The organism is Bradyrhizobium sp. NBAIM18 (assembly GCF_020193825.1).
GTDB lineage: Bacteria > Pseudomonadota > Alphaproteobacteria > Rhizobiales > Xanthobacteraceae > Bradyrhizobium > Bradyrhizobium yuanmingense.
The window spans coordinates 1-112603 of the sequence record NZ_JADYVO010000008.1 but is presented as its reverse complement, the minus strand read 5'-3'; the positions used below and the strand labels follow the sequence as shown (position 1 = coordinate 112603).

The window sequence follows — 112603 nt, the reverse complement described above, 5'->3', positions numbered from 1 at the left end:
GTTCGGAAACAGCGTCTCGCGGACGCGCGAGTGAATGCCGTCAGCGCCGATCAGGATATCGCCGCGCGCCGTGTGGACATGGGCACCGGAGCGGTCGAAAAAGTAAGCGGTAACGCCGCCCTCGTCCTGCGTGAAGGCGCCGAGCCGGCAGCCGGTGTGAATCGCCTCACGGCCCAACCGCTCCTCGACGGCACGATGGATGACGCCCTGAAGCCGGCCGCGATGGATCGAGAATTGCGGCACATCGTGGCCGGCGTCGATGCCGCGAGCTTCGCGCCAGACCTCCTGGCCATGGCGGTTGAGATAATAGAGCTGATCGGTGCGGATCGCGACCTCGTCGAGCTTCTGCAGCAGGCCGAGGCCGGCCAGCTCGCGCATCGCGTGCGGCAGCGTGTTGATGCCGACGCCGAGCTCGCGAATGGTGTCGGCCTGCTCGAAGATCTCGCAATCCAGGCCGCGCGAGCGGAACATCAAAGCCGTCGTGAGACCACCGATACCGCCACCGACGATAATCGCCTTCATCGCCCTAACTCCACTCGAACCGCAGGCAATGGGTTAACGTCGCACGGGCGGTCACTCCGCCGCAAGCGGCTTTGTCGCCTCCGCCTTGAGCTCGGTCCGGGTCTTGGGCTTAGCCTTAATTCTCAGCTCCTCAAGATCCTGCCGGTCGCGCACGCTGTTGCGGAACCCGAATACATGCGCATCGGCGACATCACCGCGCGATTGGCTAGCTTCATCTCACGCAGGCGGCAATCAAATTATTTTAAACCTAAAGTAATCTCCCGCAAGTCCCCCTCGCTGGATTGGCTGCAGATAATTGCGCCGGCTCAGTCGCCCCTGAAGACCGGTTTGACCTTGTTGGCGAAAGCCTCGAAGGCGCGCTCGAAATCCGCAGTTGTCATGCAAAGGGCTTGAGCCACGGCCTCTGCCTCGATCGCCTCCTCGACGGACATCGCCCATTCCATAGCCAGCATCCGCTTGGTCATGGTGTTGGCGAAGGTCGGGCCTTCCGCGACCTGCTTGGCCAGAACCTGCGCCTGGGGCAGCACCTGCTCCGGCGTGACGATACGGCTGAAGAAGCCCCAGCGCTCGCCCTCTTCCGCCGTCATGAACCGGCCGGTGTAGAGCAGCTCGGAGGCGCGGGACTGCCCAATGATCCGCGGCAGGATGGCGCAAGCACCCATGTCGCAACCAGCAAGCCCCACCTTGTTGAACAGGAACGCCACTTTCGCCCCGCTCGCCGCAAGGCGCATATCAGACGCCATGGCGATGATCGCCCCGGCGCCGGCGCAGATACCTTCGACCGCGGCCACGATCGGCTGCGGACAGGCCCGCATGGCCTTGACGAGGTCGCCGGTCATGCGCGTGAAGGCGGTCAGACCCTTGGTGTCCATCTTCACCAGCGGGCCGATGATCTCGAACACGTCGCCGCCGGACGAGAAATTGCCGCCGGCACCCGTGACGACGATGGACTTGACCGCGTCGTCGAAGGCGCAGGCGCGGAAGAAGTCGGTCAGTTCCCGATAGCTCTCGAACGTCAGCGGATTCTTTCGTTCGGGGCGATTGAGCGTGACCGTGGCAACGCCGTCGACCACGGCGAGCAGGAAGTGCTGCGGCGAGTAATCCGCAAGCGGCACGGTAACGGGATTGGCTGGTCTGCTCATGGGATCTCCTTGGCTTTCTTTTTCCGCGCCTGCCAGGCAGGCTAGACTTCGCCACCGGCCACTGCGATCGCCTGTCCGGTGATCGAGCTCGCGCCCTCCCCGCACAGCCAGAGAACCGCGTCTGCGACCTCCTGAGGCGTGACCAGGCGCCCTTGCGGATTGTGCTTCGCGAGCTCGGCAATTGCCTGCTCGCGGGTCCGGCCCGTCTTCTTCATGATGTTGTCGATGCTCCCGGCGACGAGGTCGGTGTCGGTGAATCCGGGACACACCGCGTTCACGGTGACGTTGCTTCCGGCCATCTCGAGAGCAAGGGAACGCACGAGGCCGATGACGGCGTGCTTAGCCGCTGCATATGCGCTGACATAGGCGTAGCCCTTGAGGCCTGCGGTGGACGCTACCGCGACGATGCGGCCGTAGGGACGATCCTTCATGCCCGGCAGCACGGCCTGGACGGCATGCACGACGCCCATGAAGTTGACATCCATCATCCGGCTGAAGAGCGCGCTGTCCGATTTCGCGAACGGCGCCGATTCAGCGCTGCCCGCGTTGGCAATCAGGATGTCGATCGGCTTGCGCGCACTTGCCCCGGCGATCGCGGCTTTCAGAGACGCTTCGTTCGAGACATCAGCGACAGCCGCAAAGTGCGCGGCGCCTGCATTGACCGCCTCGTCGAGAACCGCCGCGTTCCGGCCAAGCACAGTCACGGTCGCACCGGCGCCGACGAGAGCGGACGCGATCGCGCGGCCGATGCCGCGCCCGCCACCGGTGACCAGCGCGTGCGGCGAATGCGGCAATCCGGACATGCGCTGGCTCCCTCGGATCTCGTGACCAGTGTTCGATATATTTTAACCTTCAAGTTTTTGCAACGAAAGCGGCGCTTGGTCGGCGAATGATGCGGCGTGAGCGACGGCCCGAAAATTGCTTTAAGTATAAAATTATCGCTTTCCATCCCCCACAGGCCTGTTAGCATCGAACGGGCCCAGCAGAAGGATGTCGCGTGTCGCAGCCTGTGCCAATGATAACAAAGGACGAACGCTTCGCCTACGAAGCCGCGGGTGATCCGGACGCGATACCGCTGATCTTCCTGCACGGCATCGGCGGCGCGGCGCGGGCCTGGCGGCGGCAGCTTGCGACATTTGGCGACCGCTTCCGCGCGATCGCATGGGACATGCCCGGTTATGGAGGATCGGCGCCGCTTGCGAGCGTCAGTATCGCTGCCCTGGCGGAGGCGCTGCAGCAATTCATCGCGCAACTCGGCGTCAGTAGGCCTGTTCTGGTCGGCCATTCCATCGGCGGCATGATCGTTCAGAAGTGGCTGGTTCAGTCCCCCAAGCTGGCACGCGCAGTCGTGCTGGCGCAGACCAGCCCTGCATTCGGGAAGGCGGACGGCGACTGGCAGAAATCGTTCATCGCGGCGCGGCTCGGGCCGCTTGATCGCGGCGAGACGATGAAGTCGCTGGCCCCCTCCCTGGTGAAGGAGCTCGTCGGCGACGACCCCGATCCGAACGGGATGGAGATCGCCCGCGAATGCATGGGGAGCGTGCCCGAGGCCAGTTATCGTGCCATGATGCTGGCTCTCATCGGCTTCGATCAACGCAGCACGCTCGGAAATATCTCCGTTCCGACGCTGTTGCTGTCCGGCTCAAAGGACAACAACGCGCCCGCGCCGATGATGGCAAAGACGGCGACCTATATCCCGGGCGCCGAATATGTCGAGCTGCCTGGCGTCGGCCATCTCGCCAATCTCGAACGCCCCGAGGCCTTCGACGAAGCTCTCGGCCGGTTCCTGAACTCTCTCGCGACCAAAGCCTAAGGTAACTGCGCGATGACCATGCAAGTCAGCAAGACGATTGGCGCGACCAACAAGGTCGCGCTGGATGTGCCGATCTTCGATCCGGTCGCATTCCGCCTGAGCGACGAGCAGGCCGGCATCATCACCCGCGCGAGAGAGATCGGCCAGACCGTGTTTGCCGATCGTGCCGCCACTTACGATCGCGAGGCGACTTTCCCGACTGAAAATTACCGCGATTTGCATCGCATCGGCCTTCTCGGCATCGCCGTGCCCAAGAGGCACGGCGGCCTCGGCGCCGATTACCAGACCTATGCCCTGGCGGCAGCCGAGATCGGCCGCTATTGCGGCGCCACTGCACTGACCTGGAACATGCATGTCTGCTCGACCCTTTGGTCGGGGCCCCTCGCCGACGATCTCGACATGGATGCTGAGACTCGTGCCGAGCACGAGCGGCGGCGCGCGGTGCACTACAAGCGCATCGTTGAGGACGGTGCGATCTATTCGCAACCCTTCTCCGAAGGTGGAGCTGCCGCTGCGGGCGGCGTTGCTTTCGGTACCGAAGCAAGGCCGGTCGAAGGCGGTTGGATCGTCAACGGCAAGAAGATCTTTGCCTCGCTTTCGGGCCACGCCGATTATTACGGCGTGCTTTGCACCGAGATCGAGCAAGGCGAGAAGGCGTCGCGCCGCAACACGCTTTACCTGGCGATATCAGCCAAATCAGAAGGCGTCTCGGTCGTCGGCGACTGGGACCCGCTGGGCATGCGCGGCACGGTTTCCCGGACGCTGCTGTTCAAGGATGTGTTCGTTCCGGAAGATTCGGCGCTGATGCCGCGCGGCGTGTATTTCCAGGCAGCTCAGCGCTGGCCGCACATGTTCCTGACGCTGTCGCCGACCTATATGGGTCTGGCGCAAGCCGCCTACGACTTTACCGTGCGTTACTTGCGCGGCGAGGTCCCGGGCATGCCGTCGGTCAAGCGGCGGATGTACCCGACCAAGCAGATCGCGGTTGCGCAGATGCAGATCAGGCTGGAGCAGATCAAGACGATCTGGTTCCAGGCCGTGACCGAGGCGCGCGCCAATCCGAGCAAGGAGCAGGTGCTGCGCGCCTACGCCGCGCAATATTCGGTGATGGAGGGCGCCAATGAGCTCGCCGCGCTCGCGATCCGCACCTGTGGCGGCCAGGCCATGCTCAGATCGCTGCCGCTGGAGCGGATCTATCGGGACAGCCGCTGCGGCTCGCTGATGCTGCCCTGGACCGCCGAGCTCTGCCTCGACCGGATCGGGCGCGAAGCACTGTACGAGGCCGGTGAAACGGACGACTGACCGTGGACCTCTGTAGCCTGATCGACCGCAACGCGGCGTTCGCGCCAGACAAGACGGCCATTGCCTTCGAAGGCAAGCGGCTGAGTTACGCGGCATTCGCCGCACGGATCGAACGGACCGCGACGGCCTTGAAGGGGGAGCTCGGCGTCGGCCGCGGCGATCGCGTCGCGATTCTAAGCCTGAACCGGCCGGATTATCTGGTTCTGCTCTACGCCTGTGCGCGCCTCGGCGCGATGCTGGTGCCGCTGAACTGGCGACTGGCCGTCGCCGAGCAGCTGTTCATTCTCAGTGATGCCGGCGCCAAGGTCCTGGTCCTCGAGCAGGCGTTTTCCGGAGTGCTTGCCGAGCTGGGGCAGACCGCGGCAGGGACATCCGTCGTCGGCCTCGACTTCACGCCGCCTCGCGGCACGACATTCGAAGATTTGCTGGCCCGCGGTGACGGCACGAGCCGAAATCCACATACCGACCTCTCCTGCCCGCTGCTCATCGTCTACACGTCGGGCACGACGGGACGGCCAAAGGGCGCGGTGCTGCGCCAGGAGGCGCTGTTCTGGAACGGTGTCATGAGCCAGCACATGCACAACATGACGTCCGACGACCACGTGCTGACCGTGCTGCCGTTCTTCCACGTCGGTGGCCTCAACATCCAGACTACGCCCGCGCTCCAATTGGGCGCGACGGTCACGGTGCATGCGCGCTTCACGCCGGACGCCACGCTTGCGGCTATCGAACGGGAACGGCCGACACTCACGGTGATGGTTCCTGCGATCCTTCAGGCGGTGAGCGAGCATGCTGCCTGGGCGACCGCTGATCTTTCCTCACTCAAGGCCGTCGCCACCGGCTCGACCATCGTACCGCCGCACCTGATCGAGCGCTTCGTCGCGCGCGACGTCCCGGTGCTTCAGGTCTATGGTTCGACCGAGACCTGCCCGATCGCCGTCTACACGCGGCTTGGCGGCGACCTTTCGCGCGCGGGATCGACCGGCCTTGCCGGCCTGTGTTGCGAGGCAAAGGTGATCGATCAGGCCGGCGAAGAACTGCCCGCGGGCACGCCGGGCGAAATCGCGGTGCGCGGTCCCAACGTGTTCTTCGAATATTGGGGCAACGACGCCGCAACGCGCGAGGCGCTGCAGGACGGCTGGTATCGCACCGGCGATATCGGCCTGCGCGATGCCGACAGCTATTTCTGGGTCCGCGACCGAAAGAAGAACATGATCATTTCAGGCGGAGAAAACGTCTACCCGGCCGAGGTCGAGCGCGTCCTGCTCGAACACCCCGACGTCAGCGAATGCGCCGTGATCGGCCGGCCGGACCCGCGCTGGGACGAGGTGCCGGTCGCCTATGTCATTGCGAGATCCGGCTGTCGGCTCGAAGCGGACGAATTGAAGGCGCATCTTCAGGCCCAGCTCGCACGCTACAAGGTTCCGCGCGAGATCGTCTTCGTCACCGACCTGCCGCGCACGGCGCTGGGCAAGGTCCAGCATTTCCTGCTGAAGCAGCTTGATGCGCAGTCACGGGCGCAAGGAGAAGCATCTTGAAGATCACAGTTCTGGGTGGGGGAAACGGCTCTTTCGCGGCCGCGGGCGATTTTGCACTGTCGGGGCACGAGGTGCGGCTCTGGCGCCGCGATGCCGATCAGGTCGCAGCGCATCGCGCCGCCGGCTCGCGCATTCTGGTCAAGGATCACAACGGCAGCCACGACGTGAAGCTCGCGCTGGTCACGACCAACATGGCGGACGCCGTCGAAGGCACGGAGCTGATCCTGTGCCCCGCGCCCGCCTTCGCGCAATCAGATATCGCTCGCCTGCTCGCGCCGCATCTGCGCGACGGTCAGGTCGTGTTTCTGCCGCCGGCAACATTCGGCTCGATGATCTTCGCCCAGGCATCGCGAGATGCCGGCAACAATGCCAAGGCCAGCTTTGCCGAAACGGGCACGCTTCCGTGGCTGACCCGCAAGCACGGACCCTTCGAGGTCGCGATCACCATTCGCGCCAAGCGGCTCCCGGTCGGCGTGTTCCCGCTTGACCAGGCGCCCCACGCGCTCGCAGTGATCGGACGTGCTTTCCCAGACGCGATCGAGGCGTGCGGAGACGCGCTGTCGGGCGCACTGATGAACGCAGGCCCGATCATTCATCCGCCGTTGATCGTCATGAACGCAGGGCCGATCGAACATTTCGAGCGCTGGGACATTCACAAGGAAGGTACGCAAGCCGCGATCCGCCGGGTCACTGACGCGCTCGACGCAGAACGCATCGCGGTGCGCGAGGCACTCGGCTACGGCGCGCCACATTTCCCGCTGGCCCATCACTACGCGAGGGAAGGCGAGATCTGGATGTATGGCCGCGGCTCGCACGACCGACTGACCGATTCCGGTGATTGGCGCGAGCGGATCGTGCTGACAGAGCACCGTTACATGCGCGAAGATCTGCGGCTTGGGCTGTCGCTGCTGGTGTCCGTCGCGGGCCTCGCTGGCGTGGACACACCGCTGGCCAAAGCGTTTCTGTCAATCGGCGGCGCGGTCTGCGGCGAAGATTTTGCGCGAGGTGGCCGAACGCTCCAGACGCTGGGACTCGGCGAGCTCAGCAAGGCTGAATTGCAGACGCTGCTCCGCAATGGATTCTGATCAATGACCAGTCGCATCAATATCGCCTGTCTCGGCGCTGGCCGCATGGGCCGGGGCATTGCCGTTGCCTTCGCGTATGCAGGGCACAGGGTCACGATGATCGATATCAAGGCGCGTTCCGCGGAGGACTTCACCAAGCTGGAAACGGACGCGCTTGGCGAAGTCAGGAAGACCTTCGCCAGCCTGTCGAAGCTGGGGCTCTTGGCCGAAGCGGATGTCGATCCACTGAGCGCGCGCGTCTCGGTGGTCGCGGCCGGCGGAAGCGCTGCAATTCTGTCCGAGGCCGGCATGGTCTTCGAGGGCGTTCCTGAGGTGGTCGAGCTCAAGCGCGAAGTATTAACGGCGGCGTCAAAGCAGGTCGGCCCTGAAACGATCATCGCGTCGACGACCTCGACCATCCTCGTCGACGATCTCTCGGGCGCGATCGTGAACCCGCGCCGCTTTCTAAACGTGCACTGGCTCAACCCGGCCTATCTCATCCCGCTGGTCGAGGTTTCGCCCGGCAAGACGACAGACCCGGCCGTCATCGACGAGGTCAAGACGCTGCTCGAAGGCATCGGGAAGGTGCCGGTGGTCTGCGCCGCCACACCGGGTTTCATCGTCCCGCGCATCCAGGCGCTGGCAATGAACGAGGCCGCCCGCATGGTCGAGGAAGGCGTCGCCAGCGCCGAAGAGATCGACAAGGCGATCCGTTACGGCTTCGGCTTCCGCTATGCCGTGCTCGGGCTGCTCGAATTCATCGATTGGGGCGGCGGCGATATCCTGTACTACGCCAGCCGTTACCTCGAAGGCGCGCTTGGTAGCGACCGCTATCGCGCGCCGGAGGTCATTTCCCGCAACATGCACGAAGGCCGGATCGGCCTGCGCACGGGCGCCGGCTTCCTGGATTACTCCGGGATGGACGTCGATGCTTATCGCGTGAAGCGGTTGCAGGCCATGGTCGACCTGCTCCGGCACTTCGACCTCGCCCGGCCGCCCGTGCTCGATCGCGGCTACCCGAAGACGTCCTGAAGCACGCCTTCGCGGACGACCGCAACGCCGTCGAGCTCGATCGTCGTTCCCATCATCGGCAGGTCGAAATGTCCGGCCGTGTAGCGCCCTGCAAATTCATTCGCACCGGTCGAGAACAGGAAATTGCCCGAAACGGCCCGAATCTCTGTGCCGTTGGTGTCGCGCTGGTCATACATGGATAGTGCCTCATAGCGCGCACCGGGATTCATGCCGAAGCCGACATGCGACACGGCATAGGCTTCGCGATCGCCCCAGGCGGCGAGATACGCGCGCATCATCGCGGCATCCGTGCCCTCGCCTTCGAGTTCCACGACATAGTCGTCCTTCAGAGTCATCTTCACCGGCGAGGTCAGGTAGCGCTTGAAGGTCAGGTTGATGTCGCCGGGCGCCATCACCAGAGTGCCGTTGATGCTCCCGCTCTTGGGAAAGCTGACGACGATGCCGCCGGGCCAATGCGCGAGCGTGCCGGGCTTGTCGGTCCAGCCCCACACACCGACCGTCGACGCGCCGACCATATCGACATCGAGCGCCGTGCCGGCCTTCGAGGTGACACGCATCCTTTTCGTTCCGCGCAACATCTTGGCCGCGGCACGAACGCGTTTCTCGAGCGCGGAATCCGGCACCATGCGCTCCAGCGCTTCGGGATGCTCGTTAGAGATCACCAGGATCCGCGCGCCGGCTTTGAGAATCTCCGGCGTCTCCACCGCATGCATCAATCCTTCGATGGTGCAATCCACCACGAAGCCGGCCTGCTGAAGCGCCGTGATGACTGGACCAAGCTTTTGGATCGCCTCGCTCGCCCCGGTGGAGCGGACCGGAACGATATGCCGGTTACGCGGCGTCGGCATCACCACATGAAACGGCCGCGCGCCCATCCGCAGCAGGGCCAGCTCCGCGAGATGGACGTTCAACGCGCGTGACTGGGTCTCCGACAGGATCGCCGCGGTATCGCCGGCCTTGACGGCGCAACGTTCGAATATCTCGCAAAACGCGTCGATCCATTTTGCTTCGATACGATCAGCCAGCATGGTCCACTCCCGGTCTTCTCGATTCTTGTTTGTTACGCTTCGGGGAAGCCCCGGAGCAAGTACGAGCGCACGACTCCCAGCAACCCGTTCAGGACCAAGCCCAGCAGCGAGATCGTGATCAGCGGCACGAACATGTCGACGGCCTGGAAGGTTCGGGCCGCAGTCACGAGCGCGTGCCCCAATCCGTCCGTCGATGTGATCATTTCGGCCAGAAACACGACGATGCAGGAAATGACAAGGCCAATCCGGCACCCGGTCAGGATCGACGGCATCGCTGCCGGCAGCACTACCTTGAAGAGAATTTCGTAGCGTGACGATCCCGCAGCCATAGCCGACCAGATCAGCTTCTGCTCGACGGTCGAGGCACCGTAATAGGTCGACAGCAGGATCGGGAAAAGAGCGTCGGCAGCCACTAATGTGATCTTCGATCCGTGGCCAAATCCGAGCAGCAGCAGCAAGGCCGGATAGAGCGCGACCTTGGGCAAAGGCGCCAATACGCGCACGATGGGCCGAACCACGGCGTTGATCGCCGGATTGGCGGCGGCGGCAATGCCGATGCTGACACCGAGCACGACAGCAATCGCGAAGCCGGCAAACAGCCTGATCAGAGTCGCCGCGATCTCCTGCTGGAACGTCGAAGTCACGAGTTGATGCAGCAGCCGGCCGAAGACGAAGCCTGGCGGCGGCAGCAGAACTGCCGGCGCGAAGCCGAAAGACACCAAGCCTTGCCACAGCGCGATCACCAGTACGATCGGGGCGATCCCAAGAACGAGATTTGGCGAGAGAAGCCGCGACATCATGAAAAGCTCAGCGGCATGTCGAACTGAGGCTCGGACCAGCGCACCAGTCTGGCGCGGACCCGCTCAAAGATCGCGTCGAGACAAATTCCCATCGCCCCCACGATGATGATCATCGCAAAGACGGTGTCGTATTGGCCCATGTCGAGTGCATTGAAAAGGATGTTCCCGGCGCCGGACTGACGGGCAATCATCTCGCTGGTGATCATCGTGATCAGCGCCAGCACCAATCCCGTGCGACAGCCCGTGAGAATTTCCGGCAGCGCCGCCGGCAGCACGATGCGTACCAGGCGTTGCACCGGCGAGAGCCCCATCGCAGCACCCGACCAGAGCATCTTCTCTTCGACCGCCTTGGCGCCTTCGAAGCTGTGATAAATCACGGGCAGGCTAACGCCGAGAAAGATCACGAGCGTCTTCGTGATGTCGCCGACGCCCAGCCACAGCATGATGATCGGCATCAAGGCCGCCTTCGGCACCGGATAGATCACCATCAGCAGAGGATTGAAGAAAGCCGCAACAGCAGCGCTACGTCCCATCAACAAGCCAAGCGGAATCGACACCAGCACGGCCGCGCCAAATCCCATCGCCATGCGCCGGAGCGAGGCCAGAATGTTGATCAGGGATTCCTTGTCGCCAAGGATGTCCGGAATCGCTTTGATCGCTCCGATCGCGGTCGGAAAGCTGTCATTCTTCAGCGCCAGTGACGCGACCTGCCACACCACCAGCAATCCGATGCAGGCGAGCACCGGGGCAGCGCGCTTGGTCATGCCGGCCGCCGACATCACGCGGGCGCTCCGGCTTCGTCGCTCTCGTCGAACATGCGCTCGATGTCGACGACGTACTTCTGGTAACGCGGATCGAGCAACAGCTCGTTGCGGCGGCGCGGCCGCGGCAGGTCGATTTCGATGACCTGCCGGATTCGCCCGGGCGATTTCGACATCATGACGACCTTGTCCGAGAGGAAGACGGCTTCGTCGACCGAATGGGTGACGAAAAGCACCGTCTTGCGGTCACGCTCCCAGATGTTCAGAAGATCGTTCTGCAGGCGCGTCCTCGTGTGCGCGTCGAGTGCCCCGAACGGCTCGTCCATCAGCAGCACTTCGGGATGGTAGGCAAGCGTCCGCGCCAGCGCCACGCGCTGCTTCATGCCGCCCGACAGCTCCTTGGGATAGAAGTTCTCGTAGCCCTTGAGGCCGACCATCTCGATCAGGGCCCGGCTCTGCGCTTCGGCCTCGGTGCCGCGAATTCCTTGCTGACGCGGCCCATACATCACGTTGCCGAGCACAGTCTTCCAGGGAAAGAGCGCAAATTCCTGGAATACCGGTCCGCGATCCGGACCGGGCCCCGTGATCGCCTGTCCCTTCATCTTCGCCGCGCCGCTGGTTGGACTGACGAAGCCGCCGACAATGTAGAGCAGTGTCGACTTGCCGCAGCCGGACGGACCAAGGATGGAGACGAAAGCTCCTTCCTCGATCGTCAGCGAAATGTCCGAAAGCGCAACATGATCCTTGCGTGCCGAGGTCTTAAAGACCTGCGACACGCGGTCGATCTCGATGATTGCGGAAGCCGGGTCTTGTTGCGTCACCGGTCTCACCCATTCGCTCGATCTCGCAGATACTACCGTCATCCCGCCTTCCGTCCCACTCGCACGAGGATTCAGCGGCATGAGCTTAGCAAGAAGCCTGCCAGACAGGCTGTCATTTTCGCACCCGTGCGGTGCGTCATTCGAACCACGGCCATTCTGCCGGGCCTTCATGCGTCACGGCTCCGCCCGGCGCCTGCCCAACCAGCCGCGCATATTTTGCCAGCGCGCCTGCGCGGTGGCGAGGCGGGCGCGGCTTCCAATCGCGTCGCCGTGCGGCGAGCTCCTGTTCCTCGAGCAGGACATCCATCCGCCGATTTGCGGCATCAATCCGGATTCTGTCACCATTCCGGACGAGCGCCAGCGGACCGCCAACAAATGCCTCGGGGGACACGTAGCCGATGCACATCCCGCGGGTCGCGCCGGAGAACCGGCCATCGGTGATCAGCGCCACTTTTTCACCCATGCCCTGCCCGTAGATCAGTGCGGTGACGCCAAGCATCTCACGCATGCCAGGTCCGCCGACTGGCCCTTCATTGCGGATCACGAGAACCTCGCCCGCCTTGTAACTGCGGTCACGAACGGCTGCGACGCAGGCTTCTTCATCCTCGAAAACACGCGCGACGCCTTCGAAGAATTGGCTCTTCAAGCCCGCCACCTTGATCACCGCCCCATCGGGACAGAGGTTACCCTTCAGCACCGCGACGCCACCGTCAGGCATGATCGGCGCGCGAGCCGTGTACACAACCTCTCCGTCGGGCGCGTTGGCCACACCGTACTCTTCGGCAAGTGTGCGGCCTGTGATTGACAAGCAGCCGCCATCGATATGACCGCTCTGGATCAGCTCGCGAATGATGACCGCAGCGCCGCCGATATCGTAGACATCCTTCGCCGTATACTTGCCTCCGGGGCGCAGATTGCCGATCAACGGCGTCCTGGCAAAGACCTCCCCCACGTCATCGATGCTGAATGCAATTCCGGCCTCATTCGCGATCGCCGGCAGGTGCAGCGCGGCGTTGGTCGAGCCGCCCGTCGCTGCCACGATCGCCGCTCCGTTCTCCAGGGATTTCCGCGTCACGATGTCGCGCGGCAGCGGCCCGCCGTGGTTCAGCATCTCCATGATCAGTCGGCCGGCGCGTCGCGAAATCTGCGCACGCTCGGAATAGACACCGGGCACCATCGAGACGTTGGGAATGGTCAGCCCCATCGCCTCCGATACCATGCCCATGGTATTCGCGGTGAACTGGCCGGCGCACGCACCGATCGTCGGCAGGCAGGCGCGCTCGATGCGCTCGAGCGTGGCGCCGTCGATCTCGCCAGTCATGAAGCTGCCGACAGCCTCATAGGAATCGAGCACCGTCAGCGTACGTCCATCCACGCGCCCGGGCAGCGAGCTGCCGCCATAGATGAAGATGGATGGCACGTTGCAGCGGACCATTCCCATCATCACGCCAGGAAGGGTCTTGTCGCACCCGCCGTATCCGATCAGCGCATCGTAGGCCAACCCATGGACCACGGCTTCGATCGAGTCGGCGATCAGCTCACGCGAGAACAGGGAGAACTTCATCCCCTCATGATTCATGCTGATGCCGTCGGACACCGAAACAGTCGAGAACTCACGCGGTGTACCGCCGGCCTCCTCGATCCCGGTCTTGGCTGCAGCTACCTGGAAGTCGTGGGTCATGTTGCAGGGCGTCTGCTCACCCTTCATGCTGACGATGCCCACCATCGGCTTCGCAATCGCAGCGTCGTCGAGCCCCATGGCGCGCATGAATGCACGATGCGGCGCTCGGTCGAGGCCGTCTGTGGTGACTCGGGATCGCAACTTCTTCATATATGCATCTTCTTCGTGCAGCGTCCCGGATGGTCCGGAACGCCACGATGTTGGTTCGGTAATTCGCCCCGCTTCTATTGCAGCGGCGCGACGATCGACGGATGCTTGAACTGTGCGACATCCAGCTTCGGCAGCATTCCTGTTTCTGCATAGATATCCAGCATCTTCTGGATCGCCGGGAAGTTCGGCGCAGCACCCGGATCGCGGCCGAAATCATTGTCCTTGAGCAAGTAGGTCTCGAGTACCGGAATGGGGGCTTTCAGCACTTCATTGACGACCTTGAGAGTCTCCTCGCGGTTCGCGAGTGCCTTCTTCATGCCCGAGGTAATATCGCGGACATAGGCCTTGACCAACTCAGGGTTCTTGTCGACGAAATCGGCACGGCAGGCTTCCAGAATGTGCACGATGTTCGGCATGGCCTGGGAGAGCGAGAACAGCTTCCTTGTGCCGCCCTTTGCCTCCGCGCGCGCAGCAAACGGCTGGTTCATGTTGACCGCGTCGACGCGGCCTTGGCGCAGCGCGTCCTCGGAGACGGCAAAGCCGACCTCGACCAGCTTGATGTCCTTGGCCGGATCGACGCCATTCTGCTTCAAGAGCAGATTGAACGGCCCTTGCGTACCGCCACCGATCACGGAAATGCCGACGGTCTTGCCCTTGAGATCCGCGATTGTCTTGATGGGCGAGTCATCCTTGACGGCCCAGTAAACCGAGAAACCGCCGGGCATCTCGAAAACGTGTTGCGCCACGATATAAGCCTTGAGATTGCCGCCGACGACACCGTTGGAAAGCGAGAGCGGCGCCTGCGTCGCGCAGTCCAGTGCACCGGCCGCCAAGGCCTGCGTCATCGGCGCGGTGCCCTGGAATTGGGTCCATTCGATGTTGTAGGCCTTGCCGAGATTGGGGAATTCGGCCGGCCTGCGCATCATCCAGTACTTGGACTCTTCCGCAGGGATGGTCCAGCCGACGCGGATCGTCTGCTGCCCCCATGACGGGCTTGCGCCCGCGCTCACGGCGGCTGCCGCCCCCAAAGCCAGGATCCACTTCGAAACGGTTCGCATCGTTCCACTCCGCTGCTCCGGCGCCGACTGGCGCCCCAACCCGACCGCCTCAAATGTTTCATGGTTCAAACAATCAGGCAAGCCATGCGAGGTGGGCGATCTTGCCGGCAGGTACGCAATGTATGGTAAAGCGGCGTCTGCGACAGAAGGAGGCAACCTATGGCTGACGGCAGCAAGAACGGCACCGAGAAGCTCGGCTATCTCGGCCTCGGACTCATGGGAACGCCGATGACCCGACGCCTGCTGAAGGCCGGCTATCAGGTCGCTGTCTGGAATCGCTCGGAGGGCAAGATGGCGCCGCTGGTCGAGGCTGGCGCCAAGCGCGCGGTCACGCCGCGTGATCTCCTGGGGAGCTCGGATATTGTCTTCTTGTGCGTTACGGATGCGGCGGCGGTGGAGGAGGTGATCTTCGGGCCCGAAGGTCTGGCAGCGGCCCCTGGCGCGGGCAAGCTTGTGGTCGACTTCTCATCGATCCATCCCGACGCGGCGCGCGATCTCGCGACGCGGTTGAAAGACGCGAACGGTGCGGGCTGGATCGATGCGCCGGTGTCCGGGGGCACGAAGGGCGCCGAGGAAGGCACGCTCGCCATCATGGCAGGCGGAGAAGCTGGCGACATCGAGAGGGTGCGGCCCTATGTGCTGGCCATGGCACGCAGGTTCACGCACATGGGCCCGGTCGGCGCCGGCCAGACCACAAAGCTGTGCAACCAGGTGATCGTCGGATGCGCGATGGCCGTGCTCGCGGAAGCAACCCGCCTTGCCGTGAACGCCGGAATTGACGCCAACCGATTGCCCGAAGCGCTCGCCGGCGGATTTGCGGATTCCATCCCGCTCCAGCTGTTCGTGCCGCGAATGGTCAACGGCATTCACAGCCCGCCGCTCGGCCACATCGCCACGATGCTCAAGGATCTCGATACGGTCGCCGATGTTGCACAGGCAACCTCGACGCCAGTGCCGATGGCCGCGCTTGCCGGACAGCTTTTCAGGCTGGCGAAGGCCGCGCGAGGTGCGGACGCGGACGCGCTGGAGATCTACAAGCTTTCGGCGGCAGAGCGCAAAGCGCTCTAGGGGCGCATTACCGCCCGTTCTTGCGCTCATCGTCGGCCATGAAGCGACCGAACGCTCCTCGCGCAAAGAGCAGCGGCTCTTTCGCATTGTAGGTATATGCCTCGACCGCGCCGAGAAAGATCACATGGTCACCACCATAATAGCGATTCACGGAGCGGCATTGAAAGTTGGCGACGCTCTCGGCGAGCACTGGCGCGTTGCCGAGGCCAGGGGTCCAGTCGACGCCTGTGAACTTGTCGTCCGACGATTTTGCGAATTTGTTTGCGAGCGCCTGCTGTGAAGCGCCGAGAACGTTGACGCTGAAATGGCTGGCGTTCTGGAAGATGGTCAGGCTCGAGGAATAGACGACGAGGCTCCACAGAACCAGCGGCGGATTCAGCGAGACCGAGGCGAAGGAATTGCACGTCAGTCCGTACGGCTTGCCGTCGGGCGCTGCCGCTGTGATGATCGTCACGCCCGTTGCATAAGTTCCAAGCGCGTTGCGAAAGTCGCGAGGATCAATCTGCGAGCTGTCGCTCGCGAACTCATTGGCGGGATCCGGCGCGCGAGGCTGCTTCGGCAGGTCATTCATCGGCCGACCTCACAGCGTGAGATTCTCGGAGGGCAGGCCGAGGGCCACCCGTCCGTAGTTGGTCCCGGCCGCATCGAAGTTGAACGCGAGATGTGAGTTGATCGCGTGCGCATCGCGGAACTGCCGCTGTAACACGCCGCTCGTGAACAGCCCGCGCGCGCCGCTCGCGGCAAACAGCATCGAGACCGCGTCCGTGCACAAGTTCACGGAAAAGGATCCGTCGCGGCGATATCTGGTCTTGGTTGCCATGTCAGGAATATGGCCGCGCCGTGCGGCTTCCATGGCATCGAGACAGGCCGACCGCATGATCAGGCGCGCAGCGTCGATCTTGGCCGAGGCCTCCGCGATCTTGATCTGCGTGCTTTGAAAATCGCTCAGCTTGGCGCGGTTGTACGTCGAAATACGATGACGCGCGACCTCCGTATAATCGTCGAGGCACGCCTGTGCATTCCCCAGCGCGACACCGGAGAGGACGTAAGGAAATAGCGAGAAGACAGGCAGCGTGTACAGAGGATTCGGATTGACCGCGCTTCCCGGCGTGGGGCCACCTGAGAGGTTCCCTACGGCGACCGTCATATGGTCAGCCACAAAGGCATCCCTGACCTCGACGTCGCAAGAACCTGTCCCACGCAGTCCGGCGACGTTCCAAGTGTCCAGCACCTTGTAATCGCCGCTCGGTAGCATAAAGATTCGATACTCGATGCCGTCGGCATCGTCGTCGGAATAGACCACGCTCGCAAGCATATTCCATTCGCAGGAGGCAACGCCCGAGGAGAATGGCCAACTGCCATGCAACTGGTATCCGCCCTTGACCCGCGTGGCGCGTCCGGCGGGGAAAATGAACGAGGACGCGATCAAAGTATCCGGATTGCGGCCCCAGACCAGATCCTGCGCCTTCGGCTGGAACATGCCGAGCATCCAGTGATGGCTCGCCAGATTGGCGAGATTCCAGGCAACCGACGCATCCGCCTGCCCGAGCAGCTCAGCGCAATCGACGAGGGCGACATAGTCGAGCTCAGCGCCACCAATCCGGGCCGGTTGCAGCATCCGGAACAGGCCGGCATCGTGGAGATCCTTTTCGGTTTCCGCCGGAAGATGCCGCAGCTCCTCCGTCCGTGCCGCCCGCTCACGGAGTCGCGGCAGAAGCGCCCGGGCCCTCGCGATCATTGACGCATAGATCTCACCGCCGGCTTGCAAGCCTGCGGGCTGGGTCATGCTCGGCTCCTGGCCAGGCGCCATTCGTGTCCCTCGCTTTCACACATTTATGCGGCGGGACCTTCGCCAAATCAAGCCGAGCCAGTGCCTCAAGTCGACCTTGGAGGCTTGACCGAGCCAAAGGCGCCCTTCTCGCCAAAATCCGCGATCCGACGTTCGTCGTAGCCGAGCGTATCTTGCAGGATCTGCTTGGTATGCTCGCCCAAAAGAGGTGCCGCGACGGGGTCGACCGCGGCTGTCAGGCTCATCGTAATCGGTGGCTCGATGTTGGGCACCCACTCGGCTGTCGGATGCGGAATCCGGTTCAAACGATGGCGCTCGCGAGCCTCGGGGGCGTTGAAGCCCTCCTCGACCGTCCGGAGATAGCCGACGGGGATATTGGCCAGCTTCATCTTCGCCATCCAGTTTTCGAGCGTATCACTGGCGAAGACTTCGGCGATGGCTGCCCGCAGGAGCTCCTTGTTCTCCGAGCGGGCTTTGCGCGTCGCAAACCGCGGATCGGTGATGAGATCGGGCCGATTCAGCACCTCGACCACAAGCCTGCGGTAGAGCCGGTCGTTGGCGCAGGCCATGTAGAGCGGCCCATCTGAGGCCTCGTAGACGCCGACGGTGGGAGACCCGCTCGGCGAATTGCCGAACCGGCCGGGGTTTTCGCCGTTGATGAGATAGGCCATGCCGTAGAAACCGGTCATTCCCATTGCGACGTCGAACAGGGCAACTTCGACATGCTGCCCCCGGCCGAGCCGCTCCCGCGCGAGCAGCGCCAGCAGGATGGCATTGCAGGCGGACATCCCCGTCGCCATGTCGACAATTGGCGGGCCGGTGCGAACCGCCGGGCCGTCGGCAAATCCATTAAGCGACATGAAGCCGCTTTCCGCCTGGGTGATCGGATCGAAGCCTGGCCGGGAGGCAAACGGTCCGCTGCGTCCGTAGGCGGAGATCGAGCAATAGACCAGCCGCGGGTTGAGCGGCGCGACCGATTCATAGTCGAGCCCGAACTTCTTCATGACCCCGCTCGAAAAATTCTCCACGACCACATCTGCCTTGCGGATCAGATCCAGCGCGATCTCGCGCGCCTCCGGCACAGCAAGATCGAGCGCGATGCCGCGCTTGTTGCGATTCAGGCTGAGAAAGGCGGCGCTCTCGCCTCCAATCTCCGCGTGCTCATAGGCGCGCGTGTCGTCGCCGCCATCGGGATTCTCGATCTTGATGACGTGCGCACCGTAGTCGGCGAGCGTCTGGGTGCAGGCCGGGCCAGCGACCACACGCGTGAAATCAACGACCAATAGGCCATCCAGCGCGGTCGGGCCTCCCATCCCATGCGAGGCACGTACCGGCAATTGAGGCTTGGTGGGCATCGATCGCGCTCTCCCTTACATCGGCTTATGGCCGCCGAATTTCCTGCAAGAGCAAACTTAAAGCCCGGCGCCGCCGACTTCGCAAGTCCCACGCCCGCATCGCTTCAATACGCAAAAAGGACCCGGCAGCGCTCAGGCTGCCGGGTCCTCGGACGTTCCAGACGCGTACTGGCCGTTAGATAAACGGCGCGTTCCGTGCGGCGGCAAGCCTGCTCAGTGAAGCCACTTCCGCCAATAGAGCGTATGCGCCCAGGCCCAAGGGGTCTCGGGCTCGAACAGCCGATAGCCCGTCTGAATGAAGTTATTCGCTGATACCGGGTTGTCCGTCGTATCGGAGACAATGCTGTCCCATCCGATACGCCGCGCCCTCGCCTCCACCGCACGCATCAATCTGCGCTGAAGGCCGCGTCCCCAATGCCGTTGCAATACGCCAACTCTGGAGAAATAGCCGGCGTTTCGAACGCGGGTCGAGGGCACAATTCCGGCGAAGGCGACTGCGTCCGCGTTGTGATAAGCCATCCACCACGCGCCGAGGTCGAACGTGGGCATCGCCGCGGCATCGAAGAACGTGAGCCGATGCAGATCGGCGAGGGTCTCGGCAACGTCGTCATCGGACGCATCGACGATACGGATTCTGTACATGAAGTGGCTCATTGCGTCGGAAGAGCTTGACCGGGCGCCGGTGACTTCGCCGCCGCCGCGAAGGCTCACTTGCCCAGTACGACCTTGACGCCGAGCCAGACCGCTCCCATCAACCCGGTGGCAATGACGGTGATCACTGCCTTGAAGGTGTAGCTCTGGGCCTGCTCCACGCTCTTTCGCCACCTCCGCAAGTGCTGAAAATCGGCTCGCAGTTCTTTTCGGTCGTCATCCTCGATGCCAAAAGAAGCCAGCACCGAGGCGACCGCCTTCAACACGATCGCATCGATGCTCTCCTGCTGGAGCCTGTGCTGCTCGGCCAGCGTCTCGGCCACAATGGCCCTGATCTCGTCGTCTTGCATCCTCATCGCTTGATGATCCTTGCGACATTCTCGAAGCCGCGCTTGGCGAAATAGAATGAGACCACAAGATTGGCGGTGATCGCCGCAAATCCCGCCAGGGCGTCTGTCGAGCCCAATCCGAGAACCTTGTCCCAGACAAGGAGCTTTGCGAAATAGAGCGCGACGCAATAACCCATCAGCTTGTCGGGCTCGTAATGGCGAGCGAGATCAGGTAAGCGGTCATCTTCTCTCCCAGTGAAAACAAATGCGCGGCAGATCGCGCGAAGAGCGCGATCGTTTCGGGCGCGAACCCTATCTCCGTTGAACCCGGAGACCGCAGCGGCGCGGGCAACAAGCCCGGCGCCGCGGGCCGGCACGTTCGCGCGTGCACGGCCAGCAATAGGTTCGGACGACGGCGCGCCGATCGGCGCTCTCTCAACGCGTTATCAAGCGAGTGCGTGGCCGCAATGCGCCGCCGCCGTCCGATTCCAAAATCGAGAACGAAAAAACCCGCGGCGGATCGCGTTCCGCGCGGGTGAACCAAACTCGTCTCGATGATGGCATTATGCCGGTGTTTTGCCCGACGTGTCAAAACCTTCCGCTGAATTGAAAAAGCCCGCCGCGGATTGCGTCCCGCGCGGGCCAACTCAAACTCGTTTCGATGATGCCATTCTGCCAGTGTTTTGCCCGACGTGTCAAACGAACGAATTCGCACAAGCCGCGTTGGACAATCAGGAGCGACCGGCCATGACCATCAAGACGACCTCCCGCGGCACATCGCAAGACGAGACCTCGCCAAATCTTCCGCGCTCAAAGCCGCGCATCGACAAGGAACGCGCCACGCAGCAGGCGATCGTCGAAGATGCCGACGTGGCGGTGGACGACGGCCGTGATCTCGCGCATGGCGAGGGCGGCAGCATCGATCTGCCCACACAACCCGGCGATTTGGCGAAGGACGATTAGCCCGCGGCACAAGCGGCGCGCATCTCGATGATGCCATTGTGCCGGTGTTTTGCCCGACGTGTCAACGCGCCGAACAGGCGAGAGCCTCATCTCCCACCTCGATATGTGGTGCGGAAGGGACTTGCTTCAAGCCCCCGGTGATCGCGTAAGACCCCTCGGCCTGAACAACCAGTCGAGGGGTCACGACATGCCTTTCCCGCTTCCGACGTCACGCTCGCGCGGCCGAACCAGCGCGGAACGCGCAACTGCCGCCGGCCATCAGGTTGTCATCGCCGGCGCCGGCCCGACCGGCTTGATGCTGGCCGCCGAGCTCGCGCTGGCTCAAATCGACGTCGCAATCGTCGAGCGGCGCGCGAGCCAGGACATCGTCGAGACGCGCGCCGGCGGACTTCACGCGCGCAGCATCGAGATCCTCGATCAGCGCGGCATTGCCGAGCGCTTCCTGCGCGAAGGGCAAATCACCCAGCTCGCCGGCTTCGCCTGGACCAGGCTCGACATCGGCGATCTCCCCACCCGCCATCCTTATGGGCTCGCGCTGCGGCAGAACCAGATCGAGCGCCTGCTGGCCGAATGGGTCTCCGAGCTCGCGGTGCCGATCTATCGCAGCCGCGAGGTGACGGGCTTTGCGGAAGACGACACCGGCCTCGACGTCACGCTGTCCGGCGGCGAGCGCTTGCGCGCGCTTTATCTCGTCGGCTGCGACGGCGGCCGCAGCCTGGTGCGCAAGAGCGCCGGCATCGACTTCCCCGGCTCAGAACCTTCGCTCAGCAACCTCATGGCCGAGGTCGAGATGCGCGAAGAGCCCCAATTCGGCCTGCGTCACGACGCGCTCGGCTTCCACGGCCTCAGCAAGACCGAGAGCGGGTGCGTGCTGGTCGTCGTGACGGAAGCCGAGCTCGCGCGCAGCGGCGAGCCGAGCTTGCGCGATCTCAGCGAGGCGCTCGAAGCCGTGTACGGCACCGATTTCGGCGTCAACAACCCCGCCTGGATCTCCCGCTTCACCGACGCGGCGCGGCAGGCCGCGTCCTATCGCAGAGGCCGCGTGCTGCTCGCCGGCGATGCCGCGCACATTCATCATTCCGTCGGCGGCCAGGGCCTCAACCTCGGTGTGCAGGACGCGGTCAACCTCGGCTGGAAGCTGGCGCAGGTGATCCGTCGCATCTCGCCCAACAGCCTGCTCGACACCTATCACGGCGAGCGCCATCCCGTGGCCGCGCGCGTGCTGAAAAACACCATGGCGCAGATCGCCCTGCTCCGCCGCGGCGACGACGGCCGCAAGGCCGCGCGCGAGGTGATCGCCGAGCTGCTCGCCATGGACGAGCCGCGCCGGCACCTAGGCGCGATGATGAGCGGGCTCGACATCGCTTACGATCTCGGCAAAGGCCACGCGCTGCTCGGCCGCCGCATGCCCGATCTCGATCTCGTGGCGGGCGGGCGGCCGCTAAAATTGTTCACGCTGCTGCACGGCGCGCGCGGCGTGCTGCTCAATTTCGGCAAGCCGGGCGGCATCGACATCACGCCCTGGCGGGAACGCCTCGCGATAGTCGATGCCGATTATGACGGCGACTTGCAGCTTCCGGCCATCGGAGCGGTCCCCGCGCCGAGCGCGGTACTGGTGCGGCCCGATGGTCATGTGGCCTGGGTGGGAGATGGGAGCCAGCACGGACTTGCGGAGGCGCTGACAAGGTGGTTCGGGCGGGGTGATGCGTAAAGCACGAACGCCTCTGCGCCGCCAAAACAAACAAGCCCGCGGCAGATCCGCGGGCTTGTTCCGAACTTTTCGATGATGCCATTCTGCCAGTGTTTTGCCCGACGTGTCAAATGAAGGCTCTCGCTTCACCACAGATGTCATTCGGACCGGAGCAAAGGTCGTATCCAGCGCGAGAACCATTCCTCACCATCATCGCGCGGATGGACGGAGCCGTCCACTCCGAAGATCGGTGGAGGAATGAGGTAGCTCGGCTCGTCCGCAAACACGCCGATCGGCTTGCTGGGTTGCGGCTGCTGGCCGCGAGCGGCCGGGATAGTCCAATTGCCATACCGATCGTCGAATGCGGTAGACGGCAGATACGGGACTGGCGCACTGCCCGTCGTGAACACGTTGCCCGCGTTCGTCTCATTCACACGGGCAGGACGCCGGACATCTTCGGGCGCGACTGATGCGCTTAAGCGCAAGACTCCTGATTGAAGCGCTTGCGGCTGCTCAGTTGGTCCCTCAGAGGTCTCGTCCTGATTTCCGCGGCGCCCCATCGCCAAGGGCGTTGCGATCGTTTTGGCATCTTCGTTCGACCAGGGGGCCGCATTCAAGCCGCCAACATAGCTGCTCGTCTGGTCGCGATTGAATGGATCATATGCGGGCGCTCCGGTGGAGAACACTCCTCCGTCGCTGGTCCGAGCAGTTGCCAGCGTCGGTACGCCAGCAGCTAGCCCAGCGACCGCTGCCCGAGCCCAGACAGGCGAGAATTGCGGCGCTAACACCGCGGCCGCGGCAAGTCCTGCTCCCATGTAGAGGCCAGCGGGCGGCGTTGCATGAGACGGAGCGGGGGGGTCCAATATCGGTGAGCGTTCGGAGAATGGAAGGGGCCAACCGGTTGCTGGATCATACTTGAGCACTAAAGGATCCTCGGCCACCCCGGTGGTCGGAGGTAGTTGTCCAAAGCCTTGAGGATTGGTCGCCGGAAATCCCGGCAACCCGTACGTGATAAGCGGATTGCTAGGCGTAAATCCTTCCGGTTCGTTGATTCCCTCAAGCGACGGCGGAATAAAACCTGGCAAACGCGTATTGACGAAGGGCGGCACCAGGCCCGGAAGATCGGGGACAGGTCCGACTTTGGTAAATTGCAGCGAGATAGGAGAGCCTTTCGGCGAACGCTTCAGGATTGCGATCCTCTCTGCCATGCTGAGACCGCTGGTTGGAGAGAGAACCGGAAAGTCCAAGGCCGCGTCCGCGCGACCGGCAGCGAGGAATTGGTCCACTGTCTCCTGCATCTCCCGGATCTGCGTCTGATGATCGGCGGCGTATGCTCTCCAGTTGTCGAACCATTGCTTGTTCACCGCATTTGCGTTTTCGGTGGTCATTCCCGTAGGAGTATTGGCAAATAGATGACCGCTCGCCAGCGCGTACTTGGCGGCCGCCACGAGTGCGTTTACGTCCGACACCAGCTCATCGAGCTCATGCGAGTCACCCGCGAGAGCCGCCGCGTACCTCGTAGATTTTTCTACCTCCTTAAGGTAGTCGCCGAACCCCTCATGATACGCCCCCAGATGGCCGCCAGTATGAGGGCTCGCAGTCAGATCGGTTGCCACCGATTGTGCGGAGGGCAAATTCATACGATTTCGAATTGCGTCAACTTCGAACCGTCCACGTAAAAAGCGGACGACCGGGTGGTCGGCGAAATGCTGAAGTAAAATGTGGTGATTTTGAAACATGAAATTGCGGCTCCTGCCGTGCGCCGGCATCCGAGCTGCTCCTGAATGCAGCCGGCGTTCTGGTTTGAATGCTGTTTGGATGGCCTGCAGCGGGGGAGGCCGGCCGCTGGATTTGCGGGTTGTATCGTCCGACGTGCCGGTAAACGTTGTGGCACGAAGCTGTTGCCGACGTCGGCATCTGCCGGAAGGCTTCGGGACAGCGGAGCGCTTGGCTACATCACGTAGATCGGGGGAATCCCCCGCGCCAACAACACGCAAGCACCTTCGGACGCGGGCGGTTCACGTGCGTTGATAGATCATTGAGTCTTGGGAGACTTTCGACGGTATCTCAGTGCGCTACGTCTGGGATCAACCCCAATTGATGTAGGGATTTCCGAATCTTAGACCTTTCAGGCCTGCAGCCTTACAAGCATCCTTCATTGCTTGACTACAAACAACTTTGTTCAAAAAGCGGGCTCGGAAGATATGAGCCGAACCGATGACCTCTTCGCGAAAGACGAACGTGGAATCCATCGCCGTGCCGACATACCGCCTGAAATCAGTCCCATCGTCCAGGACTTTGAAGTTCGACTTCTCCTCATCGATGACATCGAGCTCACGGACGATGTCGCAGAGCCAATATACCGGTGCTTCTCCTCTCAACGACCGCGTTTCGCATCTCAGAAAAGCAACCCCCTCTCTGTCCACCGACTCGAGAACGTTTTTCATCCGATCGGACACGAGCCAAAAGTCGTGAAATGGCTCCCAATCGGCCGGCGGCCGCCCGAGAGATCTGGCGATCAGCAGCCGCGGCGTTTCTAGGAGCGGAGGAAAGCTTCGCTTGCCTCGTGGTGAATACAGCACGGGGCCAACGCCCAAGGCGTCGAAATTTTCCATGTTCCAACCGGGCGACGTGCTAACTCTAATATCCCGTTCGAACTTGTATAGCTTTGACGACTTTTTCTTTCGCGCTGCAATACCTGACTCGGGCATCGTTTGTCGCTCCCTTGCCTATCGCTCGGCCCACGGCGCTTCTCAGAGCTTTGAAGTTCTCAAGCCGATTTCTTTGCGCACCATGGACTTGCACGTGGAACAAGGCTTGCGCGCAACAATAAAGCCCGCGGCTTCCCGCGAGCTTGATCGGCCTTTCTCCATGATGCCATTCTGCCAGTGTTTTGCCCGACGTGTCAAAGCGATTTCGAGCAGTGCAACTACCATTCGACACGCGCAAGAAGTTTGGGAGACTAGTGCTCGAATTCATCCGTACAATAGAACACCGGCAGACCTCCAAAAACATCAGAGTTCTTGTAGCGCACTGCAATCCGCTCGCTCGCACTTGCTCCGATCGTATCACCGTCCTTCACCACGTTTCCGTGCTCGATCAGATACACGGAAAGTCCTGCCACCTTGTCGAACAACGCCGGAAGCGCGAGCTTACCGGTCACGAATTCGATCTCGCGGCCGACAAACGCGGACAAGCCCATCGTGATCGCTCCGATCTTCGTACCTGACCGGAACGGAAGAATGTCGACCCATAGTCTAAAGGGATAGTCCGGATACGGTGCGAGCATCCAGCGAGACGCATCGAGCCATAGATCGGCCGGCCGTGCCACCCGGCCCGCCCACACCACGCCGCAACATTCCGGCACGGTGGCAATCAATGCACCGATGACTGCAGTCGTAAGGCGGGCGGCGACCAGCGGCTGCTCAGTTTTTCCGAGCAGCGAGACGATGATGTGGCCTTGATGGTCCGTTGCCACAGCCTCGCTTTCCGGCCAAGTTCGCGCAGCGCGCGCCCAAAGCCCCGGATCCTGCGGGATGGGCGCCGGAATCGACATGAGCGCAACAAGCTCGTTGCCACAGCGGATGAGCGGCGAATTCGCTTGAGCCGGTTGCAGCTCGTCATCGTCCGGCGCCTCTGCTGCCAATTCCGGATGGCGGGCGTGAAGAACTTTGGCGACTGCTGACATGTCAGGCGTCACCGGTCTGCTCAACAGGACAAAAGAGAGAAGCGAGCTACTCATCAACGACCCCGCAGAAATTCCAGTGTGAGTCAAACTTCGGCTGTTCGCCCAGAGGTTGAACAGAAACCTTCTGTAGAACAAATAGGGAACAATGTCAATCGGCGTTTTCCGCGCTCCGGGTGAGCGCAAGATAGAGGGGTTCACGCAACAACAAGAAATTACCACGCGCGCCGTCGCCAGAGCCACACCGGGGCCGCCCTCCCATGAACAACCGGCAACACACCGCGTTGCACCGCCCATGCACGGATCAAATGGCCGATCCCCTGTTGGCGCGCGCCGATGCCGCCCTCCTCTAAGCAGAACGGCTTCGCCTCGCCCTGACGTCAGCGCGCGATCGCCCAGGCGATCTGCGCCAATGCCACCCAAACCCGCACGCTGCAATCAGGCCTCTCGCCTGCGATCGCGATTGCGCTGACGGTCAACGCTCCTCGTTCGGCGTAGCGTCGCCATCGCCCTGGAAAGGCTCGTGCGTCCTGCGCCCCAGAAACGTATCGGGCGGCGATTGCTTCAACAGTTCGCGGCTTTCGCGCGCGATCCGGCGCATGTATTCAACTGTGTCGTGGTCGACAGGCAACGGCCGATAGACGGTCATCGCGGTGCTCCCTTGCTTTGCAGGCGGGAGCGCGCTCGGTCTCTCAGCCACCGACGCCTACGGACAAAGCCTTGGCCGGTGATGCAGTATCAATTAACAGAGGTTGCCTTCTGTTCAATATTGAACTTTAGGACTCGCGCGGCGCAAATTGAGTAAGCCGCTCAACACGCTCAAGCTTCTCGCGAAAATTAATCCGCGCAACATATCAAATGATGTGACTCCGCTGTGCCGGAGGCGTAAGGTAAATTCATCACCGCAAGGCCCGTGGCATCGATCGGTGATGAGAACGCCAGTTGCGCTCCCGCCCTACTCTCATGAGGGAGCACGCCCATGCAGAAGCGGCGTCGATTCAAACAGACCACCACGTTGCGCGAGAGACTCGCGGACGAAGCGGAGCGCTGCCGCGAGGAAGCGCGCAAATTGGCCCCAGGCCCCCGCCGCGACATGCTGCTGCGCCAGGCGCGCCGCGACGAAACCGCGATGCAGATCGATTCCTGGCTGCGCTCGCCCGGCCTGAGGGCGCCGACATGATGCAATATCGCGCTTATCTCATCGGCGAGAACGGCGTCTTCCGCTCCGCCGAAGCGTTCGAAGCCCCGTCCGACTCCTCCGCGGTCGATTTTGCGAAGCGGTTCACACGGCTCGGCAAGGTCGAGGTCTGGCAGCTCGGCCGAAAGATCGCGGTGCTGGACTCCGAGCAGCTCTGCCCGCCCCTGCCCGAGCCGTCCCGCCCGACGCTGACGCGTCAATGACCGCGTGACTGCGGGCGCGACCTGAGATCTTCGATCTGGAAATTGAACTTCACCTGCATGACCGGGCCGCTCGCATCGCGCACCTCGATCGCCATTTCCTGCCGGTCGCCGGTGGGCGGCGCGCCGAGCATCGCATCGCGCGCAAGGTCGGCGACGGACTTGGCGGCCTCGGCCTGAACCGCACGCGCACTGGACAATTCCAGTCCCTCCTCGTCCAGCGCAATTCCCTTGTCGTCGCGAAGGTCAAAGTAATATCGCGTCATGACCGTAATCCTCTTGCCCCCTATAGCGCAGAGGGCAAGCGAAGGTTGCAAAGAACCGCAAAAAATCATTTTGGAAATCAGCAGGTTCCGGGAACACCGGGCGGCACGCGATCGGGCCGCGCCGGCTCACTCCTCCGCGAGCTTGTGCTCGATATAGGCGTCCACCGTCTCGGCGAACGAGCGCTGCACCCCGACCGCGGCATCGTGCTGGTCGAGCGCATCGCGCTGCAGCACGCGCAGGCCCCGCCCGCGCATGCTCAACGGTGCCGTGTTCAGAAACTGGTCGATGGCGCCCTTGGCAAGCGGGATGGCCTTGGGATCGCCCTTGGCGATCAGGAGCCGGAGCAGGCTCTGGCATTCGGCCAAACCGGGCATGGCGTCACTCACCCTTGCCGCGATTTCGGCTTCGGCCGCTGCGCCGGCTGAGTGTGGCTGCCAAACAGCGCCAGCAGCAGCGCGACTTCTTCCTTCGAACCGATCTGGATCATGATTGTCTCTCCGTTTCGCTTGGTTGGTCGGCCCCGGCGGCCGCCGAGTTCAGGACGATCTGGTTTCAGCACTGTTTCAGGCGTGTTTCGTCATCGCCCTGGGCTTGGCAGAAACGGAAAAGCCGCCCTGAGGCGGCCAGTTTGAGACTTTCCTTTTTTGGCTATTTCTTGAGGGCGTCAGAGGCGTCCCGCGCTGCGTCCTTCACATCTCCAGCGACGTTGTGGGCGGATCCCTTGGCCTTATCCATCTTGCCTTCGGCTTCGAGGTCCTTGTCCCCGGTAAGCTTGCCAGCCCCCTCTTTGATCGCGCCTTTTGCCTTGTCGGCGGCGCCCTTCACATGTTCACGGTCCATGATCGTTATCCTCCTTGTCTAGAAGACGAGCACAACGAAAACGCTGCGCTGTCGTTCCTGCGAGACGCGCACCACACGAAGAACGGTCGATTGCGATGTCCATGAGCTGTTTACGCAGCTTGTACTTGTTGCTCGCCGCGAGTGTGCAAAAGTGTACAGACAGGGCCGTTGAGGTTTGGTTTACCTCATGCATTGGACTTGTAATTCTTACTTGCGATCGGCCCGGACGCTCACACTCCGGGTTTTTCGCTTGGTGTCCTAATCCGCCTTGAGCGTGAAGCAGACACCGACCCGCTGACCGAGTGTCGACGAGTCCACGCCCCCAGCACGCGCTATTTGCCGCGCTTCTGCGTGACGCCGCGCAACGCGATGCCGTGCTGCCAGGCCCTCACCCGCACGGCGGCTTCGCTCCGGTTGAGCTCTGCGGCGATCTCGTCGGGCCGCCGGCCTGCTTCGGCCAGCGCTTTCAGCCGCTCATGCTCGTCCGCCGTCCACCTCTTCAACAAGGGATAGCGTGATTGCATGGTTGGAGCTGGCTCACCGTCGTTTATAGCGCTGGCGACAATCGGCCGAGACGGACGGAGTTCCTATCCTGGCCGCGCGTGACGGACCGACACTAACAGCGGCTTGGTAAGCTGAACTTTGCAAAAAATTAAGCCCGCGACGGATCGCTCCGCGCGGGCATTGTTTCGAGCGCAGGCTCGGGTGTGACCTTCGCTCAGTGCATCAGTTCGAGGTGCAGACCTTGACGGTCTTCATGCCGGCCTCGGCTTCCGCCCTGGTCTTGTACACGGTGTCGCCGCTGACGACCGTCGTTTCCGTGGTCGTCGGCTTCGACTCGGTGATGGTGCACTTCTTCGTCTTGACGTCCTGCACAACGTAGAACGATTGCGCAAACGCGGGAGCCGCAACTGACGTCAGCACGGCGGCGGCAATGATTGCTTTGAAGTTCATCGTGTCCTCCTCCAGCAGCCCGGTCATCCGGGCGTGTGTTCTACAAACCCGACAAATTGCCACTTGTTCCCGTCTACCGCCCGAACCAATTCCGGCGGATTGCGTTGGTGCGCAAACAGGAGGCTTCGATGCTGGACGTGCGGCTGATGACAACTTCCCTGGCGCTGCTGGTTGCATTGATGAGCGTAGCGCTGGCCGAGCCGGTCAAGGAACAGGCCGCACCTGTGGTTCAGGGCGCCACCGAAGCCCGCCCCATCCGCGTGATCCTTCCGGCGCCGTGGGAGCCCACCAAGGGCCAAGCCGAGTCCGTGCAATCTTCAAAGTAGCAGGTGGCGGACGCATGTCCGGCCGCGGCGGCAACTCGCTCGTCGTCGTGACCAAAGAGCCGCGACCGAAGAGCCGCAGCAAACTCATCCAAACCAATAGCAACCATTTCGAATCTCACCTGTTGTCGCCCGCACAATCACTTGCAGGAGACAACAACATGAAACATCTGACAGTTCTGGCCGCAACCTTGTTGCTGCTCGGTTCGGTGCCCGCGGGCGCTCAGTCGCAGCCGGCGCAAGGCGGGCCGGGCAACAACGCCGTGAACAGCTCCGACCAGAACAACTCCAACGCACCGGTCGCCGGCCGCAACAGCTTCACCGAGGGACAGGCGAAATCGCGAATCGAGGGCGCGGGCTATTCCAACGTCTCCGGCCTCCAGAAGGACGACAACGGCGTCTGGCGCGGCAAGGCCGACAAGGCCGGCACCAAGACCGACGTCAGCGTCGACTTCCAGGGCAACGTCAACCCCGCCAAGTAATTTACGAAATCAAGTCATTCGCGACATCAGGAGATCCAGACATGACGACGACCATCTCTCGCCTGTACGACAATTACGCCGATGCCGAGCGGGCCGTGACCCGGCTCGAAAGCGCCGGCGTGCCGCATTCCGACATCAGCCTCGTCGCCAACAATTCGGACAATTGGTACGGCTCACGCTCCGGCAAGGTCGATCGTGACCGCGACGGCACCGATGATCGCGCCGAAGGCGCCGGCACGGGTGCCGGCATCGGCGCGGGGCTCGGCGGCGCCGCCGGCCTGCTCGCAGGCCTTGGCCTCCTTGCCATCCCGGGCCTTGGTCCGGTGGTCGCGGCCGGATGGCTCGCCTCGACCGCGGCCGGCGCGGCTGCCGGCGCGGCCACCGGCGGAATCATCGGCGCCCTGACCGAGGCCGGCGTCTCCAGGGAAGACGCATCGCGTTATGCCGAGGGCGTCCGCCGCGGCGGCACGCTGGTGTCCGCGAGGGTGCCGGACCAGGACCGCGCGCGCCTCGATGCGCTTCTGCACGAGCGATCGGTCAACCTTCAGGAGCGCAGCGCCGCCTGGCAGAAGTCCGGCTGGACCGACTTCGACGCCGCAAGCCCGCCATTGTCGCCGGAGGATGTCGTCCGCGAGCGCGAACTCTACGGCGTAGGCTCGCGGCGATAGGGCGGTAAGCTCTGACACGGCAAAGGCCCCGCGGTGCGGGGCCTTTTTGATGTCGACGACCGGTCATCACGCCGGCACGGTCGATTGTGCCATCTTGCCGGTGTTTTGCCCGACGGGTCAAACTTTATCTCAAATGCCGCAAAGCGGATTGGCCGAAGTGAAATCTCTTCGCCTCATGCTGGGACATGTCGCCTGGACGGGGCAAGCCGGAGAGACCTTCGATGTATTACGTCGCCGCTGCATTGCTGGTGCTGTCGGGACTGTTCTATTCCGCGAGCCGTCATGAGCTCGGCCAATTCGGCGCGGACGTGTGCAGGTACGGCGGCACGTTCTGCGACAACCCGGTGGTTCTCTTCACCGGCGCGGCGCTGGCCGCCGCCTGGGGCATGTTCGTCAGCATCAGGTAGGCCGATGATGGCAATATAGCCCTGTTTTGCCCGACGGAGCAAACTCGACTTAGCATTTTCGAAAATCAGCCGCCCGCTTCGGCAGCGGGAACTTATGGCATTCGATTCGCATTTGCTAAAGACGACGTCCCGAACCCGTTCGAGCCCGTTGATGAGCGACAGCGCCCTCACCCCGACGAAATCCGCGCCGACGCTGTTGCAACGGCTGGGCCCCGGCCTCATCACCGGAGCTGCCGACGACGACCCGTCGGGTATCGCCACCTATTCGCAGGCCGGCGCGCAATTCGGCTTCGGTCTGTTGTGGACCGTGTTTCTGACCACGCCGTTCATGATCGCGATCCAGCTCGTCAGCGCGCAGATCGGCCGCGTCACCGGCAAGGGGCTCGCCGCCAACGTCATGCGCGTCGCGCCGCGCTGGGCGGTGCTGGCGCTGGTGTCCATGCTGGTCGCCGCGAACACGTTCAACATCGCCGCCGACATCGCCGCGATGGCCGAGGCGCTCTCGCTCGTCATCGGCGGCCTCAACCACGAGCACGCGCTGATCTTCGCGGCCGGCTCGACCCTGCTGCAGGTGTTCGTGCCCTATCGGCGCTATTCGCCGGTGCTGAAATTCCTCACGCTGGCGCTGTTCGCCTATGTCGCGACCGCCTTCACGGTGCAGATTCCCTGGAGCACGGCGCTGCTCGCCGCGGTCTGGCCGAAGCCGAACGTCAGCGCCGACTATCTCCTGATGGTCGTGGCCGTGCTCGGCACCACCATCAGCCCCTATCTGTTCTTCTGGCAGGCCTCGCAGGAGGTCGAGGAGATGAACCAGGGCGAGCGCGACAAGCCGCTTCGCCAGCTCAAGCGCGGCGGCGATCACGAGCTCGACCGCATCAAGACGGACACCATCTCCGGCATGCTGCTCTCTAACGGCATCGCCTTCTTCATCATCCTGACCACCGCATCGGTCCTGCACGCCAACGGCATCACCAATATCGGCTCGGCGACGGAAGCGGCCGAAGCGCTGCGGCCGCTGGCCGGCGATTTCACCTTCGCCCTGTTCGCGACCGGCATCATCGGCACGGGCCTGCTCGCCATTCCCGTGCTGGCGGGCTCGGCGGCCTATGGCGTTGCCGAGATCTTCGGCTGGCGCGCCACGCTGGAGGCCAAGCCGGACGAGGCAGCCGGCTTCTACACCATCATCGCCGCGGCAACCCTGATCGGCTTCGGCCTCGGCTTTACCGGCATCGACTCGATCAACATGCTGGTGTGGAGCGCGGTGCTCAACGGCATCGTCGCCGTCCCCATCATGGCGATGATGATGCTGATCGTCTCGAACCGCACCATCATGGGCCGCTTCAGGGCCCGCTCCTGGCTGATCGCGCTGGGCTGGCTCGGCACCGCAGTCATGGCGCTCGCCGTTCTCGCTTTGCTCGGCTCGTCGGTGATCGGCTGACGCAAGGCCTGCTTCGGACGCGCTGCCGCGCCGCATCGCTGCATCTTCCCGCCGCCCCGCGCCTGGCTTAACAATGCGGTCCGGGCCCGGCTCAAGATCGGGCGACAAGAAAAGCCCGGCCGGGCGACAGGGAGCGACATGACCAAGTCATCAAAAGCAACGAGCCTCGAGATCCTCGCCTGCGATGCCGGCTGGAGAAACTATCATTTCGTCAAGCTGACGACCGAGGACGGCATCGTCGGATGGAGCGAATTCGACGAAGGCTTTGGCTCGCCCGGCGTCGGCGCCGCGATCCAGCGCCTCTCGGCGCGGGTCATCGGGCAGAACGTCTTCCAGCACGAGCGCATCTTTGCCGAATTGTTCGCAGCGACGCGTCCTGCGGCCGGCGGCGTGGTGGCGCAGGCGCTCGGGGCGATCGAGAACGCGCTGCTCGATGCCAAGGCGAAATCGCTCGGCGTCCCCTGCTATGAGCTGCTCGGCGGCAAGATCCGCGACCGCGTCAGGGTGTACTGGTCGCATTGCGCCACGTGGCGGATCAATCACCCGTCCTGGTACAAGCCGGCGATCGAAAGTCTCGACGGCGTCAAGGCGATGGGGCGCGAGGTGCGCGAGAAGAAGTTCACCGCGCTCAAGACCAACATCTTTTCCTATGACGAGGGCAAGCCGACCGGCTGGCGCCCCGGCTTCGGCTCGCCCTTCGCGCCCGAGATCAACGTCGACCGCAAGATCCTGCGCGACTTGCACATGCATCTGGAAGCGATCCGCGACGGCGCCGGGCCCGACGTCGACATCCTGCTCGACTGCAACTTCAACGCCAAGACCGAAGGCTACTTGAAGATCCTGCGCACCATCGCCGACCTCGACATGTTCTGGGTCGAGATCGACAGCTTCAATCCGGAAGCGCTCGGCTATATCCGCAAGCAGAGCCCGCACCCGATCTCGTCGTGCGAGACGCTGCTCTCCTTGCGTGAATTCCTGCCCTACTTCCACGCGCAGGCCATGGATGTCGCGATCATCGACACGCCCTGGAACGGCGTCTGGCAGTCGATGAAGATCGCCGCGGCGGCCGAAGCCTTCGAGGTCAACGTCGCCCCGCACAATTTCTACGGCCATCTCTGCTCGATGATGAACGCGCATTTCTGCGCCGCGGTGCCGAACCTGCGCATCATGGAGATCGACATCGATCGTCTGTCCTGGGATCGCGAGCTGTTCACGCACGAGCCGGAGATCGAGAACGGCCATCTCATCATCCCGAACCGGCCCGGCTGGGGCACCGAGCCGAACGAGGAAGCCTTGCGGGCCCATCCGCCGAAGACGAGTGGCGGGCTCCTCAATTACGGCCGCAAGAGCTGAGAGATTACGGCGTCACGGGATTGACGGTTGGGGACGTCTTCGGCCGCTGCGGCTCGATCGGCGATTTCGGATCGGTCGGGAGCACCAGGGCGCCAGCGGCTCGTGCCGCTTCGCCGGTGGTCGCAAACATGGCGACATGGGCCGGCTGTGTCTTGGCCCGGCTCCAGGGGCCGTGGTCGACGACCAGCATGGCCGCAATCGTCACGCCCGCCACGATCAGCGCGATCACGCCGGGATGGCGCAGAGCTCTGGACATGGAGTACGCGAAGCGACCATTTGTCATTGAAGCATCCGCATTTTTCCTCGCAGGTTAATTCGGTCGAGCCCCCTCCGGTTCCCCCTACTGTTGCGGCTCGTAGCGTTGGGCGATGCCGCGCCGGTCGTGGCCTCACGCGAGGCGACGGGGTTGCTGGGTGGAGTTCCCGGCTCGGGCACTTGGGGCGCAAGCTCTATCCCTCGCACACGACGCGCAAAACCGTCACGATGGTCGCCGAGATGAGACATGAAATCGCAAGCAGGGTCCAACTCGGCCTCGTGCTCGTGCGGGCCACGCGGACAACAAGCATCTTCATGCACGTCAACATTCATCCCTGGGAAGGCGGTGCAGGTAGGCTATCCCGAAAGAGGCGAGCTCTTCGGTATCGCTTGGGTGCTCTTCCCACCTCCTCTGCAGATGGCGTTCCAGCAGACAGCGCCTTGTGTCGTGCGCGGCGACCTCGGGGTGCCGCGCCCGGTACACCGTCCAGGCGGTGTCCGCGGCGTTCTTCAAGACCTTGTCGTCGTCCATGCCTGCTCTCCGGAAATCCGAACCTCGTGGCGTCCCAACTTAAGGACACGCTCCAAAGTTTCCGGTTTTTCCCGGTATTCGGCCATTTAATGATTCAGGGGCGATTTGATCGGATTCTTTCTCGGCGCGCCGCGCGCCGCTCGGGGCAGTCCCGAACCTCTTGGAGGCATTTGGTCGAACTGATGGGAACGGCGGGCGTCGCCGTCCAGGCCCGAATTCTCGGTGATGGCGTCCCGACGCCGAGCACCCATTGGCTCTCGCCACCGGCCAGCAGCAACCATTGCTTATTCTTCCCGTTATTCCCCTGGGGCAATGTGATGTGAGAGGTATGTTGATGAAGAAGATTGCAATGTCAGCCCTGATGGCCGGCGCTCTGGGCCTGAGCTCGATCGCAGCAACGTCTCCCGCCGAAGCCCATTGGCGAGGTTGGGGACCTGGCATCGCCGGCGGCCTGGTCGCAGGCGCCGTCATTGGTGGCCTTGCCTCCTCCGCCTACGGCTGGGGACCCGGCTATGGCTACTATGGCGGTCCCCGCTATTACAGTGCCGGTTACTACGGCGGCCCCTACGCCTACGACTATGGATACGACGAGCCCTATCGATGGGGCGGTGGCTACACCACCACTTACTACACGGCGCCCGTTTCCTACGGCTATCGCTATCGGCGCGTCGTGCGCCCCGCCTACGCCTATTACGGTGGGTCCTATCCGGTCGTTCGGCACCACTGGCATCGGCACCACCGCCATTGGTGAGAGCAGCCGATCAGGCGCCACGAGAGCCGCGCTCGACATGGGCGCGGCCTTTCGCTTGCAGGCCAGCGGCCATCATTCGCCCGGCGCGATGGCATTGCTCGGCGTCGGCCGGTCGGTGATCTGCTGACCGAACAGGCTGCCGATCAGCTCGACCGCCGTGCGCGCGGTCCGACCGCGTTCGTCCAGGAACGGATTGAGCTCGACGATATCGACCGATCCGACCACCCCGGAATCGTGCAGCAGCTCCATGATCAGATGCGCCTCGCGATAGGTGGCGCCACCCGGCACGGTGGTGCCGACGCCCGGCGCCACGGAAGGGTCGAGGAAATCGACGTCGAAGCTGACATGCAGCACGCCATTGCTCGCCTTGACCCGTTCGATGACGCGGCGGATCAGGACAGCCACGCCGAATTCGTCGATCTGACGCATGTCGACGATCCTGATCCGGCGCGTGCGCATCAGCTCTTTCTCGAGCTTGTCGATCGAACGCGCGCCGAACAGATCGAGCTTGTCCGGGCCGATCGAGGCGCGTGGATCGTCGCCGAGCAGGCCGTCGAGCCCGGGCTCGCCGCACAGGAACGCGGCTGACATGCCGTGCATGTTCGCGGTGATCGTCGTCTCCGGCGTGTTGTAGTCGGCATGGGCGTCGAGCCAGAGCACGAACAGTTCGCGGCCGCGCTCCTGCCAATGCCGCGCCATCGCATTGACCGACCCCATCGACAGCGTGTGGTCGCCGCCGAGAAAGATCGGCAGCGCACCTGATGTCGCGATCTCATAGCCTCTGCGGCTCAGAACGCGCGTCCAGCGCTGGATCTCGCGGTAATGATTGGCCTGTTCGGGCGGCCTGTCGGTGAGGTCCCGGACTTCGGCTATGGACAGATCGCCATAATCGACGACCTCGAAATCAAGGCTTTCCAGCAATGTCGCAAGGCCGGCGGTGCGCAGCGCCGCAGGCCCCATCAAGGTGCCGCGCTGCGAAGCCCCCATGTCGATGGGAGCGCCAAGCAAGGCGATGTGCCGGGCTCGATCCGTCATGGTCCGGTCGGTCACGGCTGTCTCCTGACGTCAGCAAGGTTCACCCAGCCTAACAGAGATTCGCACCCGTCGTTTCCCGGGGAGCGCGCAAGCCGCCGGCATATCATCCGGAACAAAATCCCCTGCGCTGAATTGCTCATCCAAGGCCGGCACCCGCCGTCAATCACGGCGCCTGTCGCGGATAGCCAAAGGTCACCAGACCCGCTGTTCAAAACGAGCGCTCGCGCGGATAGCCAAAGGTGCCGGCTTCGATCATCACGCCAGGAGGTCGCGTCCTTGAGCACGGAGATACCGCAATCCTCGTCCCAGCCCGGCATGGCCGAGCGTGCCATCGATACGGCCGCGGACGTCTCCCGCACCATTGGTGAAGTCGCCGGAGGCCTGCACGCAGCGGTCGATCGCCTCACCTCCGCAGTCGAGGAATCGCGCAAGCCCGGCGGGGCACTCGCGACGGTTTCCGCGATCACGCGCGAAGCACCGCTTGCCAGCCTGTTCGTCGCCTTCCTGTTTGGCGTCGCGGTGGCGCGCCGGCGGTAGCTGTTCTGCCAGCGCCCTCTGGGTGAAACCGTCCTGCATCAAGCCTGGCTCGGCGCTGCGGTCCGGCTCCGGAGCCGATCTACGTCAGAGCCAAGCGGAGTGCTACTTTTACCAACGAAAGGTCAGCGCCACAGAGTGTGGCGCCGGCATCGCATTTTACGGTCGAGAACGGCTAATCTAGCTGATGCTTCACAACGCCTGATATGTAGTTGGCCCTCAGAACGTCCCTACGCTCTTCTTCATTGGCTCAGATCAAACCCACGATGATCAAGACTCCGATCTCAATCATTAGGAGCGTAGCCGTTCCCGCGGAGATGAGAAACAAATCACCGAGTGACAGGTGCATGATTTGCCTCACAATTTGCCCTAGAAGCGGCCCTTACATCCTTTGAACAGGGCGGCAGGGCGGGATGATGGGGCCGCTTCTAGGAGGTCCTTGACGCGTTCATCCGGCGCCAAGCGGTCCTCATTCTAATTCAAATTTAAATCTCGTCTAGCATTTAATTTATTTAAAATAGCGCATTAATTAATATTTAATTTCGCCGCCACTTGAACGATGCAGGCCGCTGATCCCGCATGGGGGATTGGTTTCTTTACCGTGAGCTATCTATCTGCTCGAGCATGCCAGGGACACAAGCTGTGGCTGGCCACAGCCGGCAAACAAACCCCTCAGGGCCTGACTGGATCCAAGACGATGACCGAATGCTGGCATGCGTGCCAACGAGCGCGTCCGGCTGCTCTCTCGCAATGGCACCGAGGGACCAAGCGTTATCCCTGGATCGATGAGGCGGCTCTGAGAAATCGCCAGACAAGGAACCCCAGCCCGGCGCCAGCTCAGTGCTCTGCGGGCACAAGCCTTTTAATCTGTCCGGCGCATGAGATTGGCTTCGGCGAAAAGCGGTGGCGAGCGGGAACGTTGAGGCGGAGCTGAGGTTGATCGAGAAAGAAGAGATTGGCGGCGCCAGCTGAGCACACTGATGGACAAGACCTTCGTCTATGATGCGTTGAGGCAGGTCGAGCGCGATGTAGTTGAAGGAGAACGACGCCTTGCAGAGCAAGAGAGAGCGATCCATCAGTTGAAGCGGGAAGGAAAGGATACCGCTACCGCTGAAGCAGAGCTGGACACATTGCGCAGAGCCCAGCGTGTTCTTGATCAGGACCGACAACGCCTCCTCTCGCTGTTACAGCCTTGAACGGGTGACGGCATTCGGCGCCGCTGTGCGTTAGAGCATGATCCGGAAAAGTGCGTAGCGCTTTTCCGATAAAGCGCGATGACGATTCATCCTAATCGCATCGCGCTTTGGTGCATCGTGAAAATCGCTCCGGAGCCAAAGCTGACGCGAACCAATGTCCCTCAACGCTGTTTTCTGCGACCGCCCCTAGTGAGACCGTCCTCCGTCAGGACTGACTCGCGCTGCGGTTCGGTCCCGGAGCCGATGTACCGAAGGCACTATTCGTCGCATTGCCGCGGTGGCACCTGCCAACGGTAGACTTCACCTTGAAGGGTCGGATGCTGAGCGCGGCTCGCGCAAGCGTCCGCCGATTGCGTTCGCGATGTCGCCGTGCTTTAGGCAGCAGCACGGCTGCTTGAGCAACTTGCCAACGCGAACAGCCTAACGTCTGCCGTGGGGTCATAAGCGCGCTTCACGCGCGAGCCGCCCCTTTCCTTGGCACGAATAGCCAGCGCAGGCAGATCATCGCCTTATGCGTACACGCCGCGCAGTCGTTTGAGGGTGCGTTCTGTCAGAAAGCCGGAAAGCCGGGACGGGTCTGCTGGTGGATTCAGTCTTTTTGTTTCTCGCCTGCGCTTCTTCCATCGGAGCTTTTCGAGCGCTCTTCGAAACGATCAGCGCCCTTAGCTAGATCCTGCCCCATCTTGCTCTCGGTTTTTTCTTCCTCCTTGGAAGCTGCTTCGCGCAAGCCTTCAGCGGCCCGTTCCCCTGTTTTTGATGATTTTCGTTCGTCGTCCATTTTGGCTCCTCCCTCATCAAGATGCTTGCCAAGAAACCGCTGGTCCTCAGCTGGGATGGACAACGTTCCAATTAGATCGTCTGAACATGGTTCCAAGTTCCGCGGGGCTCTCAGTCGGATCGCGTGCGACTCCGTCGAATACCGTGATAGAGTAATCACGAAAGCAGAAGCGGTTGTTCGGAGTTTCCAATGAAAGCCAAGTGGGCTCTCTTTGTGAGCTTCTTTCTCGTGATCGTCCCGGGCTATCCCGCAGCCCAACCGGTGGAAGTGCTTTGGCTTGGGCACGCAACGACCCGCATCACTAGTGTCGCCGGCAAAGTGATAGTGATTGATCCCTTCCTCACCAGAAACCCGAAGACGCCGCCTGAGTACCGGGACTTGAAGGCGATTGGAAAAGTGGACCTGATCCTAGTGACGCACGGCCACCAGGATCATATTTCCGATCTCCTCGATCTGGCCCGTCTGACGGGCGCCAAGGTTCTTGCCAATTACGAGTTCGGACGAAATCTTGTCGCGCTGGGTCTCCTTGAAGAGAACAACGTCATTGCCATGAATAGGGGCGGCATGGCCGAGCCGCTCGGCCGGGGCGTCAAGATCCATATGGTGCCGGCCGATCACAGCTCGTCGCTCGACTACAATATTCTCGGCATAAGGAACCCTGACCAGTCAGCATCCATCCGGCAAGGCGGAGGGGCCGGAGTTTCCGTTGGCTACGTGATTGAGATGGAGAACGGCTTCAAGGTCTACCACACGGGCGACACCAGCGCCTTTGGCGACATGGCGCTCATTCGGGAGCTCCACAACCCGGACCTCGCGCTGGTGTGCATCGGGGGCTTTTTCACCATGGGGCCTGACGAAGCCGCTTACGCGGTTCGGGAGCTGATCAAGCCGAAAGCGGTGATACCAATACACTACGGCACCTTTCCGGTGCTGAACCGAACCCCGGCCGAATTCAAGAAAGCTTTAGGATCTACTAGTGTCCAGGTCTTGGACGTCGCCCCAGGTCAGGTAATGAGATTTTGAGGCCGCTAATCGGGCACGTTGGCGAGTCTAAGGCCCGTCGCCATGCGTTCCCAATCCGCTGAATCCTTGAAGGGATACCAGAAAGCAGTTCCTCGAATAGAGAGTGGGTCTAGTCCCTGTCGATTCTTCTCGGCCAACGAAAAGATCCGTTCAGCGTCCGCTTTCCGGCCCAAATGGCCGTAGGCGGCGAGAAGCACACGATAAGCCCATCGGTCGTCTGAATTGAGAGCGATAGCCCGCTCCAAGCTTGCCGCTGCACTTTGAAATTGCTCCAACCCGAATTGGGCCAATCCGAGTTCATAAAAGTAAGAAGGTGGGGAGAATGGATTGAGCCGCATGCCATTGAGGACGAACTCAAGTGCCTTGGCGGGCTGACCGGCTAAGCTCAACGCTCCAGCGAGCGCGACGTAGGCGTTCGCGTCGTTGGGATCCATGCTGATTGCTCGCTCTCCCTCTTTGATCGCCTTCTCGTGCATTCCTTGCTGAGACAGAATGGCCGAAGCGACCTGATGATTGAGGGAAATCGGAGACTGTTGTGCTTTTGTGATGTACTCTTCAGCCTTCAAGCGCGCATCGTGCACCGATCTTAGCCCGAACCTCTCTTCCTGCCATTGTCTCCTTGCAATCTGCCAGTATGTGGCCGCGAGCGCAGCAAAAGCACGAGAGTAATTCGGCTCGATTTCGATCGCTCGCTCGAAGTGGCCGATCGCCTCGCGCGCGGCCTTCGGATTCTGCTGAAGGTACCTGTTCCAACCCTTCAGGAATTCGTCGTAGGCCACCGGGTTTTCGGTGCGCTTGGTGGCGATTTGCCCCTCCTCCTTGGATGTCAACTGAACCGCCAATGTTCGCGTGATCTTGCCGGCGATTTCGTCTTGCAGCCCGAAGACATCTCCCATCGCGCCCTCGTAGCGATCTGCCCAGAGCTGCCCGCCGCTCGCCGCATCGACCAGTCGAACGTTGATGCGAATCCGGTCCGCGGCTCGGCGCACGCTGCCTTCCACGACGTAGCGGACCCCGAGATCCGCAGCGGCCTTTCGCACGTCCACGGCAGTGTTCTTGAAGGTAAAGGTGGAGTTGCGGGCGACGACGAAGAGCCCGGCCACTTTGGAAAGCTCGTTGATCACGTCATCGGTAATCCCATCCGAGAAGTATTCTTGGGCTTTGTCGTCGCTGAGATTCGAGAACGGCAGCACGGCAACTGAGGGCTTGTCGGACCGCACCGGGGTGCTGTCGCCCGCGTTCTGCACCCCGCCTCGCTGCTGGGCCCCCATCCACCACACGGCTCCGCCCGTGCTCGCAAGCACCAGGAGAGCGACGGCGATCCCAGCAAGAGCAATGCTTCGCGCCCGCTGCGACGCGCCATCGTGCGCGGTCGGGTCGGCGACGCCCGCCCGCGCCGAACCCAGGCTCTCGCTCGAAACAGCGTAGGCCTGGACCGCTCGGTCGATGTTCTTGAGTTTTTTTAAACCCAGATTCTTGAAAGAGAATGGGAGCGCCTTGTGGACCTGCTCGTAGACGGCGCCCGAGATGCACACGCCCCCTGGCTCGGCGACTTCTTGGAGCCGCGCGCCGACATTGACCCCATCTCCAAGCAGATCTCGCCCGCGCGCTACGACATCCCCCACGTGAATACCGATCCGGAACTGGACACGCCGGTCTCGAGCGATCTCTCGTCCCATTTCTAGCAGTCGACCCTGGACCGCAACGCCGCATTGAACGGCATCGACCGCGCTCGGGAACTCCGCCAGGACGCTGTCCCCCGCAGTGTTGGCAATCCGGCCCCCATGCTCCTCGATGAGAGTGTCCATGACCTCACGCGCGCTGGCGAGGCTTTTCAAGGTGCCAAGTTCGTCCAGGCCTACCAATCGCGAGTAGCCCGCGACGTCCGCCGCAAAAATCGCGGCAAGGTGCCGCTCAACCCGTTGTTCCTGCCGCAGCGGCATGCATCGTCAGCCTTTGGGGTGCCTGGCAATTCTGCAGCTTGAGATGCACGGTTTCAAGGCACAGCGGGGTACGAAGCGAGGCTTTGGTACCTGAGGGTCGGCTGTCCGGCGAGTCGACGCCCAGCGGACGCCACCGCTGACACTTGGACCGGCTTGAATCAGGACTGATGTACTCCGTCCGGACCCCAGTCGCTGACGTCCGACCGGTGATCCGTCGTCAGGCAGGAAAGCCTAGCCGGGTACGTTCGAGTAAGGCCGTGTTGGCTCGGGCAGCTCCTTGTCGTCTGCATTCATTCCATTGCGGCAGGTCGGCTTTGGGTCAAAGGCTGCCCTCGGCGGCTCCGGCGACGGTTTCCCCTCAGCCCTCGGAAGCGGACGCTGCGAGCCTAAGAGGCGAAGTCAGCGGTGGGCCAAAAGCGGTCATCGGTGCGTTGACCGCATGGCGGGTGAAGACGTGCTAGGTCGTTACCGCACGGAACAGACGCCATTTGTCGGGCACGCCTTTGAGAATGTGGCGGCCGCGCTCCTCAAACGTCAATCCGGAGCCTGCCACGAGATCGCGAACCGTCTGTGAGACCAGAACTTCACCCGGGGCAGCTAGCGCCGCCACACGTGCACCAATATGCACGGCAATGCCAACAATATCGTGAGCGACGAATTCGCACTCGCCGGTATGCAAACCGCAACGGACCTTCAGATCGAGTGGGCGCACCGCGTCGCCGATTGCGCTTGCGCAACGCACAGCGCGCGCAGGGCCATCGAACGTGGCAAGGAAACCGTCGCCGGCGGTATTGACTTCGCGGCCACGATACTGGCCGAGCACGCCCCGAGCTTTGGCATAGAACGCATCCAGCAGCACGCGCCAGGCGCCGTCGCCGAGAGCGGCCGCGCGCTCCGTCGATCCCGCAATGTCGACAAACAGCACAGTTGCAAGCACCCTGTCCGGCTCCGCTGCTTGCCGATGCCCGGTGACGAACTCTTCGACCTCATTGATAATTGCATCCTGATCGCCAACCCAGACCATATGGTCCTGACCGCTGAGCTCAATCAGTTTGGCGCAAGGAATCTGCTGCGCCATGTAGCGCGCATGCTTCACGTCAATGACGCGCTCATCGGTGCGATGCAAAATCAAGGTCGGCACACGCGTCACGGGTAGGATGTCCCTGACATCGATCTCCCGGTTCATGCGCATAATCGCCGATGCCGCGCCTGGGCTTGCCGAGGCCCTGAAGTAGGCGGCGGTTTGCTCAAGTGCCTGCTTATTGCCAGCGAGGCTAGGCGCCCACATCAGCAAACTCATCGCATCTGCCGAACCCCAATGGTGCTCAATGTCATCGAGGAAAGCGCTCCACTGCGCATCGGTCCACGCGAATGCGTAGTCAGGGGCCCACGAGCGTCGCGCATAAGTGCCACAAAGCACCAGAGCTGACGTGCGTTCGGGATACGTAGCTGCATAGAGCAGCGACATCGGACCGCCCTCGGACACGCCAAACAAGGTGGCCCGCTGAGAACCAACCTGGTCCAGCACCGCCTGCACGTCGTGCATCCGCTGTTCAAGCGTGAAGATCTGGGAACCGCGATCGGACATTCCGGTGCCGCGCTTGTCGAACGTGATGACCCGCGCAAACGTTGCAAGCTTGCGGAAAAAGGAAGCGCGTGCCGGCGATTGCCAGAGCGCTTCGACATTGGAGACAAAACCTGGGACGAACAGCAGGTCGCGCGGACCGTCGCCCATCACCTGATAGGCAATATGGACGTCGTCACTTTTGACATAGTGAGTGGCCGGGATGTCAGCCATGGTGGCCTACTGCGTGACAAACCGCGGGCGCGAGTGTCGCACCTCATTCCGCGTCAGGCTAGCGAAATTCGGTGGAGAATTTGGCTGCCGCCCACCCGTAAGTACCGGCGCGACTGGGGAACCAGGTGCGGCCGCGATGTGCGTTTCGGGTCAAACGCGACCGGTCCGGCCGATCTTGCTCACCAATGTGACACGATGGGGCATGAACGGACTCATGCACCGCAGCAAACAACAGCTCTATTCGATCACTTCATCTGCGCGGGCAAGCATCGACGGCAGCAAAGCTAGGCCGAGGGCCTTGGCGGTCCTCAAGTTTACGACGAAGTCGAACTTGGCCGGCTGCTCCACCGGAAGATTAGCGGGTTTTGCTCCACGCAAAATCTTGTCGACGTATTCGGCAGCGCGGCGATACAAATCCGTAAAATTCGGCCCATAAGACATGAGGCCACCCGCTTCGACGTGCTCTCTGGCGTTGTAGATTGTTGGCAGTCGCGCTCCCATTGCTAAAGTCTGGATCCGATCGCGGTGGGTATTCACAAGCGGATCGGCAACTATATACAATGCCCCTGCACCACCTTTTAGCGCCTCGAAGGCAGACGGGATGTCCTCTGCTTGACGAATTGTGAGGATGTCGGTCTCAAGACCAAGCCTCGCCGCCGCCGCTTGCACTTCACTAAGCTCCAGTGCAGACAAGGAATTGCCAATGTTCCCAATAGCTGCCAAACGCCGAAGACTTGGTATGGCCTCGCGCAAAAGTTCTAGGCGCTTGCCGGCAAGATCGGTTGCTACCGTCGAGAGGCCCGTGACGTTGCCGCCAGGTTTCGCCAAACTCGCAACCAGTTTGTTTGCAACTGGGTCTCCCGCCACCGCGAACACGATCGGAATAACCGATGTTGCCTGCATCGCCGCGATAACGTTTGCGGTCCCCGAGGTTACAATGACATCGACTCTAAGCCGAACGAAATCCGTCGCAAATTTAGCGAAGCGTTCACTGTTTCCTTCGCCCCACGCATACTCAATCGCGACTGTTCGCCCCTCGATCCATCCGAGTTCACTCAGTCGCTTCAAGAATGCGGCAAGCCGTTGGCGCTCGACCGAAGGGGTGCTCTGACCCAAGAACCCGATGGTTGGCAATCGAGGGGATTGCTGCGCGCGGCCCGTTACCGGCCGCACGGCCACCAGACCAGCAAGAGCACCAAGCAAATCCCGGCGCCTCATACCTACCTCAACCGCAGACGACGGCATCATATGACTGAGGCCAGCGTTTTGGTAGGGATGAAACCGACTTCGCCGCGGTCCGATGTCCGAGTTGGGTCAAAAGCTGCCCTGCGCAACCTCAAGAGGCCTTTCCGCTCAGCTTTCGAAAGCAGACCATGCGAGGCCAATCCCCGTGGCGCATTTCCGCGCTCAGATCGCGATGCGAACTCGCGGGAAGCAAGGAATGTGGGCACCGTCACTGGACGCTGAATACCGGATGTTGACCCGCGCGACGGTGCTCGCCAAGACAACCAGCCTCCATTCGGAGTGCTGGTGTCAACGCGCAGGCCAAAGCCGCTCGCTCAGGCGGCGCTGACAGTCTGGAGTTCAGCCGCCAGGAACTGTTTCTCGAATGCCTCGGCGGGCATCGGACGGCCGAAGAAATAGCCCTGCCCTTCCTCGCATCCCATGCTGACCAGGAAGTCGGCCGTTGCGCGGTTCTCGATGCCCTCGGCGACGACGGTGAGACCGAGCTGCTTGCTGAGGCCGATGGTCGAGCCGACGATGGCGGCATCGTCGGAATTCGACAGAAGACCGAAGACGAACGACCGGTCGATCTTGAGGCCGTCGAGCGGAAATTTCTTCAGATAGCTCAGGCTCGCATATCCGGTGCCGAAATCATCGAACAGGATCCGGACGCCGAGCTCCTGAATTCGCTTGAACATTTCAAGCACGCGGCGCCCGTCATGCAGCAGGATGTCTTCGGTGACTTCGATCTCGAGCAGCGACGGCGTCAGCCCGGTCTCTTCGAGCAGTGCTGCAACGGAATGCGCGAGGTCGCCGGACTGAAGCTGCGAGGGAGAGAGGTTGATCGCGACGCGCACGTCGTTGCCGGACAATTCCCAAGCTCGCGCCTGGCGGCAGGCGGTCTCCATCACCCAGTTCGCGATCCGCTCCGACAGCGCAGAGGTGTTGACGACAGGCATGAATTCGGCCGGCGAGACGTAGCCGCGCACCGGATGCCGCCAGCGGATCAGCGCTTCGGCTCCGACCAGGCTGCCGTCGATCAGACGAACCTGCGGCTGGTAGAACAGCTCGAATTCGCTGCGATCGGCGGCAAGCGCCAGCTCGCCCTCCAGCCTCAAGCGGTTCTCGAGCTCCTGCCGGATCGCGGCTTCGAATACGACGTGGCCGCCGCGCCTGGTCGCCTTGGCTTTCGTCAGCGCGAGATGGCCGTTGCTCAGGAGATCATCGGCGTTGCTCCCGCCCTCAGGATAGACGGCGACGCCAACGCTGGTCTTGACGCGGTGCTGGCGCGTGCCGGTTGCGAGAGGGGCTTCGAACGCACGCGCGATTCGCTCGGTCACCGCCGCGACCGGCTCGGTGATCTCTGCGCAATCGATCGCGATGGCAAATTCGTCGCCGCTGAGCCGGGCGACGATCGCCTTGCCACCGACTTCGCTCCGCAGCCGCTCGGCGACCGCGCGCAGCACGAGATCGCCGGCGGAGTGGCCTAGCATGTTGTTGATCTCTTGGAAGCCGTCGAGCCCGAGCACGAGCAACGCGACGCTCGAAGACCGTCGCTCCGCCGCGGCGATCAGATCGGTCAGGCCCACATGCAGCATGTTCCGGTTGGCCAGCCCCGTCAGCGCGTCATGTTCGGCGAGATATCGAATGCGTTCGGCTTCACGTTTGCGCACAGAAATATCGCGCAGGATGGCACCATATTGAAAGCCGTCCGTTCCCTGCCAGCCCGAGAAGCTCGCCTCGACCGGGAAGGTTTCGCCGTTCTTGCGCCGGCCTTCGAACTCGACGACGACGGCGCCGCCCGGAACCAGAAGCGCCTGGCGCGCGGCGTCGTGCATGGATGGCCTTGCGCCGGCGTGTGCCGGCAAAGCGCACAGCGTTTCGAACGGGCGGCCGATGATCTCGGCCGGCATGTAGCCGAAAATCGCGCTCGCGCCGGGATTCCAGACCGTGATGCGGTGATCCTCGTCGGTGCAGACCAGCCCGTCGCCGAGCGACATCGCGATGCGATGAAAGCGGCTCTCGGCGATGCGTCCGAGCAGGCTGCGGAAGTCGATTTCGTCGAGCGCAATCGCGGTCAGGTAAGCGACGATGGCGATGTGGAACAGCGACGTATCGATGACCAGGGGCCATCTTGCCTGCACAAGGATTGCGGCCAGTTCGACCACCGCCCCGGTTGCGAGGAGGATTGCGACCCGAAGTCCTGGCGCGACGCGGCGCCACGAATACATCATCAGCAGGCAGATTGCGCCGAGCCCGAGCACCATGCCGATATCGGAGGTCCAGCGCAGCGTCCGGTTCTGAAGGATCGATTCAGCGGCGAGGGCCTGGAGGACTGGCCCTGAGATGATCCTGCCGTTGGGAACGCTAAAGCGGTCGCCGAGCTCGAGCGCCGTGGCGCCAATGATGACCTTCTTGCCTTTCAGCTTGTCGAGCGTGGCGCTATCGCCGCGCAGCACGTCGACATAGGAGACGGCGGGAATGGAGGGCGCGCGAATGCTGAAATCGATCAGAAAGGGCGGTCGCCGATTGGCGTCCTGATCCGCCAGCACGACGGCCATCGAAGGCATGAAAGCGTCGCCGAGCTTCTCGCCGAACGGATAGCGGCGAACCAGCCCGTCGGATTCGATCGCGACATTGACGACGGCCGGCCACGACTGGTTGCTGAACGACTTCAGCGGCCGGTTGACGTGAGCCGGGCCGCCCCTCGGTGTCGGCTGCTTGAAGGATGGCAGGATCGTCGAACCGCCGACGTCTCGCAATGCCTTGGCGAAGGCCGCGTCGGAGGCGGGATCCGACGGCGTGCTGAAATCGACATCGAAGGCAACGTCCTGCGCGCCTGCCGCTTCCAGCCTTTGCAGCATTTCGGCATGGAGACGCCGCGGCCAGGGCCACACTCCGATCTGGTCGATCGACGGCGCATCGATACCGACCACGACGATGTCACCGGTGGCCGCACGCGTTTGCCACTTGAATCGAAGATCGGTGAGCGCATTGCGAAGCGCAGCGTGCCAGCCCGTGGACAACACCACCGCGAGCGCGATCACGACAAGAACATGCGGCCGGTAGCGTTTCACCCGAGCCTCCCCCCACACCCGCCCGACGGACGCGTCCACCTAGAGTTCAGCGTCTGCCGTACCCATTGCTGCCATTTCCGTGGCCGTTGCCGTTGTTGCCTCTGCCATTGCCGGTGGCGCCGTTGTCGGCATGGCTGCTGTTACCGTAACCGTTGCTGCCGCCGTTACCGCTATTGTTTTGATTGCCGCTGTTGCCGCCGTTGCCGTTGTTGTTACCCGAATTACCGTTGCCACCGTCCTTTCCGTTGTTTGCTCGCGGGGCATCGCTGGATGCGCCGGCCGTCGTTGCGGCGATCGTGGCGTTCGCGCTGGCGGCACCGCTGCTTGCCGCGCCGTTGGATGCAGCCGGGCTTGTCTTGCCATCGTTCCAGACCGTCTGACTGTCGCCCCCGGCATTCGCGTTACGTGCCTGCCCCGGCGGAACGCCGCCGTGCGCAAGGCCGCGCGTCGCCTTGTGGACGTTCAGCTTGACCTCTCCCAGCGCGGCCGAAATGCGCACGGCTCCTGCCTTGGGGGCATGCCCCCCGGCCGCCTGCCCCGAGGCCTTGGGTGCGCCGGCCGCCTTGCTTTGCTTGTCGACCGGGCCGAGCGCATGGATGGCATGGCCATTGGCCGCATGGCGCGGCGCCGACAGGCCCGACTTCGGCACTGGGACACGCTCGATCGTGGGTGCACGGGGCTTGCCCTGCTCGATCGGATTGAGCGTCCCCGCACCGCTGAGGCTGAGACCGGGCTTGCCGTGTTCGAAGACGGTGGCCGCTTGTCCGGGCATCACTTGCGCAATCTGTCCCGTCTTGAAATCGGAGACTTCGACCTGGCCGCGGAGCACGCCGACCTTGGTGCTACCGGCACCGACCGTGACGCTGAACTGCGTTCCCTTGACCACGGCGGCGAGATAGGGCGTCTCGACCTCGAAATGCTTGACGTTGCGCTTCTCGACCTCGAGCAGGATCGAACCCGCCTGCTGGATGATGGTGGTCGACAGGCCGTCCTTCTTCTCGGCCGGCAGGCCCACCACCGAATTGGGAGAGATCAGGATCGTTTCCTCGCCGCGGACGAGGAGTACGCGCCCGTTGCGACCGGTGCGAATGGTATCGCCAGGTTTCAGCGTTCCTTCTGACGTCAACGACACCTGCTGGGCGCCGCTCGTGGCAAGCCAGACCTCGCCCGAGGATTTGCTGACGGACCACACACCGTCGTCCGCCGCGAATGCGCTGGAGGCCGTTCCCAGGATCAGCGCCGCCGCCAGGGCGCGCCGCATTCCAACTCTGCCGAACATGATGATCCTCAGCCCGCGTTTACAGCCAAGCCTGAGGGGTATCCGAAATCACTCAAGAGAGGATTATCGGAAAGCGGCCAGCGGAGCGGCCGGATTAACCAATCGTTGACCATAAAAACCTATGAAAAATCATGCGGCTAACGAACCCTTACCGCCCCGTGGCGGATCCTCCGTCGAACTACGGAGACAAAGTCGCCGCGCGCGGTGAGACGCGGCATCTCCTTACCGCATTGGTGTCGGCGGCAGTAATTTTCGCGGCGACTCCAGCGGCACTCGCTCAACAGGCGAACCAGCCGGGCTTCGATCCGCGCCAGCCCGAGAAATATTTTGATAACCAGACCGAGCAGGAATCGCTCGGCCGGCCGCCGGTCCGGTTGCCGAGCGTTGGACAGCCCACGACGGGCGGCGATACCAAGCCGCAATTCGTGCTGCGCGGCGTCAGCGTCGGCGGCGCCCATGCGGTTTCCCCTGATCGCATCGCCGCTGTCTACCAGCCTTATCTCGGCCGAAAGGTCTCGCAGGCGGATCTGGCCGCGATCGCAGGCGCCATCAGCGACCTCTACCGCGAAGCCGGCTTTCATCTGAGCCGCGCCATCGTGCCACCACAAGACATCGCCGACGGCCGTGTCCGGATTCAGGTCCTGGAAGGTGCGATCGTGCAGGCCGAGTTGAAGGGCGACGGTGCAGAGCGGTTCGGCATAAGGCCGATGCTGGCGCCGGTTCTGACCGAACATCCTTCGCGACTGGCAACGCTCGAACGCCAGCTCTTCCTGATCAATGGCAGGCCGGGCGTCCGGATCACCGACACTGCGCTGGAGGAGATCGGCGGTACGACGGGCCGCTTCCGCCTGACCATCTACTTGAAAACCTGGCACGTCTTCTCTTCGTTCGGCCTCGACAATCTCGGATCCTCGTCGGTCGGTCCCTGGCAAACCTACGCCACCGGCGCGTTCAACTCCTACCTCACGCCCGGCGATGCATTGGCGGTCAACCTGTCGACCATTGCCAACGACCCCCGCCAGCTCGGCTTCGCACGGCTGTCGTACGATGCGCCCGTCGGCGTCGACGGTGTCCGCTTGGGTGCTTCCGTGCTGTACAGCGCGGTAAGGCCGGGCGATATGCGCCGGCTCGATAGCGACATCACCACGACCCAGGCGTTCGAGCTGCGTGCCAGCATGGTCCCGTTGCAGTCGCAATCCTCCACGCTCACGCTGACCGCCGCCACGACCTTCAGCAATGTGTCCGAGCATGACCTTTACGGGCCCTGGTACAACGACCACATCAGGGCGGCGAGCCTGACCGCCGACTACCGGCTGTTGGATCCTTTTGGCGGCACCAATTTTGCGACTCTGACCTACCGTCAGGGCCTGGACATTTTTGGCGCCTCACATTTCGAGGACAATCTGTTGTCACGCGACGGAGCCTCCTCGAACTTCTCGGTCCTGAACCTCTGGTTCACGCGCTACCAGACACTCAACGATGTCTGGTCGCTCAAGCTCGCTGCCGCGAGCCAGACGGCGTCGCGCCCGCTGTTCACTTCGCAACAATTCTATCTCGGCGGCGCGGCCTTCGGCCGTGGCTATGGCGCAGCCGAGATCAGCGGCGACAACGGCCTTGCCGGCTCGCTCGAGCTGCGCTTCGACCAGAAGCTCAATTTCCGCTACTGGACCGGCTACCAGCTCTATGCCTTTGGCGACGCTGGCGCAGTCTGGAACCACGGTTATCGCCTGAGCGACGGGCTGTCGCTGACATCGGCCGGAGCCGGTGTGCGCTTCTTCCTGCCGGACGACCTCCAGGCCGATTTCGGCGTCGCCGTCCCCTTAAGCTACCGGGCGCCGGACAACGAGCGTCGCAGCCCACGCTTTCTTTTCACGCTGTCGAGTGCGTTCCGGCTCTGCCCCGAACGCGGCCGGGCGAGCTGTCTCTAGCCGCCCGGTCCTTCGGGCAGGGATGTCGCATCCTGACAGCTTTTCCCCGCGGCCATCCTTCGAGTCTCCCGCTTGAGGCGGGCTCCTCAGAATGATGCCGGAGTGCGCGGCCGGAGTTTCCACGGGCACAGACGCTGATGAGCCTCATCGTGAGGAGACGCTCGACCGCTTCCTGCGTGACAGCGCCAGCAGCGCGCTCACGCCTGCGGATACGAAGAGCCCAATGATCATGAACCCGGGCGACTATTGGCCGGGACGCTTTGCGGCAGATCAAGGCGGCTCCGACACGGCACGGTAAGAAACCACATGCTGTCGGAGAGACACGTGTCGCACTATACCGGAAGTCGTGGTACGAAAGGCCTTGTTCCGAAGGGCCTGCCCGCGGCGAGAGTGCCGGCATTCATGCGGCATCTCTATCGTTCGACCCGCAGGCTGCTGCGCTCGATCGTCGCTCGCATCGATCTCTCGCAATTTCCAGGATCCTGCTGCGGATGAGCGCGGCAGCCGCAAGCGAATGCAGAAAGATTGCCCTATGCTCCGACATGTGAGACGGATTTTCCTGCTGCTTGGCCTCGTCTCTGGCTTCGGCTCGTCGTCCGCTCTCGGTGCTGATGCCGGTCACGGCGCCGAACTCGCCAGGCGCTGGTGCGCGAGCTGCCATGTCGTGGCGAACGGACAGGCTCAGGCGAGCGCCGACGTCCCTTCCTTTGCGTCCGTCGCGCGCAGGCCGGATTTCAGTGCGGAAAGGCTCGCATTCTTCCTGCTCGATCCGCACCCGAAGATGCCGAATTTTCCCCTGAGCCGAACCGAAGCCGGCGATATCGCGGCCTACATCGCATCGCTGCGTTAGATGCCTGATCGGCGGCCGAAGGCCGCGCTCGCGCAAACCGAGCGGCGCGCTTTTCCGAAGGTCATACTTCAGCAATAGTCTGAGCTTCATCAAGGATGGTCACGCCGGGCTGCACGAAGGCTGCAAATGCAAATCCCTGCCGGTGGACCGGCAGGGATCAGCAGAAAGGATGACAGACGGCGAATGAGATCATTCGGTGGCCCATCATGGACCTGCACCGGTATCGAAGCGCGGATCTTCACGTCATACAAGATCAATTTGTGGGCACGCTGTACACAGACCGAAAATCAGGACTTGCCCTTGCCGGGTTGCATGAGACTGCCGGTCATCTGACGCATGTGATCTCCGGCGCTGGTGAACTGACTGCGGAGGAAATCGGATTGGATTCGCATCGCCTCCTGGAGGTCGGTGGCATGCACCAGCTTGCGCGCATGCTCGAAGGCCGACTTCATGTTCTGCTCCGTGAAAGCCAACGCCTGCTTCGACACCTCTGTCCCCGCCCCCGGAACGGACGACATCGATTTGGTCGCCGCTTCAAAGAACATGCCGAAGGCCTTTTCGGCCTGGTCGATGGTCTTCTCGGCCAAATCACGCAGTTCGGCCGGAACTTCGATTTTCGGTTCGATCATGGTCTCGCTCCTCCCTTTTTCCGTCTGAATACCACATTTGCCTGACCGCCATCCAGCCGCCAGCGCTCCGGCGAACGATGCCGGGGAGCCTGCTCTGGCAGGAAAATGGGCAGGATGGGCGCGGGGCCGGGCTCTAGGATAAGGGGTGCTCGGGAAGAGCTTCGTCGGTGGCGAGATCTTCGACCAGCTTGATCACCTCGAAGCGCTGTCGCGGCGCGAGCTTCAGGAAGGCCCGGAGCAGGCGCAGACTTTCCACGGTGCTGCCTGCAGGCACACCGAGCTTGAGATGCAGCTCAGCCGCGAAATTGAGGTTTTTCATCTCGCACCTATGACAAGCATCGGTCGTGATCCGCTCGAGAACCGAACGCCGCAACAGAACTATGGCGACGAACGTTCGGCCGAAGGGACCCGCCGGGTTGCAGGCTGAACCGCGTCCAAACGACGGCCTCCATCTGGTTGCAACTATGCCAAGCAACAACCCATCCGGCAAGCCCAACCGTGGGTATAGCGATGCTTGGTCTGCATCGCGCCACAGCGTTTTCCGGATAACAGGAATATCGATCGCCGTCACCCACCTGCGTCAAGAAGCGTCATCAATCACGCACAGCCCCTCTTGCTGTCAATCAACACGGGGTTTCGTCGTGTTTCCGATGTTAATGCACGTTAGCGCGCACGAATTGGCGATTCTTCAGCAAGATACACGCATTTGTTGAATCCGTCCCGGCGGTTGCATTAAGCGCGTGAAAGTCGGCCTCGCGGCCGGTCCACCGTGAACCGCCGTCCACGGGCGAGCGACCAAGCCGTTGCGGCACGGCCACGCAGACACGGGCGCCATGGCTGAAAACTCTTCGATTTGGGCGCGCCTCAGCACCAAAAGGACGACGGCATGCTTTCTCGCTGCGATCTCATCAAGGGCGCCGCAATCGCGCTTCTCACCCTCTCGACACAAGGCGCATGGGCGCAGGAGACCAAGATGAACCTGTTCAAGATCGTCACCGTCAAGGACGAAATCGTCGTCGGACTGTCGGCGCAGGAGCTTCAGGCGCTCGGCGGCAATGATGCGAGCGCCGTTGCACACGCGCTGGCACAGAAGGGCGATCTCACCGTCTGGCAATACAACGTGCATCGTGGCCCCAACGGCGAATTACAGCAGGCACCGACAGCCAAGATCGGGCTGCTGGCCCATGCCTCGCTGCGCGTCGAGCCCTACACCACGCCTTACCAGATCGTCCCTCACCCGTAAGCAATGGGCGGAGCGCCGGCGGCCGAGACCGCCGGCACTCCGCAATCATCCACGTCGGCCCCCGCGCGCCGTTCCCGTCTCCGTCGCGAAGCCGTAGATCAGCGCCAGCCGGTCCAGGCATTCGCGAAAACGCCGCGCGAAGTAATCGTTCCAGCGTTGCGTGCGGACGGCACGACGCTGCCCAACCTGATCCATGGTCAGACCCAGCACCAGCACGTCGTGCACCAGCGCGGCGCCGTCGGTGCCGAGCTCTCGTTCGATCCTGTTGAGCCGCAGCACCGCCTGGCGCTGGCTTTCGGTGACGGGCTCACGCGTGCCCGTCCCATCGACATATTCGCGCGTCGTATCCACCGCCTGCGGGCCGCGCTCCGCCCGCTCCCAATCGTTCTGGAAGGCGCGGCCGCCGCGGTACTGCGCCTCGTCGATCTGATGGTGCGCGTGCAGCCGGCCAAGCGGATCGCCGCGGACCGATCGGATCGCCAGGATCTTCTCGCCGGAATCGAGCGCGAGCGGATTGTCGACCTCCACCTCCGCGATCTCGGCGTTGAACGGCACCTCCCGCGACCGCCGGTCGTAGATCTGCGCCAATTTGTAGGACTTGTTGCGTCGGGCACGAGCCACTCGGATCTCCTTGCAAGACTGAGAGTTGAACGGAGGGCGGCACCGTCAGAGCGCCGAGACCAGCTTCAGCACGACCGGGCCTGCGGCACGGGCCGCCGACGCAGCCTCGGAACGGCGCGTCAGACGGCCATGCGGCGCGCAATAGCTCGAGCCCGGCTGGCGCGGGTGGCCGCAGAAGGTGATCTCCTCACCGTCCTTGTCGCCGCCATAGGGATAGCGGCAGTCGGCCGGCTCGAGCTCGACCAATTGGATCAGGCGCGGCTGGATGCCGACACAGCGCAACTTCACCCGCGCCGCAGGCTTCATGGCGGACTTCGGCGGCAGATTGAGGCTCGGCCACGCCACCCGGCGCGGCGAAAGCAGGCTGGGTTCACCCGGCAAGGGCGGCGCGAGCGCCGGGCTCGTCATCCATTGCGGCACGATGAGCCCGAGCCGCTTGGCGCGGCCGACCACCGCGCTACGCGTATAAGCCGTTCCAAACCTTGCGTTTATCTGTCTTCCGATCTCCGCATAAGACATGCCTTTGTGAAAATAGTCGCGAAGCGCGTCGGAGTGCTCCGACGGCCAATGGCCCGGTTCCATGCTGCTGTCCTGTGATGCGCCTCCACCCGGGAGGCGAGACGCACATTCCGTTATTCCGAATATAGAGTCAAGCCGTATTTCTGATATTCATAATTGCATCAATTCCGAATTTCGGATTACAAGAGGCGAGACGGTGCGCAATCGAGGGAATCACCATGTTGGACGTAGCAATGATCGAGCGGGGCCTGGAGAAGACGGGCAAGAGCAAGGGCGGCCTGGCTGCGGCCATGGGCGTGCGGCCCGGCGCGGTCTCGGAGATTCTCGGCGGCGAGCGCCTGGTGAAGGCCTCGGAGATCATTCCGATCATGGAATATCTCGAGCTCAATCTCGCGCCGATCATGGGGCGCGTCGGAGCCGGCGCCGTGATCGAGCCGGACTACGAACAGGTTCCGCCGGAAGGTCTCGGCGACGTCGCGTTGCCCTTCCCGATCATGGAAGAGACGATCGCATTCGAGATCGTGGGCGATTCGATGCTGCCCAAATACGAAAGCGGCGACGTGATCGTCGTCTACAAGGACCAGCGCCACCCGCTGTCGAGCTTCTACGGCGAAGAGGCAGTGGTCCGCCTCAAGACCGGCGAGCGCTATCTGAAGACCATCGAGCGGGGCAAATCTCCCTCAGTGGTCAACCTCACGAGCTTCAATGCCAAGCCGATCGTCGGCGTCAAGCTTGACTGGGTCGGGGAGATCTGCCTGTCCATGCCCAAGGGACAGCTTGAGCGGCTGCGTGCGAAGTCGGCGCGGCCGCGCAAGAAGGGCAAATGAGAGCCGCCGCTTCTGATTAATAGAAATAACACTTGACATAGTTCCGATTTTCGGAAATAATCTGCCGCGTCCCGACCATGGGGCGCGGCAGGGTCGTTTCATGCAATACTTCGTCGTGATGATCGATTACGGACGGCGGGGCCGCGAGGCGGTCGTCGATCCCGAAATCACCCGGCGCGAGGTCATTTCCCGCCTCGCCTCGGGTGAGTATCGGAACGTCTCGTTCATCCACGAGATCGTGGAGAACTCGGTCGAAGATGTCACCGCGGCCATCCTGGCCGAGGCGGCCCTCCCACAGATCGAGCCCGAGGACGTCGACCTCCAGGCAATCCGCCTCGATCACGTCCGCGATCTGCGCAAGCACGAGAGGACGTGACGCAGGCCTAGAGCATGATCCGGACCTGAAGGGCCGCGTTAGCGCAAAGCGTGCAGCGGTTTTCCGAAACGATTATGATCAATCAGCAGCCTAAAGCGAGATGACGATTCATCCTAATCGCATCGCGCTTTAGAGCTCGCGCCACCGTCCCGTTGGGCATTACACAAGGAGAACGGTCGATCCCGTGGTCTTGCGTGCCGCAAGATCGGCATGCGCCTTGGCGGCGTCCTTCAGCGGGTAGGTCTGGTGCACCTCGATCTTGACCGCGCCGGACTTGACGACGTCGAACAGCTCATTCGCCATCGCCACCAGATTTTCGCGCTTGGCGGCGTAGGTAAACAACGTCGGACGCGTGACGTAGAGCGAGCCCTTCTGGGCGAGCAGGCCAAGATTAAGCGGCTCCACCGCGCCGGAGGACTGGCCGAACAGCGCGGCGATGCCGAGCGGGGCGAGGCAATCCAGCGATTTCAGGAACGTGTCCTTGCCGACGGAGTCGTAAACCACTGGCACTTTCTTGCCGCCGGTGATCTCGTCGACCCGCTTCACGAAATCTTCCCGGGTATAGATGATGACATGGTCGCAGCCATGCGCCTTGGCGAGCTTCGCCTTCTCGTCGTTGCTGACGGTGCCGATCACGGTCGCGCCGAGATGCTTGGCCCACTGGCTCAAGATCAGGCCGACACCGCCGGCGGCCGCATGCAGCAGGATGGTATCGCCGGCTTTCACCCGATAGGTCTGGCGGATCAGATATTGCGTGGTGAGCCCCTTGAGCATCATCGCCGCCGCCGTCTTTTCGTCGACGCCGTCGGGCAGTTTCAGCAGCCGGTCGGCGGGGATCAGCCGCGCCTCCGAATAGGCCCCGAGCGGCGAGGCGCCATAAGCGACGCGATCGCCCGGCTTCAGATCGGTGACGCCAGGCCCGACCTCCTCGACGACGCCAGCCGCCTCGCTGCCGAGCCCGCTCGGCAGTTGCGCCGGATAGAGGCCGGAACGGTTATAGATGTCGACGAAATTGAGGCCGACCGCGGTGTGGCGGATGCGCGCCTCGCCGGGCCCAGGTTTGCCGACGCTGACCTCCTCCCAGACCAGGACTTCCGGACCGCCGGTTTTGTGAAAGCGAATGGCATGCGTCATGGGCGTGCTCCTTTATCGTTGAAATGAAAGTTCGAACACCGGATCGGCCTGTGAAATAGGCATTTGGTCCGCCCGTTACAGTATAGAAGCCGTAACAAGAATGTCACAGCGAACCACAAACAGCCGCCGTTCCGCCTCCGTTCGAAAGAGTTGATGAGGGCCCCGCGGCGACCCGCAGTAGCCTTGCGCGGGGTTTGATGGTCGCCTGCGAAGGAGAGCCGAGATGCCAGCTTACGTTCAGCATCATCAGGACGTCGAAATCGCGCCAGTGAATTGCCCCACCTGTATGGGGTTCCTGCCGATGTATGTGCGCGAGGTCGAGCCGCATTGGAGCCTTGCCAAGATCGACTTCGTCTATGAATGCGCCGATTGCGGCGCCGAGCTGAGGCAGACGATCCGCAAGCCGGAGCTGCTGCGGCACTGATCGCGCCAACAGCGAAGCGCTCAACTATTTGCGCTTAGCGGAAAAAACGCCGTTCACGCGGGTCAGATGTCTCCCAAACGTGGCTTGTTCTTTGCCTGGAACGCAGGCAGAACAAGCCTCAAGCAAGACCTTTGGGAGCGCCCTTTCGTGGCTGATCAGAAGGCCTCGACTTCGATCGAGGCAGTGGAGAGCGGCCTCGCCGCGCAGGGCTACATCGCGAGCCGGCAGATCGCGACTGCCGTCTATTTGTCGCAGCAGATCGAGAAGCCGATCCTGGTCGAGGGCCCCGCGGGCGTCGGCAAGACCGAGCTCGCCAAGGCGATCGCGGCTTGGCGCGGCATGAAGATGATCCGCCTGCAATGCTATGAGGGCCTCGACGAGGCCAAGGCGCTCTACGAGTGGAAATACGCCAAGCAGCTTCTCTACACGCAGATCCTCAAGGACAAGCTCGGCGAGGTTCTCGGCGGCGCGCAGACGTTGCATGCCGCGCTCGACCAGCTCCACGATTTCGGCGACGTGTTCTTCTCCAAGGAATTCGTCGAGCCGCGGCCGCTGCTCCAGGCGCTTGAGCAGTCGGGCGGCTGCGTGCTCCTGATCGACGAGATCGACAAGTCGGACGCCGAATTCGAATCGCTGCTGCTGGAAATCCTGTCCGACTTCCAGGTCACGATCCCCGAGCTCGGAACCGTTTCGGCGATCACGCCGCCGACGGTGATCCTCACCTCCAACAGCGAGCGCGACCTCGGCGATGCCCTGAAGCGACGCTGCCTGCATCTGCATATCGGCTTCCCCGAGCAGCGGCTCGAGGAGCGCATCGTCGAAAGCCGCGTGCCCGGCATCTCGCAGACGCTGCGCCGGCAGATGGTCGGCTTCATCCACGAGATCCGCTCGCTTGACCTGAAGAAGCTGCCCTCGGTCAGCGAGACCATCGACTGGGCGCGTGTGCTGGTGCTGCTCCAGGCTTCCGAACTCGATACCGAGATCGTCAAGGACACGCTCAACGTGCTCCTGAAATACGAAGCCGACATCGAGGCCGCGACGCCGCAGGTGACGACCTTCATTGCCAAGGCGGCCCGGTCCAACGTCTTCGGTTGACGCCGATGCGCGAAAATCTCCATCGCTTCTTTCGGGCGGCACGCGGCGCTGGCGTTCACGTCTCGCCGGCCGAAAGCATCGATGCGATGCGCGCCGTCGCGCAGGTCGGCATCTCCGACCGCGCCGTGCTACGCGATGCGCTGCTGCTGACGCTCGCCAAGTCGCAGGACGAGAAGCTCGCGCTCGGCGACTGCTTTGATCTGTTCTTCAGCCAGCCGGAGCCGCGACAGGAGCAGCCTGAGGCTGCCCGCGAAGACGATGCTGCGCAAGGCGAGGATCAGCCGCCCTCCGCCGGCTCGGCGAGCGAGGCGGGCGAAGGTCAGCCTTCCCAGGGCCTGGGTCCCTTGGCGCAGATGCTATTGTCGCAGGATCGCAACGCGATCGCTGCCGCGATTGCCAGCGCCTCCGGCGCGGCCTCCCTGTCCGACATCCGCTACTCCACCCAGCGCGGCATATTCTCCAGCCGCATCCTCGACGCCATGGGCCTCCAGCGCCTGCGCGACGATCTCGACCAACTGACCGCGACCAACCCGTCGCTGGCCGAGCGCCTGCGTGCCGCGCTCGATGCCGTGCGCGAAGCCGTGCGCGACGCGGTCTCGCAAGGGCTCGCACTCTATGCCCGCGAGGAGGCCGAAAACCTCCGCAACGAGATCCTGCGCAACGCGCCGCTTGCCCGCATCGAGCGGCGCCAGGTCGCCGAGATGCGTGCCCTCATCCGCCAGATCGCACGCCGGCTGCGCGAACGCTATTCCAAGCCGCGCAAGCGCCAGCGCCGCGGCCATCTCGACGTTCGCCGCACGCTCCGCCGCAACGCAGCCTGGGGCGGCGTGCCCTTCCTCACGGCATGGAAACGCAAGCATCGCGACAGGCCGAAGATCGTCGCGCTGTGCGACGTCTCGGGCTCCGTTGCGCAAGTCTCCGACTTCTTCCTGCTGCTGATTCACTCGCTGCACGAGGTGGTCGACGACGTCCGCTCCTTCGCCTTCTCCTCACACCTGATCGAGGTCAGCGAGATCCTGGAGACGAAGTCGCCGGAGGAGGCCATGTCCGAGATCATGTCCAAGGTCGGCTTCGGCTCGTCGGATTATGGCACCTCGCTGGTCGATTTCGAGAAGGAGTTCATGAGCACGCTGACGCCGCAGACCACGGTGATCGTGCTCGGCGATGCCCGCAGCAACAATCTCGACCCACGCGCCGACATTTTGCGCCGGATCTCCGAGCGTTCGAAGCGGCTGGTCTGGCTCAATCCCGAGGGGCGGCTCGCCTGGGGCTTTGGCGATTCCGAGATGCTGCGCTACGCAACTTTTTGCAGCGTTGTGCGCCAATGCGCCACCGCGCAACAGTTCGAACGCGCTGTTTCCGATATTGTGGCGACTTATCAATAAGCAATAACAGCCGCCTCCGTCAGGCGGCGTTCAGCTCGGCCTGATTGCATTCCCGAAAGTGACGCGCGATTTCGTCGAGAGCGCGCTGCTCCCATTCTTCTGCCTGCGCCAGCCAGAACGGCCGGCGCTTCGAATCGAGCGCCGCGCGCTCTCGGCAAAGGAATTCCTGACTGCGAATTTCCACCAGCCTGTTCATGCACTCCACTCCTGCCGTGTGAAGCCATTCCCCGCAGGCCAAGGTAACAGAGTCCTCAACCTCCCGCCTCATCATTTCTGTGCATGTCGCGACGCCAAATAGGACAGTGATGCTTGCCGTGCACTGCGGCAGCTCGCATCGCAACATCAAGTGCGGATCATCAATTAGTGATCGGAGATCGTGACGGTAGTCGTGCACAACGACGTTAACTCTTGTGGCGCAACGAAGTGCCGCAATTTGTGAAGAGATGTTCTAAACAGCTGACCGAATTCCCGACTCATTGTCGTCGCATGGTCTTCATGCGGCGCCGCTAACAGGGGCGCGCGAACCGGACGAGCGGCTGAGGCGACATGAGCAACGATTTCGACTTTGATCTATCGACCGACCAGTGGGAAGCGCTCAAGGCGCTTCGCAACCCGGTGTCGAACGGTCGCCTCGCGAAGGCCTATCTCGTCGAAAGCCTCGCCAAGCTCGGCCTCGTTGTCATGAATGACGGCGTGCCTGCGATAACATCCACAGGACGCAAGGTGCTGGTGCGCGGCTCATGCCGGCTGCTCGATCTCGTGGCGTGACGAGATCGCCTGCTGCCGCGTAACTGCGCCATCGCCTGAAAAATAACCTTTAGCTCTTCATCGAAATCGGATTTGCTTCTTGCGACAAGATCTGGCGCGCAACGACGCTGCGCCAGACAGGCAAGGGAGCTGATCATGAACGGGCTTGGTGGGCTGAACAAATCCCCCAACGGTGTGGTTATCGGACTTGTGCAGTTGCAGCTGCCTAGCGTGGTGAGCGCGGCCGATCTGGCCAGGCAGACCGAGCGCATCGTCTGGATGGTCGGCAAGGCCCGCCGCAATCTCTCCACCATGGATCTGGTGGTCTTCCCCGAATACTCGCTGCACGGCCTGTCGATGGACACCAATCCGGAGATCATGTGTCGGCTTGACGGACCGGAGGTTGCGGCCTTCAAGCAGGCCTGTGTCGATAACAAGATCTGGGGCTGCTTCTCCATCATGGAGTTCAACCCGCATGGCAATCCCTACAACTCGGGCCTGATCATCGACGATCACGGCGAGATCAAGCTCTACTATCGCAAACTTCATCCCTGGATTCCGGTCGAGCCGTGGGAGCCCGGCGACATCGGCATTCCCGTGATCGAGGGACCGAAGGGCGCGAAGATCGCGCTGATCATCTGCCATGACGGCATGTTCCCGGAGATGGCACGGGAATGCGCCTACAAAGGCGCGGAGATCATGATCCGCACCGCCGGCTACACCGCGCCGATCCGCGAAGCCTGGCGCTTCACCAACCAGGCCAATTCGTTTCAGAATCTGATGATCACCGCAAATGTCTGCATGTGCGGCTCGGACGGCTCGTTCGATTCCATGGGCGAAGGCATGGTCGTCAATTTCGACGGCACCGTGCTGGCGCATGGTACGACCGGCCGTGCCGACGAGATCATCACCGCAGAGGTCCGGCCGGATCTCGTGCGCGAAGCCCGCATCAACTGGGGCGTCGAAAACAACATCTACCAGCTCTGGCACCGCGGCTATGTCGCGGTGAAGGGCGGCGCGATGGACTGCCCCTACACCTTCATGCAGGACATGGTCGCCGGCACCTTCCGATTGCCGTGGGAAAATCAGGTCAAGGTCACCGACGGCACCTCGTGCGGCTTCCCGGCCCCGACGCGGATGTTCGGCAAGACGGCGAAGGCGGCGGAATAACCCGGTTTCTCCGGTGAGACCGCGACAATCTGGCACCGTGGCCTGCGCGCTCGGCAACCTCGTCGGCAATTGCGTCGCAACCGTCGCGATCGCGGCCTGGGAAGGCGATCTCGACCGGCCAAGGCGGCCAAGGTGCTGGAGGGCGCGAGGTGGTCGACGTGACGGCGGGATAGAGGTTCGGCGATCAATCGTTCCACTGGAGGAGTGGCGTGCCGTAGGCCCTCCTCCAGACCGACAGAAAGCGCGGAAACCACGAGTGGGCCACGGCACCTTTATAGGCCCAGGTGCGATACTTCAGACCCTGCTCCGAAATCAGCTCCTGATAGCCGCCGTGGAGTTCGGTCGCGGCGCGAATGTCCTTCAGGATCCCTTGCGCGCAGGCCCGATAGGTATCGCCACCCGAGAACTCATCGTAATCCAGCATGCGGTCGGCAAATTCGACGTTGAACGTCGGCCAGGAGGAACGCCCCTGATATGCGGGAGCTGCAATCTTGTGGATCATCTTGGTCCGCGGGTTGTCCGCCGAAACCAGGAAGTGGAACGTGCTCGGAATGCGAAACCGTGGCTCGGCGATGATCAGATCCGTCGTGGCCGCGAACAGCGCGCGCTCGCTCGCCTCGCTCATATCCCAGAAGCCGCGATGCACGCTGACGAAATCCAATGCGACCGACGATGCCGGTGAGCTCGCCGGGCCGTCCAGGGAATGCCTGATGTAGCCGTTCTTGCCGAAGAGGCGGAGCAGATCCCTCTTGTACTGCGCAAGGTCGCGCCCGAGCAGCCGCTTCAGCTCGTTCTCGCCGACGATCCCGAGCTGCACGCCCCACACGAAGGTCGTGTAGACGCAGGCATTGGTGACGAAACGCCGTCGCTCGGCGCGGGTATCCGTCGCCGCGGAGCGCGGGCCGTTGGCGTCGCACAGCAAATATCTGGTGCCGTCAGCGTCGAAGGACTCCAGCTCGCTCGCAAGCTTCAGGATCGCGCGATTCAGGTCTCCGCCATATTCGGCCAACAACAAGCGGCCGGCATGCGCGCATTGCGACATCGCAAGGTAGGACGACGCCCTCTCCTCGGCAGAGATCATCTGCTGCAGACCGGCGAGAATGCCGAGCAGCGTATCCGAGGGTCGCGAAAAATAGTTCACGCCGAGATACCGGCCGCGCCCGGCCGGTACGATGGTCGTGGTGACCACGTCGGCGCGAACGGCCTCCAGCAGCAGGCGCACGCTCTTCTCGAGCAGACGGACCCGTCGCACCGCGTCCTGCGCATCCATGATGGTTTCAGGATCGAGAACGTCGGGATAGAACCAGGCGAAGTCGCGGGGGTAATAGGCGGAGGCGTGCGGTGCGCCGGTGACGAGGAAGGCCTCGGTCACCGAAAAGGCGCTGTCCATCGAGTGCCGATAGAGGTCCTCGATCGCCGACAACGAATGATGCGATTGTCTCAGGAATCGATCACCGAGGAAATTGACCGCCTGAAGGGCGTTGGCGACGAAGGTCGCAGTCATCCCCTGATAGAACCGGTTTTCACGATGTGATGGAAAAGAGATGTCGCTGTTCATGTCCGTCAATCGGCTGATTGTCTCGTGACCCTCGTGATGATGGCCGCCATTTTAAACATGACTGATTCGTATCTCTACCCGGTGACTTGCGGGTTCGTGACGCTCGCCTAGGCCTTACGCGGCCCGAAATTCTCGATCACCCGCAGCAGCACACGCGCGCCGGCGTCGGCATCGGCGAGCGCGACATGCTCGTCCGGGTGATGGCTGATGCCGCCGCGGCAGCGGACGAAGATCATGCCGACATCGGCAATGTCGATCATCGCCATGCCGTCGTGCCCTGCCCCGCTCGGCAGCTCGAACACGGAGAAGCCTTCGGCTTTGATCGCTTGCGCGATCTGCTGCTTGAGCCAGGGCGCGCAGGGCGCGGTGCGGTTCTCGTGGGTAACGTCGAGCTGAAGCGCCAGCTGTCGCCGCTTGGCGATCGCCTCGATCTGGCGGACGACATCGGCCACCGCGCGCTTGCGATGCATGTCGGTCGGCGCGCGCATGTCGATGGTGAAGGATACCTCACCCGGAATGACGTTGGTCGCGCCGGGCCTCGCCTGGATGTAGCCCACGGTGCCGACGAGGCCGCCCTCGTCGTTGCGGCAAAATTGCTCGATCGCACTGATGCATTCGGCCGCGCCGGCGAGCGCATCTCGGCGCAGCGCCATCGGCACGGTGCCGGCGTGACCGGCCATACCCGAGAGCCGGGCCGCAAGGCGCGTGGCCCCGGCAATGGCGGTGACGACGCCCACGGGCAGGTTCTGCGCTTCCAGCACCGGCCCCTGCTCGATGTGCAATTCGAGATAGGCAAGCAGCTCGCGCCGCGCGCGGGCGGCCGCACCGATATGGTCGGGATCGAGGCCGAACTGCACGAGCGCCTCGCGCATCGACACGCCGCCGCGGTCGCGCGTGTTCAGGATACTCTCATCGAAGGTGCCGGCCACCGCACGGCTGCCGAGCAAGGTCGAAGCGAACCGCACCCCCTCCTCGTCGGCAAAGCCGATCACCTCGATCGCAAATGGCAGGCGCTTGCCGCGGCGGTTGAGATCGGCGACGCAAGAGATCGCGGTGATCACACCCAGCGGTCCATCCCATTTGCCGGCATCGCGCACGGTGTCGTAATGCGAGCCCAGCATCAGGCAGGGCATGCCCGGCCGGTCGCCTTCGTACCGTCCGCAGACATTGCCGATGGCATCGAGATGGGCGCTCATGCCGGCCTCGCGCATCCACCCCATAATGAGGTCCGCGGCCTTGCGCAGCTCCTTGCTGAGGAAGATGCGGGTGAGCTTCTCGGGCTCTTCCGAGATCGCGCCGAGCTCGTTGATGCGGCGAACGATCTCATTGCCGAGCGATGCATCGTGAACGGTACCAGCGCCCATCTCGGCGAGCTTTCCACCTTCTGAGGACACCGCGGTCCTGACGACAATCGATACAAGTTCGGTGCCAGCAGATATCCTCCGGCGCCGTCCCAGTCAGCGCGTGGTTAGCATGAATGCGCCTTGCCGGCCGACCGTCCGACGCGGGTCATGCACATGCGCGAGCAGGTTCTGGCTGCTCAACTCCTCTGCATACAATACCTTTATATTGCCTATGAATTAGACTGCCGCTTTCCTCGCCAAGTTCAGAACACACATCATTCGATATTTACTTCAAGTACTTACAAAGAATTGCACGCTTCATAGTCTCTGGCACGAAGCTTGCGACATCTGATCCCGGCTCCGCCAAGCCGGCGCAGCCGTGAGATCAAGGCGGGGCATCCGCCAAGGGGAGCGAGCAATGGATTCTGGCAGGATTTCACGACGTCATGTGTTGCAGGGCGGCGCGGCCCTCACCCTCGGCGCGGCAGCGGGCCTCCACCCGGCCTTCGCGGCCGAGACCACCATCGGCTTCATCTATGTCGGCTCGCGCGACGACTACGGCTACAACCAGGCGCACGCGCAGGGCGCGGCGGCGCTGAAGAAGATTCCCGGCCTCAAGGTGGTCGAGGAGGAGAAGGTGCCGGAGACCGACGCGGTCGAGAAGACGATCGAGTCCATGATCAATCTCGATGGCGCCACCCTGCTCTTCCCGACCTCGTTCGGGTACTACAATCCGCACATGATCAAGATGGCCAACAAGTACCCGAAGCTCCGCTTCGAGCATTGCGGCGGCCTCTGGAGCGAGAAGGACCCCAAGAACGCCGGCAGCTATTTCGGCTATATCGACGAGGCTCAGTACATCTCCGGCATCGTCGCCGGCCTGACATCGAAGAGCAGCAAGCTCGGCTTTGTCGCGGCCAAGCCGATCCCTCAAGTGCTGCGCAACATCAACGCCTTCACGCTTGGCGCCAAGTCCGTCAATCCAAAGGCCACCACGCAGGTGATCTTCACCGGCGACTGGTCGATGCCGGTCAAGGAGGCCGAAGCCACCAACAGCCTGATCGATCAGGGGGTGGACGTGCTCACCTGCCACGTCGATGGGCCCAAGACCATGGTCGAGAACGCGGCGCGGCGCGGCGCCTTCGTCTGCGGCTATCACACCAACCAGTCGGCGTTGGCACCAAAGGCCTATCTCACCGGCGCGGAGTGGAACTGGGAGGCGCTCTATCCGAAGTTCGCCAAGATGATCGCCTCCGGCGAAGGCATTCCGAATTTCTACCGCGGCGGCCTGAAGGAAGAGATCGTCAAGACCTCGCCCTATGGCGAAGCGGTCTCGGCCGAAGCGCGCAAGGCCGCCGACGCGGCCAAGGCAAAATTCCTGTCGGCAGAAGGCTTCGCCATCTTCAAGGGTGGGTTGGTCGACAACAAGGGCAAGACGGTGATCCCTGCCGGTACCGACCGCGGCCAGAAGGATCCTGAACTGGAGAAGATGGCCTACCTGGTCGAGGGCGTGCTCGGAGCCACTTCGTGACGACGGAAGCGGCGGATTCCACGGAGGCGGTCGGGACAGTCGCCCCGGCCGCCGATCCCGGTTTCCTCCAGCGTCACGGCGGCACGATCGAATATGTCCTGATTCCGGGCGCGGCGCTGGTCGGCGCGCTCGCGGTGTTCGGCATCTTCGTCGCGATGTTCGGCAAGAATCCGCTCGATCTCTATTTCTACATGTATTACGGCGCGTTCGGCACCTGGTTCTCCTGGCAGAACACGCTGACGCGCGCAGCGCCCCTGATCCTCACCGCACTCTGTACCGCGCTGCCGGCGCAGCTCGGCATGGTCATCATCGGCGGTGAAGGCGCGCTGCTGATCGGCGCGTTGTCGGCGACCAGCGCCGCACTCGCGCTTCAGGGCTTGCCGCCGCTCGTCGTCCAGGTCGCCATGGTCTGCGCCGGCGTGATCGGCGGCGGGCTGTGGATCATGCTCTCAGGCGGCTTGCGGCAGTATCGCGGCGTCAACGAGACCATCTCGAGCCTGCTGCTCGTCTACATCGCGCTCGCGATCCTCAACCATCTCGTCGAGGGGCTGATGCGCGATCCCGCCAGCCTCAACAAGCCGTCCACCCGCGAGATCGGCGCCGCCAACATGATCGGCTCCATTCCAGGCACCGACGTGCATTGGGGCTTCGTGTTCGGCCTGATTGCCGCGATCGCCTCTTACATCCTGATCTATCACACCGTGTTCGGCTTCGCCGCGCGCGTGGCCGGCGGCAACATCCGTGCTGCGAAGATCGTCGGTCTCGGCGTCGACAAGCTGATCCTGACCGTCTGCTTCCTTGCCGGCGGCGCGGCTGGCCTCGCCGGCATGGTCGAGGTCGCCGCCGTGCAGGGACGCACCAACGCCAACCTCGCCGCCGGCTACGGCTTCACCGGCATTCTCGTCGCCTTTCTGGCGCGGCAAAATCCGCTCGCCATCATCCCCGTCGCGATCCTGCTCGGCGGCATCAGCGCCAGCGGCGGCCTGCTGCAACGCCGCCTGGGGCTGCCCGATGCGTCCGTGCTGGTGCTGCAGGGCATCATCTTCGTCTTCGTGCTCGCCAGCGATGCGCTCTACGGACGCATCGGATTCCTGAAGGGAAAATCCTGAGATGGCAGACGGATCGATCGGCCTCTGGACCGTCCCGCTCGCCGTCCTCGGCGGTGCCATTCGCGTCTCCACCCCATTCCTGTTCGTGAGCCTGGGCGAATGCATCACCGAGCGTGCGGGCCGCATCAATCTCAGCCTCGAAGGCACGCTGGTGATGGGCGCGATGAGCGCTTATGGCATCTCCTATCTCACCGGCTCTCCGTGGCTCGGCGTGCTTGCCGCCGGCATCACCGGCGCGCTGCTGGGTGCGCTGCATGCCGGCATCTGCTCGCTGCCGCGCGTCAACGACGTTGCCGTCGGCATTGCCTTGATGCTGTTCGGCACCGGCCTTGCGTTCTATCTCGGCAAGCCGCTGATCGAGCCGACAGCGCCGCGGCTGCCCGCCATCGACTTCGGCTCGTGGAGCGACATCCCGCAAGTCCAGGCAGCGCTGCGCATCAACGTGCTGTTCCTGATCGGCGTGGCGCTGGCGCCAATCCTCTATTGGGCCTTCCGCACCACCCGCTGGGGCTTGCTCATCCGCACCGCCGGCGAGAGCGCGGATGCCGCACGCGCGATGGGCCATTCCGTGCTGCTGATCCGCCTGCGCGCCACCATGGCCGGTGGTTTCCTCGCGGGCATCGGCGGCTCGTTTCTGTCCCTGTTCTACCCCGGAAGCTGGAACGAGGGCCTTTCCTCGGGCCAGGGCATCACCGCCGTGGCGCTCGTGATCTTCGCGCGCTGGGATCCCCTGCTCTGCCTGTGGGCCTCGCTCGCCTTCGGCGGCGCGGCGGCGCTGGGTCCAGCGCTGCAATCGGTCGGCGTCACCTCCGGCTATCACCTCTTCAACGCCGCGCCCTACATCCTGACGCTGGCGATCATGATCATCACCTGCTCGCCGAAGCGGACACTGACCGGCGCGCCCGCCGAACTCTCGATCACACGGTAACACGCACGAGGTCGTCCATGCCCGAGCGCTACATCAAGTCCGAGCCCTATGCCTGGCCCTACAATGGTGATCTCCGCCCCGAGAACACCGCGCTGATTATCATCGACATGCAGACCGACTTCTGCGGCGTCGGCGGCTATGTCGACAAGATGGGCTACGACCTCTCGCTGACACGGGCACCGATCGAGCCGATCAAGCGGCTGCTCGCAGTGATGCGCAGCCAAGGCTTCCATATCATCCATACCCGCGAGGGCCATCGCCCCGATCTCTCCGACCTGCCCGCCAACAAGCGCTGGCGCTCGCGCCAGATCGGCGCCGGCATCGGCGATCCCGGCCCGTGCGGACGCATCCTGGTGCGCGGCGAGCCCGGCTGGGACATCATCGAAGAACTCGCGCCGCTACCGGGCGAGCCGATCATCGACAAGCCCGGCAAGGGCTCGTTCTGCGCCACCGATCTGGAGCTGATCCTGCGCGTGCACGGCATCGAGAACATCGTGTTGACCGGGATCACGACCGACGTCTGCGTCCACACCACGATGCGCGAGGCCAACGACCGCGGCTTCGAATGCGTCCTGCTGCACGATTGCTGCGGCGCGACCGACAAGAGCAACCACGACCACGCGCTGAAGATGATCAAGATGCAGGGCGGCGTGTTCGGCGCAGTCTCGACCTCTGATGCCTTCATCGGAGCAATTTCGTGATCATCGGCGAAACGCCACCGCCCTCGGGCGCCTTCGGCGTCGACGCCGTCGCCATGACCATGCGCTTCGGCGACTTCCTGGCGCTGGACAATGTCGCGCTTAAGGTGCGGCCGGGCTCGTTCCACGCCCTGCTCGGCGAGAATGGCGCCGGCAAATCCACCCTCGTCAAATGCATCATGGGCTACTACCACGCGACCGAAGGCGACATCATCGTCGGCGGCCGCGAGCAGGCGATCGCCAACCCGAAGGATGCCCACGCTCTCGGCCTCGGCATGGTCTACCAGCATTTTACGCTGGTGCCGGCGATGACGGTTGCCGAAAACCTTGTGCTGGCGCGCGATGACGTGCCGGCCGTGGTGAACTGGCCGAACGAGATGAAGGAGCTGGAGGCGTTCTTGGGCAGCATGCCCTTCAAGGTACCGCTCTCCGCAAAGGTCTCCGACATCTCTGCCGGCGAACGGCAGAAGTGCGAGATCCTCAAGCAGCTTTATCTGAAGCGGCGCTTCCTGATCCTGGACGAGCCGACCTCGGTGCTGACCCCAGCGGAAGCCGACGAGGTGCTCGGCATGCTCCGCGACATGGTTGTGAAGGGCGAGCTGACCATCCTGATGATCACGCACAAGTTCCGCGAGGTCATGGCGTTTGCCGATGACGTCACCATCCTGCGCCGCGGCAAGCTCGCCGGTGCCGGCAAGGTTTCCGAGCTGACGCCGGACGCGATGGCCCGCACCATGATCGGTGCCGAGGAGTTGACGGTGCAGCCGCCGCGCACCGGCGAAGCCGGTCAGGCCAGGCTGGAGCTGCAAAAGCTCCGCGCCCTGGACGATGCGGGCGCCGTTGCCGTGCACGATGTCTCGCTCACCGTCCGCGTCGGCGAGATCGTCGGCATCGCCGGCGTCTCCGGCAACGGCCAGCGCCAGCTCGTCGAGGTGCTGGCCGGCCAGCGCGAGGCCGAAAGCGGCGAGATCCGCGTCGCCGGCGATCCCTATCACGCCAGCCGTGAGGAGATGCGGCGCCACAAGATGTCTCTCTTGCCCGAGGAGCCGCTGAAGAATGCCTGCGTTGGCGGCATGAGCGTCGCCGAAAACGTCGCCTTCCGTGATTTCGACCGTGCGCCCTTTGCAAGTGGCGGCTGGTGGCTCAATCCCAGCGCCTTTCGCGACGACGCGAGGACGAAGATTGCCCGGTACAAGATCAAGACCCGCACGCCTGACACGCCGATCTCGGCGCTGTCGGGCGGCAACGTGCAGCGCGCGGTGCTGGCCCGCGAGCTCGGCGGCGACGTCGAGGTGCTGATCGCGGCCAATCCCTGCTTCGGCCTCGATTTCGCGGCGGTGGCGCAGATCCACGCCGAGATCATGGCCGCGCGCAACCGCGGCGCCGCCGTCCTGCTCGTCAGCGAGGACCTCGACGAGCTGCTCGAACTGTCGGATAGGCTCGTGGTGATGTTCCACGGCGAATTCGTGTATGAAGCGCGGACCAGCGAAGCCGATCTCACAGTGGTCGGCCGCCACATGGCGGGGCACTGAACGGAGGATCGATGGGCGACGCATCAGGGCGGGACGAGCACTTTCTGCGCCTGTCTTTCGCGGTCGCCGGCCGTTCCCTCACCCATGGCAACCACCCCTTCGGCTGCATCGTCGTCGATGCCGACGGCAAGGTGCTGATCGAAACTGAGAACGGCTACATGCCGGATCGCGACGGCACCGCGCATGCCGAGCGTCTTGCAGCCACCCAGGCCTGTCGTACACTCGATCGCGAGGTGCTGGCGAAAGCCACGCTCTATTCCTCAGCGGAACCCTGCGCGATGTGTGCCGGCGCGATCTACTGGGCCGGCATCGGCCGCGTCGTCTATGGCCTCAGCGAACATCGCCTGCGCGGCATCACCGGCAACCATCCGGAGAATCCGACGCTCGATCTGCCCTGCCGCGAGGTCTTTGCCCGCGGCCAGCGGCCAACGGAGGTCGTCGGACCGTTGCTGGAGGACGAAGCCGAAGCGCTGCATGAAGGTGTGTGGATCAAATAGCAGAGGCTGATCGGTGTCCGCTGCCGATGGATTAAGCAGGGAATGCGGCTTTTCGCATCTTACGCGGGGGTTCAAACTGGCCCAATATCGAGGCAGTTAACCCATGCGAGCGCATCAGCGGATGTTAGATCCGACGCCCAACGGCCAGCATTCCGGCGAGTTCCCGCTCCTGAGGACGATCGGGCTCACCAAACGTTATGGCGATTTCCTCGCCAACGATTGCATCGATATCGAGATCCGGCCGAGGGAAATCCACGCCCTGCTGGGCGAGAACGGCGCCGGCAAGTCGACGCTGGTCAAGGCGATCTACGGACTGATCCAGCCCAGCGCCGGCGAAATTCACTGGCATGGCGAGCGGATCGTGCTGTCCGGTCCGTCCGAAGCGCGCAGTCGCGGCATCGGCATGGTGTTCCAGCACTTCTCGCTGTTCGACAATCTCACGGTCGCCGAGAACGTCGCGCTCGGCCTCGACGGCAAGGAATCCTTCAAGGACATGTCGGCCCGGCTGGAACAGGTGTCGAAGACTTATGGTCTGCCGCTCGATCCCAGGCGTGAGGTGTGGCAACTCTCCGTCGGCGAGCGTCAGCGCATCGAGATCGTCCGCGCCCTGATGCAGGATCCGAAATTCCTGATCCTGGACGAGCCCACCGCGGTGCTAACGCCGCAAGAGGCCGACCAGCTCTTCATCGTGCTCGAGCGCCTCAAGGCCGAGGGCCGGGCCATCCTGTATATCAGCCACAAGCTGGAGGAGGTGAAGCGGCTCTGCGACACGGCGACGATCCTGCGCGGCGGCAGGAAGGTCGCCACCTGCAATCCTCGGCTCGAAACCGCCGCCTCACTTGCGCGGATGATGGTCGGCGGCGAGGTCAAGGAGGTGAAGGGCGCATCCGGCCGCAGGACCACCGTGCCGCGGCTCGTCGTCAACGATCTCTCGCTGGCTCCCGTCGAAGCGCACGGCGTGCGGCTCGAGCACATCTCATTCGAGCTGAAGGGCGGCGAGATTCTCGGCATCGCCGGCGTCGCCGGTAACGGCCAGGACGAATTATTCGCGGCGCTCTCCGGCGAGCGCCTCGCGAAGGCCCCCGGGACGGTGGTGATCGAGGGCATCGCCGCCGGTCACCTTTCGATCACGCAGCGGCGCAAGCTGGGCGCGGCCTTCGTTCCCGAAGAGCGGCTCGGCCACGGCACCGCGCCGCGGATGAGGCTGTCGGAGAACGCGCTGCTCACTGGCCATGCCGCCAGCGGCATGGTCCATCGCGGCTTCATCGATACAACGGCCACGCTGAGAACGGTCGACCGCGCCACCGAAACCTTCGACGTCCGCAAGGCCAAGCGCGATCCCGAGGCCGCCAGCCTGTCCGGCGGCAATCTGCAGAAGTTCATCGTGGGACGCGAGATCCTGCGCAATCCCGCGGTACTGGTGGTGAGCCAGCCGACCTGGGGCGTCGATGCCGGCGCCGCCGCCGTCATCCGTCAGGCGCTGCTTGATCTCGCCACCGCAGGCGCCGCGGTCCTCGTGACCAGCCAGGATCTCGACGAGCTCGCCGAGATTGCCGACCGCATCGCCGTGATGTTCCACGGCAAGCTGTCGGCTCCGCTCTCGGCACGCGAAGCAAGCCGCGAGAAGCTGGGCCTTCTGATGGGCGGCAGCAGCCTGCAGCCAAAGGAGATCGCGCATGCAGCTGGTGCTTGAGAAGCGTGCCGAGCGCTCCGGCACGATCGCGCTGGTGTCCCCCCTGATCGCGATTGGCCTCACGATCGTGACCATGGTCATCCTGTTCGCGATCCTCGGCAAGAATCCACTGCTTGCCCTGCACGCCTATTTCATTGCGCCCCTCACCGACGGCTATTCGCTCCAGGAGATCGCGGTGAAGGCGACGCCGCTGGTGATGATCGCGATCGGCCTGTCGCTGTGCTATCTCGCCAACGCCTGGAACATCGGCGCCGAAGGGCAATTCCTGATCGGCGCAGTCGCGGGAAGCTGGATCGCGGTGAAGACGCAAGGTACTGATGCCGGCGCCTGGGTGCTGCCGGCTATGCTCGTCCTCGCCGCCGCTGCGGGCGCGCTCTATGCGCTGATCCCGGCGATCTGCAAGGTGAAATTCGGCGCCAGCGAGATCCTGACCAGCCTGATGCTGGTCTATGTCGCCGACCTCTTCCTCGACTATCTCGTGCGCGGCCCCTGGCGCGATCCGCACGGCTTCAATTTCCCGACCACGGCCGAGTTCGATCCGGTAGCGACCGTGCCGTTGCTGATCGAAGGCGGCCGGCTGCATCTCGGCTCGATCATCGCCCTGCTCGTCGTCGCGGCAGCCGCGATCCTGCTCGGGCGCACCATCAAGGGTTTCGAGATCCGCGTGGTCGGCGCTGCGCCGCGCGCCGCGCGGTTCGGCGGCTTCAACGCCAACCAGCTCATCATCCTGACCTTCGCCGTCTCCGGGGCGCTGGCCGGGCTTGCCGGCGTCATCGAGGTGGCGGGTCCAGTCGGACATCTCCAGCCCGGCATCTCGCCAGGCTACGGCTTTACCGCGATCATCGTCGCTTTCCTCGGCCGGCTGAACCCGCTTGGAATATTAATTGCAGGCCTCTTCCTCGCGTTGACCTTTATCGGCGGCGAGCAGGCGCAGATCGCGATGAAGATTCCGCTGGACGTCACCAAGGTCTTTCAGGGCATTCTGCTGTTTTACGTGCTCGCCTGCGACTCCCTCATTCTCTACCGCTTCAAGCTGGTGTTCCCGAACCGAAAGGTGATGGCCCGTGGAGCTGGTTGAGGCCATCATCCTGGCGGTGCTTGCCGCATCGACGCCGCTGTTGATTGCGGCGACCGGCGAGCTCGTGGCCGAGCGTTCCGGCGTGCTCAACCTCGGGGTCGAGGGCATGATGATCGTCGGCGCGGCCTGTGGCTTTGCCGGCGCCTGGCTGACCGGATCGATCTTTATCGGCGCGCTGTTCGGCGTCGCCGCCGGCACGCTGATGTCGCTCGTCTTCGCGCTTATGGCACTCGGGCTCGCCGTCAACCAGGTCGCAACCGGCCTCGCGCTGACCATCTTGGGTGTTGGCCTCTCGGGTCTGATCGGCGCCGGCTTCGTCGGCGAGCGCATCACGCCGGCCGTGCAACTCTCTATTCCCGTCCTGACGGATATTCCGCTGATCGGCCGCGTGCTGTTCGGCGAGAATGGCTTCGTCTATTTCTCGATCGCGCTGATCGTCGCCGTGTGGTGGTTCCTGTACCGCACGCGAGCGGGATTGATCCTGCGCGCCTGCGGCGACAATCACGTTTCCGCACATGCGCTCGGCTATCCCGTCCTGCGCATCCGCACCCTCGCCGTGATGTTCGGCGGCGCCTGCGCGGGTCTTGCGGGCGCCTATCTGCCGCTCGCCTATACGCCGTTCTTCATTCCGGGCATGACCGCCGGCCGCGGTTGGATCGCACTGGCACTGGTGGTGTTCTCGTCCTGGCGGCCGGGCCGGCTCGTCGTCGGCGCCTATCTGTTCGGCGCGGTGACGATCCTGCAACTGCATGCGCAAGGATGGGGCGTCGGCATTCCCTCGCAATTCATGTCGGCACTGCCTTATCTCGCGACGGTCATCGTGCTGGTCCTGCTCTCCCGCGCGCGCACGGGCGGCTCGACCGCACCGGCCGCGCTCGGCACGGTGTTCGTGCCCGACCGCTAGATTTCGTTTCCGCAGTGTGCACGATGGGGCGCGCATGCTGCGGATCGTGGCTTCCCCCGAAGTTTGGAGATCGATGATGAGGAAATCACTTCTTGCACTGGCTGCCGGGCTCTTGCTCGCTGGGAGCGTCAGTGCGGCCTCCGCCGCCGACAAGCTGAAAGTCGGCTTCGTTTATCTCGGTCCGATTGGAGACCTCGGCTGGACCTATCAGCACGACCTCGGTCGCCAGGCGCTGGTGAAGGAACTGGGCGACAAGATCGAGACCACTTATCTCGAGAACGTGCCCGAAGGCCCGGACTCCGAGCGAGCGATCGAGCAGCTCGTCCGTGCCGGCAACAAACTGATCTTCACCACATCGTTCGGCTACATGGATCCGACGCTGAAGGTCGCCAAGAAATATCCGAACGTGCATTTCGAGCACGCCACCGGCTACAAGCGCAACCCGAACATGTCGACCTATTCGGCGAAATGGTATCAGGGCCGCTACATTCAAGGCCTGATTGCGGCCAAGATGTCGAAGTCGGGCGTGCTCGGCTATATCGGCTCGTTCCCGATTCCGGAGGTCGTCTCCGGCATCAACGCGACGATACTGGCGGCGCAGACCATCAATCCGAACATCAAGGTCAAGATCATCTGGGCCAACACCTGGTTCGACCCAGGCAAGGAGGCCGACGCCGCCAAGGCGCTGATCGACCAGGGTGCCGACGTCATCATGCAGCACACGGATTCGCCCGCCGCCATGCAGATCGCCAGCGAACGCGGCAAGCTGGCCTTCGGCCAGGATTCCGAAATGATCCAGTTCGGGCCAAAAGCCCAGTTGACCTCGATCATCAACAACTGGGGGCCCTATTATATCGAGCGCGTCAAGGCCGAGCTCGCCGGCACCTGGAAGTCCGAGGACACCTGGGGTGGCCTCGACAGCCGCATGTTCGCGATGGCGCCCTACACCAACATGCCTGACGATGTGAAAAAAATGGCTGAGGATGCCCAGGCCGCGATCACCGCGGGCAAGCTGCATCCGTTCAAATGCCCGATCGTTGGGCAGGACGGCAAGCCGGTCGAATGCAAGGGCGGCGGTCACCTGGATGACGGCCAGATCCTCGGCATGAATTTCTACGTGAAAGGCATCGACGACAAGCTGCCGGGCAAGTAGCACGCTTCTTGCATTGACTAAATCACCTGCTCCTCCCGGAGGAGGTTCGGAGGGGGTGGCCAGAAGCACCCGGCACTTGTGGCTGCCCCCTCTTTCTCTATTTCGCCCGGCTATCCAGCCCGCATGGCCCGCGCCGCGGAACTGTGGCGGCGGATGAGGTCTGCCACATCGAGACCCGGGATCGCACCGTCGATCACGGCCCATTTTCCAGCCACCATCACCCGGTCGGCGCGATGCGCCCCGCACAGCACGAGCGCAGCCAGCGGATCGCCGTGGCCGGAGAAGCGCAGCTCGTCGAGCCTGAACAGCGCAAGATCGGCGGCCTTGCCGACGGCGATGTCGCCGAGTTCCGGCCGGCCGACACACGCCGCCGAACCCTTGGTGGCCCAGCGCAGGGCATCCTTGTGGCTGACCTTGGTGACGCCATAACGCGCACGTTGCAGCAGGAACGCGGCCCGGACCTCCTGCATGAGGTTGGATCCGTCGTTGGAGGCCGAGCCGTCGACACCAATGCCGATCCCGACGCCGGCCTCTTCCATATCGCACACCGGGCAACAGCCCGACGCGAGCAGCTGGTTGCTGCACGCACAATGGCTGACGGTCGTGCCGGCCTTGCCGAGCCGTCTCATCTCGTTCGGATTGAAGAAGATTCCATGGGCGAGCCAGGTGCGCGCATTGAGCCAACCGCATTGCTCGAGATAGTCGAGTGGACGGCAGCCATACATCTGCTGGCAGAAGCTGTTCTCGTCCTCGGTTTCGGCGAGATGGGTGTGCAGGCGCACGTCGAGCTTGTCGGCGAGATCGGCGGTGGCGCGCATCAGCGACGTCGTCACCGAGAACGGCGAGCATGGCGCGAGCGCAATCTGCACCATCGCATCCGCGCCGCGCTGGTGATGCTTGGCGACCACGCGGGCGCTATCGGCGAGAATGGTGTCCTCGTCCTGCACGACGCTGTCGGGCGGCAAGCCGCCGTCGCGCTGCGATAGGTTCATCGAGCCGCGCGTGAGCAGCACGCGCACGCCGAGGCGCTTAGCCACCGCCACCTCGATATCGACGGCGTCTTCGAGTCCGGCCGGGAAGACGTAGTGGTGATCCGTCGTGGCGGTGCAGCCGGAGAGCAAGAGCTCGGACATCGCCACGGTGACGCCGAGCTCGAGCGCTTCCGGCGTCAGCCTTGCCCACACCGGATAGAGCGCCTGGAGCCAGGGGAACAGCTCGCGGTCCATCGCCGCCGGCACCGCCCGCGTCAGCGTCTGGTAGAAGTGATGATGGGTATTGATCAGGCCCGGCAGCACGACGTGTTCGCCCGCATCGAACACTGCGACATCGGCGGTTGCGGGCACACCGCCCGCCGGCACGAGCTCGACGATCCGGCCGCCCTTCACGACAATGCCGCGCTCGGCCCCGTCGGCGAGGATGGCCAGCGGATCCCTGATCCAGGTCGAACTTGCCTCAGTCATGATCCTGCTTCTCCTCGCCCACCCTGACGGCGGACCTGCAAGGCCGAGGACGATTGCGTCCTTTTCGACTTGTTGTTGCCACTTGGCTCCCGTCTTGCAACACTTCGCTCGGACCATTCAACCGTCGGAAGCGTTGGCGCAGCCATGGACTTGAATACCATCACAGCCGTCGCCCATCCGCAAACGCGCGCGCAGCTGCCCGTTTGGACGGCAGGTGATGCTTGGCTCGCGGGCGGCACCTGGCTGTTCTCGGAGCCGCAAACGCATCTGACGCGGCTGATCGATCTCACCGATCTGAAATGGCCGGCACTTGCGATCACAGAGAGCCACCTCTCGATCGCCGCCACTTGCACCATCGCAGAGCTCGATGGACTCGCCTGCCCGTCCGATTGGCTCGCAGCGCCGCTGATCAACCAGTGCTGCCGGGCCTTCCTTGCCTCGTTCAAGATCTGGAAGACCGCAACCGTCGGCGGCAATCTCTGCATGTCGCTGCCTGCGGGGCCGATGATCTCGCTGACGTCGGCACTCGACGGCGTCTGCACCATCTGGAAGGCCAGCGGCGGCGAACAGAGGCTTCCGGTCACCGAATTCGTCACCGGCAACCAACGCAATCGCCTGACGCCAGGCGACCTGCTCCGGCAGATCGATATCCCGCTTCCCGCTCTGAAGCGCCGTACGGCCTTCCGCCAGATCTCGCTGGCGCCGGTCGGCCGCTCGGCGGCGCTGCTGATCGGCAGTCTCGAAGCCGACGATACGCTGACAATCACAGTCACTGCGTCGACGGTACGGCCGATCCAGCTGCACTTCCGCAAGGCTCCGGACGCAAGCTCGCTGCGCGCCGCGCTCATGCAGGAGATTACCGATGATCTGTACCACACGGATATCCATGGCGCGCCACTCTGGCGCAAGCACATGACGATGCGCTTGGCCGAGGACATTCGCGTCGAGCTGCTGGGAGCGATACCCGCATGAGCCTGGAGGTCAATGGCAGGGGATTTTCCCAGGAGCCGCGCGCCGGCCAGTGCCTGCGCACGTTCCTGCGCGAGCTCGGCCATTTCGGCGTGAAAAAGGGGTGCGATGCCGGCGACTGCGGCGCCTGCACCGTGTTGCTGGACGGTGAGCCGGTGCACAGCTGCCTGATCCCGGCGTTCCGGGCCGAGGGCCGCACCGTGACCACGATCGAAGGCCTTGGCGGCGATCACGGCACGCACCCGATGCAGCAGGCCTTCCTCGATGCGCAGGGCTTCCAATGCGGGTTCTGCACCGCCGGCATGATCCTGACCTGCGCCTCGTTGAACCAGGCGCAGCGCACCGATCTCGGCGCGGCGCTGAAAGGCAATATCTGCCGCTGCACCGGCTATCGGTCGATCGAGGACGCGATCCTCGGCAAGACCAATGTCGAGGCAAGCGTCGAGGCGGGCGCCGCCTTCGGCCGCAGCCTGCCGGCCCCCGCAGGCCCCGACGTGGTCCGCGGCACGGCACGCTACACTTTCGACACTGCAATCGATGGCCTGCTGCACATCAAGCTGCTGCGCTCGCCGCATGCGCACGCCAGGATCATTGCGATCGACAAGTCGGACGCGCTGAGCATCCCCGGCGTACACGCCGTGCTGACGCACGAGGATGCGCCGTCCGTCCTGATGTCCACGGCGCGGCACGAAAAGGACTGGATGGACCCGGAGGATACTCGCGTCCTCGACGCTGTCGTCCGCTTCATCGGCCAGAAGGTTGCCGCGGTCGTCGCCGAGACCGAAGCCGCCGCCGAGGCGGCATGCCGCAAGCTGAAAGTCAGTTACGAGGTCCTGCCGGCGCTGATCGATCCGGAGCTGGCGATGGCCCCGGGTGCGCCGGTCGTTCATCCCGACCGTACAACTGCGAATCGCGTTGCCGATGCCCAGCGAAACCTGGTCGCGGAGACGCATGGCGAGTTCGGCGATGTCGCGTCGGCGCTGGCTACATCTGCCGCTACCTACGAGGCCACTTTCCACAGTCACCGTGTGCAGCACGCTGCGCTCGAGACCCATGGCGGCCTCGCCTGGCTCGATGATTCCAGCGTGCTCAACGTCCGCACCTCGACCCAGGTGCCGTTCCTGACCCGGCGCGCCCTGTCGGACATCTTCCAGCTTCCCATGGACAATGTCCGCGTGTTCTGCGAACGCGTCGGGGGCGGCTTTGGCGGCAAGCAGGAGATGTTCGTCGAGGACATCCTGGCGCTTGCCGCGCTGAAGACCGGGCGGCCGGTCAAGCTGGAGTTGACACGCGAGGAGCAGTTCATCGCGACCTCGACGCGGCATCCGATGCGGATCCACGTCAAGGCCGGCGCCGATGCGGGCGGCAAGCTTACCGCGCTTCAGCTCGACGTGCTCTCCAACACCGGCGCCTACGGCAATCATGCCGGCCCGGTGATGTTCCACGCGCTGGCGGAGTCCATCGCCGTCTACAATTGCCCGAACAAGCGGGTCGACGGCGTCGCCGTCTACACCAACACCGTGCCGGCGGGCGCGTTTCGCGGCTATGGCCTGCCGCAGGCGCTGATCGCGGTGGAAGCGGCGATCGACGAACTGGCGCGGCAGCTCGGCATCAGTCCCTACGAGATGCGCCGGCGCAATATCGTGAGGCCCGGCGATCCCATGCTGTCGCCGCCGCCGTCCGAATATCACGACGTGCTCTACGGCTCCTACGGGCTCGACCAGTGCCTCGATCTCGTCGAGCGCGCGATGCAGGCCGATGACCCGCAGCCGGAGCTGTCGCCGGATTGGCTGATCGGCGACGGCATTGCGCTGACCATGATCGACACCGTGCCGCCGGCCGGCCACTTCGCCGATGCGACGATCGCACTCAACGACGACGGAGGCTTCGACCTCACCGTAGGCACGGCCGAGTTCGGCAACGGCACCAGCACCGTGCATCGCCAGATCGCGGCGACCACGCTGGCGACCACCGTCGAGAGAATCCATCTGCGCCAGTCCGACACCGCCCATGGCGGCCACGACACCGGCGCGTATGGCAGCGCCGGCACCTTCGTTGCCGGCAAGGCGACGCATGCGGCAGCCGTGCAGCTTGCGAGCGAGCTGAAGACGGCCGCCGCCGGGGCCTGGCTGTGCGATGTGGAAACTTGCGCGCTCGATGCGGACTCCGTCGTCAGCGGCGTCCGCCGCATGCCTTTTGCGGAGCTGGCGAAGCTCGCCCGCGAGCGCGGTCGGCCGTTCGCAGGCAGCGGCACGTCCGGCGGCACGCCGCGATCGGTCGGGTTCAACGTGCAGGGCTTTCGCGTCGCGGTGAACAAGGCGACCGGCGAGCTCCGGATTCTCAGGAGCGTGCACGCCGCGGACGCCGGCGTCGTCGCCAATCCCATGCAGTGCCGCGGTCAGGTCGAAGGCGGCGTGGCGCAGGCGCTCGGCGCTGCGCTCTACGAGGAGATGGTGATCGACGCGAGCGGGCGCGTCACCAATCCGAAATTCCGCGACTACCACCTGCCCTCTTTCGCCGACGTCCCGCGCACGGAGGTCCTCTTCGCCGAGACGTCCGACACGATCGGCCCGCTCGGCGCGAAGTCCATGAGCGAGAGCCCTTACAATCCGGTCGCCGCCGCGCTCGGCAACGCGATCGCGGACGCCACCGGCATTCGCTTTACTGCGCCGCCCTTCAAGCCGGACCGGCTGTTTCCGGCGCTCCATGACAAATTTGGCTAGATAGATGTTTCGGGCGATACATCCATGAGCAACGACGTCCATCCGGTCGACGAGGTCCTGCCGGTCCCGCGCCTGCTCGCGCTCGGGCTCCAGCACGTGCTGGTGATGTATGCCGGCGCGGTCGCGGTCCCCCTCATCATCGGCCGCGCGCTGAAGCTGCCGCCGGAGGACGTCGCCTTCCTGATCAGCGCCGACCTGTTCGCCTGCGGACTTGTGACGCTGGTCCAGTGCCTCGGCTTCCCCGGCGTCGGCATCCGCCTGCCCGTGATGATGGGCGTGACCTTTGCTTCGGTCGGCCCGATGCTGTCGATGGCAGCTTCACCGGAAATCGGCCTGCTCGGCATCTACGGCTCCGTGATCGCCGCCGGCCTGTTCGGCATCGTCGTTGCGCCGTTCGTCAGCCGGCTGCTGCCGCTGTTTCCTCCCGTCGTCACCGGCACCATCATTCTCATCATCGGCATCTCCCTGATGCGCGTCGGCATCAACTGGGCCGGCGGCGGCCTACCGACGTTGACGAAGGTGGTCGACGGCGTTCCCGGCAGCTTTCCCAATCCAGCCTATGGGCAATTGCAGGGGCTCGGCATCTCGCTGTTCGTGCTGCTCGTCATCCTCGGCCTGATCAAATGGGGCAGCGGGTTTCTCGCCAACGTGGCCGTGCTGCTCGGCATCATCGCCGGCGCGGTGCTCGCGAGCATTCTGGGCGTGATGCATTTCGACAAGGTCGCCGCCGCCTCCTGGGGCGCACTCGTGCTTCCCTTCCGCTTCGGCATGCCGCAATTCCACCTGGTGCCTGTCATCACCATGTGCATCGTCATGATCGTGGTGATGATCGAATCGCTCGGTATGTTCCTGGCGCTCGGCGAGATCACCGGCAAGGCCGTCGACCGCGAAGCCCTGAGCCGCGGCTTGCGCGCCGACGGGCTCGGCACGCTGCTCGGCGGCATCTTCAACACGTTTCCCTATACCTCGTTTTCGCAGAACGTCGGCCTCGTCTCGGTCACGGCCGTGCGCTCGCGCTGGGTGACGGTGACGGGCGGGTGCATCCTGCTCGTGCTCGGGCTGTTGCCGAAGCTCGCCGCGCTGGTGGAGGCGGTGCCGCTGGTCGTGCTCGGCGGCGCCGGCCTCGTGATGTTCGGCATGGTGGCGGCCACCGGCGCACGCATCCTGGCCGCGGTCGATTTCCGCAACAACCGCTACAATCTCTTCATTGTCGCGATCTCGATCGGCTTTGGATTGATCCCGCTCGTTGCTCCCGGTTTTTTCCGCAATCTGCCGCACGATCTGCATCCGCTGCTGGAGTCCGGCATCCTGCTCTGCGCGGTCGTGTCGGTGCTGCTCAATGCCTTCTTCAACGGGTTGAGCGGTGGCGCTGCCGCGGAGGCCGACGCGGCGTCAGCCGCCGCATCGGCGCAACATGTTTAGCTGCCGCGATAGGTCGAGTAACTCCAGGGCGTGACCAGCAGCGGCACGTGGTAATGGCTTTCCGGCTCGCTGATCGCAAAGCGCAGCGGGATCTCGTCGAGGAACGGCGGATCGGACAGCGGCACGTTGCGCGCGGCGTAATATTTCGCGACGCTGAAGCGCAGCTCGTAGCGGCCGATCGGCAGCGGACGGCCGCCGATCAGCGGCTGGTCGGTGCGGCCATCGGCATTGGTCACGGTGCGCGCGATGACGCGGTTCTCGCCAAGGCTCGCGAGCTCCACGAGCTCGATCGGGATGCTAGGTGCGGGCTTGCCGATCTGGTTGTCCAGCACATGGGTCGAGAGCCGGCCGTGCACCTTCAGCCTGTCGTCGGCGGCGACCAGCTGGTCGAGCCGCAGCGCCGAGATCCGGCCGATCTCCTCGATCGCACGCCTTATCTCGGTCTTGGCGATGTTGAGCAGCCGCGCCTCGAAGTCGCGCAGCACGGAATCCTTGGTGTGACGGCGCACACAGACGATGTAGGGGAAGCCGAACTTGTCGCGGTAGGCGTTGTTGGCCCGCTCGAACGCGGAATATTCGGCATCCGACAGCCGGTCGAGCCCGGCGCTGTTCTGCTCGTCGGTCGATTCCGCGGTGAGGCCCGCGGCGCGCTGCGTCTTGTTGGCGAGATCGGGATGCGCCCGGATCAGCGCCAGCTGCACGTCGGGCTCGGCACTCTGGATCGCGGCCATCAGCGCGGCGTGCAGCTCGTTGATACCGGCGAACGGCCGCTTTGCCGCGAGCTGCTCGGCGATCCACGGCGAATATTCGACGACGTTGGCGAGCGCCGCGACGAAGTCGGCCGTGCTTGCAGCGTTGAGATCGGCGAGCGAGACTTTCGACATCATCTCACCCGATCTCGAATGCGTCGGCGGCAAGATGGGCGTGCTTCTCGTGCCAGTGCTGCGCGATCTGCAACCGGGTCGGCACCCAGACGCGCTCATGCTTGCCGATATAGTCGAGGAAGCGGATCAGGCCCGCTGCGCGGCCCGGCCGGCCGGCGAGGCGGCAATGCAGGCCGACCGACATCATCTTCGGCGCGGTTTCGCCCTCCGCGTAGAGCACGTCGAAGGCGTCCTTCAGATAGGTGTAGAACTGCTCGCCCTCGGCAAACCCTTGCGGGTTGATGAACCGCATGTCGTTGGCATCGAGCGTATAGGGAATGATGAGCTGCTTGCCATTTGCGCCCTTAACCCAATAGGGCAGATCGTCGGCATAGGAGTCGCAGAGATAGAGGAAGCCGCCCTCCTCCATCAACAGACGGTTGGTGTTGATCGAGGAGCGCCCGGTGTACCAGCCGAGCGGACGTGCGCCGGTCGCCTCGGTATGCACGCGGATGGCCTCGGCGATCTCGGCGCGCTCCTGCGCCTCGGTCATGTCCTTGTGCTCGATCCATTTCAGACTGTGGCTCGCGATATCCCAGCCCGCCTCCTTCATCGCAGCGACAATCTCGGGATTGCGCTTGAGCGCGGTGGCGACGCCGAACACCGTGGTCGGCCAGTTCCGCTCGTTGAACATCCGCCACAGCCGCCAGAAGCCGGCGCGCGAGCCATATTCGAACATGGATTCGATGTTGGCGTGGCGCTGGCCGGGCCAGGGCTGCGCGCCGAGCACGTCGGACAGGAAGGCTTCCGAGGCGCGGTCGCCGTGCAGGATGTTGTTCTCGCCACCCTCCTCGAAATTGACGACGAACTGCACCGCGACCCGCGCGTCACCAGGCCATTGCGGATGCGGCGGGTTGCGGCCGTAGCCACGGAGATCGCGCGGGTAGCGGGGCTCGGTCACTCAGATTTCCTCGAAGCGGATCGGCAGCGCGCCCTTCCACAGCACGCTCTTGCCCAGCGTTGCGAGGTTCTCCAGGCCCGAGGTCAGCGTGATGAAATGGTTGCCGGCGAGCTGGCCCATCTTGCTCGCGAAGTGCACGCCGCCATAGGCCAGCAGGATCTCGGTTTCGCTGATGCCGCCGGGATAGAGGATGATCTGGCCGGGGGCGGGATAGCTGGTGTGGTTCTCGTAGCCGACGCCAAAGTCGAGGTCGCCGAGCGGCATCCACACGCCCTCGCCGCTCCAGCGCACATGGATGATGTGGCTTTCGAACGGCAGCGCCTTGCGGAAGGCGGCGACAGTCTTGGGCGCCGCCTGCTCCTCGAAACGGGCATCGAAGGTGAAATCGCCGGCGCGGATAACGAGTTTGCTCATCTCATCTCTCTGGATCGGGGGCGATGCGCCCCGCGGGGAACTTTCAGCAAAAAGCACTCCCGACCGTTTCGCGCAAGTGGCGGAGGCTCTCGTATGAGTTGGGCACGCCACCCGGCCTGCCCGATCGCCTGAAAGCTCGTTGCCATTGAACCGGATTGCAGGAGGTGAGTCCACCGGCAGAATTGCCGGGCAAAGGGGCGCCGGCGCGGATGCGCTGCGTCCGGGGCACGAGAGCTGAGCGTGGTGCTGCGTTCGGAACGACGAAGGTGAGGCGATGGTGCCTTCTCCAAGTAACACTGTCATTCCCCGCGAAGGCGGGGAATCCAGTACACCGCGGCCTCTCGATTCAATCACTGGCGTCTCGGCGTACTGGATCGCCCGCCTTCGCGGGCGATGACACCGAATGTGTGGACGAAGACGTGCGTACTCGGCCTCGCGGCTGCTTCGCCCGAGCTTTGCTTGATCTCGCCGCCCTCATATGCACGAGGGCGCAGGGAAGGCCGGGTGCCGGCGGCACCCGCGGTCCGCTGCGCTAGAGCACACGCAGGAAGAACCGCACAGCAGCATACAGGTGAAGCCCAACACACGGCCTTCCCTGCGCGATGGTCGGACGGCTTATGCCGCGCTCTCCCGGGAGCCGAGTTCCCTCTGGCCTCCCTCACTCCCGCGAAAGTCGCCGGCACCGCGCCGGTTGACGCGAGGGCCGCATTCGCCAGAGCTTGACCGTAGCAACGACGGCCAGGACCACACGGTTTTGCCGTACGCGCGGTTCGTTGGCGCCGCAGGGTTCGACGGCGTTGTGCACGTTGCCATCGAAATGCCGGCGCGACGAACCTGACAGCGCCGCTCGTCCGTACGAAGCCTCGGGCTCACGGAGAGCAATCCGCCCTGCCCCTGGCATCCGTACACGACGCTGCCGCGTCCACCGCAAGCCCGGCTCGCGACAATGACGACCTCATGATCGCCCCTCGAGATTGAGCCGGGATGGGCGACACATACGCCCTTTCCGAATTTCGGTAAAGCGGAATATTTTCGCGCGAGCGGGTTGACAGCGCCGCGACACACCTCGGTCCCGTAGCCTGGATGGAGCGCCAGCGTAATCCGGGACAGCGCAAGATGCCGAGCGCGCAGCCCCGGATTACGCTTTCGCTCCATCCGGGCTACGAGAGACGAGATTGAGCTCGTCGAGACCTGGAGCGCTCAGTACGGTGCGTAACGATAGCCCGGATCGTAGTAGTAGCCGGAACCGCCGTAGTAACCAGGGCCGCCGTAGTAACGCGGGCCATAGCCATAATAATAGCGGTTTTCATAATATTCGCGGCGGCGGCTCTCGGCGATCGCGCCTCCGATCAGACCTGCGGCCATGCCCATGAAGGCGAGACCCGCGGCATTCGGCCCGCGTCGATGATAATGGCGACGCCGGTGTGCGCTGAAATCGGTGACGTCGGAGGCAGCCTGGCCGGCAACGGCCGCCTTGACAGCCGACTTGGCGGCCGGGCTCCCGGCCGACGCCGCTGCAGACGGGGATGCGGAAGCCGCAATCAGGGCGAGGCCTGCGAGCGCGACCACGATCGTATTGCGGCCGGCTGCGGAAATCACGGGTCCAACACTCATGTTCGAATTTCCTCTGTTCTCGCCCAAAGAAACATAAGCAAACGATCTATAATCCGCAAACCACTGAAATAGTTTCATGATCGCGGCGATCTGCCACGCTTTGAACGATTGTAAATCCCGAACCATCCGACCCACCTTGAACCAGCCAACCTGAGCGGCTAATGAACAGCCGCGCCGTTTTCGGCCGCCGTAAGCGTTTTACGTGAACCAACGCATCAACCGACGCCGTCGGGATCGATGCCATTTTAGGGTTCAACGTGATCGACGCGTCCTTTTCCTAGAGAAACCAGATGATTGCGGTTCGCAAACTGCCGGCGCGCTATGCGCCGATCGTGACGCCATTCGTGCTGTCCATCCTCATGACGGCGGTGGTATCGGTCATTTCGACGCTGCGAAGCCTGGGGGCAACGCCGGCGTTCCTGGCGGCCTGGCCGGGCGCCTGGGGACTGTCCTGGCTCGTCGCCTTCCCGACCCTGCTCCTGGTGCTGCCGCTGGTCCGCCGGATCGTGGCCTGGCTCGTCGCAGCACCACCCGGCCGGTAACCGCGCCTACGACAGCGCCCCCAGCACGCCTCTCGTCGCCTTGTCGATTTCCTCGACATAGCGGCGGCGGGCGAAGCTCTCGGTGAGGAAGCCGACCACCTTGCGGCTGTCGGTGGAATCGACCACCGCCAGCATCTCCGCCTCGGCTTCGTCGAACACCGCCATCGCCGACTTCACGTTCATTTCCGGGATCAGCACAATGTCGATCAGGCGGGCGAGCTCGATCACCTGGATGTCGTCGGCGATGGTGTCGAGGTCGCTGGAGAACAAATCGGGCAGCAGGACGAGGCCGATATATTCGTCAGCATTGTTGACGATGACGATTCCCGGCCGCGAGCCGAGCGCGAACTCGCGGCGCGCGGCGGCGATCGTCGTGGTCGAGGGCACCTTGCCGACGTCCGAGCGCATCAGGCGCTCGACCGTGAGATTGCGCAGCCAGCCGACGTCGTTGGCGCTGCGGATGGTCTCGCCGCGCAGATGCAGGCGCCAGGTCGAGAAGGAATGGCCGAACATGAAGCGCACGCAGATCGAGGTCACGATGCAGCCGGCCAGCACCACGGCGGTGACGTCGACGTTACGTGTCATCTCGAGCACGAGGAACGACATCGTGAGCGGGCCGCCGACGATGGCGACGCCGAGCGTCGCCATGCCGGTCAACATCGCCACCAGCGGATCGATCGCGAAGTTCGGGCTGATGAGCAGCAGCACCGCGGCAAAGAACTTTCCGATCAGGCTGCCGACGAACAGCGAGGCGAAGAACAGGCCGCCGCGAAAGCCGGAGGCGAGCGAGATCAGGCAGGCCGTCACCTTCAAGGCGATGATCAGCGCGATCAGGCCGATCGTCATGTCGTGGAAGAGATCGAGCACCATGGCGCCATGGCCGGCCGCGAGAACCTGCGGCGTGATGATGGCGAACCCGCCGACGATGAGCCCGCCGATCACAGGACGCAGCCAGACCGGCATCCAGGCGAACAGCCGCTCGAACATCGGCGAGGAGCGCATCACGGCGATGCCGACGCCGCTGGTGATGAGGGCGAGCCCGATCAGTGCCAGATATTGCTCGACGCCGACGGCGCTGACCTTGGGTATCTCCAGCGAGTATGGCGCGCCGCCCAGCCATTGCGCGGTCAAGGCGCCCGCGAGGGAGGCGGCGAGGATCGGCGCGGCACTGCCTACGGCATAGACGCCGACGATCAGCTCGCAGGCATAGAAGGCGCCGGTGATTGGCGCGCCGAACGCCGCGGCGATCGCCGCCGCGGCCCCGCAGCCGACCATCAGGCGCAGATCGTTGCGGCGGAGATTGAAGAATTTGCCGATCAACGAGGCGATGCCCGAACCGATCTGGGTGTAGCCCGCCTCGAGGCCGACGGAGGCGCCGCAGCCGTTCGAGATCAGGGTCTGGCCTGCGACCACCCCGCTGTCGCGCATCGACAGATTGCCGCCCCGCAGCGCGTTTGCCTCGATCGGATCGACCGCGTTCGATATCTTCATGCGCCGCCGCGACCATTCCATGATTCCGAGCACCAGCCCGCCGAGCGCAGGCGCGATCAGTGCCGCCCATGGGCTGACGCTCGCGTGGGCCGACAGGTGGACGTCAATGGGAATGCCGTAGATCACGACATGCGCGATCTGCGCGATGTGGGCCATCAGCGTCACGACCGCGCCCGCGAGCGTGCCGATCACGAGCGCCAGAGGGATCAGGTAGAACTCGTTGCTGCGCAGCAGGGCGCGCAGCCGAACCATGGTGCGGTTCGTCTTCTTGCGATCCACGAGATGTTTGATCCGCACTAACACCGTCTGGCCCGCCCTACCCTTCCGACAGGCCGTAGCCGGCCATTCGCTGACGGACCCGCTCGATCTCCTCGCTCAGGAGCAGCGGCGGTTGTCCGATCTGCAGACAGCCGTGATATTGCCGCGCCAGCGTCTCGACCTCGACCGCCAGCCACATCGCCTTGTCCAGGGTCTTGCCGATCGCGATCATGCCGTGATGATCGAGCAGGCAGGCGAGCCGGCCCTCCAGCGCCCGCACGGCGTGCTCGGACAGCTCCGCCGTTCCGAACGTCGCGTAGGGCGCGCAGCGGATGCTGTCGCCGCCCGCCGCCGCGATCATGTAATGCACGGGCGGGATCTCCATGCCCATGATCGCCAGGATGGTGCAATAGGTCGGATGGGCGTGCACGACGGCGTTGACGTCGGGCCGCGACTTCAGGATGTCGCGATGAAACCGCCATTCGCTCGACGGCTTCTGGTCGGGCGCGTGCGAGCCGTCCATGGCCATGAAGACGATCTGGTCCGGACGCATGGCCTCATAGGGCACGCTGGTCGGCGTGACCAGGAGGCCGTCCACATGCCGGACGCTGATATTGCCCGATGTGCCCTGGTTGATGCCGAGCGCGTTCATGCGCCGGCAGGCGTCGATAATGGCCTGTCTCTTGCCGAGCTCGTCCGCTGTCATCGACATGTCGATTTCCTGTCGAGGGCTTGTTGGACCGAGTTACGTCAAAGCAACATGACAGTGCAAGCGAAAGCGTCCCGGATCCCGTGACACTCCGGCCGAACGGGATAGCGACAGGTTAACAGATTGTCGCAGCTACTGGGGCAGGCCGATCCGGACCGACCCGTTGATGCCGAACTGCACGGAATAGGCGGCGAGCAGCATGCCGAGGACGCGCGAGAGCCATAACAAAAGTTAAGGCTGCTGCGGAGGCAATGAGATCGAACGGTGCAATCGCAAAGCAACCATTCCCGACGATTGCCGTTTCACTGTGCATCGATACACGAACAGAAGCAGCCGAAGCAATTGCACGAGCCCCGTTCCAGAATTGATCCGCACGATCCCGTTGCCTGCAGCCGTTGGGCACTCCGATTAGGGACAAACGTCAGAGAGCTCAAGGCGGCGATTCATCAATTCGGCAGCGCAGCGGATGCCGTGGCGTACGGCCTTCAGCAGTGGCGGCGTAGCGCCTCGCGCGGGCAGTGGCAGGGGCGCAGCGGCGCACCGCAGATCGGCATTCTCTCCGATTCCATGGTCGCGCGCGGCGAACAGCTCGCCGCCGTTTCGATGGTCTGCGTCAATGCGATCGGCCTCGTCGCCGGCGCCGTGCCGCGGATTCTGCCCGCGGCGCCGGAGGCTGACATCGACGCCTATCTGGACAGGCTCGACGGCCTCTTCGTCGGCGGCGGACAGACCAACGTCCATCCGTCCCGCTATGGACAAACGGTCGACGAGAAGCGTGACGGCCCGTTCGACGAATTCCGCGACGAGGTCGCGCTGCGCCTGATCCCGCGGGCGCTGGCGCGGGGCATCCCCGCTCTGTTCATCTGTCGCGGCTTCCAGGAGCTGAACGTCGCTTTCGGCGGCACGCTGGCGAAAGAGCCAGACGATTTGCCCGAGGAGCAACGCCATGGCGCGCCCGACGCGGACAACGAGGATGCCCGCTATCGGCTGCGGCAGAAGGTGGCCTTGCGCAAGGGCGGCGTCCTGCAGCAGATCTGCGGCGCGGATTCGATTCTAGTGAATTCGCTGCACAGCTTCCTGATCGCCGATCTCGCACCGGGTCTCGTCGCGGAGGCCGTCGCTGACGACGGCTCGATCGAGGCCGTCAGCGTCGAGGGCGCCAGCGATTTTGCGCTCGGCACGCTTTTCCATCCCGATTATTGGGCGAGCTCCGACCACGCCTCGGCGCGCATTCTGGCGGCTTTTGGAGACGCGGTTCGCCGCCACGCCAAGGCACAAGGGGCGGCGTAGGCGATGCACCGCTACCGCTTCGGCATCGAGGAGGAATATTTTCTGGTCAACCGCCAGTCCGCGGCGCCGCGATCCGAGCTGCCCAAGCCCTACATGGCCGCGGCGCAAAAGCGGCTCGGCGAGCGGCTGACCACCGAGATCCTGCAATCGCAGATCGAGGTGGCGACCCCGCCGCTGACGTCTTCGACCGATGCGCTGGCCGAGCTCGCGCATTATCGCGCGGTGCTCACCGAGGTCGGCAAGGACCACGGCGTCGGCATCATCGCGGCCGGCACACACCCGCTGGCGCAGCCGCAGCAGCAGCGCATGACGCGCAAGCGTCGCTACAGCAAGGTCATCAGCGATCTCGGGATGGTTGGCCTCGGCAACCCGATCAGCGGACTGCACGTCCATGTCGAGGTCCCCGAGCCCGATTTGCGCGTCGAGATCATGCACCGCCTGGTGCCGTTCCTGCCGCTGCTGCTGGCGCTCTCGACCTCCTCGCCGTTCTGGTGCGGCTACCCGACGGGATTGCTGGGCTACCGCAATGCCGCCAACGATGCCCTGCCCAGGACCGGCTTTCCCGAGATGTTTCGGAACCTTTCCGAATACGAGACCTACGTGAAGACCTTGGTCGATGCCGGCATCATCACCAACGCCACCTATGTCTGGTGGGCGTTGCGGCCCTCGCTGCAGCATCCGACTCTCGAGCTGCGCATCACCGATTGCTGCACGGCGATCGCGGATTCGGTGGCGATCGCGGCGCTGTTCCGCGCGCTGGTCCGCCACGCCGTCCACCATCCCGAGCTGAACGCCACCTATTCGGCCGTGCACCGCGCGCTGGTGGAGGAGAATCGCTGGCGCGCCCAGCGCTACGGAACCGACGGCACCTATATCGACCTGGTCTCGTTCGAGCCGGTCTCGTTCAGAAGCTGGCTCGATTCGGTGATCGCCATGGTGGCACCTCACGTCGACCATCTCGGCATCGAAGACGACATCCAGCATCTGAAGTCGATCCCCAAGCGCGGCACGTCGGCCCACCTTCAGCTCGAATATTTTCGCGGCTTGCGCAAGTTCGGCCACTCGCCGCGGGACGCAATCAGCGACGTGACGAAATGGCTGCGGACTTCCACCGAAGCCGGAGACTTCACCGCCCGGGGCAGCGAGCCGAAAGCGCAAGCGGTGCGGCAACCGCTGACCGACCTGGTCTGACGTCGCCGGCTGCGGTCGCATGGAACGAGGTTTCGACCGCCGACTTAGCTCAGCGTGATAGCAATGGACAATCGTGGAGACCAATCATGAGCGACAGCGGCATTAGCATGCTCCTGGGCCACGCCTCGGCCCAGATGCTTTGGCTCTGGTTCATCGGCGCGTTCGTGCTCGGCGGGGCGCTCGTTTACGGCGTGATGAAGGCGGGCAACTTGCGCCGTAGCGAGCGGGCGCAGCTCGATCGCAACACCGAGGCACGGCAGCGCCAGGAAGATCCCTACAAGCGCCCGACCTGAGCCTTCGCCGGTTGCAGTTTGGAACTTTCGTTCATGGCGCGGCTTTGATCGCCTGAGGATTGAGGAGGGCGAGGCCTTCCCGTGTTACCTCATGAGGAGGACGTATGGCTAAACGAGCGAAGAAACGCACGACAAAGAAGACCGCGGCGCGCCGGCCGCGTCAGGCGCCGAAGATGCTCAGCGACCTATTTCTGGAGACGCTGAAGGACATCTATTTCGCCGAGAACAAGATCATCAAGACCCTGCCCAAGATGGCCAAGGCCGCGAATTCCAAGGAGCTTACGGCCGCCTTCAACAAGCATTTGCGTGAGACCCAGGGCCAGGTCAAACGGCTCGACCAGATCTTCAAGATGCTGGGCAAGCCGGCACGCGGCAAGCCCTGCGAGGCCATCAACGGCATTGCCGACGAGGGCGCCGAGATCATGAAGGAGTTCAAGGGCGCGCCGGCGCTCGATGCCGGACTGCTCGCGGCAGCGCAGGCAGTCGAGCACTACGAGATCTCCCGCTACGGCACGCTGCGCACCTGGGCCGAAGAGCTCGGCATGCAGGACGCCGCAAGGCTGCTCCAGGAGACGCTGGACGAGGAAGAGGCGACCGATCAGACGCTGACCGAGCTCGCCACCTCCGTGATCAACCTCGAAGCGGAACAAGAGTACCGCGCGGCGGCCTGAGCCCGCGCCCTGCCAATGAACGGAACGTCGCGGCCGCATGCCGCGGCGTTCGCTTGCCTTGATCGCACGGCGGCGCATGGCACGTGCGCGCCACCGTACTGGATTTCCTTGGAACCGGCCCCATATGCAGGCTTTCCCACCCCCAGAGCCCGCATCATGCAACCCAAAAATCCCCTCGACTGGATGCTGTCCGAAGCCCTGGACTCGCTGACCCGCGCCGATCGGCTGCGCCAGCAGTTCGGCCGCCAGGAAGCCTGCTGGGAGCCGCCGATCGACGTGCTCGAGACCGAGCGTGAGCTCCTGATCCTGGTCGCGCTTCCCGGCGTCAATCCCGACAATGTCGAGACCGTCATCCATGACGGCGTGCTCGTCATCTCGGGTCAGCGCACCCTCCCGCCGGAGCTTCGCAACGCCCGCATCCATCGGCTCGAGCTGCCGCAAGGGCGTTTTGAGCGCCGCATTGCATTGCCCCTCGGCCGTTACGCCATCAGCCGCTTCGTGATGGACGGCTGCGTCGCACTGCGCCTCGCGAAATCCTGAGGTCGATCATGGCCACCGAACAGATGAACAACGAACAAAGCAATAACGACGTGAAGATCCCCGACGATGCGCTGATCATCGTCCCCGTGCGCGAGATGGTGCTGTTTCCCGGCGCGATCGCGCCGATCACGATCGGCCGGGCGAAGTCCATTGCCGCCGCGCAGCAGGCGCTGCGCGAGCAGCGGCCGATCGGCATCGTCCTGCAGCGCAGCCCCGAGACCAATGACCCCGGGCCGGACGACCTCTATAGAGTCGCGACCATCGCCAACATCGTGCGCTACATCACCGCGCCCGATGGCACCCACCACATCGTCTGCCAGGGCGTGCAGCGCGCGCGCATCCTCGACTTCCTGCCGGGGACGCCGTTCCCGGCCGCGCGCTTCCAGCAGATCCCCGAGCCGGCCACGACCTCGCCCGAGATCGAGGCTCGCGCGCTGAATCTGCAGCGCCAGGCCATCGAGGCAATCGAGCTGCTGCCGCAGGCACCGCCCGAGCTCGCCGCGATGTTCCAGGGCACCAGCGCGCCCGGCGCGCTGGCGGATCTGGCAACCTCGTTCATGGACATCAAGCCGCAGGACAAGCAGGAGGTGCTGGAGACCATCGACCTCGCTCTTCGCGTGGAGAAGGTGTCGAAGCATCTGGCCGAGCGGCTGGAGGTGCTGCGCATCAGCAACGAAATCGGCCAGCAGACCAAGGCCTCCTTCGACGAGCGGCAGCGCGAGGCGATCCTGCGCGAGCAGATGGCGACCATCCAGCGCCAGCTGGGCGAAGGCGACGGCAAGCAGGCCGAGGTCGCCGAGCTGACGGCTGCGATCGCCAAGGCCAACATGCCGCCGGAGGCGGAAGCGCATGCCAAGAAGGAGCTGCGCCGCTACGAGCGCATGCCGGAGGCCGCCGGCGAGGCCGGCATGGTCCGCACCTATCTGGACTGGCTGATCGAGCTGCCCTGGGCGCTGCCCGAGGAGAAGCCGATCGACATCAAGGAGGCGCGCGCCATCCTGGATGCCGATCATTTCGGCCTGGAGAAGATCAAGAGCCGCATCATCGAATATCTGGCGGTGCGCAAGCTCGCCCCGCAGGGCAAGGCGCCGATCCTGTGCTTCGTCGGCCCGCCCGGCGTCGGCAAGACCTCGCTCGGCCAATCCATCGCGCGCGCGATGGATCGTCCCTTCGTGCGCGTCAGCTTGGGCGGCGTGCATGACGAGGCCGAGATCCGCGGTCACCGCCGCACCTATATCGGTGCGCTGCCCGGCAACATCATCCAGGGCATCAAGAAGGCGGGCGCGAGGAACTGCGTCATGATGCTGGACGAGATCGACAAGATGGGCCGCGGCGTGCAGGGCGATCCGTCGGCGGCCATGCTGGAGGTGCTCGACCCCGAGCAGAACGGGACGTTCCGGGACAATTACCTCGGCGTGCCCTTCGACCTGTCGCGCGTCGTGTTCATTGCGACCGCCAACATGCTCGACCAGATTCCGGGTCCGCTGCTGGACCGCATGGAGCTGATCAGCCTCGCCGGCTACACCGAGGACGAGAAGCTGGAGATCGCGCGGCGCTATCTGGTACGGCGGCAGCTGGAGGCCAACGGCCTCTCGGCCGAGCAGGCCGAGATCGAGCCGGAGGCCTTGAAGCTGATCGTCAAGGGCTACACCCGCGAAGCGGGCGTGCGTAACCTCGAGCGCGAGATCGGCAAGGTGCTCCGGCATGCCGCGGTGCAGGTCGCCGAAGGCACGGCCGCGAAGGTCGTGGTGACGGCAAAGGACATCGCCACCGTGCTCGGCCAGCCGCGCTTCGAGGGCGAGATCGCCTTGCGCACCAGCGTTCCGGGCGTTGCCACCGGCCTTGCCTGGACGCCGGTCGGCGGCGACATCCTGTTCATCGAAGCCACGCGCGTGCCCGGCAAGGGCGGGCTGATCCTGACCGGCCAGCTCGGCGACGTCATGCGCGAGAGCGTGCAGGCTGCGCTGACGCTGGTGAAGAGCCGGGCCTCTCAGCTCGGCATCGATCCGCAAGCGTTCGAGAAGAGCGACATCCACGTTCACGTCCCCGCGGGCGCAACCCCGAAGGACGGGCCGAGCGCGGGCGTTGCGATGTTCACGGCGCTGACCTCCCTGCTCACCAACCGCACGGTGAGGAGTGACACCGCGATGACCGGCGAGATCTCGCTGCGCGGCCTGGTGCTGCCGGTCGGCGGCATCAAGGAGAAGGTGGTGGCTGCGGCTGCTGCCGGCCTGAAGCGGGTGATGCTGCCAGCGCGCAACAAGCGGGACTATGACGACATCCCGAAGAGCGCGCGGGACACCCTCGAGTTCATCTGGCTGGAGCGCGTCGACGAAGCCATCGCCGCGGCGCTCGAGCCGGCTGAAGCCAAGGAAGCGGCGGAGTGAAGGCGATGAAGAAACTGCTGGAAAGAGCGAAGCGGTCGCGGAAGACGCAGCGGCTGCGCCAATTGCTCGATCGCGCGATCGACCGGATTCGCGATGGGCTCGCAGGACCCGAGCCGCGGCTTCAGCCGGTCCCGGTCCGAGTGAAGCGCCGCAAGGGTTGAGCCCTCCGTCTCGAACCCTCGCGGCTGCCCCAGACAAAAGGCCCCCTCGTTCGAGGGGGCCTTTGCGTTGTTAGCCCACGGCGTCCTTGGCGGCCTTGACCGGGCGGGCGCGGACGATCTTCCGGGCCGGCTTGGCCTTGAACATCATCTCTTCACCCGTGAACGGGTTGGTGCCCTTGCGCGCCTTGGTCGCGGGCTTCTTGATGACCACGAACTTGGCGAAGCCCGGCACCAGGAACAGGCCGTTCTTCTTGAGCTCCTTGTGGCCGACGTCGGTCAGCGTCTCCATGACGTTCTTGACGTCACGCTTGGAAAGCTCGGTGGCGGTCGCAATCTTTTCGATCAATTGCGATTTGGACATCTGGGTCGGCATCGTGTCTCCTCTGATTCGTTGCCGGTTGCATATTAGACCAACCGTTGAAGGCCTATAGCCTTCTGCACAGTTTTGTCGCGAAATTACGGGCTTTTCTGGCCTGCTGTGACAAAAAACCCTGCTTTTTAGCTACTTCCGGAGCGGAGGAAGCCTCGGGCAGCGGCTTTTGCCTTGTTTCAAAGGCCCGCACGACATCTTGCTAGAACTGATTCGCCGCCTTCGACAAGCGACGACCGGCCTCTTTGTGAAAGGAGGCGCGTGTTTCACCCTGAAAAATAAGGATCGGATCGCTGGTCACCGCTCTTCCTCCCCGTAAAAATGGGGAGAAAGTGAGTGGGCGATTGGCTAGACGCGCTCGATGATGATGGCCGGCGCCATGCCGCCGGCGGCGCACATGGTGACGAGACCGCGCTTGAGGTCGCGCCGTTCGAGCTCGTCGAGCACGGTGCCGATCAGGATCGAGCCGGTGGCGCCGATGGGATGGCCGAGCGCGATCGAGCCGCCGTTGACGTTGACCTTGGCCCGGTCGAGCTTGAGGTCGCGGATATATTTTTCCGCCACCACGGCGAAGGCCTCGTTGATCTCGAACAGGTCGATGTCGTCGATCGTGAGGCCCGCCTTGGCCAGCACCTTGCGCGTTGCCGGCACCGGTGCGTTCAGCATCAGGGTCGGCGAGTCCCCCATGTTGGCCATCGCGACCACGCGGGCCCGGGCTTTAAGGCCATGCGCCTTGGCGTAAGCGGGCGAGGCCAGCAGGATCGCGGCAGCGCCGTCGACGACGCCGGACGAGTTGCCGGCGTGATGCACGAAGTCGATGTCGAGATCAGGGTACTTTTGCAGGATCAGGCCGCGATAGGTCGTGCCCTTGTCGTCGAGCGCGTAGTCCGCGACGGCAGGAAATGCCGGCTTCAGGCTGCTGAGGCCTTCCATCGTGGTCTGCGGTCGCGGGTATTCTTCATGATCCAGCGCCAGACTGCCGTCCTCGCGGTAAACAGGCACGAGGCTCTTCTTGAAGTGGCCGTTTGCGATCGCGTGCGCGGCGCGCTTCTGGCTCTCCAGCCCGAGCGCGTCGACGTCGCTTCGGGTGATGCCCTCCAGCGTCGCGATCGCATCGGCGCAGACGCCCTGATGCGACTGCGGATGCCGTGCCCGCAGGCGCAGATTGCCGCTATCCATCATCATCGGACCGCCGCCGCGGCGTCCCTCCATCGACATCATCTCGCAGCCGCCGGCGATGACGAGATCCTCGGCACCGGCCATGATCGAGCTCGCCGCCATGTTGACGCTGGTGATGCCGCTTCCGCAAAAACGATCCAGCGTCACCGCGCTGGCACGCACGTCGTAGCCGGCATCGAGCGCCGACATGCGGCCGAGATCGCCGCTTTGCGTTGCCACCTGCGCGCTGCAGCCCCAGACGATATCATCGACGTCGGCGGTATCGATGCCGGTGCGGTCGGCGAGTGCGCGCAGCACGGTCGCCCCGAGCTGCTGCGGATGAATGCCCGACAGGGCTCCCTTGCCGGCCTTGCCGATGCCCCGCGGCGTGCGGCAGGCATCAATGATCAGCGCGTCAGGCATTGGCGTCGTCCTCTTGTTTATGGGTGTTGAGAACGGTTTTGAATAAGGGGGAGAAGAGAGTCAATGTGCGGCGCTACACGGTTTCTCCGCCCCTCACTCAGATTTTCCGCTACACGAAAGCCTCAGCGACGTCATGGCCGGGCTTGTCCCGGCCATCCACGCTTGGCTCCGGGCAGGAAGAACGTGGATGCCCGGGACAAGCCCGGGAATGACGATCTCCCAGATGGCTCGACATGGAAGAAAGCCGCTACACCCCCGCTGCGTTCTTCGCGATCACGTTGCGGTAGAAGCTGGCGCTGAGTTTTGCCGTGCGGACCTGGGTGTCGAAATTGACGTGGTACAGCCCGAAACGCTTGTTGAGGCCATACACCCACTCGAAATTGTCCATCAGGCTCCAGAGGAAATAGCCGCGCACCGGCACGCCTTCGTCGGTGGCGCGCTGGAGCTGGGCGAGATAGTTGCGCAGATACATGATGCGGTCGGTGTCGTAGATCTTGCCGTCGGGCGACACCACATCGTCGCCGGAGGTGCCGTTCTCGCTGATATAGATCGCGTCCGTCTTCCAGATCTTCGCCGCCAGCTTCGGCACCCAATAGATCGTCTCGGGCCCGACGCGCAGCCAGTCCGAATTCATGTGCGGGAACGATTTCGGGATCGGCAGCGGCTTGAAGCCCGCGCCCTGGTCGGAGGCCACCACGTAGTTCTGCGGGGCGTAGATGTTGAGACCGAGGAAATCGACCGGCGAAGAGATGATCTTGAGCTCCGCATCGGTGTATTTCGGCGCGTTGGACCCGGCGTATTTCAGGAAGGCGTCGGTATAGCGGCCGGTCATGATGACGTTGAGGTAGCCAGCATTCATCTCGCGCAGCGCGATCTCCGCGGCCCGCACGTTTTCCGGCGTGTCGAAGGCAGGCGCGCAGGCATCGATGTTCTCCGCCGGCCCCACCCTGGTGCCGCGGCGGCCATGGGCGCGCACCGCCTGCACCGCGAGCCCGTGCGCCAGCGCACTGTTGTGCCTGATCTGATTGACATCGGCTTGCGGCAGCTTCAAGCCCGGCGCGTCGATGCCGACGCCGTAACCGAAATAGACGAAGCGCCCGCTCTCGTTCAACGTGAACACGTTCCTGACGCGGTCGGTGAGGTGCGCGGCCACATAAGCCGCGTAGTCGCCGAAGATCTTGCAGGTCTCGGTCGAACGCCAACCGCCGAACCGGTCCTGGAGCGATTGGGGCAGGTCCCAATGATAGAGGGTCAGCCACGGCTCGATGCCGTTCTTCAGGAGCTCGTCGACGAGACGATTGTAGAAGTCGAGCCCCTTCGGATTGGGCTTGCCGTCGCCGTCCGGGAACAGCCGCGGCCAGGCCACCGAGAAGCGATAGGCCTTGCAGCCGAGCTCCTTGATGAGGGCGATGTCCTCCTTGTAGCGGTGATAGTGCTCGTTGGCGCGGTCGCCGGTGGTGCCGTCCTCGATCTTGCCGGGGATGCGGACGAACTTGTCCCAGATCGAGGCCCCTCGCCCGTCCTCCTCGACCGCGCCCTCGACCTGATAGGACGACGTCGCCGTGCCCCAGAGAAAGCCCGCCGGAAAACCGCCTGCATTGCGCGGCGGCCGCGCCGGCTTGGCTTCGACGACAAGGGGACTCGCAATCCCAGCTGCGGACAATCCCGCCAGCTTGGCAAACCGGCGGCGCGAGACCCCCTCCGTCATTGATGCTGCTCCACTTCTTTTCGTTTCGGGCCGGCACAATGAACAGTTCCGGGCGATTTGAGAAGCGGGTGCAGGAGGTCCCAGATCCGCCACCGCAGGCGCGGCAGCACAATGCCGTTCCCTTGCCGAGATGAACGCCTATTGAGTTCAAACCGGATTCTAGCGTCGGCCTGCTCCGATTGAACCGACCACAATCTGCATCAGCCACGCGATGCCCGCGTCTTTCATAGCCGCTTTGGTCGCGATGGCCCGGATCGTATCCGGTTTGCGCGCGAAAGGCAGCTCGACCAACACGAGGCCGAAACGGCTGGCGTGCTGCTCCACCAGTCGGCGCGGCAATGCGGCGATCAAATCAGACCCGGAAAGCTGGGCAAGCGCCATCATGAAATTCGGAACAGTCAAAGCGATGCGGCGTTCGAGGCCGCGCTTTGCCAACATCTCATCAACGAAACCGCGCGGTTCCCCGCTGAGAGAGACCAGCAGGTGCTGTGATCGCGCGAACGCAGCATGGGTTGGCGCTTTTGCGAAGGGATGTCCCTTGCGCATGGCCAGCACGAACTCCTCCTCGTAAAGCCTGCGCGCCTCGAAACGCGGTGATACCGCCGGCAGCGGCAGCATTGCGATATCGAGCTCGCGTCGTTCGAGCATGTCTAGGCTTTGCTGCCAAGGCTCTCCGATTGCGCCACCGCGCGGCGCAGGCATCAGGTGGATCAGCCCGATATCAATGTGGGGCGCCGCAGTCGCGATCGATTGCAACAGCGGACCGATCGCTGAGACCAGTACGGCATCGGGAGCGCCAATCGTAAATCGACGGCCACTTTGCTCCGGGTCGAACGGTGTGGCCGAGCCGATCAGCTGTTCGACGCGCGCGATGATCTCGGCCACCGGCTCTCCAAGCTCCAAGGCCCGTTCCGTTGGAACGACCCCCTTCGGAGTCCGCAAAAACAGCGGATCGTTCAGCAGAAGACGGAGCCGGCCGAGCGCATGGCTGACAGCCGACGGCGTCAGGCTCAGCCGAGCGGCTGCACGCGCCACATGGCGCTCTTCCAAAACCACACGGAAGAGCACGAGGAGATTGAGGTCGATCCTGGATAAATCAATTTGGTTCAGCATGTTGCTGAAATCATATCGCTGGATTCATTGGGATCAAGGCTTCATGCATGGGGCTCATCGTTCGATCAGGAGCTGAGAAATGACCAACAAACCGTCCGGGCTGAACAGGTGGCCATGCGAGCAGGAAAAGATATCGCGGCGCTCGATGATGGCCGCTACCGCAGCAATTCCCCTGTCCGGTCAGCTTTCGGCCGATGCGGCCGCTGGAAGCGACGCGATAGCAGGCCTCGTCGAACGCGCCCGCGAGAAGAATGCCGCCTTCGTGCGTGGCGATGTGGACCGCTGGTCCCAGCTTGTCCGCATCGCGCCCGATTTCACTCTGATGCAGCCCTTTGGCGGGCCTACGAGTCGGGGATTCGACGCTAGCCCCCAGCGTCTGGCTGCCCTATCGCGATACTTCAGGGAAGGCGAAACCGAACTTGAGGTTTTGCAAACCTATGCATCCGACGCGCTCGTCGCTCTCGTCATGGTCGAACGCCAGCGCGCCGAAGTGGGCGGGCTGCCGGCTCAAGACTGGTCGCTACGCGTGACCGAAGTCTACCGCAAGGACGGCACGGATTGGCAACTCGTGCACCGTCATGCGGATCCGCTGGTCCGAAGCATCACCTTGCAACAGGCGGCGATACTCGCCCGGGGCTGGCCGGAGGAAGAATGACGAAGCGCCGCAGATGAGCTGGATTCGGAGCTGGCTAGCGGCCAGGCGAGACGACGAGCGATTCGTCGCGATGTTCAGCGCGAGCGCTTCGGCAATTTCGGCAGCTTGTCGGGATTGAATGCCGGCATCTGCCCTGGTGGTTCAGGTGGGGGCGGCTGTTGTTCCCTGAGGATGAGCGTTCCGTGGAGGATCATGCCCGGCGCCTGAGGTGCTGTCGCGGTGTAGGTCGCGATCTTGCCAGGGCAGCTTCCCTCGATCGTCAACGTCAGCTCTTGATCGTTGCCGAACACGGTGGCGCGTCCGTCGGTGTGACGCTTCGTCAATACGGTTGCGGTGAAGCGATCTCCATCGATCTGGCAGGTGCCGTGATAGGTCATCAGGCTGTCACGGCCCCAGATCTGGCCGTCTGCGACATGGACGATCCCGGTACCCTGGTCGATCGGCGTCTTGTACCACGCCGCGTAGGTGCCGTCCTTCAGCATGGGAGCAGCCTCCTTGGTGTTCCCACGCCGACAAGTGGCATCATTAGCGCCAACAAAGCGTTAATGACCGGGCCCGTGCCAATCCGGTCTTTCCTTGCGCAGCTCGGCCTCGAGTTCCTCGATGATGCTGTGAAGCAGACACGCGGCTAGCGGATCGGTCACCTCGCGCTCCAGATCCCGGTACCGCGCAATCTGGAATTCCTGCTCTCTCAACTGGCGCTCTGTCATCACACGGGCCCTCCGGCGAACCGACGCGGAGACGGCCGGAGAGTTTCGTTACAATTTTCAGATCATTTGCGATGGTTTCCAGTCGGTTAAAGCCGCGGCCGGCTTGCGGATTGCCCGAAAAGGTTGCCGTTGGGACTGGCAACACCAACCCGAGCGCGGCGGTTGACGTCCAGACCGCTGCTTCCAATTGCGTGCGCGGCGGGCTTCTGCTAGCTTGAGGTACGTGCCTCATTTCACCTCGCCGGCCGGGTCGGTGACCCGCCTCTGCCGCAACGATGCGGGTAGCGGCTGATTGCCGTGCCGCTGGGGGTGAGGCATGCGCCCAATCTGGGCTCAAGCAGAGTTGGCCATCAAAAAGGGCCGACCGCATAGGGGAGGAATGATATGCAGCGTCTCTTGGTTGCAGGTGTGTCTGTTGCCTTCGCGATCGCAGCGGGTGTCGGCCCGACGGATGCGGCGGACAAGAAGGTTCTGGCCTTCGTCGTCAACGGGGCGTCCGACTTCTGGAAGATCGCCGAGGCCGGGATGAAGAAGGCGCAGGGCGAGCTGCCCAACTACGAGCTCCAGTTCAAATATCCGGAACAGGCTGCGGCCGCCGTGCAGCAGCGCGTGATGGACGACCTCGTCGCCGCCGGTGCCGCCGGCATCATGGTCAGCGCGGTCGATCCAAAGAACCAGACCGAGCATCTCAACAAGGTTGCGTCCCAGACCGTCCTGTTCACCACCGACAGCGACGCGCCGAAATCCAAGCGCGTGGCCTATATCGGCTCCTCCAACACCGATCTCGGCAAGGAGGCAGGAAAGCTGATGGTCAAGGCGCTGCCGAACGGCGGCAAATGCGTCGGCTTCGTCGGCCTGCCCGGCGCCGACAACGCACGCGAGCGCATCGAAGGCGTGAAGGAGACGCTCAAAGGCTCGAAGGTCGAGCTCGTCGACGTTCGCGGCGACGAGATCGACCAGACCCGCGCCAAGCGCAACGTCGAGGACATCCTCGCCGCCATGCCCGATGTGAGCTGCCTCGTCGGCTTCTACTCCTACAACACGCCGCGGATCTACGAGGTGCTCAAGGAGGCCGGCAAGCTCGGCAAGATCAAGATCATCGGCTTCGACGAGGATCCGATTACGCTCGGCGGCGTCAAGGAAGGCAGCATCGTCGGCACGGTGGTGCAGCAGCCATTCGAATGGGGCTATCAGGGCATGAAGCTGATGGCGAACTACATCGGCGGCAACAAGTCCGGCATTCCGGCCAACGGTATCATCATCGTGCCCGGCAAGGTCATCGAAAAGGCGAATGTCGACGAGTTCATGGCCTCGATGAAGCAGATGCTGAAGAAATAGGAGAGATCCGCGCTGCCCGCCGCGCAGCCTGCCATGCCAGAACCGTTCCTCGAGCTGGTCGACATCAGCAAGAGCTATCCAGGCGTGGTCGCCCTCGACCACGTCGGTCTGCAGGTGTCGCCCGGCGAGGTCGTTGCGCTGATCGGCGAGAACGGCGCCGGCAAGTCGACGCTGATGCGCGTGCTCGGCGGGGTCGTGGAGCCCAGCGGCGGCTTCATCCGTGTCGACGGCGCCGCGCGATCTTCGCTCACCGTGGCGGATGCGATCAAGGCGGGCATCGCCTTCGTCCATCAGGAACTGAACCTGTTCGACAATCTCGATGTCGCCGGCAATGTCTTCATCGGCCGCGAGCCCGTGCACGGCGGACCCTTGCGGCTGATCGATCGTAAACGGATGTATGCCGATGTCGCGCCGCTGCTGGAGCGGCTGGGCTGCGATTTCGCGGCCGATGCGCCGCTCACCGAACTGTCGCTGGCGCAGCGCCAGCTGGTCGAGATCATGAAGGCGCTTTCGCTCGATGCTCGTCTCGTCATCATGGACGAGCCGACCTCGAGCCTGACGCTCGCCGAGACGGACCGCCTGATGCGGACCGTGGCCGGCCTGAAGGCCCACGGAGTCAGCATCATCTTCATCACGCATCGGCTCAACGAGGTGATGCAGTGCGCCGACCGCGCGGTCGTGCTGCGCGACGGGCGCGTGGTCGGCGCGCTGACGCGTGCGGAGCTCTCTCCGGCGGCGATGATCCGCTTGATGATCGGCCGCGACCTGAAATCGCTCTACGTTCCGCCGGCCGCGCCGGCCGGCGACAGCGTGCTGGAGATCGTCGATGCCGTCACCGACACCTATCCCGGCCGCGCCGTGAGCCTGTCGGTCCGCCGCGGCGAGATCCTCGGGCTTGCCGGTCTCGTCGGGTCCGGCCGCACCGAGCTCGCCCGCGCCGTCTTCGGCATCGACCCGTTGCGTGGCGGCGCGATACGGCTCGACGGCGAGCCGATCCGCATCGCAAGCCCGCGTGCCGCCATCGAGCACGGCATCTATCTCGTTCCGGAGGACCGTAAGGGCGCCGGCCTGCTGCTCGACGTCTCGATCGCCGAAAACATCTCGCTGCCGGATCTGGCGTCCTATATGCGCTTCTGGCTGGTGGATACCGATCGCGAGAACGAGAATGCGGTGCGTCAGCGGGAGCGCCTCAAGATCCGCGCGCCCGACGTCAAGACCGCCGCCGGCTCGCTGTCGGGAGGCAACCAGCAGAAGGTCGTGCTCGCCAAATGGCTGTCGATGCGGCCGAAGGTGCTGATTGTCGACGAGCCGACGCGCGGGGTCGACGTCGGAGCCAAGCAGGAAATCTACGGCATGCTGCGCCGCCTGACCGATGCCGGGGTGGCGATCCTGATGATCTCCAGCGACATGGAGGAGGTGATCGGGGTCAGCGACCGGCTCGCGGTGATGCATGAAGGCGCGATCTCGGGCTTCCTTGATCGCAGCCAGTTCAGTGAGCACAATGTGCTGCAGCTTGCCGTTGGCCACACAATCACGGCGGAGGGACCTTGAGCAAGAAAGACCTGAGCCTTCTCGTTCTGATTCTGGTGGTCGGGACCGTTGTCGCCCTGATCAATCCGAGATTCCTGTACGTCGGCAATCTCTCGAACACCGCCAACCAGATCGGGTTGTTCGGCATCTTCTCCATCGCCGAAGCCTTCATCATCATCATCGGCGGGATCGAGCTGTCGGTGGGTTCGGTGATCGCACTGCTGGGCGTCCTGTTCATCGACCTGATCGTCAATCACGACGTCAACTGGATCGTAGCCCTCGCGATGATCGTCGCGGCCGGGCTCGTGATCGGCCTCATTCATGGCACGCTGGTGACCAGGATGCGGATCCAGGCTTTCGTGGTCACGCTGTGCGGCCTCCTGATCTACCGCGGCGCGGCGCGCTATTACACCGAGGACGCGACGGCGGGCTTCGGCTTCGGCGCGAGCTTTCCGATGTTGGAATGGCTGGCCGCCGGCCGCACAAACGTGCTCGGATTCCCGCTGCCGCACAGCGTGGTGGCGCTCGCCGTGGTGGCCGTGATCGCCTGGGTGGTGCTTCACCGCTCGGTGTTCGGCCGCTATCTCCTTGCCGTCGGCAAGAACGAGGAAGCCGCACGGTACTCCGGCATTCGCACCAACCGCGTGATCATCTCGGCCTATGTCATCTGTGGCGGGCTGACTGCGTTTTCGGCGATCCTGATCGCGATGTACACCCGTTCGATTTCGCCGGCGGTGCACGGCTCGTTCTACGAGCTCTACGCCATCGCCGCCGCCGTGCTCGGCGGCTGCTCCTTGCGCGGCGGCGAAGGCTCGATCATCGGCGTCGTGCTCGGCACCGTGCTGCTCCAGGTGCTGCAGAATCTCGTCAACCTGCTGGGCATTCCGAGCTCGCTCAATTTCGCGGTGATGGGAACGGTGATCCTGGTCGGCGTGCTCGGCGATCAATATCTGGTGCAGCGACGCCACCGCGCGAGTGCGGCCAAAGGCCGGGAGCAGGCGAACGTCGCTGCGGCTCCGCTCGAGCGCGTGAAGGTGGAGTGAAAATCTAGAACGTCACCCGCAACCCCGCGTAAAACGCGCGCGGCCTTGCCGGGCTCAGCGAGCGCGGGTCGGTGAAATCCGCGCCGCCATTGGTGAAGTTGGGCAAGGCGTCGCGGTCGAAGAACTGGCCGTAGGTCACGTAACGCTTGTCGAAGATGTTGTCGACGCGGCCGTAGAGCTGGACGTTCTTCGCGACCTGATAGGAGGTGTGGAGATTGAACACCGTATAGGACGGCAGCTTCGCGAACTGGTTGGACTCGTCGCCGACCAGATACTGGCTGGAGACGAACAGCGCGTTGCCGCCGACCTTCCAGACGTCGGTCACGGCATAGTCGACGCCGACCTTGACGCGGTGGCGCGGGACTGCCGGGATCTGGTTTCCGGGCCTGACCTGAATGGTCTCGGAGGTATCGTCGGCAAACGGGCTTTCCGAGCCGAGCTCGAGCGGATCAAGGAAGCGGGCATCGACGAACGCGTAACTCGCCTGGAACTGCAGCGTCGGAGACTTGATGTTGACTTCGGCTTCGAGCCCCTGCCGCCGGGTGCGGCCTACGTTCGAAAAATAGCCGAAACCAGTCCGGCCAACGACCGGCACCGCCATGATGTCGTCGTGGTTGGTGGCGCGAAAGCCGCCGATCTTCCATCCGAGGGTGCCGATGTTCAACTCCTTGGTGCCCCGGAAACCGGCCTCCACGGTCTTGGAGACGACCTGCTTCAACGGTGGATCCGCAACCAGGAAGGCCGCGATGAGACAGGGCCTGGCGGGATCGGCGCAGCCGAGCTCGAGCGGTGTCGGCACGCGGTTGGCCTCGGAATAGCCGGCATAGGCGGTCAATTCCGGCGTGATCCTGTAGGTGCCGCCGATGATCGGATTGAAACGCGTGAAGGTGTGATCGCCGTTGAGCGCAGTCCCAAGCTGATCTTCCAACGTGATCCGCGCCGCATTGAAGCGGCCGCCCCCCGTGATGGCGAAGGCATCCGTGACGTTGAACGTATCCATCGCGTAGAGGCCGTTATACTGATTGACGGTCCGCAGCGAGACCGGGCCGGCGACGGGGTCCGCCACAGGAGTCGGTCCCAGGAAAACGCCGCTGCCGCTGACGACGTAGTTCTCTCCCATCGAGCCGATTTCGGAGGAGGCGTTGTAGCGCGTGACGCTGGCGTCATAGGTTGCGCCCACCACGAAGCGGTTGTCATGACCGAACAACTGGTCGGTGTTGGTGGCCTGCCCCGACACGCCGAACGTGGTCGAACGGATCGAGCCGCGGTCGATCGCGCCGAGGATCGTGCCCGGCGCAAATGGATTGGCAAGCTGCACGCCGCCCGCGCCGTAGGCGGGTGAGGTGTCGTCGCCAAAGCAGAGCAGCGCCGGATCTGCAGCGCACTCCTCCACATCGGTCGGGTTGCCGTCGACCACCTTCTGCTCGTACCTGCGTACACGCGCGGTGCCTTCGAGCGTCCAGGTCGGCGTCGCGTCGACCTTGCCGGTCAGGTTGAGATAGCCGACGCGATTGGAGGTGGTCTGCGGCGTGGTGTAGGTCGCGCCCCAATATCTGTCGAGCAGCTCGGCCGGGACTGTGGCGCTGGCGCCGAAATCGTTCTTGGCCACGCCCATATTGGCGTGGAATTCGCTGTCGCCGGCCCTGTAGCCGACATCGCCGTAGAAGCGCCGCACGGTCGATTGGGAAAAATTGCGGAAGCCGTTGTCGCGCAGTCCTTCGAGCGCACCGTAGACGGCGAAGTTCTGGTCGACCTGCTTGCCCCATTGCGCCGAGCCCTGGATGCGGCCGAACGATCCGCCCATGAGGTCGAGCTCGGCGCCCTGATAGGTGAAGCCGTCCTTCATTTGCAGGTTGATCGCGCCGCCGAGTGCATTGAGGCCGAAGGCCGGATTGTTGGTCACCAGCGTCACCGACCTGATCGCGGCCGTCGGAATCAGGTCCCAATTGACGGCGTCCGAGAAGGCCTCGTTGATGCGGACGCCGTTCTGGTACACCGCAAGGCCTTGCGGCGTGCCGGTCACGGGCGAAGCGACGAAGCCGCGGAATTCGACATCGGGCTGGAATGGATTGCCGGTAACTTCGCTGATGTTGACGCCGGCGATGTTGTCGCGCAGCGCGTCCGTGACGTTCAGCGAACCGGTGCGCCTGATCTGGTTGGCATCGACGGCATTGATCGCCGACGGAACCTTGTCGACATCGAGACCCCGGCCGGTGCCCGGCGAGGTCGGATAGACGTAAAGGCGTGTCCTCGGCGCGGCCGATCCCGGCGCCCCCACGCGCGCAACAGGTCGCGACGGCGCCGCGCGCCGCGCTGCCGAAGGTGGTGCGGTCACCTCGACCGGCGGCAGGTTCTGGACGTTGGTCTCCTCGTCCGGCGCGGCCCCGGCAGGGGTCGCATAGACCAAGCCCGATACCAGCCCGGTCGACACCGAAGCCATCAACAAAGCACGCTTCAACGAAACAACCTTGCCCATCCCCGCCTTCCCATCCGTGGCCACCGACTGTTTTGATGTTCCGCCGATTGGTCGGGACGAGTTTATTCGGCCGCAATGGGGACGCCAGCCACAAAAGGTCGGACCCTATCCACACCCATTTTCCCGACCAAATCGGGAATTTTTCCCGATAGCTTTGGATGCGATCAGGTTGCCGCTGTCGGCACCAGCGCTTCCACGGTCACACCGCCCTCACCCGAGACCACATTGAGCGTGCCGCCGAGCGCCAGGATCCGCTCGCGCATGCCGACGAGGCCGAAGCCGAGCTTCTGGCCTGGCTCCATGCCGCGGCCGTCGTCGCTGACCCGCACCCGGGCGCAGAAGCGGCCGCCGGCCTGCTCGACCGGCTCGATGACGACGCTGACCGAGGTCGCACCGGCGTGGCGGAACACATTGGTGAGCGCCTCCTGCACGATGCGGTAGATGGTGAGATCGGCGGTCTCGCCGGTGGGGCCCAGCGCCGGCGAGATCGAGGTCTCGATCGCAACGTCGGGATGCGACTCCCGCCACAGCCGCGACAGGGATTCGAGCGCCTGGCGCAGGCCGAGCTCGGCAAGGCCCACGGGCCGAAGACGCTCCAGCACGCGGCGATTGAACTGCTGGAGCGCATTGATCTGCTCCAGCATGGCGCTGCCATGTTTGCGCACGGCATCCGCACTCGGCTCGCGTCCGTCTGCCTGCTTCGCCAGCGCGCTCGCATGTGCGCGCAGCGAGAACAGATAGGGTCCGAACTCGTCGTGCAATTCGCGGGCGATCTCCTTGCGCTCGATGTCCTGCAGCGACACCGCGCGCTCGGCGAGGCGCCGCTTGTCCTCGACCGCTTCACCAAGCGTCGCGGCAAGATGGTTGAGCCTGGTGCAGATCGCCGCGAGCTCCGGCGCGCCGCCCGGCGCGACGCGGGCCTCGTAATGTCCGCTTTCGAGCTTCCCCATGGCGTCCGCCAGCGACTGCAACGGTGCCAGCGCACGGCCGACCACCTTCATCATCAGGAAGAACAGCGCGAGCGCGATCGCCGAGCCGACCTCGAGCTGGGTCACGATGCCGTCCCAGATCTCGGCGATCTCGTCGTCGGGATGCGAGGTGATCACGAGCGAGCCGGGCTTGCCGCGGATCGAGACCGGCACGCTGACCGCGGTCTGCTCCGGATGGACCAGGCTGACGAACCAGGCCGGCGGGGCACGCGTGTCGACATCGGAGCCAAGCCGGCGGGGCGTCAGCGGGTTCCCACCGGAATCGTGCAGCGCGATGCTGACATGGCGCAGGCGGTTGAGATCGCGCGCGATCTGGTTCAGCCTGGCATCAGGATCGGGTGCCTCGTTGAGATCGGCAACGATCATCTCGATGAATTCGCGCGCGAGGCGGATCACGCTCTGGTCCTCGGCCTGCACGCGCGGGCCGGCCTCGGCGATCTGCCGGCCGATATTGACCGCGAGCCCCAGCGCCAGCAGCAGCGCCAGCAAGAGATTGATGCGCCCGCGCAAGGAAAGATTCTGCCACATTGGTCTCGCTCGTGCCTCGCGAAGGGTTGGCGCCTGTCCGACGACGTTGACAGAGGCGAACCGCCCGATATCTAATCGGAAGCGTACAGCAATCCCAGCCGGGTTGCATGAGCCGACACGAGACGCGCGTCTTGCCTGGTCAGTCTCATGCGGCACAGAACAGGCAAGCTCCAAGGGAACGGGCTGTTGCGGGGAACGCCTATGCGCATTCTGATCGTCGACGATCATCCCATCGTCGCCTCCGGCTGCCGTGCCGTGCTGGCCGACGAAGGCGAGATCGAAATCTTGGAAGCCGCCGATGCCGAGGACGGCGAGTGCGTCTTCATCGTCGAACGTCCCGACCTCTGCATCATCGACATCAATCTGCCGACCGTCTCCGGATTCGAGCTCGCGCGCCGCATCCTCGAGCGCGCGCCCGAGGCCCGCATCATCATGTTCAGCATGAATGACGACCCCGCCTTCGCTGCGCGCGCGATCGAGTGCGGCGCCAAGGGCTACGTCTCCAAGACCGGCGACCCCGACGACCTCGTCGAGGCGATCCGCGCCGTCGGAAGCGGCGGCACCTATCTTCCGACCGCGATCGCGCGCAGCATCGCCTTCGCCGGGCCGACGCTGGCGCAAAACCCGCTGTCGAAGCTGAACGCGCGCGAGATGGAGATTCTGCGGCTGCTCAGCGCCGGCAAGAGCCTGTCCGAGATCGCGTGGCTGGTGCAATCGTCCTACAAGACGGTGGCCAATACCTCGTCCATCATGCGCCAGAAGCTCGGGGTGAAGACCTCGGTGGAGCTGGTGCGGCTCGCGATCGACAGCGGCGTCGCCTGACCACGCCACGAATTCGGTCACACAACCGTTGCAATCTTGATGTGGTGAGATGCCACGGAGCTCTTAGGCATGACGATTCAGACTCTCTCGACCAACAAATCCCATGGCGGCGTGCAGGGCGTCTATCGCCATGCCAGCCAGGTGACCGGAACCGACATGGTGTTCTCGGTCTATATCCCGCCGCATGCGGACGGGGCCAAGCTGCCCGTGGTCTGGTATCTCTCCGGCCTTACGTGCACGCATGCCAACGTCACCGAGAAGGGCGAATTCCGCAAGGCCTGTGCCGAGCTCGGCCTGATCTTCGTCGCGCCCGACACCTCACCGCGCGGGCCCGATGTGCCGGGCGATGCCAACAACGCCTATGATTTTGGCCTCGGGGCCGGCTTCTATGTGGACGCCACGCAAGAGCCGTTCGCGCGCAATTATCGCATGTGGAGCTACGTCACGGACGAGCTGCCGAAGCTGGTTGCGGAGAGCTTTCCGGTCGATGCCAGGCGGCAATCGGTGATGGGCCACTCGATGGGCGGCCACGGCGCGCTGACGGTGGCGCTGCGCAATCCGCACCGCTTTCGCGCAGCCAGCGCCTTTGCCCCGATCGTGGCGCCCTCGCTCGTGCCCTGGGGCATCAAGGCGCTGACCGGCTATCTCGGACCGAACAAGGAGGCCTGGCGCAATCACGACACGGTGGCGCTGATCGAGGACGGCGCCAAGTTCTCCGGCTTCCTGGTCGACGTCGGCGAGGCCGACAATTTCCTGAAGGAGCAGCTCAGGCCGGAGCTGCTCGAGGCCGCCTGCGCCAAGGCGGGCATCCCGTTGACGCTGCGGCGCCAGGCGGGCTACGACCACAGCTATTATTTCATCTCGACCTTCATGAGCGATCATCTGCACTGGCATGCGGAGAGGCTGAAGGGGTGATTCTTGCTTACCCTCCCCTGGAGGGGTCCGGGACGAGCGTAGCTCGCCCGGGGGTCGCAGCGCATGAAGCGCAGCGGAATGCGGGGTGGGGTGGGGT

General features: G+C 63.7%; 112 protein-coding genes (1 of these 112 cut by a window edge). 56 read left to right on the top strand and 56 right to left on the bottom strand.

Features of this window, described 5'->3' with window-relative positions; genetic code table 11:
• From I6F17_RS19645 to I6F17_RS19635, 3 genes are all read right to left on the bottom strand, one after another.
• A protein-coding gene (locus I6F17_RS19645) for a flavin-dependent oxidoreductase (RefSeq protein WP_225125642.1) crosses the window boundary here: on the bottom strand, window positions 1-522 show its beginning. 729 nt of this gene lie to the left of the window's left edge; only the first 522 of its 1251 coding nucleotides appear in the window; the start codon lies at window positions 520-522; its stop codon lies off the left edge, out of view.
• 305 nt (window positions 523-827) lie between these two features.
• The gene (locus tag I6F17_RS19640) at window positions 828-1664 is read right to left on the bottom strand and encodes an enoyl-CoA hydratase family protein (RefSeq protein WP_036043936.1); all 837 of its coding nucleotides are present in this window, start codon (window positions 1662-1664) and stop codon (window positions 828-830) included.
• Window positions 1665-1705: 41 nt separating this feature from the next.
• Complete coding sequence (locus I6F17_RS19635) at window positions 1706-2467, bottom strand: SDR family oxidoreductase (protein WP_225125640.1); 762 nt, start codon at window positions 2465-2467, stop codon at window positions 1706-1708.
• A 212-nt stretch (window positions 2468-2679) separates the two neighbouring features.
• On the opposite strand from I6F17_RS19635, the gene I6F17_RS19630 reads away from it, so the two are divergent.
• From I6F17_RS19630 to I6F17_RS19610, 5 genes are read left to right on the top strand one after another with little or no spacing between them, the layout of a single operon-like run.
• A complete protein-coding gene (locus I6F17_RS19630; RefSeq protein ID WP_225125638.1) occupies window positions 2680-3477 on the top strand; it encodes an alpha/beta fold hydrolase in 798 nt (265 codons plus the stop codon).
• A gap of 12 nt (window positions 3478-3489) precedes the next feature.
• Window positions 3490-4779: an acyl-CoA dehydrogenase gene (locus tag I6F17_RS19625; RefSeq protein WP_225125636.1), complete on the top strand. Its 1290-nt coding sequence runs from the start codon at window positions 3490-3492 to the stop codon at window positions 4777-4779.
• A 2-nt stretch (window positions 4780-4781) separates the two neighbouring features.
• Window positions 4782-6317: a long-chain fatty acid--CoA ligase gene (locus I6F17_RS19620; RefSeq protein ID WP_225125634.1), complete on the top strand. Its 1536-nt coding sequence runs from the start codon at window positions 4782-4784 to the stop codon at window positions 6315-6317.
• Window positions 6314-7402, top strand: coding sequence for an NAD/NADP-dependent octopine/nopaline dehydrogenase family protein (locus tag I6F17_RS19615; RefSeq protein ID WP_225125623.1), 1089 nt, complete (start codon window positions 6314-6316; stop codon window positions 7400-7402). The genes I6F17_RS19620 and I6F17_RS19615 overlap by 4 nt, the downstream gene beginning before the upstream one ends.
• A gap of 3 nt (window positions 7403-7405) precedes the next feature.
• Window positions 7406-8413: a 3-hydroxybutyryl-CoA dehydrogenase gene (locus I6F17_RS19610; protein WP_225125622.1), complete on the top strand. Its 1008-nt coding sequence runs from the start codon at window positions 7406-7408 to the stop codon at window positions 8411-8413.
• Here the strand turns inward: I6F17_RS19610 and I6F17_RS19605 are convergent.
• From I6F17_RS19605 to I6F17_RS19580, 6 genes are all read right to left on the bottom strand, one after another.
• Entirely contained in the window at window positions 8395-9441 is a 1047-nt protein-coding gene (locus I6F17_RS19605) for a peptidase M29 (protein WP_225125620.1), read from the bottom strand. The genes I6F17_RS19610 and I6F17_RS19605 overlap by 19 nt on opposite strands.
• Before the next feature lie 32 nt (window positions 9442-9473).
• Window positions 9474-10241: an ABC transporter permease subunit gene (locus tag I6F17_RS19600; protein ID WP_225125617.1), complete on the bottom strand. Its 768-nt coding sequence runs from the start codon at window positions 10239-10241 to the stop codon at window positions 9474-9476.
• Window positions 10238-11023, bottom strand: a complete 786-nt coding sequence (locus I6F17_RS19595; RefSeq protein ID WP_225125605.1) for an ABC transporter permease — start codon at window positions 11021-11023, stop codon at window positions 10238-10240. Before I6F17_RS19595 ends, I6F17_RS19600 begins: the two co-directional genes overlap by 4 nt.
• Window positions 11020-11865, bottom strand: coding sequence for an ABC transporter ATP-binding protein (locus tag I6F17_RS19590; RefSeq protein WP_225125602.1), 846 nt, complete (start codon window positions 11863-11865; stop codon window positions 11020-11022). Before I6F17_RS19590 ends, I6F17_RS19595 begins: the two co-directional genes overlap by 4 nt.
• Before the next feature lie 94 nt (window positions 11866-11959).
• Window positions 11960-13654: a dihydroxy-acid dehydratase gene (gene ilvD / locus I6F17_RS19585; RefSeq protein ID WP_036028926.1), complete on the bottom strand. Its 1695-nt coding sequence runs from the start codon at window positions 13652-13654 to the stop codon at window positions 11960-11962.
• A 74-nt stretch (window positions 13655-13728) separates the two neighbouring features.
• Complete coding sequence (locus I6F17_RS19580) at window positions 13729-14712, bottom strand: ABC transporter substrate-binding protein (RefSeq protein WP_109143003.1); 984 nt, start codon at window positions 14710-14712, stop codon at window positions 13729-13731.
• Between the two features lie 159 nt (window positions 14713-14871).
• Here I6F17_RS19580 and I6F17_RS19575 point away from each other — a divergent pair, with 159 nt between their 5' ends.
• On the top strand, window positions 14872-15780 hold the full coding sequence (locus tag I6F17_RS19575; protein WP_225125593.1) for an NAD(P)-dependent oxidoreductase: 909 nt from the start codon (window positions 14872-14874) through the stop codon (window positions 15778-15780).
• Window positions 15781-15787: 7 nt separating this feature from the next.
• Here the strand turns inward: I6F17_RS19575 and I6F17_RS19570 are convergent, their stop codons facing one another.
• The 6 genes from I6F17_RS19570 to I6F17_RS19545 all read right to left on the bottom strand — a co-directional run bounded on the left by I6F17_RS19570 (window position 15788) and on the right by I6F17_RS19545 (window position 20101).
• Window positions 15788-16351: a flavin reductase family protein gene (locus I6F17_RS19570; protein WP_036007598.1), complete on the bottom strand. Its 564-nt coding sequence runs from the start codon at window positions 16349-16351 to the stop codon at window positions 15788-15790.
• A gap of 9 nt (window positions 16352-16360) precedes the next feature.
• Window positions 16361-17566 (bottom strand): acyl-CoA dehydrogenase family protein, encoded by a 1206-nt coding sequence (locus I6F17_RS19565; protein ID WP_225125591.1) that lies wholly within the window; start codon window positions 17564-17566, stop codon window positions 16361-16363.
• Window positions 17567-17655: 89 nt separating this feature from the next.
• Complete coding sequence (locus I6F17_RS19560; protein WP_109143000.1) at window positions 17656-18924, bottom strand: CoA transferase; 1269 nt, start codon at window positions 18922-18924, stop codon at window positions 17656-17658.
• A gap of 213 nt (window positions 18925-19137) precedes the next feature.
• Window positions 19138-19566: a GNAT family N-acetyltransferase gene (locus I6F17_RS19555; protein ID WP_225125717.1), complete on the bottom strand. Its 429-nt coding sequence runs from the start codon at window positions 19564-19566 to the stop codon at window positions 19138-19140.
• Between the two features lie 65 nt (window positions 19567-19631).
• Window positions 19632-19931, bottom strand: a complete 300-nt coding sequence (locus tag I6F17_RS19550; RefSeq protein ID WP_225125589.1) for a hypothetical protein — start codon at window positions 19929-19931, stop codon at window positions 19632-19634.
• A complete protein-coding gene (locus I6F17_RS19545) occupies window positions 19928-20101 on the bottom strand; it encodes a hypothetical protein (protein ID WP_167456548.1) in 174 nt (57 codons plus the stop codon). The genes I6F17_RS19550 and I6F17_RS19545 overlap by 4 nt, the downstream gene beginning before the upstream one ends.
• A gap of 550 nt (window positions 20102-20651) precedes the next feature.
• On the opposite strand from I6F17_RS19545, the gene I6F17_RS19540 reads away from it, so the two are divergent.
• Both I6F17_RS19540 and I6F17_RS19535 read left to right on the top strand, forming a co-directional pair.
• A complete protein-coding gene (locus I6F17_RS19540) occupies window positions 20652-20867 on the top strand; it encodes a hypothetical protein (protein ID WP_225190440.1) in 216 nt (71 codons plus the stop codon).
• Between the two features lie 187 nt (window positions 20868-21054).
• Window positions 21055-22578 carry an FAD-dependent monooxygenase gene (locus tag I6F17_RS19535; RefSeq protein ID WP_225125585.1) on the top strand — a complete coding sequence of 508 codons (1524 nt, stop codon included), beginning with the start codon at window positions 21055-21057 and terminating at the stop codon, window positions 22576-22578.
• A 137-nt stretch (window positions 22579-22715) separates the two neighbouring features.
• Here the strand turns inward: I6F17_RS19535 and I6F17_RS19530 are convergent, their stop codons facing one another.
• The 4 genes from I6F17_RS19530 to I6F17_RS19515 form a co-directional block, all read right to left on the bottom strand.
• Window positions 22716-24326 carry a hypothetical protein gene (locus I6F17_RS19530; protein ID WP_225125583.1) on the bottom strand — a complete coding sequence of 537 codons (1611 nt, stop codon included), beginning with the start codon at window positions 24324-24326 and terminating at the stop codon, window positions 22716-22718.
• Between the two features lie 318 nt (window positions 24327-24644).
• Window positions 24645-25268, bottom strand: a complete 624-nt coding sequence (locus tag I6F17_RS19525; RefSeq protein WP_225111963.1) for a DUF1629 domain-containing protein — start codon at window positions 25266-25268, stop codon at window positions 24645-24647.
• Between the two features lie 251 nt (window positions 25269-25519).
• Window positions 25520-26245, bottom strand: a complete 726-nt coding sequence (locus I6F17_RS19520; protein WP_225125581.1) for a DUF4261 domain-containing protein — start codon at window positions 26243-26245, stop codon at window positions 25520-25522.
• A gap of 472 nt (window positions 26246-26717) precedes the next feature.
• Window positions 26718-26891: a hypothetical protein gene (locus tag I6F17_RS19515; protein WP_225125579.1), complete on the bottom strand. Its 174-nt coding sequence runs from the start codon at window positions 26889-26891 to the stop codon at window positions 26718-26720.
• Window positions 26892-27221: 330 nt separating this feature from the next.
• Here I6F17_RS19515 and I6F17_RS19510 point away from each other — a divergent pair, with 330 nt between their 5' ends.
• Window positions 27222-27422 carry a hypothetical protein gene (locus I6F17_RS19510; RefSeq protein ID WP_036007627.1) on the top strand — a complete coding sequence of 67 codons (201 nt, stop codon included), beginning with the start codon at window positions 27222-27224 and terminating at the stop codon, window positions 27420-27422.
• The gene (locus I6F17_RS19505) at window positions 27419-27643 is read left to right on the top strand and encodes a hypothetical protein (RefSeq protein ID WP_036043971.1); all 225 of its coding nucleotides are present in this window, start codon (window positions 27419-27421) and stop codon (window positions 27641-27643) included. The genes I6F17_RS19510 and I6F17_RS19505 overlap by 4 nt, the downstream gene beginning before the upstream one ends.
• On the opposite strand, the gene I6F17_RS19500 is transcribed toward I6F17_RS19505, so the two are convergent.
• From I6F17_RS19500 to I6F17_RS19480, 5 genes are all read right to left on the bottom strand, one after another.
• Entirely contained in the window at window positions 27637-27906 is a 270-nt protein-coding gene (locus I6F17_RS19500; RefSeq protein ID WP_036043973.1) for a hypothetical protein, read from the bottom strand. The genes I6F17_RS19505 and I6F17_RS19500 overlap by 7 nt on opposite strands.
• Window positions 27907-28032: 126 nt before the next feature.
• Window positions 28033-28281 (bottom strand): hypothetical protein, encoded by a 249-nt coding sequence (locus tag I6F17_RS19495; RefSeq protein ID WP_225125569.1) that lies wholly within the window; start codon window positions 28279-28281, stop codon window positions 28033-28035.
• A 274-nt stretch (window positions 28282-28555) separates the two neighbouring features.
• Window positions 28556-28747, bottom strand: coding sequence for a CsbD family protein (locus I6F17_RS19490; RefSeq protein WP_036043977.1), 192 nt, complete (start codon window positions 28745-28747; stop codon window positions 28556-28558).
• Window positions 28748-29079: 332 nt separating this feature from the next.
• A complete protein-coding gene (locus tag I6F17_RS19485) occupies window positions 29080-29271 on the bottom strand; it encodes a Myb-like DNA-binding domain-containing protein (protein ID WP_036043979.1) in 192 nt (63 codons plus the stop codon).
• A gap of 202 nt (window positions 29272-29473) precedes the next feature.
• The gene (locus I6F17_RS19480; protein WP_036043993.1) at window positions 29474-29701 is read right to left on the bottom strand and encodes a hypothetical protein; all 228 of its coding nucleotides are present in this window, start codon (window positions 29699-29701) and stop codon (window positions 29474-29476) included.
• A 35-nt stretch (window positions 29702-29736) separates the two neighbouring features.
• On the opposite strand from I6F17_RS19480, the gene I6F17_RS19475 reads away from it, so the two are divergent.
• From I6F17_RS19475 to I6F17_RS19450, 6 genes are all read left to right on the top strand, one after another.
• On the top strand, window positions 29737-30027 hold the full coding sequence (locus I6F17_RS19475; protein WP_225125567.1) for a hypothetical protein: 291 nt from the start codon (window positions 29737-29739) through the stop codon (window positions 30025-30027).
• Window positions 30028-30185: 158 nt separating this feature from the next.
• Entirely contained in the window at window positions 30186-30506 is a 321-nt protein-coding gene (locus tag I6F17_RS19470) for a hypothetical protein (protein ID WP_225125566.1), read from the top strand.
• A gap of 41 nt (window positions 30507-30547) precedes the next feature.
• Window positions 30548-31174, top strand: coding sequence for a hypothetical protein (locus tag I6F17_RS19465; protein ID WP_036028865.1), 627 nt, complete (start codon window positions 30548-30550; stop codon window positions 31172-31174).
• 221 nt (window positions 31175-31395) lie between these two features.
• Entirely contained in the window at window positions 31396-31581 is a 186-nt protein-coding gene (locus I6F17_RS19460; protein ID WP_036007759.1) for a hypothetical protein, read from the top strand.
• 151 nt (window positions 31582-31732) lie between these two features.
• Window positions 31733-33019 (top strand): divalent metal cation transporter, encoded by a 1287-nt coding sequence (locus I6F17_RS19455; RefSeq protein WP_036007761.1) that lies wholly within the window; start codon window positions 31733-31735, stop codon window positions 33017-33019.
• A gap of 138 nt (window positions 33020-33157) precedes the next feature.
• Window positions 33158-34372: a mandelate racemase/muconate lactonizing enzyme family protein gene (locus I6F17_RS19450; RefSeq protein ID WP_225125564.1), complete on the top strand. Its 1215-nt coding sequence runs from the start codon at window positions 33158-33160 to the stop codon at window positions 34370-34372.
• Window positions 34373-34376: 4 nt separating this feature from the next.
• Here I6F17_RS19450 and I6F17_RS19445 read toward each other — a convergent pair whose 3' ends face one another.
• Together I6F17_RS19445 and I6F17_RS19440 are read right to left on the bottom strand one after the other, a co-directional pair.
• Window positions 34377-34655, bottom strand: coding sequence for a hypothetical protein (locus tag I6F17_RS19445; RefSeq protein WP_225125562.1), 279 nt, complete (start codon window positions 34653-34655; stop codon window positions 34377-34379).
• Between the two features lie 294 nt (window positions 34656-34949).
• Entirely contained in the window at window positions 34950-35159 is a 210-nt protein-coding gene (locus I6F17_RS19440) for a hypothetical protein (RefSeq protein ID WP_036043996.1), read from the bottom strand.
• Between the two features lie 334 nt (window positions 35160-35493).
• On the opposite strand from I6F17_RS19440, the gene I6F17_RS19435 reads away from it, so the two are divergent.
• Entirely contained in the window at window positions 35494-35910 is a 417-nt protein-coding gene (locus tag I6F17_RS19435) for a hypothetical protein (protein WP_036007763.1), read from the top strand.
• Window positions 35911-35982: 72 nt separating this feature from the next.
• Here the strand turns inward: I6F17_RS19435 and rocF are convergent, their stop codons facing one another.
• Entirely contained in the window at window positions 35983-36960 is a 978-nt protein-coding gene (gene rocF / locus I6F17_RS19430; protein WP_225125560.1) for an arginase, read from the bottom strand.
• A 261-nt stretch (window positions 36961-37221) separates the two neighbouring features.
• On the opposite strand from rocF, the gene I6F17_RS19425 reads away from it, so the two are divergent.
• Window positions 37222-37482, top strand: a complete 261-nt coding sequence (locus I6F17_RS19425; protein WP_036007657.1) for a hypothetical protein — start codon at window positions 37222-37224, stop codon at window positions 37480-37482.
• Window positions 37483-38459: 977 nt separating this feature from the next.
• Window positions 38460-38675, top strand: a complete 216-nt coding sequence (locus I6F17_RS19420) for a hypothetical protein (protein ID WP_225125557.1) — start codon at window positions 38460-38462, stop codon at window positions 38673-38675.
• Window positions 38676-39264: 589 nt separating this feature from the next.
• On the opposite strand, the gene I6F17_RS19415 is transcribed toward I6F17_RS19420, so the two are convergent.
• Entirely contained in the window at window positions 39265-39453 is a 189-nt protein-coding gene (locus tag I6F17_RS19415) for a hypothetical protein (protein WP_225125546.1), read from the bottom strand.
• Window positions 39454-39642: 189 nt separating this feature from the next.
• Here I6F17_RS19415 and I6F17_RS19410 point away from each other — a divergent pair, with 189 nt between their 5' ends.
• On the top strand, window positions 39643-40476 hold the full coding sequence (locus I6F17_RS19410; protein WP_050992072.1) for a metal-dependent hydrolase: 834 nt from the start codon (window positions 39643-39645) through the stop codon (window positions 40474-40476).
• Window positions 40477-40481: 5 nt separating this feature from the next.
• Here I6F17_RS19410 and I6F17_RS19405 read toward each other — a convergent pair whose 3' ends face one another.
• The 5 genes from I6F17_RS19405 to I6F17_RS19385 all read right to left on the bottom strand — a co-directional run bounded on the left by I6F17_RS19405 (window position 40482) and on the right by I6F17_RS19385 (window position 49797).
• Window positions 40482-42419: an adenylate/guanylate cyclase domain-containing protein gene (locus I6F17_RS19405; RefSeq protein WP_225125535.1), complete on the bottom strand. Its 1938-nt coding sequence runs from the start codon at window positions 42417-42419 to the stop codon at window positions 40482-40484.
• Between the two features lie 457 nt (window positions 42420-42876).
• The gene (locus tag I6F17_RS19400; RefSeq protein ID WP_036046399.1) at window positions 42877-44217 is read right to left on the bottom strand and encodes an adenylate/guanylate cyclase domain-containing protein; all 1341 of its coding nucleotides are present in this window, start codon (window positions 44215-44217) and stop codon (window positions 42877-42879) included.
• Window positions 44218-44454: 237 nt separating this feature from the next.
• On the bottom strand, window positions 44455-45435 hold the full coding sequence (locus tag I6F17_RS19395) for an ABC transporter substrate-binding protein (protein ID WP_036046415.1): 981 nt from the start codon (window positions 45433-45435) through the stop codon (window positions 44455-44457).
• Between the two features lie 341 nt (window positions 45436-45776).
• A complete protein-coding gene (locus I6F17_RS19390) occupies window positions 45777-48518 on the bottom strand; it encodes an EAL domain-containing protein (protein ID WP_225125534.1) in 2742 nt (913 codons plus the stop codon).
• 46 nt (window positions 48519-48564) lie between these two features.
• The gene (locus tag I6F17_RS19385; RefSeq protein ID WP_225125532.1) at window positions 48565-49797 is read right to left on the bottom strand and encodes a FecR family protein; all 1233 of its coding nucleotides are present in this window, start codon (window positions 49795-49797) and stop codon (window positions 48565-48567) included.
• A 131-nt stretch (window positions 49798-49928) separates the two neighbouring features.
• On the opposite strand from I6F17_RS19385, the gene I6F17_RS19380 reads away from it, so the two are divergent.
• Both I6F17_RS19380 and I6F17_RS19375 read left to right on the top strand, forming a co-directional pair.
• A complete protein-coding gene (locus I6F17_RS19380) occupies window positions 49929-51725 on the top strand; it encodes a POTRA domain-containing protein (RefSeq protein WP_225125530.1) in 1797 nt (598 codons plus the stop codon).
• Between the two features lie 532 nt (window positions 51726-52257).
• Complete coding sequence (locus tag I6F17_RS19375; protein ID WP_036007678.1) at window positions 52258-52575, top strand: cytochrome c; 318 nt, start codon at window positions 52258-52260, stop codon at window positions 52573-52575.
• A 287-nt stretch (window positions 52576-52862) separates the two neighbouring features.
• Here the strand turns inward: I6F17_RS19375 and I6F17_RS19370 are convergent, their stop codons facing one another.
• The gene (locus tag I6F17_RS19370; protein ID WP_036007681.1) at window positions 52863-53204 is read right to left on the bottom strand and encodes a phasin; all 342 of its coding nucleotides are present in this window, start codon (window positions 53202-53204) and stop codon (window positions 52863-52865) included.
• Between the two features lie 133 nt (window positions 53205-53337).
• Entirely contained in the window at window positions 53338-53523 is a 186-nt protein-coding gene (locus I6F17_RS19365) for a hypothetical protein (RefSeq protein ID WP_036007684.1), read from the bottom strand.
• 567 nt (window positions 53524-54090) lie between these two features.
• Here I6F17_RS19365 and I6F17_RS19360 point away from each other — a divergent pair.
• Window positions 54091-54447 (top strand): hypothetical protein, encoded by a 357-nt coding sequence (locus tag I6F17_RS19360; protein ID WP_036007687.1) that lies wholly within the window; start codon window positions 54091-54093, stop codon window positions 54445-54447.
• Window positions 54448-54492: 45 nt separating this feature from the next.
• Here I6F17_RS19360 and I6F17_RS19355 read toward each other — a convergent pair whose 3' ends face one another.
• Window positions 54493-55068 carry a hypothetical protein gene (locus I6F17_RS19355; RefSeq protein ID WP_036007689.1) on the bottom strand — a complete coding sequence of 192 codons (576 nt, stop codon included), beginning with the start codon at window positions 55066-55068 and terminating at the stop codon, window positions 54493-54495.
• Window positions 55069-55113: 45 nt separating this feature from the next.
• Complete coding sequence (locus tag I6F17_RS19350; RefSeq protein WP_157283862.1) at window positions 55114-55650, bottom strand: GcrA family cell cycle regulator; 537 nt, start codon at window positions 55648-55650, stop codon at window positions 55114-55116.
• 155 nt (window positions 55651-55805) lie between these two features.
• Here I6F17_RS19350 and I6F17_RS19345 point away from each other — a divergent pair, with 155 nt between their 5' ends.
• Window positions 55806-56414, top strand: a complete 609-nt coding sequence (locus I6F17_RS19345; protein ID WP_036045323.1) for a S24 family peptidase — start codon at window positions 55806-55808, stop codon at window positions 56412-56414.
• A gap of 100 nt (window positions 56415-56514) precedes the next feature.
• Complete coding sequence (locus I6F17_RS19340; RefSeq protein WP_225125528.1) at window positions 56515-56790, top strand: hypothetical protein; 276 nt, start codon at window positions 56515-56517, stop codon at window positions 56788-56790.
• Between the two features lie 159 nt (window positions 56791-56949).
• Here the strand turns inward: I6F17_RS19340 and I6F17_RS19335 are convergent, their stop codons facing one another.
• On the bottom strand, window positions 56950-57924 hold the full coding sequence (locus I6F17_RS19335; protein ID WP_225125526.1) for a quinone oxidoreductase: 975 nt from the start codon (window positions 57922-57924) through the stop codon (window positions 56950-56952).
• A 223-nt stretch (window positions 57925-58147) separates the two neighbouring features.
• Between I6F17_RS19335 and I6F17_RS19330 the strand changes: the two genes are divergently transcribed.
• The 3 genes from I6F17_RS19330 to I6F17_RS19320 all read left to right on the top strand — a co-directional run bounded on the left by I6F17_RS19330 (window position 58148) and on the right by I6F17_RS19320 (window position 60828).
• Window positions 58148-58348, top strand: a complete 201-nt coding sequence (locus I6F17_RS19330) for a hypothetical protein (protein ID WP_036007702.1) — start codon at window positions 58148-58150, stop codon at window positions 58346-58348.
• Between the two features lie 147 nt (window positions 58349-58495).
• Complete coding sequence (locus I6F17_RS19325) at window positions 58496-59443, top strand: MoxR family ATPase (RefSeq protein ID WP_225125524.1); 948 nt, start codon at window positions 58496-58498, stop codon at window positions 59441-59443.
• 5 nt (window positions 59444-59448) lie between these two features.
• Window positions 59449-60828 (top strand): VWA domain-containing protein, encoded by a 1380-nt coding sequence (locus I6F17_RS19320; protein ID WP_225125522.1) that lies wholly within the window; start codon window positions 59449-59451, stop codon window positions 60826-60828.
• 19 nt (window positions 60829-60847) lie between these two features.
• On the opposite strand, the gene I6F17_RS19315 is transcribed toward I6F17_RS19320, so the two are convergent.
• Window positions 60848-61024: a hypothetical protein gene (locus I6F17_RS19315; RefSeq protein WP_192893126.1), complete on the bottom strand. Its 177-nt coding sequence runs from the start codon at window positions 61022-61024 to the stop codon at window positions 60848-60850.
• Between the two features lie 350 nt (window positions 61025-61374).
• Between I6F17_RS19315 and I6F17_RS19310 the strand changes: the two genes are divergently transcribed.
• Window positions 61375-61596 (top strand): hypothetical protein, encoded by a 222-nt coding sequence (locus I6F17_RS19310; RefSeq protein WP_036045311.1) that lies wholly within the window; start codon window positions 61375-61377, stop codon window positions 61594-61596.
• Window positions 61597-61731: 135 nt separating this feature from the next.
• Entirely contained in the window at window positions 61732-62745 is a 1014-nt protein-coding gene (locus I6F17_RS19305) for a formamidase (protein WP_225125519.1), read from the top strand.
• A gap of 184 nt (window positions 62746-62929) precedes the next feature.
• Here I6F17_RS19305 and I6F17_RS19300 read toward each other — a convergent pair whose 3' ends face one another.
• Window positions 62930-64303 carry a hypothetical protein gene (locus I6F17_RS19300; RefSeq protein ID WP_225125517.1) on the bottom strand — a complete coding sequence of 458 codons (1374 nt, stop codon included), beginning with the start codon at window positions 64301-64303 and terminating at the stop codon, window positions 62930-62932.
• A 107-nt stretch (window positions 64304-64410) separates the two neighbouring features.
• Complete coding sequence (locus I6F17_RS19295; RefSeq protein WP_036045330.1) at window positions 64411-65667, bottom strand: allantoate amidohydrolase; 1257 nt, start codon at window positions 65665-65667, stop codon at window positions 64411-64413.
• Between the two features lie 397 nt (window positions 65668-66064).
• Here I6F17_RS19295 and I6F17_RS19290 point away from each other — a divergent pair, with 397 nt between their 5' ends.
• The 10 genes from I6F17_RS19290 to I6F17_RS19245 all read left to right on the top strand — a co-directional run bounded on the left by I6F17_RS19290 (window position 66065) and on the right by I6F17_RS19245 (window position 76769).
• Window positions 66065-67177 (top strand): BMP family ABC transporter substrate-binding protein, encoded by a 1113-nt coding sequence (locus I6F17_RS19290; protein WP_225125515.1) that lies wholly within the window; start codon window positions 66065-66067, stop codon window positions 67175-67177.
• The gene (locus I6F17_RS19285; RefSeq protein WP_036045300.1) at window positions 67174-68286 is read left to right on the top strand and encodes an ABC transporter permease; all 1113 of its coding nucleotides are present in this window, start codon (window positions 67174-67176) and stop codon (window positions 68284-68286) included. Before I6F17_RS19290 ends, I6F17_RS19285 begins: the two co-directional genes overlap by 4 nt.
• A 1-nt stretch (window position 68287) precedes the next feature.
• A complete protein-coding gene (locus tag I6F17_RS19280; protein WP_225125513.1) occupies window positions 68288-69214 on the top strand; it encodes an ABC transporter permease in 927 nt (308 codons plus the stop codon).
• Window positions 69215-69231: 17 nt separating this feature from the next.
• Window positions 69232-69915, top strand: coding sequence for an isochorismatase family cysteine hydrolase (locus I6F17_RS19275; protein ID WP_225125512.1), 684 nt, complete (start codon window positions 69232-69234; stop codon window positions 69913-69915).
• Complete coding sequence (locus tag I6F17_RS19270; RefSeq protein ID WP_225125510.1) at window positions 69912-71444, top strand: ABC transporter ATP-binding protein; 1533 nt, start codon at window positions 69912-69914, stop codon at window positions 71442-71444. The genes I6F17_RS19275 and I6F17_RS19270 overlap by 4 nt, the downstream gene beginning before the upstream one ends.
• 11 nt (window positions 71445-71455) lie before the next feature.
• Entirely contained in the window at window positions 71456-71941 is a 486-nt protein-coding gene (locus tag I6F17_RS19265; protein ID WP_225125507.1) for a nucleoside deaminase, read from the top strand.
• A 121-nt stretch (window positions 71942-72062) separates the two neighbouring features.
• Window positions 72063-73634, top strand: a complete 1572-nt coding sequence (locus I6F17_RS19260; RefSeq protein WP_225125496.1) for an ABC transporter ATP-binding protein — start codon at window positions 72063-72065, stop codon at window positions 73632-73634.
• Complete coding sequence (locus I6F17_RS19255) at window positions 73618-74712, top strand: ABC transporter permease (protein WP_225125487.1); 1095 nt, start codon at window positions 73618-73620, stop codon at window positions 74710-74712. Before I6F17_RS19260 ends, I6F17_RS19255 begins: the two co-directional genes overlap by 17 nt.
• Window positions 74699-75616, top strand: coding sequence for an ABC transporter permease (locus I6F17_RS19250; RefSeq protein WP_225125484.1), 918 nt, complete (start codon window positions 74699-74701; stop codon window positions 75614-75616). Before I6F17_RS19255 ends, I6F17_RS19250 begins: the two co-directional genes overlap by 14 nt.
• Before the next feature lie 76 nt (window positions 75617-75692).
• On the top strand, window positions 75693-76769 hold the full coding sequence (locus I6F17_RS19245; protein WP_192893407.1) for a BMP family ABC transporter substrate-binding protein: 1077 nt from the start codon (window positions 75693-75695) through the stop codon (window positions 76767-76769).
• A gap of 110 nt (window positions 76770-76879) precedes the next feature.
• Here the strand turns inward: I6F17_RS19245 and I6F17_RS19240 are convergent, their stop codons facing one another.
• Window positions 76880-78229, bottom strand: a complete 1350-nt coding sequence (locus I6F17_RS19240) for an 8-oxoguanine deaminase (RefSeq protein WP_225125482.1) — start codon at window positions 78227-78229, stop codon at window positions 76880-76882.
• A gap of 144 nt (window positions 78230-78373) precedes the next feature.
• On the opposite strand from I6F17_RS19240, the gene I6F17_RS19235 reads away from it, so the two are divergent.
• From I6F17_RS19235 to I6F17_RS19225, 3 genes are read left to right on the top strand one after another with little or no spacing between them, the layout of a single operon-like run.
• Window positions 78374-79201 carry an FAD binding domain-containing protein gene (locus I6F17_RS19235; protein ID WP_225125472.1) on the top strand — a complete coding sequence of 276 codons (828 nt, stop codon included), beginning with the start codon at window positions 78374-78376 and terminating at the stop codon, window positions 79199-79201.
• Window positions 79198-81921 (top strand): molybdopterin cofactor-binding domain-containing protein, encoded by a 2724-nt coding sequence (locus tag I6F17_RS19230; protein WP_225125470.1) that lies wholly within the window; start codon window positions 79198-79200, stop codon window positions 81919-81921. The genes I6F17_RS19235 and I6F17_RS19230 overlap by 4 nt, the downstream gene beginning before the upstream one ends.
• 24 nt (window positions 81922-81945) lie before the next feature.
• Window positions 81946-83343: a nucleobase:cation symporter-2 family protein gene (locus I6F17_RS19225; protein WP_225125467.1), complete on the top strand. Its 1398-nt coding sequence runs from the start codon at window positions 81946-81948 to the stop codon at window positions 83341-83343.
• On the opposite strand, the gene uraD is transcribed toward I6F17_RS19225, so the two are convergent.
• From uraD to I6F17_RS19205, 4 genes are all read right to left on the bottom strand, one after another.
• A complete protein-coding gene (gene uraD, locus I6F17_RS19220) occupies window positions 83340-84227 on the bottom strand; it encodes a 2-oxo-4-hydroxy-4-carboxy-5-ureidoimidazoline decarboxylase (protein WP_225125714.1) in 888 nt (295 codons plus the stop codon). The genes I6F17_RS19225 and uraD overlap by 4 nt on opposite strands.
• Before the next feature lie 4 nt (window positions 84228-84231).
• Window positions 84232-85167, bottom strand: a complete 936-nt coding sequence (puuE, locus tag I6F17_RS19215; RefSeq protein ID WP_036045264.1) for an allantoinase PuuE — start codon at window positions 85165-85167, stop codon at window positions 84232-84234.
• Window positions 85168-85581 (bottom strand): DUF3830 family protein, encoded by a 414-nt coding sequence (locus I6F17_RS19210; RefSeq protein WP_197949796.1) that lies wholly within the window; start codon window positions 85579-85581, stop codon window positions 85168-85170. It lies immediately after the preceding gene.
• Between the two features lie 1200 nt (window positions 85582-86781).
• Entirely contained in the window at window positions 86782-87195 is a 414-nt protein-coding gene (locus tag I6F17_RS19205) for a hypothetical protein (protein WP_225125457.1), read from the bottom strand.
• A 290-nt stretch (window positions 87196-87485) separates the two neighbouring features.
• On the opposite strand from I6F17_RS19205, the gene I6F17_RS19200 reads away from it, so the two are divergent.
• Window positions 87486-87737 carry a DUF2798 domain-containing protein gene (locus tag I6F17_RS19200; RefSeq protein ID WP_225125455.1) on the top strand — a complete coding sequence of 84 codons (252 nt, stop codon included), beginning with the start codon at window positions 87486-87488 and terminating at the stop codon, window positions 87735-87737.
• A gap of 6 nt (window positions 87738-87743) precedes the next feature.
• On the opposite strand, the gene I6F17_RS19195 is transcribed toward I6F17_RS19200, so the two are convergent.
• Both I6F17_RS19195 and I6F17_RS19190 read right to left on the bottom strand, forming a co-directional pair.
• Window positions 87744-89531 (bottom strand): chloride channel protein, encoded by a 1788-nt coding sequence (locus I6F17_RS19195; protein ID WP_057026746.1) that lies wholly within the window; start codon window positions 89529-89531, stop codon window positions 87744-87746.
• Window positions 89532-89544: 13 nt separating this feature from the next.
• The gene (locus I6F17_RS19190) at window positions 89545-90198 is read right to left on the bottom strand and encodes an L-fuculose-phosphate aldolase (RefSeq protein ID WP_225125452.1); all 654 of its coding nucleotides are present in this window, start codon (window positions 90196-90198) and stop codon (window positions 89545-89547) included.
• A 468-nt stretch (window positions 90199-90666) separates the two neighbouring features.
• Between I6F17_RS19190 and I6F17_RS19185 the strand changes: the two genes are divergently transcribed.
• The 6 genes from I6F17_RS19185 to lon all read left to right on the top strand — a co-directional run bounded on the left by I6F17_RS19185 (window position 90667) and on the right by lon (window position 96567).
• Window positions 90667-91485 carry a gamma-glutamyl-gamma-aminobutyrate hydrolase family protein gene (locus I6F17_RS19185; RefSeq protein ID WP_346657012.1) on the top strand — a complete coding sequence of 273 codons (819 nt, stop codon included), beginning with the start codon at window positions 90667-90669 and terminating at the stop codon, window positions 91483-91485.
• A gap of 3 nt (window positions 91486-91488) precedes the next feature.
• On the top strand, window positions 91489-92676 hold the full coding sequence (locus tag I6F17_RS19180) for a carboxylate-amine ligase (RefSeq protein ID WP_225125448.1): 1188 nt from the start codon (window positions 91489-91491) through the stop codon (window positions 92674-92676).
• 86 nt (window positions 92677-92762) lie between these two features.
• Window positions 92763-92969, top strand: coding sequence for a hypothetical protein (locus I6F17_RS19175; protein ID WP_036007833.1), 207 nt, complete (start codon window positions 92763-92765; stop codon window positions 92967-92969).
• Window positions 92970-93073: 104 nt separating this feature from the next.
• Window positions 93074-93640, top strand: a complete 567-nt coding sequence (locus tag I6F17_RS19170; protein ID WP_036042072.1) for a ferritin-like domain-containing protein — start codon at window positions 93074-93076, stop codon at window positions 93638-93640.
• Between the two features lie 156 nt (window positions 93641-93796).
• Window positions 93797-94180, top strand: coding sequence for an Hsp20/alpha crystallin family protein (locus tag I6F17_RS19165; RefSeq protein ID WP_024342525.1), 384 nt, complete (start codon window positions 93797-93799; stop codon window positions 94178-94180).
• Between the two features lie 8 nt (window positions 94181-94188).
• A complete protein-coding gene (lon, locus tag I6F17_RS19160) occupies window positions 94189-96567 on the top strand; it encodes an endopeptidase La (protein ID WP_225125438.1) in 2379 nt (792 codons plus the stop codon).
• A gap of 231 nt (window positions 96568-96798) precedes the next feature.
• On the opposite strand, the gene I6F17_RS19155 is transcribed toward lon, so the two are convergent.
• From I6F17_RS19155 to I6F17_RS19140, 4 genes are all read right to left on the bottom strand, one after another.
• Complete coding sequence (locus tag I6F17_RS19155; RefSeq protein ID WP_018320691.1) at window positions 96799-97101, bottom strand: HU family DNA-binding protein; 303 nt, start codon at window positions 97099-97101, stop codon at window positions 96799-96801.
• 345 nt (window positions 97102-97446) lie between these two features.
• Complete coding sequence (locus I6F17_RS19150) at window positions 97447-98679, bottom strand: acetyl-CoA C-acetyltransferase (RefSeq protein ID WP_036042069.1); 1233 nt, start codon at window positions 98677-98679, stop codon at window positions 97447-97449.
• A gap of 247 nt (window positions 98680-98926) precedes the next feature.
• Window positions 98927-100387 (bottom strand): GH1 family beta-glucosidase, encoded by a 1461-nt coding sequence (locus I6F17_RS19145; RefSeq protein WP_225125436.1) that lies wholly within the window; start codon window positions 100385-100387, stop codon window positions 98927-98929.
• A 159-nt stretch (window positions 100388-100546) separates the two neighbouring features.
• Window positions 100547-101500: a LysR family transcriptional regulator gene (locus I6F17_RS19140; RefSeq protein WP_225125434.1), complete on the bottom strand. Its 954-nt coding sequence runs from the start codon at window positions 101498-101500 to the stop codon at window positions 100547-100549.
• 79 nt (window positions 101501-101579) lie between these two features.
• Here I6F17_RS19140 and I6F17_RS19135 point away from each other — a divergent pair, with 79 nt between their 5' ends.
• Window positions 101580-102155, top strand: a complete 576-nt coding sequence (locus I6F17_RS19135; protein WP_036042059.1) for a DUF4440 domain-containing protein — start codon at window positions 101580-101582, stop codon at window positions 102153-102155.
• A 74-nt stretch (window positions 102156-102229) separates the two neighbouring features.
• Here I6F17_RS19135 and I6F17_RS19130 read toward each other — a convergent pair whose 3' ends face one another.
• Window positions 102230-102637, bottom strand: a complete 408-nt coding sequence (locus tag I6F17_RS19130) for a hypothetical protein (protein ID WP_036007872.1) — start codon at window positions 102635-102637, stop codon at window positions 102230-102232.
• A 60-nt stretch (window positions 102638-102697) separates the two neighbouring features.
• Window positions 102698-102865: a hypothetical protein gene (locus I6F17_RS19125; RefSeq protein WP_193375083.1), complete on the bottom strand. Its 168-nt coding sequence runs from the start codon at window positions 102863-102865 to the stop codon at window positions 102698-102700.
• A gap of 384 nt (window positions 102866-103249) precedes the next feature.
• Between I6F17_RS19125 and I6F17_RS19120 the strand changes: the two genes are divergently transcribed.
• From I6F17_RS19120 to I6F17_RS19110, 3 genes are read left to right on the top strand one after another with little or no spacing between them, the layout of a single operon-like run.
• On the top strand, window positions 103250-104203 hold the full coding sequence (locus I6F17_RS19120; RefSeq protein WP_036007875.1) for a sugar-binding protein: 954 nt from the start codon (window positions 103250-103252) through the stop codon (window positions 104201-104203).
• A 33-nt stretch (window positions 104204-104236) separates the two neighbouring features.
• Window positions 104237-105754: a sugar ABC transporter ATP-binding protein gene (locus I6F17_RS19115; RefSeq protein WP_225125432.1), complete on the top strand. Its 1518-nt coding sequence runs from the start codon at window positions 104237-104239 to the stop codon at window positions 105752-105754.
• Window positions 105751-106776, top strand: a complete 1026-nt coding sequence (locus I6F17_RS19110) for an ABC transporter permease (protein ID WP_036042037.1) — start codon at window positions 105751-105753, stop codon at window positions 106774-106776. Before I6F17_RS19115 ends, I6F17_RS19110 begins: the two co-directional genes overlap by 4 nt.
• A 4-nt stretch (window positions 106777-106780) precedes the next feature.
• Here the strand turns inward: I6F17_RS19110 and I6F17_RS19105 are convergent, their stop codons facing one another.
• Both I6F17_RS19105 and I6F17_RS19100 read right to left on the bottom strand, forming a co-directional pair.
• Complete coding sequence (locus tag I6F17_RS19105; protein WP_225125429.1) at window positions 106781-109252, bottom strand: TonB-dependent receptor; 2472 nt, start codon at window positions 109250-109252, stop codon at window positions 106781-106783.
• Between the two features lie 164 nt (window positions 109253-109416).
• Window positions 109417-110769: a histidine kinase gene (locus I6F17_RS19100; protein WP_225125427.1), complete on the bottom strand. Its 1353-nt coding sequence runs from the start codon at window positions 110767-110769 to the stop codon at window positions 109417-109419.
• A gap of 201 nt (window positions 110770-110970) precedes the next feature.
• Between I6F17_RS19100 and I6F17_RS19095 the strand changes: the two genes are divergently transcribed.
• On the top strand, window positions 110971-111591 hold the full coding sequence (locus I6F17_RS19095; protein ID WP_036007891.1) for a response regulator transcription factor: 621 nt from the start codon (window positions 110971-110973) through the stop codon (window positions 111589-111591).
• Window positions 111592-111660: 69 nt separating this feature from the next.
• Entirely contained in the window at window positions 111661-112506 is an 846-nt protein-coding gene (gene fghA / locus I6F17_RS19090; protein ID WP_036042032.1) for an S-formylglutathione hydrolase, read from the top strand.
• Window positions 112507-112603: the final 97 nt, after the last annotated feature.

Bases quoted from the DNA above. Each gene is read 5' to 3' on its own strand.
- I6F17_RS19410 (WP_050992072.1), top strand. From the start codon at position 39,643: ATGAAAGCCAAGTGGGCTCTCTTTGTGAGCTTCTTTCTCGTGATCGTC.
- I6F17_RS19480 (WP_036043993.1), bottom strand. From the start codon at position 29,701: ATGAACTTCAAAGCAATCATTGCCGCCGCCGTGCTGACGTCAGTTGCG.
- I6F17_RS19255 (WP_225125487.1), top strand. From the start codon at position 73,618: ATGCAGCTGGTGCTTGAGAAGCGTGCCGAGCGCTCCGGCACGATCGCG.
- I6F17_RS19630 (WP_225125638.1), top strand. From the start codon at position 2,680: ATGATAACAAAGGACGAACGCTTCGCCTACGAAGCCGCGGGTGATCCG.
- I6F17_RS19350 (WP_157283862.1), bottom strand. From the start codon at position 55,650: ATGGAACCGGGCCATTGGCCGTCGGAGCACTCCGACGCGCTTCGCGAC.
- I6F17_RS19100 (WP_225125427.1), bottom strand. From the start codon at position 110,769: ATGTGGCAGAATCTTTCCTTGCGCGGGCGCATCAATCTCTTGCTGGCG.
- I6F17_RS19130 (WP_036007872.1), bottom strand. From the start codon at position 102,637: ATGCTGAAGGACGGCACCTACGCGGCGTGGTACAAGACGCCGATCGAC.
- uraD (WP_225125714.1), bottom strand. From the start codon at position 84,227: ATGTCGAAAGTCTCGCTCGCCGATCTCAACGCTGCAAGCACGGCCGAC.
- I6F17_RS19365 (WP_036007684.1), bottom strand. From the start codon at position 53,523: ATGAAAAACCTCAATTTCGCGGCTGAGCTGCATCTCAAGCTCGGTGTG.
- I6F17_RS19115 (WP_225125432.1), top strand. From the start codon at position 104,237: ATGCCAGAACCGTTCCTCGAGCTGGTCGACATCAGCAAGAGCTATCCA.
- I6F17_RS19280 (WP_225125513.1), top strand. From the start codon at position 68,288: ATGGCAGACGGATCGATCGGCCTCTGGACCGTCCCGCTCGCCGTCCTC.
- I6F17_RS19330 (WP_036007702.1), top strand. From the start codon at position 58,148: ATGCCAGCTTACGTTCAGCATCATCAGGACGTCGAAATCGCGCCAGTG.
- I6F17_RS19470 (WP_225125566.1), top strand. From the start codon at position 30,186: ATGAAACATCTGACAGTTCTGGCCGCAACCTTGTTGCTGCTCGGTTCG.
- I6F17_RS19230 (WP_225125470.1), top strand. From the start codon at position 79,198: ATGAGCCTGGAGGTCAATGGCAGGGGATTTTCCCAGGAGCCGCGCGCC.
- I6F17_RS19225 (WP_225125467.1), top strand. From the start codon at position 81,946: ATGAGCAACGACGTCCATCCGGTCGACGAGGTCCTGCCGGTCCCGCGC.
- I6F17_RS19415 (WP_225125546.1), bottom strand. From the start codon at position 39,453: ATGGACGACGAACGAAAATCATCAAAAACAGGGGAACGGGCCGCTGAA.
- I6F17_RS19485 (WP_036043979.1), bottom strand. From the start codon at position 29,271: ATGCAATCACGCTATCCCTTGTTGAAGAGGTGGACGGCGGACGAGCAT.
- I6F17_RS19380 (WP_225125530.1), top strand. From the start codon at position 49,929: ATGCGGCTAACGAACCCTTACCGCCCCGTGGCGGATCCTCCGTCGAAC.
- I6F17_RS19210 (WP_197949796.1), bottom strand. From the start codon at position 85,581: ATGAGCAAACTCGTTATCCGCGCCGGCGATTTCACCTTCGATGCCCGT.
- I6F17_RS19310 (WP_036045311.1), top strand. From the start codon at position 61,375: ATGAGCAACGATTTCGACTTTGATCTATCGACCGACCAGTGGGAAGCG.
- I6F17_RS19200 (WP_225125455.1), top strand. From the start codon at position 87,486: ATGATTGCGGTTCGCAAACTGCCGGCGCGCTATGCGCCGATCGTGACG.
- I6F17_RS19560 (WP_109143000.1), bottom strand. From the start codon at position 18,924: ATGCCCACCAAGCCTCAATTGCCGGTACGTGCCTCGCATGGGATGGGA.
- I6F17_RS19445 (WP_225125562.1), bottom strand. From the start codon at position 34,655: ATGACAAATGGTCGCTTCGCGTACTCCATGTCCAGAGCTCTGCGCCAT.
- I6F17_RS19535 (WP_225125585.1), top strand. From the start codon at position 21,055: ATGCCTTTCCCGCTTCCGACGTCACGCTCGCGCGGCCGAACCAGCGCG.
- I6F17_RS19520 (WP_225125581.1), bottom strand. From the start codon at position 26,245: ATGTCAGCAGTCGCCAAAGTTCTTCACGCCCGCCATCCGGAATTGGCA.
- I6F17_RS19170 (WP_036042072.1), top strand. From the start codon at position 93,074: ATGGCTAAACGAGCGAAGAAACGCACGACAAAGAAGACCGCGGCGCGC.
- I6F17_RS19610 (WP_225125622.1), top strand. From the start codon at position 7,406: ATGACCAGTCGCATCAATATCGCCTGTCTCGGCGCTGGCCGCATGGGC.
- I6F17_RS19640 (WP_036043936.1), bottom strand. From the start codon at position 1,664: ATGAGCAGACCAGCCAATCCCGTTACCGTGCCGCTTGCGGATTACTCG.
- I6F17_RS19105 (WP_225125429.1), bottom strand. From the start codon at position 109,252: ATGGGCAAGGTTGTTTCGTTGAAGCGTGCTTTGTTGATGGCTTCGGTG.
- I6F17_RS19125 (WP_193375083.1), bottom strand. From the start codon at position 102,865: ATGACAGAGCGCCAGTTGAGAGAGCAGGAATTCCAGATTGCGCGGTAC.
- I6F17_RS19405 (WP_225125535.1), bottom strand. From the start codon at position 42,419: ATGCCGCTGCGGCAGGAACAACGGGTTGAGCGGCACCTTGCCGCGATT.
- I6F17_RS19450 (WP_225125564.1), top strand. From the start codon at position 33,158: ATGACCAAGTCATCAAAAGCAACGAGCCTCGAGATCCTCGCCTGCGAT.
- I6F17_RS19095 (WP_036007891.1), top strand. From the start codon at position 110,971: ATGCGCATTCTGATCGTCGACGATCATCCCATCGTCGCCTCCGGCTGC.
- I6F17_RS19140 (WP_225125434.1), bottom strand. From the start codon at position 101,500: ATGCTGAACCAAATTGATTTATCCAGGATCGACCTCAATCTCCTCGTG.
- I6F17_RS19555 (WP_225125717.1), bottom strand. From the start codon at position 19,566: ATGTACAGAATCCGTATCGTCGATGCGTCCGATGACGACGTTGCCGAG.
- I6F17_RS19435 (WP_036007763.1), top strand. From the start codon at position 35,494: ATGAAGAAGATTGCAATGTCAGCCCTGATGGCCGGCGCTCTGGGCCTG.
- I6F17_RS19505 (WP_036043971.1), top strand. From the start codon at position 27,419: ATGATGCAATATCGCGCTTATCTCATCGGCGAGAACGGCGTCTTCCGC.
- I6F17_RS19385 (WP_225125532.1), bottom strand. From the start codon at position 49,797: ATGTTCGGCAGAGTTGGAATGCGGCGCGCCCTGGCGGCGGCGCTGATC.
- I6F17_RS19500 (WP_036043973.1), bottom strand. From the start codon at position 27,906: ATGACGCGATATTACTTTGACCTTCGCGACGACAAGGGAATTGCGCTG.
- I6F17_RS19625 (WP_225125636.1), top strand. From the start codon at position 3,490: ATGACCATGCAAGTCAGCAAGACGATTGGCGCGACCAACAAGGTCGCG.
- I6F17_RS19155 (WP_018320691.1), bottom strand. From the start codon at position 97,101: ATGCCGACCCAGATGTCCAAATCGCAATTGATCGAAAAGATTGCGACC.
- I6F17_RS19260 (WP_225125496.1), top strand. From the start codon at position 72,063: ATGTTAGATCCGACGCCCAACGGCCAGCATTCCGGCGAGTTCCCGCTC.
- I6F17_RS19360 (WP_036007687.1), top strand. From the start codon at position 54,091: ATGCTTTCTCGCTGCGATCTCATCAAGGGCGCCGCAATCGCGCTTCTC.
- I6F17_RS19605 (WP_225125620.1), bottom strand. From the start codon at position 9,441: ATGCTGGCTGATCGTATCGAAGCAAAATGGATCGACGCGTTTTGCGAG.
- I6F17_RS19165 (WP_024342525.1), top strand. From the start codon at position 93,797: ATGCAACCCAAAAATCCCCTCGACTGGATGCTGTCCGAAGCCCTGGAC.
- I6F17_RS19510 (WP_036007627.1), top strand. From the start codon at position 27,222: ATGCAGAAGCGGCGTCGATTCAAACAGACCACCACGTTGCGCGAGAGA.
- I6F17_RS19205 (WP_225125457.1), bottom strand. From the start codon at position 87,195: ATGAGTGTTGGACCCGTGATTTCCGCAGCCGGCCGCAATACGATCGTG.
- I6F17_RS19465 (WP_036028865.1), top strand. From the start codon at position 30,548: ATGACGACGACCATCTCTCGCCTGTACGACAATTACGCCGATGCCGAG.
- I6F17_RS19565 (WP_225125591.1), bottom strand. From the start codon at position 17,566: ATGACCCAGCCCGCAGGCTTGCAAGCCGGCGGTGAGATCTATGCGTCA.
- ilvD (WP_036028926.1), bottom strand. From the start codon at position 13,654: ATGAAGAAGTTGCGATCCCGAGTCACCACAGACGGCCTCGACCGAGCG.
- I6F17_RS19635 (WP_225125640.1), bottom strand. From the start codon at position 2,467: ATGTCCGGATTGCCGCATTCGCCGCACGCGCTGGTCACCGGTGGCGGG.
- I6F17_RS19395 (WP_036046415.1), bottom strand. From the start codon at position 45,435: ATGAGGCGCCGGGATTTGCTTGGTGCTCTTGCTGGTCTGGTGGCCGTG.
- I6F17_RS19525 (WP_225111963.1), bottom strand. From the start codon at position 25,268: ATGCCCGAGTCAGGTATTGCAGCGCGAAAGAAAAAGTCGTCAAAGCTA.
- I6F17_RS19575 (WP_225125593.1), top strand. From the start codon at position 14,872: ATGGCTGACGGCAGCAAGAACGGCACCGAGAAGCTCGGCTATCTCGGC.
- I6F17_RS19335 (WP_225125526.1), bottom strand. From the start codon at position 57,924: ATGACGCATGCCATTCGCTTTCACAAAACCGGCGGTCCGGAAGTCCTG.
- I6F17_RS19175 (WP_036007833.1), top strand. From the start codon at position 92,763: ATGAGCGACAGCGGCATTAGCATGCTCCTGGGCCACGCCTCGGCCCAG.
- I6F17_RS19235 (WP_225125472.1), top strand. From the start codon at position 78,374: ATGGACTTGAATACCATCACAGCCGTCGCCCATCCGCAAACGCGCGCG.
- I6F17_RS19300 (WP_225125517.1), bottom strand. From the start codon at position 64,303: ATGAACAGCGACATCTCTTTTCCATCACATCGTGAAAACCGGTTCTAT.
- I6F17_RS19190 (WP_225125452.1), bottom strand. From the start codon at position 90,198: ATGTCGATGACAGCGGACGAGCTCGGCAAGAGACAGGCCATTATCGAC.
- I6F17_RS19495 (WP_225125569.1), bottom strand. From the start codon at position 28,281: ATGCCCGGTTTGGCCGAATGCCAGAGCCTGCTCCGGCTCCTGATCGCC.
- I6F17_RS19340 (WP_225125528.1), top strand. From the start codon at position 56,515: ATGCAATACTTCGTCGTGATGATCGATTACGGACGGCGGGGCCGCGAG.
- I6F17_RS19460 (WP_036007759.1), top strand. From the start codon at position 31,396: ATGTATTACGTCGCCGCTGCATTGCTGGTGCTGTCGGGACTGTTCTAT.
- I6F17_RS19245 (WP_192893407.1), top strand. From the start codon at position 75,693: ATGAGGAAATCACTTCTTGCACTGGCTGCCGGGCTCTTGCTCGCTGGG.
- I6F17_RS19240 (WP_225125482.1), bottom strand. From the start codon at position 78,229: ATGACTGAGGCAAGTTCGACCTGGATCAGGGATCCGCTGGCCATCCTC.
- I6F17_RS19290 (WP_225125515.1), top strand. From the start codon at position 66,065: ATGGATTCTGGCAGGATTTCACGACGTCATGTGTTGCAGGGCGGCGCG.
- I6F17_RS19265 (WP_225125507.1), top strand. From the start codon at position 71,456: ATGGGCGACGCATCAGGGCGGGACGAGCACTTTCTGCGCCTGTCTTTC.
- I6F17_RS19315 (WP_192893126.1), bottom strand. From the start codon at position 61,024: ATGAACAGGCTGGTGGAAATTCGCAGTCAGGAATTCCTTTGCCGAGAG.
- fghA (WP_036042032.1), top strand. From the start codon at position 111,661: ATGACGATTCAGACTCTCTCGACCAACAAATCCCATGGCGGCGTGCAG.
- I6F17_RS19550 (WP_225125589.1), bottom strand. From the start codon at position 19,931: ATGAGGATGCAAGACGACGAGATCAGGGCCATTGTGGCCGAGACGCTG.
- I6F17_RS19490 (WP_036043977.1), bottom strand. From the start codon at position 28,747: ATGGACCGTGAACATGTGAAGGGCGCCGCCGACAAGGCAAAAGGCGCG.
- I6F17_RS19275 (WP_225125512.1), top strand. From the start codon at position 69,232: ATGCCCGAGCGCTACATCAAGTCCGAGCCCTATGCCTGGCCCTACAAT.
- I6F17_RS19400 (WP_036046399.1), bottom strand. From the start codon at position 44,217: ATGGCTGACATCCCGGCCACTCACTATGTCAAAAGTGACGACGTCCAT.
- I6F17_RS19375 (WP_036007678.1), top strand. From the start codon at position 52,258: ATGCTCCGACATGTGAGACGGATTTTCCTGCTGCTTGGCCTCGTCTCT.
- I6F17_RS19295 (WP_036045330.1), bottom strand. From the start codon at position 65,667: ATGGGCGCTGGTACCGTTCACGATGCATCGCTCGGCAATGAGATCGTT.
- I6F17_RS19135 (WP_036042059.1), top strand. From the start codon at position 101,580: ATGACCAACAAACCGTCCGGGCTGAACAGGTGGCCATGCGAGCAGGAA.
- I6F17_RS19370 (WP_036007681.1), bottom strand. From the start codon at position 53,204: ATGATCGAACCGAAAATCGAAGTTCCGGCCGAACTGCGTGATTTGGCC.
- I6F17_RS19540 (WP_225190440.1), top strand. From the start codon at position 20,652: ATGACCATCAAGACGACCTCCCGCGGCACATCGCAAGACGAGACCTCG.
- I6F17_RS19320 (WP_225125522.1), top strand. From the start codon at position 59,449: ATGCGCGAAAATCTCCATCGCTTCTTTCGGGCGGCACGCGGCGCTGGC.
- I6F17_RS19150 (WP_036042069.1), bottom strand. From the start codon at position 98,679: ATGCCTGACGCGCTGATCATTGATGCCTGCCGCACGCCGCGGGGCATC.
- I6F17_RS19145 (WP_225125436.1), bottom strand. From the start codon at position 100,387: ATGACGGAGGGGGTCTCGCGCCGCCGGTTTGCCAAGCTGGCGGGATTG.
- I6F17_RS19570 (WP_036007598.1), bottom strand. From the start codon at position 16,351: ATGAATGACCTGCCGAAGCAGCCTCGCGCGCCGGATCCCGCCAATGAG.
- I6F17_RS19600 (WP_225125617.1), bottom strand. From the start codon at position 10,241: ATGATGTCGCGGCTTCTCTCGCCAAATCTCGTTCTTGGGATCGCCCCG.
- I6F17_RS19120 (WP_036007875.1), top strand. From the start codon at position 103,250: ATGCAGCGTCTCTTGGTTGCAGGTGTGTCTGTTGCCTTCGCGATCGCA.
- I6F17_RS19580 (WP_109143003.1), bottom strand. From the start codon at position 14,712: ATGCGAACCGTTTCGAAGTGGATCCTGGCTTTGGGGGCGGCAGCCGCC.
- I6F17_RS19305 (WP_225125519.1), top strand. From the start codon at position 61,732: ATGAACGGGCTTGGTGGGCTGAACAAATCCCCCAACGGTGTGGTTATC.
- I6F17_RS19515 (WP_225125579.1), bottom strand. From the start codon at position 26,891: ATGACCGTCTATCGGCCGTTGCCTGTCGACCACGACACAGTTGAATAC.
- I6F17_RS19345 (WP_036045323.1), top strand. From the start codon at position 55,806: ATGTTGGACGTAGCAATGATCGAGCGGGGCCTGGAGAAGACGGGCAAG.
- I6F17_RS19455 (WP_036007761.1), top strand. From the start codon at position 31,733: ATGAGCGACAGCGCCCTCACCCCGACGAAATCCGCGCCGACGCTGTTG.
- I6F17_RS19440 (WP_036043996.1), bottom strand. From the start codon at position 35,159: ATGGACGACGACAAGGTCTTGAAGAACGCCGCGGACACCGCCTGGACG.
- I6F17_RS19530 (WP_225125583.1), bottom strand. From the start codon at position 24,326: ATGCCGGCGCACGGCAGGAGCCGCAATTTCATGTTTCAAAATCACCAC.
- I6F17_RS19545 (WP_167456548.1), bottom strand. From the start codon at position 20,101: ATGGGTTATTGCGTCGCGCTCTATTTCGCAAAGCTCCTTGTCTGGGAC.
- lon (WP_225125438.1), top strand. From the start codon at position 94,189: ATGGCCACCGAACAGATGAACAACGAACAAAGCAATAACGACGTGAAG.
- I6F17_RS19180 (WP_225125448.1), top strand. From the start codon at position 91,489: ATGCACCGCTACCGCTTCGGCATCGAGGAGGAATATTTTCTGGTCAAC.
- I6F17_RS19420 (WP_225125557.1), top strand. From the start codon at position 38,460: ATGGACAAGACCTTCGTCTATGATGCGTTGAGGCAGGTCGAGCGCGAT.
- I6F17_RS19590 (WP_225125602.1), bottom strand. From the start codon at position 11,865: ATGACGGTAGTATCTGCGAGATCGAGCGAATGGGTGAGACCGGTGACG.